110 protein-coding genes and 1 riboswitch (1 of these 111 running past the window's edge) are annotated in these 112628 nt (G+C 71.3%); of the genes, 61 read left to right on the forward strand and 49 right to left on the reverse strand.

The window, feature by feature from the left end:
• Positions 1 to 96: 96 nt before the first annotated feature.
• Genes AB4Y76_RS04160 through AB4Y76_RS04175 form a run of 4 tightly spaced genes read right to left on the reverse strand, consistent with a single transcriptional unit; the run spans position 97 to position 4112 of the window.
• On the reverse strand, positions 97 to 906 hold the full coding sequence (locus tag AB4Y76_RS04160; protein ID WP_441922431.1) for an ABC transporter permease: 810 nt from the start codon (positions 904 to 906) through the stop codon (positions 97 to 99).
• Positions 903 to 1775 (reverse strand): ABC transporter permease, encoded by an 873-nt coding sequence (locus AB4Y76_RS04165; protein ID WP_441922433.1) that lies wholly within the window; start codon positions 1773 to 1775, stop codon positions 903 to 905. The genes AB4Y76_RS04160 and AB4Y76_RS04165 overlap by 4 nt, the downstream gene beginning before the upstream one ends.
• 22 nt (positions 1776 to 1797) lie before the next feature.
• Positions 1798 to 3009 carry an ABC transporter substrate-binding protein gene (locus tag AB4Y76_RS04170; protein ID WP_441922435.1) on the reverse strand — a complete coding sequence of 404 codons (1212 nt, stop codon included), beginning with the start codon at positions 3007 to 3009 and terminating at the stop codon, positions 1798 to 1800.
• Positions 3006 to 4112, reverse strand: coding sequence for an ABC transporter ATP-binding protein (locus tag AB4Y76_RS04175; protein WP_441922437.1), 1107 nt, complete (start codon positions 4110 to 4112; stop codon positions 3006 to 3008). The genes AB4Y76_RS04170 and AB4Y76_RS04175 overlap by 4 nt, the downstream gene beginning before the upstream one ends.
• Before the next feature lie 120 nt (positions 4113 to 4232).
• On the opposite strand from AB4Y76_RS04175, the gene AB4Y76_RS04180 reads away from it, so the two are divergent.
• Positions 4233 to 6170 carry an ATP-dependent DNA helicase gene (locus AB4Y76_RS04180; RefSeq protein ID WP_441922439.1) on the forward strand — a complete coding sequence of 646 codons (1938 nt, stop codon included), beginning with the start codon at positions 4233 to 4235 and terminating at the stop codon, positions 6168 to 6170.
• Positions 6171 to 6231: 61 nt separating this feature from the next.
• On the opposite strand, the gene AB4Y76_RS04185 is transcribed toward AB4Y76_RS04180, so the two are convergent.
• From AB4Y76_RS04185 to lexA, 5 genes are all read right to left on the reverse strand, one after another.
• Positions 6232 to 8070 carry a zinc-dependent metalloprotease family protein gene (locus AB4Y76_RS04185; protein WP_441922441.1) on the reverse strand — a complete coding sequence of 613 codons (1839 nt, stop codon included), beginning with the start codon at positions 8068 to 8070 and terminating at the stop codon, positions 6232 to 6234.
• A 63-nt stretch (positions 8071 to 8133) separates the two neighbouring features.
• Positions 8134 to 9063 (reverse strand): pseudouridine-5'-phosphate glycosidase, encoded by a 930-nt coding sequence (locus AB4Y76_RS04190; protein WP_441922443.1) that lies wholly within the window; start codon positions 9061 to 9063, stop codon positions 8134 to 8136.
• Complete coding sequence (locus AB4Y76_RS04195; RefSeq protein ID WP_441922445.1) at positions 9060 to 9983, reverse strand: PfkB family carbohydrate kinase; 924 nt, start codon at positions 9981 to 9983, stop codon at positions 9060 to 9062. Before AB4Y76_RS04195 ends, AB4Y76_RS04190 begins: the two co-directional genes overlap by 4 nt.
• A 38-nt stretch (positions 9984 to 10021) precedes the next feature.
• Entirely contained in the window at positions 10022 to 11257 is a 1236-nt protein-coding gene (locus tag AB4Y76_RS04200; RefSeq protein WP_441922890.1) for an MFS transporter, read from the reverse strand.
• A gap of 151 nt (positions 11258 to 11408) precedes the next feature.
• On the reverse strand, positions 11409 to 12182 hold the full coding sequence (gene lexA, locus AB4Y76_RS04205) for a transcriptional repressor LexA (RefSeq protein WP_441922447.1): 774 nt from the start codon (positions 12180 to 12182) through the stop codon (positions 11409 to 11411).
• A gap of 281 nt (positions 12183 to 12463) precedes the next feature.
• Between lexA and AB4Y76_RS04210 the strand changes: the two genes are divergently transcribed.
• Entirely contained in the window at positions 12464 to 12826 is a 363-nt protein-coding gene (locus AB4Y76_RS04210) for a LysM peptidoglycan-binding domain-containing protein (RefSeq protein ID WP_441922449.1), read from the forward strand.
• A gap of 197 nt (positions 12827 to 13023) precedes the next feature.
• Here the strand turns inward: AB4Y76_RS04210 and AB4Y76_RS04215 are convergent, their stop codons facing one another.
• Positions 13024 to 13695, reverse strand: a complete 672-nt coding sequence (locus tag AB4Y76_RS04215; RefSeq protein WP_441922451.1) for a lysoplasmalogenase — start codon at positions 13693 to 13695, stop codon at positions 13024 to 13026.
• Positions 13696 to 13993: 298 nt separating this feature from the next.
• On the opposite strand from AB4Y76_RS04215, the gene AB4Y76_RS04220 reads away from it, so the two are divergent.
• Complete coding sequence (locus AB4Y76_RS04220) at positions 13994 to 14389, forward strand: DUF3052 domain-containing protein (protein WP_441922453.1); 396 nt, start codon at positions 13994 to 13996, stop codon at positions 14387 to 14389.
• 8 nt (positions 14390 to 14397) lie between these two features.
• Here AB4Y76_RS04220 and AB4Y76_RS04225 read toward each other — a convergent pair whose 3' ends face one another.
• Positions 14398 to 14712, reverse strand: a complete 315-nt coding sequence (locus AB4Y76_RS04225) for a hypothetical protein (RefSeq protein ID WP_441922454.1) — start codon at positions 14710 to 14712, stop codon at positions 14398 to 14400.
• Between the two features lie 414 nt (positions 14713 to 15126).
• Between AB4Y76_RS04225 and nrdR the strand changes: the two genes are divergently transcribed.
• The 3 genes from nrdR (at position 15127) to AB4Y76_RS04240 (ending at position 19865) form a co-directional block, all read left to right on the forward strand.
• Complete coding sequence (gene nrdR / locus AB4Y76_RS04230; protein WP_441922456.1) at positions 15127 to 15612, forward strand: transcriptional regulator NrdR; 486 nt, start codon at positions 15127 to 15129, stop codon at positions 15610 to 15612.
• A 113-nt stretch (positions 15613 to 15725) separates the two neighbouring features.
• Positions 15726 to 18605, forward strand: coding sequence for a vitamin B12-dependent ribonucleotide reductase (locus tag AB4Y76_RS04235; RefSeq protein ID WP_441922458.1), 2880 nt, complete (start codon positions 15726 to 15728; stop codon positions 18603 to 18605).
• A gap of 249 nt (positions 18606 to 18854) precedes the next feature.
• A complete protein-coding gene (locus AB4Y76_RS04240) occupies positions 18855 to 19865 on the forward strand; it encodes an AraC family transcriptional regulator (protein ID WP_441922460.1) in 1011 nt (336 codons plus the stop codon).
• Here the strand turns inward: AB4Y76_RS04240 and AB4Y76_RS04245 are convergent.
• The 3 genes from AB4Y76_RS04245 to AB4Y76_RS04255 all read right to left on the reverse strand — a co-directional run bounded on the left by AB4Y76_RS04245 (position 19761) and on the right by AB4Y76_RS04255 (position 22050).
• Entirely contained in the window at positions 19761 to 20624 is an 864-nt protein-coding gene (locus tag AB4Y76_RS04245) for a hypothetical protein (protein ID WP_441922462.1), read from the reverse strand. The genes AB4Y76_RS04240 and AB4Y76_RS04245 overlap by 105 nt on opposite strands.
• 203 nt (positions 20625 to 20827) lie before the next feature.
• Entirely contained in the window at positions 20828 to 21232 is a 405-nt protein-coding gene (locus AB4Y76_RS04250) for a hypothetical protein (protein ID WP_441922464.1), read from the reverse strand.
• A gap of 185 nt (positions 21233 to 21417) precedes the next feature.
• A complete protein-coding gene (locus AB4Y76_RS04255; protein ID WP_441922466.1) occupies positions 21418 to 22050 on the reverse strand; it encodes a histidine kinase dimerization/phospho-acceptor domain-containing protein in 633 nt (210 codons plus the stop codon).
• 322 nt (positions 22051 to 22372) lie between these two features.
• Here AB4Y76_RS04255 and AB4Y76_RS04260 point away from each other — a divergent pair, with 322 nt between their 5' ends.
• From AB4Y76_RS04260 to AB4Y76_RS04270, 3 genes are all read left to right on the forward strand, one after another.
• Positions 22373 to 22723: a hypothetical protein gene (locus AB4Y76_RS04260; RefSeq protein ID WP_441922468.1), complete on the forward strand. Its 351-nt coding sequence runs from the start codon at positions 22373 to 22375 to the stop codon at positions 22721 to 22723.
• Between the two features lie 519 nt (positions 22724 to 23242).
• Positions 23243 to 23689, forward strand: coding sequence for a hypothetical protein (locus AB4Y76_RS04265; RefSeq protein ID WP_441922470.1), 447 nt, complete (start codon positions 23243 to 23245; stop codon positions 23687 to 23689).
• Positions 23690 to 23764: 75 nt separating this feature from the next.
• Positions 23765 to 23998 carry a hypothetical protein gene (locus tag AB4Y76_RS04270; protein WP_441922472.1) on the forward strand — a complete coding sequence of 78 codons (234 nt, stop codon included), beginning with the start codon at positions 23765 to 23767 and terminating at the stop codon, positions 23996 to 23998.
• 16 nt (positions 23999 to 24014) lie between these two features.
• Here AB4Y76_RS04270 and AB4Y76_RS04275 read toward each other — a convergent pair whose 3' ends face one another.
• A complete protein-coding gene (locus AB4Y76_RS04275; protein ID WP_441922474.1) occupies positions 24015 to 24929 on the reverse strand; it encodes a hypothetical protein in 915 nt (304 codons plus the stop codon).
• A 332-nt stretch (positions 24930 to 25261) separates the two neighbouring features.
• Here AB4Y76_RS04275 and AB4Y76_RS04280 point away from each other — a divergent pair, with 332 nt between their 5' ends.
• From AB4Y76_RS04280 to AB4Y76_RS04300, 5 genes are all read left to right on the forward strand, one after another.
• Positions 25262 to 25789 (forward strand): hypothetical protein, encoded by a 528-nt coding sequence (locus AB4Y76_RS04280; RefSeq protein ID WP_441922476.1) that lies wholly within the window; start codon positions 25262 to 25264, stop codon positions 25787 to 25789.
• 122 nt (positions 25790 to 25911) lie between these two features.
• Positions 25912 to 26562: an excalibur calcium-binding domain-containing protein gene (locus tag AB4Y76_RS04285; protein WP_441922477.1), complete on the forward strand. Its 651-nt coding sequence runs from the start codon at positions 25912 to 25914 to the stop codon at positions 26560 to 26562.
• A 134-nt stretch (positions 26563 to 26696) separates the two neighbouring features.
• Positions 26697 to 27266, forward strand: a complete 570-nt coding sequence (locus AB4Y76_RS04290) for an HNH endonuclease family protein (protein WP_441922479.1) — start codon at positions 26697 to 26699, stop codon at positions 27264 to 27266.
• A 133-nt stretch (positions 27267 to 27399) separates the two neighbouring features.
• Positions 27400 to 28281 carry a C39 family peptidase gene (locus AB4Y76_RS04295; RefSeq protein ID WP_441922481.1) on the forward strand — a complete coding sequence of 294 codons (882 nt, stop codon included), beginning with the start codon at positions 27400 to 27402 and terminating at the stop codon, positions 28279 to 28281.
• Positions 28278 to 29522, forward strand: coding sequence for a hypothetical protein (locus AB4Y76_RS04300; protein WP_441922483.1), 1245 nt, complete (start codon positions 28278 to 28280; stop codon positions 29520 to 29522). The genes AB4Y76_RS04295 and AB4Y76_RS04300 overlap by 4 nt, the downstream gene beginning before the upstream one ends.
• Positions 29523 to 29533: 11 nt before the next feature.
• Here the strand turns inward: AB4Y76_RS04300 and AB4Y76_RS04305 are convergent, their stop codons facing one another.
• The 4 genes from AB4Y76_RS04305 to AB4Y76_RS04320 form a co-directional block, all read right to left on the reverse strand.
• Positions 29534 to 29710 (reverse strand): DUF1059 domain-containing protein, encoded by a 177-nt coding sequence (locus AB4Y76_RS04305; protein WP_441922485.1) that lies wholly within the window; start codon positions 29708 to 29710, stop codon positions 29534 to 29536.
• Entirely contained in the window at positions 29707 to 30606 is a 900-nt protein-coding gene (locus AB4Y76_RS04310) for a sensor histidine kinase (RefSeq protein ID WP_441922487.1), read from the reverse strand. The genes AB4Y76_RS04305 and AB4Y76_RS04310 overlap by 4 nt, the downstream gene beginning before the upstream one ends.
• An 11-nt stretch (positions 30607 to 30617) precedes the next feature.
• Positions 30618 to 31562: a DUF5995 family protein gene (locus AB4Y76_RS04315; protein WP_441922489.1), complete on the reverse strand. Its 945-nt coding sequence runs from the start codon at positions 31560 to 31562 to the stop codon at positions 30618 to 30620.
• Between the two features lie 258 nt (positions 31563 to 31820).
• The gene (locus AB4Y76_RS04320) at positions 31821 to 32456 is read right to left on the reverse strand and encodes a matrixin family metalloprotease (RefSeq protein ID WP_441922491.1); all 636 of its coding nucleotides are present in this window, start codon (positions 32454 to 32456) and stop codon (positions 31821 to 31823) included.
• A gap of 264 nt (positions 32457 to 32720) precedes the next feature.
• Between AB4Y76_RS04320 and AB4Y76_RS04325 the strand changes: the two genes are divergently transcribed.
• The 3 genes from AB4Y76_RS04325 (at position 32721) to AB4Y76_RS04335 (ending at position 36184) form a co-directional block, all read left to right on the forward strand.
• Positions 32721 to 33893, forward strand: coding sequence for a hydroxymethylglutaryl-CoA reductase (locus tag AB4Y76_RS04325; RefSeq protein WP_441922492.1), 1173 nt, complete (start codon positions 32721 to 32723; stop codon positions 33891 to 33893).
• A gap of 98 nt (positions 33894 to 33991) precedes the next feature.
• Positions 33992 to 35419 carry an Ig-like domain-containing protein gene (locus tag AB4Y76_RS04330; RefSeq protein WP_441922494.1) on the forward strand — a complete coding sequence of 476 codons (1428 nt, stop codon included), beginning with the start codon at positions 33992 to 33994 and terminating at the stop codon, positions 35417 to 35419.
• Positions 35420 to 35422: 3 nt separating this feature from the next.
• A complete protein-coding gene (locus AB4Y76_RS04335; protein ID WP_441922496.1) occupies positions 35423 to 36184 on the forward strand; it encodes a matrixin family metalloprotease in 762 nt (253 codons plus the stop codon).
• A gap of 1 nt (position 36185) precedes the next feature.
• Here the strand turns inward: AB4Y76_RS04335 and AB4Y76_RS04340 are convergent, their stop codons facing one another.
• Entirely contained in the window at positions 36186 to 36650 is a 465-nt protein-coding gene (locus tag AB4Y76_RS04340; protein WP_441922498.1) for a hypothetical protein, read from the reverse strand.
• A gap of 137 nt (positions 36651 to 36787) precedes the next feature.
• On the opposite strand from AB4Y76_RS04340, the gene AB4Y76_RS04345 reads away from it, so the two are divergent.
• Positions 36788 to 37528 carry a matrixin family metalloprotease gene (locus AB4Y76_RS04345; RefSeq protein ID WP_441922500.1) on the forward strand — a complete coding sequence of 247 codons (741 nt, stop codon included), beginning with the start codon at positions 36788 to 36790 and terminating at the stop codon, positions 37526 to 37528.
• Positions 37529 to 37531: 3 nt separating this feature from the next.
• On the opposite strand, the gene AB4Y76_RS04350 is transcribed toward AB4Y76_RS04345, so the two are convergent.
• The 7 genes from AB4Y76_RS04350 to AB4Y76_RS04380 all read right to left on the reverse strand — a co-directional run bounded on the left by AB4Y76_RS04350 (position 37532) and on the right by AB4Y76_RS04380 (position 44088).
• Positions 37532 to 38713, reverse strand: a complete 1182-nt coding sequence (locus tag AB4Y76_RS04350) for a sensor histidine kinase (RefSeq protein ID WP_441922502.1) — start codon at positions 38711 to 38713, stop codon at positions 37532 to 37534.
• A 3-nt stretch (positions 38714 to 38716) separates the two neighbouring features.
• Entirely contained in the window at positions 38717 to 39412 is a 696-nt protein-coding gene (locus AB4Y76_RS04355; protein WP_441922504.1) for a response regulator transcription factor, read from the reverse strand.
• 1 nt (position 39413) lies between these two features.
• A complete protein-coding gene (locus tag AB4Y76_RS04360; RefSeq protein ID WP_441922506.1) occupies positions 39414 to 39854 on the reverse strand; it encodes a hypothetical protein in 441 nt (146 codons plus the stop codon).
• Complete coding sequence (locus AB4Y76_RS04365; RefSeq protein WP_441922508.1) at positions 39854 to 41671, reverse strand: Ig-like domain-containing protein; 1818 nt, start codon at positions 41669 to 41671, stop codon at positions 39854 to 39856. Before AB4Y76_RS04365 ends, AB4Y76_RS04360 begins: the two co-directional genes overlap by 1 nt.
• Positions 41672 to 41874: 203 nt before the next feature.
• Positions 41875 to 42528 carry a signal peptidase I gene (locus AB4Y76_RS04370; RefSeq protein ID WP_441922510.1) on the reverse strand — a complete coding sequence of 218 codons (654 nt, stop codon included), beginning with the start codon at positions 42526 to 42528 and terminating at the stop codon, positions 41875 to 41877.
• 90 nt (positions 42529 to 42618) lie between these two features.
• Complete coding sequence (locus AB4Y76_RS04375) at positions 42619 to 43143, reverse strand: hypothetical protein (protein ID WP_441922512.1); 525 nt, start codon at positions 43141 to 43143, stop codon at positions 42619 to 42621.
• A 180-nt stretch (positions 43144 to 43323) separates the two neighbouring features.
• Positions 43324 to 44088 carry an enoyl-CoA hydratase-related protein gene (locus AB4Y76_RS04380; protein WP_441922514.1) on the reverse strand — a complete coding sequence of 255 codons (765 nt, stop codon included), beginning with the start codon at positions 44086 to 44088 and terminating at the stop codon, positions 43324 to 43326.
• 39 nt (positions 44089 to 44127) lie between these two features.
• Between AB4Y76_RS04380 and AB4Y76_RS04385 the strand changes: the two genes are divergently transcribed.
• On the forward strand, positions 44128 to 44400 hold the full coding sequence (locus AB4Y76_RS04385; protein ID WP_441922516.1) for a DUF4031 domain-containing protein: 273 nt from the start codon (positions 44128 to 44130) through the stop codon (positions 44398 to 44400).
• A gap of 17 nt (positions 44401 to 44417) precedes the next feature.
• On the opposite strand, the gene AB4Y76_RS04390 is transcribed toward AB4Y76_RS04385, so the two are convergent.
• Positions 44418 to 45023, reverse strand: coding sequence for an HD domain-containing protein (locus tag AB4Y76_RS04390; protein WP_441922518.1), 606 nt, complete (start codon positions 45021 to 45023; stop codon positions 44418 to 44420).
• A gap of 123 nt (positions 45024 to 45146) precedes the next feature.
• Here AB4Y76_RS04390 and AB4Y76_RS04395 point away from each other — a divergent pair, with 123 nt between their 5' ends.
• The 9 genes from AB4Y76_RS04395 (at position 45147) to AB4Y76_RS04435 (ending at position 53499) form a co-directional block, all read left to right on the forward strand.
• The gene (locus AB4Y76_RS04395; RefSeq protein WP_441922520.1) at positions 45147 to 47147 is read left to right on the forward strand and encodes an NERD domain-containing protein; all 2001 of its coding nucleotides are present in this window, start codon (positions 45147 to 45149) and stop codon (positions 47145 to 47147) included.
• 65 nt (positions 47148 to 47212) lie between these two features.
• Positions 47213 to 48241 carry an alpha/beta hydrolase gene (locus tag AB4Y76_RS04400; protein ID WP_441922522.1) on the forward strand — a complete coding sequence of 343 codons (1029 nt, stop codon included), beginning with the start codon at positions 47213 to 47215 and terminating at the stop codon, positions 48239 to 48241.
• The gene (locus tag AB4Y76_RS04405) at positions 48238 to 49119 is read left to right on the forward strand and encodes an SDR family NAD(P)-dependent oxidoreductase (protein WP_441922524.1); all 882 of its coding nucleotides are present in this window, start codon (positions 48238 to 48240) and stop codon (positions 49117 to 49119) included. The genes AB4Y76_RS04400 and AB4Y76_RS04405 overlap by 4 nt, the downstream gene beginning before the upstream one ends.
• Positions 49106 to 50050, forward strand: a complete 945-nt coding sequence (locus AB4Y76_RS04410; protein ID WP_441922526.1) for a ferritin-like domain-containing protein — start codon at positions 49106 to 49108, stop codon at positions 50048 to 50050. Before AB4Y76_RS04405 ends, AB4Y76_RS04410 begins: the two co-directional genes overlap by 14 nt.
• Positions 50047 to 51573 (forward strand): flavin-containing monooxygenase, encoded by a 1527-nt coding sequence (locus tag AB4Y76_RS04415; protein ID WP_441922528.1) that lies wholly within the window; start codon positions 50047 to 50049, stop codon positions 51571 to 51573. Before AB4Y76_RS04410 ends, AB4Y76_RS04415 begins: the two co-directional genes overlap by 4 nt.
• 8 nt (positions 51574 to 51581) lie before the next feature.
• Positions 51582 to 52517: a MerR family transcriptional regulator gene (locus AB4Y76_RS04420; protein WP_441922530.1), complete on the forward strand. Its 936-nt coding sequence runs from the start codon at positions 51582 to 51584 to the stop codon at positions 52515 to 52517.
• A 94-nt stretch (positions 52518 to 52611) separates the two neighbouring features.
• Complete coding sequence (locus tag AB4Y76_RS04425; RefSeq protein WP_441922532.1) at positions 52612 to 53022, forward strand: hypothetical protein; 411 nt, start codon at positions 52612 to 52614, stop codon at positions 53020 to 53022.
• 20 nt (positions 53023 to 53042) lie between these two features.
• Entirely contained in the window at positions 53043 to 53333 is a 291-nt protein-coding gene (locus tag AB4Y76_RS04430; protein ID WP_441922534.1) for a hypothetical protein, read from the forward strand.
• The gene (locus tag AB4Y76_RS04435) at positions 53314 to 53499 is read left to right on the forward strand and encodes a DUF1918 domain-containing protein (RefSeq protein WP_441922536.1); all 186 of its coding nucleotides are present in this window, start codon (positions 53314 to 53316) and stop codon (positions 53497 to 53499) included. Before AB4Y76_RS04430 ends, AB4Y76_RS04435 begins: the two co-directional genes overlap by 20 nt.
• A gap of 3 nt (positions 53500 to 53502) precedes the next feature.
• Here AB4Y76_RS04435 and AB4Y76_RS04440 read toward each other — a convergent pair whose 3' ends face one another.
• The 3 genes from AB4Y76_RS04440 to AB4Y76_RS04450 form a co-directional block, all read right to left on the reverse strand.
• The gene (locus tag AB4Y76_RS04440) at positions 53503 to 54771 is read right to left on the reverse strand and encodes an RNA polymerase sigma factor (RefSeq protein ID WP_441922538.1); all 1269 of its coding nucleotides are present in this window, start codon (positions 54769 to 54771) and stop codon (positions 53503 to 53505) included.
• Between the two features lie 123 nt (positions 54772 to 54894).
• The gene (locus AB4Y76_RS04445; protein WP_441922540.1) at positions 54895 to 55245 is read right to left on the reverse strand and encodes a YciI family protein; all 351 of its coding nucleotides are present in this window, start codon (positions 55243 to 55245) and stop codon (positions 54895 to 54897) included.
• Positions 55246 to 55362: 117 nt separating this feature from the next.
• Positions 55363 to 56058 carry a hypothetical protein gene (locus tag AB4Y76_RS04450; protein ID WP_441922542.1) on the reverse strand — a complete coding sequence of 232 codons (696 nt, stop codon included), beginning with the start codon at positions 56056 to 56058 and terminating at the stop codon, positions 55363 to 55365.
• A 64-nt stretch (positions 56059 to 56122) separates the two neighbouring features.
• Between AB4Y76_RS04450 and AB4Y76_RS04455 the strand changes: the two genes are divergently transcribed.
• The gene (locus tag AB4Y76_RS04455) at positions 56123 to 56878 is read left to right on the forward strand and encodes a class I SAM-dependent methyltransferase (protein WP_441922892.1); all 756 of its coding nucleotides are present in this window, start codon (positions 56123 to 56125) and stop codon (positions 56876 to 56878) included.
• On the opposite strand, the gene AB4Y76_RS04460 is transcribed toward AB4Y76_RS04455, so the two are convergent.
• On the reverse strand, positions 56871 to 57260 hold the full coding sequence (locus AB4Y76_RS04460; RefSeq protein WP_441922544.1) for a DUF2237 family protein: 390 nt from the start codon (positions 57258 to 57260) through the stop codon (positions 56871 to 56873). The two genes, AB4Y76_RS04455 and AB4Y76_RS04460, sit on opposite strands and share 8 nt — an antisense overlap.
• Before the next feature lie 56 nt (positions 57261 to 57316).
• Between AB4Y76_RS04460 and AB4Y76_RS04465 the strand changes: the two genes are divergently transcribed.
• From AB4Y76_RS04465 to pcrA, 3 genes are all read left to right on the forward strand, one after another.
• Entirely contained in the window at positions 57317 to 58483 is a 1167-nt protein-coding gene (locus AB4Y76_RS04465) for an MBL fold metallo-hydrolase (RefSeq protein ID WP_441922546.1), read from the forward strand.
• A 10-nt stretch (positions 58484 to 58493) separates the two neighbouring features.
• Positions 58494 to 58994 (forward strand): DUF4234 domain-containing protein, encoded by a 501-nt coding sequence (locus tag AB4Y76_RS04470; RefSeq protein WP_441922548.1) that lies wholly within the window; start codon positions 58494 to 58496, stop codon positions 58992 to 58994.
• A gap of 91 nt (positions 58995 to 59085) precedes the next feature.
• Positions 59086 to 61563, forward strand: a complete 2478-nt coding sequence (pcrA, locus tag AB4Y76_RS04475) for a DNA helicase PcrA (protein WP_441922550.1) — start codon at positions 59086 to 59088, stop codon at positions 61561 to 61563.
• 9 nt (positions 61564 to 61572) lie between these two features.
• On the opposite strand, the gene AB4Y76_RS04480 is transcribed toward pcrA, so the two are convergent.
• Positions 61573 to 62475, reverse strand: a complete 903-nt coding sequence (locus AB4Y76_RS04480; protein WP_441922552.1) for a M23 family metallopeptidase — start codon at positions 62473 to 62475, stop codon at positions 61573 to 61575.
• A gap of 140 nt (positions 62476 to 62615) precedes the next feature.
• On the opposite strand from AB4Y76_RS04480, the gene AB4Y76_RS04485 reads away from it, so the two are divergent.
• The 3 genes from AB4Y76_RS04485 (at position 62616) to sucD (ending at position 65234) form a co-directional block, all read left to right on the forward strand.
• Positions 62616 to 63008, forward strand: a complete 393-nt coding sequence (locus tag AB4Y76_RS04485; protein ID WP_441922554.1) for a cobalamin B12-binding domain-containing protein — start codon at positions 62616 to 62618, stop codon at positions 63006 to 63008.
• Positions 63009 to 63166: 158 nt separating this feature from the next.
• Positions 63167 to 64333 (forward strand): ADP-forming succinate--CoA ligase subunit beta, encoded by a 1167-nt coding sequence (gene sucC, locus AB4Y76_RS04490; RefSeq protein WP_441922556.1) that lies wholly within the window; start codon positions 63167 to 63169, stop codon positions 64331 to 64333.
• 19 nt (positions 64334 to 64352) lie between these two features.
• Complete coding sequence (gene sucD / locus AB4Y76_RS04495) at positions 64353 to 65234, forward strand: succinate--CoA ligase subunit alpha (protein WP_441922558.1); 882 nt, start codon at positions 64353 to 64355, stop codon at positions 65232 to 65234.
• A 177-nt stretch (positions 65235 to 65411) separates the two neighbouring features.
• Here the strand turns inward: sucD and kynU are convergent, their stop codons facing one another.
• Together kynU and AB4Y76_RS04505 are read right to left on the reverse strand one after the other, a co-directional pair.
• Positions 65412 to 66677, reverse strand: coding sequence for a kynureninase (gene kynU, locus AB4Y76_RS04500; protein WP_441922560.1), 1266 nt, complete (start codon positions 66675 to 66677; stop codon positions 65412 to 65414).
• On the reverse strand, positions 66677 to 68461 hold the full coding sequence (locus AB4Y76_RS04505; RefSeq protein ID WP_441922562.1) for a hypothetical protein: 1785 nt from the start codon (positions 68459 to 68461) through the stop codon (positions 66677 to 66679). The genes kynU and AB4Y76_RS04505 overlap by 1 nt, the downstream gene beginning before the upstream one ends.
• A 66-nt stretch (positions 68462 to 68527) precedes the next feature.
• Here AB4Y76_RS04505 and AB4Y76_RS04510 point away from each other — a divergent pair, with 66 nt between their 5' ends.
• From AB4Y76_RS04510 to AB4Y76_RS04535, 6 genes are all read left to right on the forward strand, one after another.
• Positions 68528 to 69745 (forward strand): cell division protein PerM, encoded by a 1218-nt coding sequence (locus AB4Y76_RS04510; RefSeq protein ID WP_441922564.1) that lies wholly within the window; start codon positions 68528 to 68530, stop codon positions 69743 to 69745.
• Positions 69746 to 69755: 10 nt separating this feature from the next.
• On the forward strand, positions 69756 to 70376 hold the full coding sequence (purN, locus tag AB4Y76_RS04515; protein WP_441922566.1) for a phosphoribosylglycinamide formyltransferase: 621 nt from the start codon (positions 69756 to 69758) through the stop codon (positions 70374 to 70376).
• An 11-nt stretch (positions 70377 to 70387) separates the two neighbouring features.
• Positions 70388 to 70465, forward strand: a riboswitch (ZMP/ZTP riboswitch).
• Between the two features lie 35 nt (positions 70466 to 70500).
• Positions 70501 to 72117: a bifunctional phosphoribosylaminoimidazolecarboxamide formyltransferase/IMP cyclohydrolase gene (gene purH / locus AB4Y76_RS04520; RefSeq protein WP_441922568.1), complete on the forward strand. Its 1617-nt coding sequence runs from the start codon at positions 70501 to 70503 to the stop codon at positions 72115 to 72117.
• Positions 72118 to 72148: 31 nt separating this feature from the next.
• On the forward strand, positions 72149 to 73003 hold the full coding sequence (locus tag AB4Y76_RS04525; RefSeq protein ID WP_441922570.1) for a bifunctional methylenetetrahydrofolate dehydrogenase/methenyltetrahydrofolate cyclohydrolase: 855 nt from the start codon (positions 72149 to 72151) through the stop codon (positions 73001 to 73003).
• The gene (locus tag AB4Y76_RS04530) at positions 73000 to 73308 is read left to right on the forward strand and encodes a DUF3017 domain-containing protein (protein ID WP_441922572.1); all 309 of its coding nucleotides are present in this window, start codon (positions 73000 to 73002) and stop codon (positions 73306 to 73308) included. Before AB4Y76_RS04525 ends, AB4Y76_RS04530 begins: the two co-directional genes overlap by 4 nt.
• 1 nt (position 73309) lies before the next feature.
• A complete protein-coding gene (locus AB4Y76_RS04535; protein ID WP_441922574.1) occupies positions 73310 to 74185 on the forward strand; it encodes a Gfo/Idh/MocA family protein in 876 nt (291 codons plus the stop codon).
• Positions 74186 to 74253: 68 nt separating this feature from the next.
• On the opposite strand, the gene AB4Y76_RS04540 is transcribed toward AB4Y76_RS04535, so the two are convergent.
• The 4 genes from AB4Y76_RS04540 to aqpZ form a co-directional block, all read right to left on the reverse strand.
• Complete coding sequence (locus tag AB4Y76_RS04540) at positions 74254 to 75237, reverse strand: malate dehydrogenase (RefSeq protein ID WP_441922576.1); 984 nt, start codon at positions 75235 to 75237, stop codon at positions 74254 to 74256.
• A gap of 95 nt (positions 75238 to 75332) precedes the next feature.
• Entirely contained in the window at positions 75333 to 77468 is a 2136-nt protein-coding gene (gene katG / locus AB4Y76_RS04545) for a catalase/peroxidase HPI (protein ID WP_441922578.1), read from the reverse strand.
• Positions 77469 to 77492: 24 nt separating this feature from the next.
• On the reverse strand, positions 77493 to 77930 hold the full coding sequence (locus AB4Y76_RS04550; RefSeq protein ID WP_441922580.1) for a Fur family transcriptional regulator: 438 nt from the start codon (positions 77928 to 77930) through the stop codon (positions 77493 to 77495).
• A 131-nt stretch (positions 77931 to 78061) separates the two neighbouring features.
• Positions 78062 to 78790: an aquaporin Z gene (aqpZ, locus tag AB4Y76_RS04555; protein ID WP_441922582.1), complete on the reverse strand. Its 729-nt coding sequence runs from the start codon at positions 78788 to 78790 to the stop codon at positions 78062 to 78064.
• Between the two features lie 212 nt (positions 78791 to 79002).
• Here aqpZ and AB4Y76_RS04560 point away from each other — a divergent pair, with 212 nt between their 5' ends.
• The 3 genes from AB4Y76_RS04560 to AB4Y76_RS04570 all read left to right on the forward strand — a co-directional run bounded on the left by AB4Y76_RS04560 (position 79003) and on the right by AB4Y76_RS04570 (position 81898).
• Complete coding sequence (locus tag AB4Y76_RS04560; protein ID WP_441922584.1) at positions 79003 to 81189, forward strand: NADP-dependent isocitrate dehydrogenase; 2187 nt, start codon at positions 79003 to 79005, stop codon at positions 81187 to 81189.
• Between the two features lie 83 nt (positions 81190 to 81272).
• Positions 81273 to 81509, forward strand: a complete 237-nt coding sequence (locus tag AB4Y76_RS04565; RefSeq protein ID WP_441922586.1) for a FitA-like ribbon-helix-helix domain-containing protein — start codon at positions 81273 to 81275, stop codon at positions 81507 to 81509.
• Positions 81506 to 81898: a type II toxin-antitoxin system VapC family toxin gene (locus AB4Y76_RS04570; protein ID WP_441922588.1), complete on the forward strand. Its 393-nt coding sequence runs from the start codon at positions 81506 to 81508 to the stop codon at positions 81896 to 81898. The genes AB4Y76_RS04565 and AB4Y76_RS04570 overlap by 4 nt, the downstream gene beginning before the upstream one ends.
• Here AB4Y76_RS04570 and AB4Y76_RS04575 read toward each other — a convergent pair.
• Positions 81891 to 83036: a GNAT family N-acetyltransferase gene (locus AB4Y76_RS04575; protein ID WP_441922590.1), complete on the reverse strand. Its 1146-nt coding sequence runs from the start codon at positions 83034 to 83036 to the stop codon at positions 81891 to 81893. The two genes, AB4Y76_RS04570 and AB4Y76_RS04575, sit on opposite strands and share 8 nt — an antisense overlap.
• Positions 83037 to 83093: 57 nt before the next feature.
• Here AB4Y76_RS04575 and trpS point away from each other — a divergent pair, with 57 nt between their 5' ends.
• Positions 83094 to 84128: a tryptophan--tRNA ligase gene (gene trpS / locus AB4Y76_RS04580; protein ID WP_441922592.1), complete on the forward strand. Its 1035-nt coding sequence runs from the start codon at positions 83094 to 83096 to the stop codon at positions 84126 to 84128.
• 19 nt (positions 84129 to 84147) lie between these two features.
• Positions 84148 to 84657 (forward strand): 2'-5' RNA ligase family protein, encoded by a 510-nt coding sequence (locus tag AB4Y76_RS04585; protein ID WP_441922594.1) that lies wholly within the window; start codon positions 84148 to 84150, stop codon positions 84655 to 84657.
• Positions 84658 to 84757: 100 nt separating this feature from the next.
• On the opposite strand, the gene AB4Y76_RS04590 is transcribed toward AB4Y76_RS04585, so the two are convergent.
• From AB4Y76_RS04590 to AB4Y76_RS04605, 4 genes are all read right to left on the reverse strand, one after another.
• Positions 84758 to 85774: a CAP domain-containing protein gene (locus tag AB4Y76_RS04590; RefSeq protein WP_441922596.1), complete on the reverse strand. Its 1017-nt coding sequence runs from the start codon at positions 85772 to 85774 to the stop codon at positions 84758 to 84760.
• 77 nt (positions 85775 to 85851) lie between these two features.
• Positions 85852 to 86595 carry a succinate dehydrogenase/fumarate reductase iron-sulfur subunit gene (locus AB4Y76_RS04595; protein ID WP_441922598.1) on the reverse strand — a complete coding sequence of 248 codons (744 nt, stop codon included), beginning with the start codon at positions 86593 to 86595 and terminating at the stop codon, positions 85852 to 85854.
• Entirely contained in the window at positions 86592 to 88625 is a 2034-nt protein-coding gene (locus tag AB4Y76_RS04600) for a fumarate reductase/succinate dehydrogenase flavoprotein subunit (RefSeq protein WP_441922894.1), read from the reverse strand. Before AB4Y76_RS04600 ends, AB4Y76_RS04595 begins: the two co-directional genes overlap by 4 nt.
• Before the next feature lie 21 nt (positions 88626 to 88646).
• Complete coding sequence (locus AB4Y76_RS04605) at positions 88647 to 89360, reverse strand: succinate dehydrogenase cytochrome b subunit (RefSeq protein WP_441922600.1); 714 nt, start codon at positions 89358 to 89360, stop codon at positions 88647 to 88649.
• Positions 89361 to 89547: 187 nt separating this feature from the next.
• On the opposite strand from AB4Y76_RS04605, the gene AB4Y76_RS04610 reads away from it, so the two are divergent.
• The 3 genes from AB4Y76_RS04610 to AB4Y76_RS04620 are packed head-to-tail and all read left to right on the forward strand — an operon-like array spanning position 89548 to position 93011.
• Positions 89548 to 90351 carry a hypothetical protein gene (locus tag AB4Y76_RS04610; protein WP_441922602.1) on the forward strand — a complete coding sequence of 268 codons (804 nt, stop codon included), beginning with the start codon at positions 89548 to 89550 and terminating at the stop codon, positions 90349 to 90351.
• Positions 90351 to 92225 (forward strand): fumarate reductase/succinate dehydrogenase flavoprotein subunit, encoded by a 1875-nt coding sequence (locus tag AB4Y76_RS04615; RefSeq protein ID WP_441922604.1) that lies wholly within the window; start codon positions 90351 to 90353, stop codon positions 92223 to 92225. The genes AB4Y76_RS04610 and AB4Y76_RS04615 overlap by 1 nt, the downstream gene beginning before the upstream one ends.
• A gap of 9 nt (positions 92226 to 92234) precedes the next feature.
• Entirely contained in the window at positions 92235 to 93011 is a 777-nt protein-coding gene (locus tag AB4Y76_RS04620) for a succinate dehydrogenase/fumarate reductase iron-sulfur subunit (RefSeq protein WP_441922606.1), read from the forward strand.
• Between the two features lie 12 nt (positions 93012 to 93023).
• Here AB4Y76_RS04620 and AB4Y76_RS04625 read toward each other — a convergent pair whose 3' ends face one another.
• Entirely contained in the window at positions 93024 to 94040 is a 1017-nt protein-coding gene (locus AB4Y76_RS04625; RefSeq protein WP_441922608.1) for a glycosyltransferase, read from the reverse strand.
• A gap of 158 nt (positions 94041 to 94198) precedes the next feature.
• On the opposite strand from AB4Y76_RS04625, the gene AB4Y76_RS04630 reads away from it, so the two are divergent.
• The 11 genes from AB4Y76_RS04630 (at position 94199) to AB4Y76_RS04680 (ending at position 108418) form a co-directional block, all read left to right on the forward strand.
• Positions 94199 to 95977 carry a methylmalonyl-CoA mutase family protein gene (locus AB4Y76_RS04630; protein WP_441922610.1) on the forward strand — a complete coding sequence of 593 codons (1779 nt, stop codon included), beginning with the start codon at positions 94199 to 94201 and terminating at the stop codon, positions 95975 to 95977.
• Positions 95974 to 98136, forward strand: a complete 2163-nt coding sequence (gene scpA, locus AB4Y76_RS04635) for a methylmalonyl-CoA mutase (RefSeq protein WP_441922611.1) — start codon at positions 95974 to 95976, stop codon at positions 98134 to 98136. The genes AB4Y76_RS04630 and scpA overlap by 4 nt, the downstream gene beginning before the upstream one ends.
• Before the next feature lie 10 nt (positions 98137 to 98146).
• On the forward strand, positions 98147 to 99139 hold the full coding sequence (gene meaB / locus AB4Y76_RS04640) for a methylmalonyl Co-A mutase-associated GTPase MeaB (RefSeq protein WP_441922612.1): 993 nt from the start codon (positions 98147 to 98149) through the stop codon (positions 99137 to 99139).
• A gap of 61 nt (positions 99140 to 99200) precedes the next feature.
• The gene (locus tag AB4Y76_RS04645) at positions 99201 to 100412 is read left to right on the forward strand and encodes an amidohydrolase (RefSeq protein ID WP_441922614.1); all 1212 of its coding nucleotides are present in this window, start codon (positions 99201 to 99203) and stop codon (positions 100410 to 100412) included.
• A 148-nt stretch (positions 100413 to 100560) separates the two neighbouring features.
• Complete coding sequence (locus AB4Y76_RS04650) at positions 100561 to 101628, forward strand: BMP family lipoprotein (RefSeq protein WP_441922616.1); 1068 nt, start codon at positions 100561 to 100563, stop codon at positions 101626 to 101628.
• 118 nt (positions 101629 to 101746) lie between these two features.
• The gene (locus AB4Y76_RS04655; RefSeq protein WP_441922618.1) at positions 101747 to 103249 is read left to right on the forward strand and encodes an ABC transporter ATP-binding protein; all 1503 of its coding nucleotides are present in this window, start codon (positions 101747 to 101749) and stop codon (positions 103247 to 103249) included.
• Entirely contained in the window at positions 103249 to 104337 is a 1089-nt protein-coding gene (locus tag AB4Y76_RS04660; RefSeq protein WP_441922620.1) for an ABC transporter permease, read from the forward strand. The genes AB4Y76_RS04655 and AB4Y76_RS04660 overlap by 1 nt, the downstream gene beginning before the upstream one ends.
• A complete protein-coding gene (locus AB4Y76_RS04665; protein WP_441922622.1) occupies positions 104334 to 105593 on the forward strand; it encodes an ABC transporter permease in 1260 nt (419 codons plus the stop codon). Before AB4Y76_RS04660 ends, AB4Y76_RS04665 begins: the two co-directional genes overlap by 4 nt.
• Positions 105593 to 105994, forward strand: a complete 402-nt coding sequence (locus AB4Y76_RS04670) for a cytidine deaminase (protein WP_441922896.1) — start codon at positions 105593 to 105595, stop codon at positions 105992 to 105994. Before AB4Y76_RS04665 ends, AB4Y76_RS04670 begins: the two co-directional genes overlap by 1 nt.
• The gene (locus AB4Y76_RS04675) at positions 105966 to 107132 is read left to right on the forward strand and encodes a cytochrome P450 (RefSeq protein WP_441922624.1); all 1167 of its coding nucleotides are present in this window, start codon (positions 105966 to 105968) and stop codon (positions 107130 to 107132) included. The genes AB4Y76_RS04670 and AB4Y76_RS04675 overlap by 29 nt, the downstream gene beginning before the upstream one ends.
• Positions 107129 to 108418, forward strand: a complete 1290-nt coding sequence (locus AB4Y76_RS04680; RefSeq protein ID WP_441922626.1) for a thymidine phosphorylase — start codon at positions 107129 to 107131, stop codon at positions 108416 to 108418. The genes AB4Y76_RS04675 and AB4Y76_RS04680 overlap by 4 nt, the downstream gene beginning before the upstream one ends.
• A 4-nt stretch (positions 108419 to 108422) precedes the next feature.
• On the opposite strand, the gene AB4Y76_RS04685 is transcribed toward AB4Y76_RS04680, so the two are convergent.
• Entirely contained in the window at positions 108423 to 108878 is a 456-nt protein-coding gene (locus AB4Y76_RS04685; protein WP_441922628.1) for a MaoC family dehydratase, read from the reverse strand.
• A 55-nt stretch (positions 108879 to 108933) separates the two neighbouring features.
• Here AB4Y76_RS04685 and AB4Y76_RS04690 point away from each other — a divergent pair, with 55 nt between their 5' ends.
• The gene (locus tag AB4Y76_RS04690; RefSeq protein ID WP_441922630.1) at positions 108934 to 110022 is read left to right on the forward strand and encodes an adenosine deaminase; all 1089 of its coding nucleotides are present in this window, start codon (positions 108934 to 108936) and stop codon (positions 110020 to 110022) included.
• Here AB4Y76_RS04690 and AB4Y76_RS04695 read toward each other — a convergent pair.
• The 3 genes in view from AB4Y76_RS04695 to AB4Y76_RS04705 are tightly spaced (at most 20 nt apart) and all read right to left on the reverse strand, a layout consistent with a single transcriptional unit that may run on beyond the window.
• Entirely contained in the window at positions 110009 to 110623 is a 615-nt protein-coding gene (locus tag AB4Y76_RS04695; RefSeq protein WP_441922632.1) for a uridine kinase family protein, read from the reverse strand. The genes AB4Y76_RS04690 and AB4Y76_RS04695 overlap by 14 nt on opposite strands.
• Positions 110624 to 110643: 20 nt before the next feature.
• A complete protein-coding gene (locus AB4Y76_RS04700) occupies positions 110644 to 111501 on the reverse strand; it encodes an aldehyde dehydrogenase family protein (protein ID WP_441922633.1) in 858 nt (285 codons plus the stop codon).
• Positions 111498 to 112628 carry the 3' portion of an aldehyde dehydrogenase family protein gene (locus AB4Y76_RS04705; protein WP_441922635.1) on the reverse strand. The gene runs 327 nt beyond the window's last position, so 1131 of the gene's 1458 nt are visible here — the last part of the coding sequence; the start codon falls outside the window, past its right edge; it ends in the stop codon at positions 111498 to 111500. Before AB4Y76_RS04705 ends, AB4Y76_RS04700 begins: the two co-directional genes overlap by 4 nt.

Raw genomic sequence — 112628 nt, forward strand, 5'->3', positions numbered from 1 at the left:
GCCGCTCCCGCGGCTGCGCCGCCGGCTGCCGAGCCGCCCACCGCACCCCCGCCGGCTCCCGAGCCGCCGAGCGCGCCCCCGACCGCCTGAGGGGGACTAGCCCGCCGCGCTCGGCAGCGCCTCGTCGTCGGCGCTCAGCTTCTGGGCGATCCAGATCGGCAGGATCGAGAGCACGATCAGGGCGGCGGCGACGACGTTGACGATCGGCGCCTGGTTCGGCCGGAACATGTTGTCCAGGATCCAGATCGGCAACGTCTGACCGTTGCCGGCGGTGAACGTCGTCACGATGATCTCGTCGAAGCTGAGGGCGAAGGCGAGCAGGCCGCCGGCGAGCAGGGCCGAGCGCATCATCGGGAAGGTCACCCGCCGGAACGTCGTGAACGTCCCGGCGCCGAGGTCCATCGAAGCCTCCTCGAGGTTCCCGCCGACCCGGCGCAGCCGGGCGATGACGTTGTTGAACACCGTCACGATGCAGAACGTCGCGTGCGCGATCACGATCGTCGCGAAACCCAGGTTGATGCCGAGCATCGTCGTGAACGCGTTCTGCAGCGCGATACCGGTGACCACGCCGGGGAGTGCGATCGGCAGGATGATCAGGAGCGAGACCGAGTCCCGGCCGAAGAACTTGTAGCGCTGCAGCGCCAGCGCCGCCATCGTCCCCAGCGTCAGCGAGATCACCGTGGCGATCGCCGCGATCTTCAGCGAGAGGACGAGCGCGTCCCGGGCGCCGACGCTGTGCCACGCGGCCTGCCACCACTCGGTGGTGAAGCCGGCCGGGGGCCACGCGAAGGTCTTCGAGGTGTTGAAGGAGTTGATCACCACGATCGCCAGCGGGGTGTAGACGACGATCAGCGCCAGGACGGTGCAGACCGCCAGGAAGATCTTGGTGCCGCGCGAGATCGTCACAGGTTCTCCAGGGCTCCGGCCCGGCGCACCAGCGCCAGGTAGACGAGCATGATCGCCACCGGGATCATCGCCACCGCCGCGGCGAACGGCAGGTTGTTCGCGACCAGGGCGCTGTCGTACACGACGTTGCCGATCATCTGGTTGGTGCCGCCGACGATCTTCACGCAGATGTAGTCGCCCAGGGTCAGCGAGAAGGTGAACAGCGAGCCGGCGACCGCGGCCGGCCACAGCAGCGGCAGGATCACCCGGCGCAGTGTCAGACCGAAGGACCCGCCCAGGTCGGCCGACGCCTCCAGGAGCGAGTTCGGCACCCGCTCCAGGCCGGCGTACATCGGCAGGATCATGTACGGCAGCCACAGGTAGGCCAGCGTCACCACGGTCGCGGTCAGGCCGTAGCCGGGGGAGGAGAGCCCGAGCGGGTCGAGCACCCAGGCGATCGGACCGCTCTCGGAGAACATCCCGCGCCAGGCGTACGCCTTGACCAGGTACGACGCCCACAACGGCATCAGCACCGCGATCACCAGCGCGCGCTGCAGCCGCCGGGAGGCGACCTTGGCCATGAACAGAGCGATCGGGAACGCGACGACGGCGTCGATGACGGTGACCGTGACCGCGATGAGCAGGGTCCGGACCGTGATCGTCCGGTAGACCGGGATGCTGAACAGGTCCTGGAAGTTCTGCAGGCTCCAGACCTTCTCGATCTCCCCGGTGAAAGTGTTCGTGGTCCAGAACGCCGTGATGAACAGCGCGGCCAGCGCCGTCAGGTAGGCGACGCCGAGCCAGAGCATCGGCGGCCCGAGCAGCAGCGTCAGCCGCAGCCGGGGATGACGGTGCAGGACGCCCCCGCGCGTGGCGGTGGCGCCCTGCACCAGCGGATCCGTGGTCAGCGGGTCACCCCTTGATCTCGGTCCATGCCTGCGTCCAGCGGCTGTAGTCGGTGCACTTCACGTCGGTGCGGCCGTCCAGGCACTGGGCGATCGGCGTCGTCCAGTAGTGGATCTTGGCGGCGTAGTCGGCGTCCCCGGCGTGGTAGGTCTCGCAGAATCCCTTCGCCGCGACGTCGCACGCCTTCGGGTTGGAGGGGGACTCGCCGAAGTACTGCGCGACGGCCGCGTTCGCGTCCGGGCTGATGATGTAGTTCATCCAGGCGTAGGAGCAGTTCGGGCTCTTCGACTTGGTCGCGACCATCCAGGTGTCCGACCAGCCGGTGGATCCCTCGTCGGGCAGGATCGCCTCGACCGGGACCTTCTCGTCCTGGGCGGTGCTCGCGATGACCTGCCAGGTGGTGCCGATCACCGAGTCGCCGCTGGTGAACGCGGAGATCTCCTTGAGGTAGTCCGACCAGTACTCGCCGACGTGCTTGCGCTGGTCCTTGAGCACCTTGACCGCGGCGGCGAGCTGCTTGGCGTCGAGTGCGTACGGGTCCTTGATGCCCAGGTCCGGCTGCGTGTTCATCAGGTAGAGCGCCGCGTCCGCGATGTAGATCGGGGAGTCGTAGGCGGTCACCTTGCCGGAGTACGTGCTCGCGTCGGAGAACACCGAGCTCCAGCTCGTCGGAGCCGGCTTCACGGTGTCCTTGCGCCACATCAGCAGGTTGGCGCCGTAGCCGTGCGGGATGCCGTACATCTGGCCGCGCACCGAGTTCCACGGCTGGTTCTTGAGGAAGCTGTAGACGTCGGCGTAGTTCGGGATCAGGTCGGTGTTGACCGGGGCCACGGTGCCCGAGGCGATCAGGCGCAGCGAGGCGTCGCCGGAGGCCGAGACCACGTCGTACTGGCCGGTCTTCATCAGCTGCACGGCCTCGTCGGAGGTGCCGAAAGTCTTCACCTTCACGTCGCAGCCGGTCTGCTTCTCGAACGGCGTCACCCAGTCGACCTTCGGGTCGTTGCTGCCGTCCTCGGCGTAGCCGGGCCAGGCCAGCACGCTGACCGAGCTCTCGTTGCTGCCGAGCGCCTTCAGCGCCTTGAGGTCGGGGACCTTGAACTCGCCCGAGGCAGTGGATCCGCCGCCGTCGCTGGAGCCGCAGCCGGCCAGAGCGGCGACCAGCGCGACGGCGGCGGCGGCTCCGAGCAGGCTGCGTGTGCGGGTGGATGGGTGCTTCATGCGGACTCCTCTGTGGGTGGGGCGGGTGCGGTGTCAGCTTGCGGGTCAGCTTGCGGGTCGGTGTCGGGCAGCTCGATGACGTGCTCGGGGAGCCACGCGAGCCGGATCCGCTCGCCGCGGCTGCCGAGCTCGTCGTCGTGGTGGAGGTTCTGCCGCTGGACCGTCAGCGACGGGCGGCTGCCGTCCTCGCCCGGCGGTGCGTCCAGGTCGACCACGTAGTGGTTCGACGAGCCGAGGTACACGACCTCGCGCACGGTGCCCTCGACCGTGGTCGCGCCCTCGGGCACCGAGCTCACGTGGATCTTCTCCGGGCGGATGCTGAAGGTGCCGTCGCGGCCGATGACGGCCAGGGCGGCCGCGCCGGTGAGCAGGTTGGAGGTGCCGACGAAGCCCGCGACGAACGGGCTCTGCGGCGACTCGTACAGCGCCCGCGGGTCGGCGACCTGCTGGATCCGGCCGTCGTTGAAGACGGCGATCCGGTCGCTGAGCGTGAGCGCCTCCTCCTGGTCGTGGGTGACGAAGACGAAGGTGATGCCGACGTCGCGCTGGATCTGCTTGAGCTCGATCTGCATCTCCCGGCGGAGCTTGAGGTCGAGCGCGCCGAGCGGTTCGTCGAGGAGCAGCACCTTGGGCCGGTTCACCAGGGCCCGGGCCAGGGCGACGCGCTGTCGCTGGCCGCCGGACAGCTGGCCGGGGCGCCGGTCGCCGTGGCTGCCGAGCCGGACGCTCTCCAGGGCCTCGCCGGCTCGTCGGCGGCGCTCGGCCTTGGGCACCTTCTTGACCCGCAGGCCGTACTCGACGTTCTCCAGCACGTTCATGTGCGGGAACAGGGCGTAGTCCTGGAAGACGGTGTTCACGTCCCGCGCGAACGGCGGCTGGTCGGTGACGTCGACGCCGGCGAGCTCGATCCGTCCCGAGGTGGGCTGCTCGAATCCGGCGATCATCCGCAGCACGGTCGTCTTGCCGGAGCCCGAGGGGCCGAGCATGGAGAAGAACTCCCCGTCCGACAGGTCGAGGGTCACGCCGTCGACCGCGCGCACGGATCCGAAGGACTTTGCCAGATTCGTCAACCGGATCGACGGCGTAGCCGCACTTTCACGCATGAATCAGAAGGTAGGGCCGTTCTGGGGGCGCCACAAGCACCGAGACCCAACGGTGACCCGGATGTCGGGCCCTGAGGAGGGCGCCCACCGCGCGCCCCGCCACCCCCGTACCCTTCTCGGGTGTCCGACCCCGCCCCCACCGTGCGCGACGTCCTGGCCTCCGCGGTCGCCGCGGTCGGCGGCCAGGAGCGGCCCGGCCAGGTCGCGATGGCCGAGGCCGTGACCGCCGCGATGGAGTCCGGGCAGCACCTGCTGGTCCAGGCCGGGACCGGCACCGGCAAGTCGCTCGGCTACCTGGTGCCGGCGCTGCTGCACCGTGACCGCGTCGTGGTCGCCACCGCGACCCTCGCCCTCCAGCACCAGCTCGTCGAGCGGGACATCCCGGCGCTGGTCGCCGCCGCCGCGGACGTGCTGCACACCGACGCGACGTACGCCGTCCTCAAGGGCCGGTCGAACTACGCCTGCCTGCACCGGGTCCGCGAGGGTGTCCCGGACGACCAGGGGACCTTGGTGGACCTCCCCGAGGGTTCCCTCGGCGCCGAGGTGGTGGCGCTGCGGGAGTGGGTCGAGGAGCAGGCCTCCGACGGCGGCAGCGGCGAGCGCGACCACGCTCCGCGGCACACCGACCGGGTCTGGCGCCAGGTGAGCGTGAGCCACCGCGAGTGTCTCGGCGCCTCGAAGTGCCCGTTCGGCACCGAGTGCTTCGCCGAGCGGGCCCGCGACAAGGCCGCGCGCTCCCAGCTCGTGGTCACGAACCACTCGCTGCTCGCCATCGACGCCATCGAGGGCGTCCCGATGATCCCCGACTACGACGTCGTGGTGATCGACGAGGCGCACGAGCTCACCGCCCGGGTGACCCAGGCCGCGACCGACGAGCTCTCCCCGGGCGAGGTGGAGCGGGTCGCCCGCCGCTCGCAGCGGCACGTGGACTCCGAGGCGGACGACCTGGGCGACGCCGGGGAGGCGCTGCGGGACGCGATCGACGGCGCTCCCGGCGGGCGCCTGGAGGCGGTCCCGGCCGACCTCGCCGACGCCCTGGTGCTGGTTCGCGACGCCGCGCGCGCGCTGGTGAGCGCGTTCCCCAAGGACACGGGTGACGACGCCGGGGTCACCCAGGCCAAGGGCTGGGCCCAGGACCTGTTCAAGACCGCGGAGCGGATGGCCGCCGGCTCCGAGTACGACGTCCTCTGGGTCGCCGAGCGGGAGCTCAAGCGCGGCGGGAACCAGCTCTGCGTCGCCCCGCTGGAGGTGGCCGGCCCGCTGCGCGACAAGCTCCTCGCCGAGAAGACCGTCGTCTTCACCTCGGCCACCCTCAAGCTCGGCGGCGACTTCGCGACCGTGGCCGGCTCGCTCGGGCTGCCCCGGGAGGCCGAAGGGGGTTCGTGGCAGGGCGTCGACGTCGGGTCGCCGTTCGACTACGCCCAGCAGTCGATCCTGTACGTCGCCAAGCACCTGCCGCAGCCGGGGCGCGACGGCCTCCAGGCGGCTCAGCTCGACGAGATCGTCGGCCTGATCGACGCCGCCGAGGGCCGCACGCTGGGCCTCTTCTCCAGCCGCCGCGCGGCCGAGGCCGCGGCGGAGGCGGTCCGGGAGCGGCTGCCGCACCTGACCACGCTCTGCCAGGGCGACGCCCAGCTGCCCGAGCTGTCCCGGCAGTTCGTCGAGGACCCGCACACCAACCTGTTCGGCACCCTGAGCCTGTGGCAGGGTCTCGACGTCCCGGGGGACACCTGCCAGCTCGTCCTCATCGACCGGATCCCGTTCCCGCGGCCGGACGACCCGCTGATGTCGGCCCGCCAGCGCGCCGCGGACAAGGCGGGGGCCAACGGCTTCATGTCGGTGGCCGCCACCCACGCGGCGCTGCTGCTCGCCCAGGGCGCCGGCCGGCTGATCCGGACCACCAGCGACAAGGGTGTCGTCGCGGTGCTGGACCCGCGGCTGGTCACCGCCCGCTACGGCGGGTTCCTGCGCGCGAGCCTGCCGCCGATGTGGATGACGACCGACCCCGAGGTGGTCCGCAAGGCGCTCGCCCGGCTCGCGTCCACCACCGCTGGTTGAGGAAGGCGCTCTGGCGCCTGTCTCGAAACCTTGAGCACCCGAGGCGGTGGCCGTCCGGGCGCTACCGCGCCCGGACGACCCCCGAGAGCCGGGACCCGGCGGAGGAACCCGCGCGGTTGATCGCGATGACCTGGAACCGGTAGCGGCCGGCCGGCAGCTTCATCGTGTAGCTCCGGGTGCCCGTGCCGAGGACCCGCGAGATCGACGTGCGGGTGACCCGGCCGGCGGAGCCGATCCGGAGAGCGCGGACCCGGTAGCCGGTGACGGTMGCGCCGCCGTTGCTGGCCGGGGCGGCCCACCGGGCGACGGCGTTGACCGGGTGGCCGGAGCGGCCGGAGGCGGCGCGGCCGATCCGCGGCGCCGACGGCGCGCGCACCACGGTCACCGGGGTCGACGTCGGCACGATGGTCGGCGGCCTGGGTTGCGCCGGGGCGTCCGGGCAGCCGTTGACGGTGAGCTGGTAGACGCCGACGCTGCCGTAGTCGGAGTAGCCGGTGGAGAGGGAGCTGCCGCGGCCGACGCCGTCGACCGTCACGTAGTAGGTGCCCGCGGTGGCCCCGGTGACCTTCGCGCTGGCGTTGAGCCCGGTCGGGAGGTGCGGCCAGGAGCCGTCCTGGCCGGAGGCGGGGTCGTCGGTGGCCAGCGTGAGGCCGAGCGGACTGAGTACCTTGACCCGCAGGTCGACGGACTGGGCCTCGCCGATGCCGGTGGCGGTCGCGGTGATGTCGCCGGTGCAGGGGCGCGTCACCTCGAAGACGTCCTGGTCGGTGCGGGTGCCGATCACGCCGTTGGCGACGTAGGAGGAGTAGGTGCCCAGGTCGGTCGCCGAGAGCGTGCTGTCGCTGTGGTCGTCGGCGCGGAGCAGGCTCGGCGAGCCGTTGCTCGCGATGACGGCGAGGTCGTCCTGGGGGTTGTTGGCGCCGGCGTAGTCGCCGATGCTCCACTGGCCGACCGCGTTGACGCCGCTGCCCATGATCGGGAACCAGTTGCCCTGGCCCTCGTAGTAGGACGAGCCGCCGATCACGCCGTCGTGGTTCAGGCCGAGGGTGTGCCCGACCTCGTGCGCGGCGGTGTGCGCGGTGAGGGCGGCCTTGTCCCAGGTCTTGGAGGTGAAGACCCAGGCCGGCTCGAGCCCGCTGGCGTTGTCGCTGGTGGAGTCGAAGCCGCCGACGACGGCGATGCCGGAGCAGTTGCCGCCGCAGGCCTGGCCGACCGCGGCCGCGGAGTCGGTGAAGACGACGTGGTCCCCGTAGGTCTGGTCCGTGGCACCGGCCCGGTTGTACGCCGCCACGCCGGGGTCCTGGGTGGTGACGTCGACGTCGAACGGCGCGAACTTCTCCGCGACCATCCGCCAGACGTTCTGGATGTAGGTCTGCTCGGCGCTGCTGAACGACGCGCTGCCGTCCATGCTCCAGCCCTCGAAGGTGCCGGCCGTCATCGAGGACTGCGCGACCCAGAAGCTGGTCGACGGCAGGGTGTAGCCGTCGAAGTCCAGGTAGATCGTGTGCGTGGAGCCGGGCAGGCTGTGCAGCGCGAAGGTCTGGGAGAGCGCGAACGGCGCGGTCAGCATCGCGGAGGTCGTGCTGGGGGCCGCCTCGGTGCGGGTGGCGGCCTCGTCGACGTAGTAGAGGCTGCCGTCGCGGGCGACCCAGGCGGTGGGGTCCTCGGTGAGGACCGAGGCGAGCTTGGTGCTGGACATCTCGTTGCCGGCGGCGGCGGTGGMGAGCCGGTCGCCGAGGGCGGCGACGGCGGCGTGGCCGCGGGCGGGGCGGTCGAGGAGCTGGGGGCGGTGCGCGGACCCGGGGCCGGGTCGCGCCGCTTCGGCGGGCGCGTGGAGGGCCGCGGTCGCCAGCGTCAGCGCTGCGACCGGGACCAGGAGGGTGCGGAGTGGGAGAGGCACCCCGCTAGTCTGCGCAAAACGGACATAAAGGGCAAGAAGTGCGAAAGTGGCATTTTGTGCATTTCAGATTTGTGCAGCGAACGCCCTCGCGATCTCGGACCCCAGGTGCGCGTTGTTCTTCACCAGGGCGATGTTCGCGGTCAGGGAGTCGCCGCCGGTGATCTCGACGATCCGGCCGAGCAGGTACGGCGTGGTGTCCTTGCCGGTCACGCCGAGCCGTTCGCAGTCGGCCAGGGCCTGCTCGATGATCGCGTCGATCCGCTCGTGCGGGATCTCGTCGGACTCCGGGATCGGGTTCGCCACGCTCACCCCGCCCGCGATGCCGAGGTCGTCCTTCGCCTTCATCAGCGCCGCGATCTCCTCCGCGGAGTCCACCCGCAGCGGGACGGCGTACCCGCTGGTGCGGGTGTAGAACGCCGGGAAGTCGTCGGTGCGGTACCCCAGCACCGGCACGCCGAGGGTCTCCATCCGCTCCAGGGTCAGGCCGATGTCGAGGATCGACTTCACCCCGGCCGAGATCACCGTCACCGGGGTCAGCGCCAGCTCGGTGAGGTCGGCGCTCTCGTCGAAGCTGCTGGTGGCGCCGCGGTGCACGCCGCCCAGGCCGCCGGTGGTGAAGACCCGGATCCCGGCCAGCGCGGCCAGCCGCATCGTCGCCGCGACGGTGGTCGCGCCGTGCTCGCGGCGGGCGACGACGTACGGCAGGTCGCGGATCGAGACCTTCCGGATCCTGTGCTCGCTTCCGGGGGCCTCGCCGGACCCGAGCAGCTCCAGCCCGGCGTCGTCCAGCCCGATCCGGGGCACCCCGTCCAGCACCGCGATCGTCGCCGGGGTGACGTCGTGGGAGCGGATGATCTCCTCGACCTCGCGGGCCATCGCCACGTTGTCCGGGTAGGGCATCCCGTGGCTGATGATCGTGCTCTCCAGCGCGACCACCGGCCGGCCCCCGTCCAGCGCGTCGCGCACCTCCTCGGTCATCCGCAGCTCGATCATCCGGCGGTCCTCCGCTCGCTCAGGGTGCTGGYGACCAGCGCCTCGGTCAGGTCCGGGTGCACCGCACTGGCGCACCCGACGGTCAGCCACGCGGCCGCGGTCGCGAACCAGGCCGCGTCCACGACGCTGCTGTCCGGATCCGCCCGCAGCCGGTGCACGTACGCCGCCAGCATCGCGTCCCCGGCGCCGGTGACGTCGACCACCGGGGCCGGCGGCAGCGCCACCGTGACCGGGTCCTGCCCGGCCCGGTGCAGCGTGCTCCCGTCCGGGCCGGCCCGCAGCCACAGCACCCGGACGCCGGCGTCGTGGGCGCGGGCGATCGCCGCGTCCTGGTCGTCGGTGCCCGCCCAGGCGGCGAGCTCGGCGGCGTTCGGGGTGAACGTGTGCAGGTGGGTCACCGCGCCGGCCAGCCGGGCCGCCTTGGCGACGCCGACCGGGTCCAGCGCGACCGGGACCCCGGCCGCCGCGGCCAGGCCCAGGCAGTGCGCCACCGTCCCGGTGCGCAGGTTGCCGTCGAGCACGAGCCAGGACGCCCCGTCGAGCAGGTCGGCGTCGAGATCGTCGGGAGAGACGGAGTCGGTGGCGGCCATGTCGGCGACGCCGACGACCAGGCTGCCGTCCGCGTCCAGGGTGGCCGTGTAGGTACCGGTCGCCAGGTCCGTACGGCGCCGTACCCGGGAGGCGTCCACGCCGAGGTCGGCCAGCCCGCCCAGCAGCAGGTCGCCGGCGTGGTCGCAGCCGACCGCGCCGGCCAGCCGGACCGGGCTGCCCAGTCGGGCCAGGTTCTCGGCGACGTTGCGTCCGACCCCGCCCGGCGCGGTCACGGTGCGCCCGGGGTTGCTCGTCGCCGGGACGACGGGCTCCAGCACGCGCGCGAGGGTGTCCAGGTTGATGCCCCCGACCACCACCACCTCGCTCACCCGAGCAGGCTACCCAGGCGCCTCCCCAGGCGCCGTCCCTAGCCGGTCGCGGTCGCCGCGCCGTACCGCTCCCGGGTCGCCAGCGCCCAGGCGCTGACCGGCTTGAGCGCGGCCGCGGCGCCGAGGATCAGGCCGCCCATCACGAACCAGCCCGGCCGGCCCCACTCGATGCAGAGCACCGTGATCATGGTCGGCGCGACCACATTGGCCAGGCTGAAGCCGAGCCCGGCGAAGCCCTGGTACTGGCCCTGCCGCTCGGTCGGTGCGAGCCCCATCGAGACGCCCCACTGGCCGCCGCTGGTGATCATCTCGCCGACGACGTGCACCGACGATCCGACGATGAGCAGCGCCACCGCGACGACCTGTCCGGGTCCGTCGGAGAGCGCGATCACCGCGAACCCGGCGGCGATCCAGACCCCGCCGCGCACCATCGCCGCGGCGGCGCTGGTCACGTCGTCGGCGCCACGGGCGAGCCGGACCTGGAAGAGGGCGACCGAGACGGTGTTGAGGACCAGCAGAACCGCGACCATCGAGGTCGGGGCCGTGGTGTGCTCACTGATCCAGAGCGGGATGCCGACCTCCATCACGATGAAGTGCATCGCGACGATGCCGGACAGGGCGGTCGCGACGACGTACGGGGTGTCGCGGAGGACGCCGAGCCGCGGCTCGCCCTCGGTGCGCGGGCTCGGCGCCAGGTGGGGCAGCAGCGAGAAGAGCAGGCCGGTGCCGATCGTGCAGACCGCGTCGAGGACGAAGACCGACTTGTAGGCCCAGCCGGTGTCGACCGCCAGTGCGAGACCGCCGAGCAGCGCGCCGAGCGCCATCGACACGTTGGTGACCGCGCGCAGGTACGCCTTGAAGAGGACGCCCTGCCCGCCGGTCGCGATCCGGGCGATGTAGCCGTTGCGGACCGCGTTGCCGCCGGCCTCCATCCCGGTCGTGTACGCCATCACCGCGACCAGGCCCCAGAACTGGTCGACGAACAGCAGGCCCAGCGAGCCGAATCCGGCCAGGACCGTGAACAGCCGCATCACCTCGCGCGGGCCGCGGACGTCGCCGAGGTGGCCGACGGGGACCTGGGAGAACATCCCGACCAGGGCCCCGGCGCTCAGCGCCAGGCCGACCTGGGCCGGTTCCAGGCCGACGATCCGGGTGAAGTAGAGCGCGAACGTGGTGACCAGCGCGCCGCTGCCGCCCCGGCTGACCAGCGTCCCGACGGCGAGGATCCTCAAGTTCGGGTCGGTCGGGATGCCGTGCCTGGTCAGCGGCTGCACGTTCAAGAAAGATGCTCCTGCGGGTCGGGCGAACCCCCGCAATCTACGTCGCCGGCACGACCGCGGGCACGTGGATTTTCGCCCCGGGCCCCTGTGTCGAGAACGCGACGAGGGCCGGTGGGGGAAGCTCCACCGGCCCTCGTACCCGCCCTCAGACCTTCCGCAGCACCGCCGTGACGATGCCGAGGATGGAGGCGTTGTTGCCGTCGATCGGCTCGTACGCCGGGTTGTGCGGCATGAGCCAGACCTGGCCGTCCTTGCGCTTGAACGTCTTCACGGTGGCCTCGCCGTCGAGCAGCGCGGCCACGATGTCGCCGTTCTCCGCGGTCTGCGCCTGCCGGACCACGACGTAGTCGCCGTTGCAGATCGCGGCGTCGATCATCGAGTCACCGGCGACCTCGAGCATGAACAGGGTGCCCTCGCCGACCAGCGTCTTCGGCAGCGGGAAGATCTCCTCGACGCGCTCCTCGGCGAGGATCGGGCCACCGGCGGCGATCCGGCCCACCAGCGGCACGTGCGTGGCGTCCGGGACGGCGTCGCCGATGCCGGTGACGTCGATGTCGGAGTCGTCCGCGCTGGAGATCGCCTTGCGGGCCGCCATCAGCTCGGGGAGGAAGACCTCCAGGGCGCGCGGCCGGTTGGGGTCGCGGCGGATGAAGCCCTTCTGCTCCAGGACCCGCAGCTGGTGGGCGACGCTGGAGGAGCTGGCCAGACCGACCAGCTCGCCGATCTCGCGGATGCTCGGCGGATAGCCGCGCTGCTCGATCGCGTCGCGCAGCACCGCGAGGATCCGCTTCTGTCGCGGGGTGAGGCCGGTCGCGTCCGGCGGAGCGTCGGGGAGCTCGCTCACCGAGCCCAGGCCGCCACCGCGGGTCTCGCTGCCGCTGTCGGTTCCGCTCTCGGGTCCGCTCTCGTCAGTCGCCATAGAGGGACCGTAGACCCAACCGGGGGCCGAGTTCAAACACATGTTCGAACGGGCGTGTCGCCCACGACCCGACACGCTGTTCGAACATATGTTCTTGACACCGTTCGAACACCTGCTCTAACTTCGTACACGTGTTCGATCGAACGTCTGGTCGAGCGGCGCCGACAGAGATTGTCGGTGGCTCTCGATAGACATCGCTCGACAACGAGAAGGGGTCACACAACCTTCCCGGTCCCGCATCAACAGGAGATGGGGCCGGGGCTTCCCCAGGAGGTAGGACCATGAGCACGCTGAGCATTTCCCCCGCATTCGTCTCCGGCCCGGCCATCGCGCCGCGCCTCGCGCGCACGTCGACGGTGAAGCTGACCCGTCGCGGCCGGATCGTGGTCCTCCTGACCTTCCTGGCGTGCGCGTTCGCGGTGATGGTCGCCTTCGGCGGCTGGGCGACCGCGACCCACGACTCCGGGACGCAGGAGTCGGTCCGGGTCGTCGAGGTCGAGCCCGGCGACACCCTCTACGACATCGCCGGCCGGATCGCCGAGCCCGGCAAGGTCCGCGAGATGGTCCACCACATCCAGCAGCTGAACTCGCTGCCCAGCGCCGGCCTCCAGGTCGGCCAGAAGATCGCCGTGCCGATCTCCTGAACCCCTCGCCGGCTCCGAACCGGAGAGGCACAACTGAATAGCTCGACGGCCGCCTCGACCCCGGCCGTCCAGCATGTGTGGGAAGCGCGAGGGCGGCACCGGGAAGGGTGCCGCCCTTTCGCGTTGCCCACCGTCGGTGGTTGAGGAGGTCGCGCAGCGACCGTCTCGAAACCTCAGGCCGCACCAACCCCTATCCCTCAGGCCCGCGCCGCGCCCTCGCTGAGCAGGAACTGCGCCCCCGTGTACGTCGCCATCACGGCCGTCTCGAGCTGCGGGGGAGGGTTCTTCAGCAGGAACTTCCGGGTGCCGAGGATCCCGTCGGAGATCATGAACAGGGTGGCGCCGAGGATGCTGAGCCGGCGTGCCGCCTTCGGCATCGCCGGGTCGAGCTGGGTGGCGGCGGCGACCGTGCTGGCCAGGACGGCGGAGTAGCCGGCGATCGTCGCGCCGAGCGTCTTGTCCTGCTTGGCGGCGCCGACGATCATCCCGGGCGCGGTGACCGCCCAGAGCGCGGCGACGGCCTTCGGGCCGGGCTGCGGGGTCGCGGCCCGGTTCCTCCGGAAGCCGGTGATGTAGGCCGCGTGGCCGAGCGCGAACGACCCGCTCCCCGCGGCGAACGTCTGGGTGCTGTGGCCCATGAGCAGGACGTCGCCGCCCCAGCCGCCCGCCTGGGCGATCAGCGTGCTGGTCCGGAGCGGGGACTTCGCCGCGTTCGGGTTCGTGGCCAGCGAGGCGGCCAGCGTCGGCATCAGCAGCGGCTTGGTGAGCGCCCGGGCGCGGTGCGCGTTCGGGTTGGCCGATCCGGAGAGCAGGGAGTCGGCGATCGCGAGGCCCGCGTAGGCGAGCTTGAGCTTGGTCGAGGTGAGCACGCGCTGAATCTAGCCGCGACCGGGTCCGGACGCCTCCGACTCCGGCAGGAGATGCGCCCCCGCCTCCGGGTCCGGAGGCGGGGGAGCGATGTCCCTGCCTCGGAGGGTCAGCCGACGGACTCTCCGGTGCGCCCTGGTTCCGTGTGGGCGCCGCACCCGCCAGCAGCGCCAGCGCAACCATGGCGGCGTACCGGACATTCGTCCCCTCCGAGCCCGAGGTGCAGCGACCCGGGAAGTCTGCGCGGAAGGAGCCCGGCGCCGCTACGCCCGACCGGCGATCTGTGGATAACGTCCGTGCATGGCCGGGTACTCAGGAACGCCGCTGGAGAAGAAGCTCGGCGTCAAGGACGGGGTGACGGTCTTCCTCGACAAGCCGCCGGCCGGCTTCACCCTCGAGGCGCCGACCACGATCCGGCTCCCGAAGCAGGCGGCGCTGACCCTCACCTTCCACACCGAGCAGCGCACCCTCGCCCGCCGGATGCCCGAGCTGATCGAGCGGACCGAGCAGGCCGGGATGATCTGGGTCTGCTGGCCGAAGAAGGCCGCTCGCAAGCTCGGCTACGAGACCGACCTCGACGAGAACCTGGTCCGCCGGGTCGGCCTCGACGCGGGCATGGTCGACGTGAAGGTGTGCGCGATCGACGAGGTGTGGTCCGGCCTCAAGTTCGTACGCCGGCTCGCGGATCGGACCTGACCCGACGGTCAGCGCTTCGCCCGCCGACCACCCGGCGGCGTGCTCGGCCGGTCCGGCGCGACGTCGCCGCGCAGGATCGCCATCAGCTTGCCGCCGAGGATCAGGCACATGAACAGGCACGCGGTGGCGCCGAGGGTGGCCATCACCAGGAACACCCAGGCCAGCGATTCCCCGTTGCGGGCCTGGCCGCCGAAGTCGATGGCCGCCCAGACCAGGTAGCCCCAGGCCACGATCGTCACGGTCATGCCGGCGGCGAGGCGGAGGAACCGTTGGCGCAGGGCGCCGCGGTCGACCGGTGCCGGTTCGCCCGTGTGCTTGCCCACGGCGGACATTCTGGCCGATGTCGCGAGGTGAGTCGGGACCGCACCGCAGATCACACCCGAGAACGCTGCGGCCGACACCTGTCCGGTTCCCGCTCAAAAGCCCGTTTCGAGGAACTGTCGGTGGCCCCTGGAAGAGTGGGCGACACGCCGATCAGAGGACCAGATCAGGGCCCTGACCTGCACGTTTACGAGGAGGCGAGGATGGCCGAGAAGTTTTCCTACCCCGGTGTTGCGTGGGCCACACGCCAGGCGTACGGTTACCCCTACATCTAGTAGTTACACGGATGTAGTTATCCACATCTAGTTCCACAGGAACCGGGCCTCTGTACACAGAAAGAGGCGGTTTTCCACCGGAATCCACAGCCCTAGCCACAGGTTCTCTCCTAGAGAGCCGCCCTCGAGAGGAGGCCTGCGATGCACTGTCCCTTCTGCCGGAGCACCGACACCCGGGTCCTCGACTCCCGGGTGGCCGAGGACGGCTCCGCGATCCGCCGGCGGCGTACCTGCCCGTCGTGCGAGAAGCGCTTCACCACCGTCGAGCAGATGCAGCTCACGGTCCTGAAGCGGAGCGGGGCCAGCGAACCGTTCAACCGGGACAAGGCAGTCTCCGGGGTCCGCAAGGCCCTCAAGGGACGCCCGGTCTCCGAGGACGACCTGGCTCGCCTGGGGCAGACCGTCGAGGACAGCCTCCGTGCCGGGGGCTGGGCCGAGGTCCCGGCTCACGAGGTCGGACTCGCCATCCTCAGCCCGCTGCGTGAGCTCGACGAGGTCGCGTACCTCCGGTTCGCCAGCGTCTACCGCGCCTTCGAGTCGGCCGACGACTTCGAGACCGAGATCGCGATGCTGCGCGCCGAGCGTGCCGATCAGGCCGCCGCGAAGCAGCCTCAGCCCACGGGCTGACCACAAGCTGCCCGGAGGGGTGTGGTGGGGAAGCCGCTTCCCTCCGGGCGACCAGCAGAGCAACGAGAAGCACACAACCAGCCAGTTCGACGACGAACGAAGGGGAACCAAGCATGACCGAGACGGCGAGCGGGGCCGCGAAGGCCGGATCGCGGCGTACCACCAAGGGCCTGAAGATCGAGCGGGTCTTCAGCACCGAGGGCGTGCACCCGTACGACGAGATCACCTGGGAGCGTCGCGACGTCGTCCAGACCAACTGGAAGACCGGCGAGTCCGTCTTCGAGCAGCGCGGAGTCGAGTTCCCCGACTTCTGGAGCGTCAACGCCTCCACCATCGTCACCACCAAGTACTTCCGCGGGGCCGTCGGCACCGACGCCCGCGAGTGGAGCCTGCGCCAGCTGGTCGACCGGGTCGTGAAGACCTACCGCAAGGGCGGCGAGGACCACGGCTACTTCGCCTCGGTCAAGGACGCCGAGCTCTTCGAGCACGAGCTCACCTGGCTGCTGGTGCACCAGTACTTCTCGTTCAACTCCCCGGTCTGGTTCAACGTCGGCACCGCCTCTCCCCAGCAGGTGTCCGCGTGCTTCATCCTCGCCGTCGACGACTCGATGGACTCGATCCTGAACTGGTACAAGGAAGAGGGCTTCATCTTCAAGGGCGGCTCCGGTGCCGGCCTGAACCTCTCCCGGATCCGCTCGAGCAAGGAGCTGCTCTCCTCGGGCGGCACCGCCTCGGGCCCGGTCTCCTTCATGCGCGGCGCGGACGCCTCCGCGGGCACCATCAAGTCGGGCGGCGCCACGCGTCGTGCGGCCAAGATGGTCGTCCTCGACGTCGACCACCCGGACATCGAAGAGTTCGTGATGACCAAGGCGCGCGAGGAGGACAAGATCCGCGCGCTGCGTGACGCCGGCTTCGACATGGACCTCGGCGGCGCGGACATCACCTCCGTGCAGTACCAGAACGCCAACAACTCCGTCCGCGTCACCGACGAGTTCATGCGTGCGGTCGAGGACGGCACCGAGTTCGGCCTGCGCTCGCGCAGCACCGGCGAGGTCATCGAGACCGTCGACGCCCGCGACCTGTGGCGCAAGATCGCCACCGCCGCGTGGGAGTGCGCCGACCCGGGCATCCAGTACGACTCGACCATCAACGACTGGCACACCAACCCGGAGACGGGCCGGATCACCGCGTCGAACCCGTGCTCGGAGTACATGTCGCTCGACAACTCCTCCTGCAACCTGGCGTCGCTGAACCTGCTCAAGTTCCTCAAGCCCGACGACACCTTCGACGCGCCGCTGTTCGCCAAGGCCGTCGAGCTGATCATCACCGCGATGGACATCTCCATCTGCTTCGCGGACTTCCCGACCGAGTCGATCGGCAAGACCACCGTCGACTACCGCCAGCTCGGCATCGGCTACGCCAACCTCGGCGCCCTGCTGATGGCGATGGGCCTCGGGTACGACTCCGAGGGCGGCCGCGCGATGGCGGCGACGATCACCTCGCTGATGACCGGTACGTCGTACAAGCGGTCGGCGGAGCTCGCCGGCGTCGTCGGCCCGTACGCCGGCTACGCCCGCAACGCCGAGGCCCACAAGCGGGTCATGCGCAAGCACCAGGCCGCCAACGACATCGTCCGCACCCTCGGGGTGGCCGACAGCCAGGTGCACAAGCTGGCCACGAAGGCGTGGGCCGACGTGCTCAAGGTCGGCGAGAAGAACGGCTTCCGCAACGCGCAGGCCAGCGTCCTCGCGCCCACCGGCACCATCGGCTTCATGATGGACTGCGACACCACCGGCATCGAGCCGGACTTCTCGCTGGTCAAGTTCAAGAAGCTCGTCGGCGGCGGCTCCATGCAGATCGTCAACCAGACCATCCCGCGCGCGCTGACCAAGCTCGGCTACGACTCGGAGAAGGTCGAGGCGATCGTCGAGTTCATCGCCGAGAACGGCCACGTCATCGACGCTCCGGGCCTGAAGCCGGAGCACTACGAGGTCTTCGACACCGCCATGGGTGCCCGGGCGCTCAAGCCGATGGGCCACGTCCGGATGATGGCGGCCACCCAGCCGTTCCTGTCCGGCGCGATCAGCAAGACGGTCAACCTGCCGGAGACGGCGACCGTCGAGGAGATCGAGGACATCTACCTGCAGAGCTGGAAGCTCGGCCTCAAGGCGACGGCCGTCTACCGCGACAACTGCAAGGTCGGCCAGCCGCTCTCCGACGGCAAGTCGGACTCGGCGAAGAAGGACCAGGGCGAGACCGTCGCCGAGGCCCCCGCCGTCCAGGTCGTCGAGATCGCCAAGCCGTTCCGCAAGCGCCTCCCGAAGAGCCGCGCTTCGCGCACGACGTCGTTCACGGTCGGCGGCGCCGAGGGCTACATGACCTCCGGTGCGCACGACGACGGCGAGCTCGGCGAGGTCTTCCTCAAGCTCGGCAAGCAGGGCTCCACCCTGGCCGGCGTGATGGACGCCTTCTCGATCGCGGTCAGCATCGGCCTCCAGTACGGCGTGCCGCTGGAGACCTACGTCTCGAAGTTCACCAACCTGCGCTTCGAGCCGTCCGGCATGACCGACGACCCGGACATCCGGATGGCCCAGTCCCTCATGGACTACGTCTTCCGCCGCCTGGCGCTGGACTACATGTCCTTCGAGGAGCGCAGCATGCTCGGCATCTACTCCGCCGAGGAGCGCCAGCGCCACCTCGAGACCGGCTCCTACGAGCCCGTCGAGGAGACCGGGGGAGCCGAGGAGCTCATCACCCACGAGGCCGTCGCCCTCGAGCCCGCCGCCGAAGCAGTGGTCGTCGAGCCCGTCGAGACGCCGGAAGCCAAGGCAGCACCCGAGGTCAAGGTCGCCCACACCAGCGCCGAGCTCCTCGAGAAGATCACCGGCACCGCCGTCGACTCCCCGCTCTGCATGACCTGCGGGACGAAGATGCGGCCGGCTGGCAGCTGCTACGTGTGCGAAGGGTGCGGGAGCACCTCGGGCTGCAGCTGATGTCGTCGGGCACGGAAAGTCCCGCTGACGCGGTCGGCGGGACATTCCGGTAGCAACCGCGAGCTCTTGGCAACGCCGAAGCCCCTGGCTGGAACCTCCGATCTCGGAGGCCCAGCCAGGGGCTTCGTGCGTCACGGCGTCGTCATGCTTGTCCCGGAGCGATAGCGTACAAACGGTTGGTGCACGAAATATGAGGGCACCATGCAATTATTGTCGTGAAGCACGCCCCCGAATGGGAAAGAGTTGTCGATGTCTAGCGCCCAGGCGCGGCCGGTGAAACCGCACTGCCTTGAAACTTCGTCAGAAGGGCGGCCTCACCACAGGCAGACCCGTGACTTCGACGAGGCGCAGCAGATCATCACCGAGGCTTACCTTCCTCACCGCCTGCTGACGACTGCCGGCGCTGAGATCGACATGAATCTCACCAGCGCGCGCCTCGGTGACGTCACTGCCGGCCTTCTGTCCTATGGGCAGACAGTCCATCTCCAGACCGCCGATGCCACGGATTTCCATGTCAACGTCACCGTCGCTGGACGGGCCGCGTCGCGGTCCGGCAACGAAGACCCGCTCCTGACCACGACGGGTCAGGCGACGGTGTTTCCCGCGGGCCAGCCGGCCCAGCTCACCTGGTCGACCGACGCACGACACCTCTGCCTGATGGCTTCTCGAGCCGCTCTTGAGGGCGAGCTCGAACACCTGCTCGGGCGGAGCCTTCCCACGCGGCTCGTGTTCGCCCGCGGCCTGTGCACCGAGGTCAGTCGGCTGTGGCAGCCCGTCCTCGACCTGGTGCAGCAGGAGCTCGATGAGCCGGAGGGCCTGCTGACTCGGTCGCGCGTTGCTCGACACCTCGAAGGCCTCGTCATCGACGGCCTGCTGCTGACCCAGCCACACAACTTCCGCGACCTCCTCCTCAGAGAGGCTCCTCCTGGTGGTGCCGGGGCAGTGGCACGCGCCGCGGAGCTGCTGGAGGAGCTTCCCGGGGATCAATGGACCGTGGTCCGGCTGGCCCAGGAGGTTCACCTCAGCGTGCGAGCACTTCAGTACGGATTCAGGCGAGACTTCGACATGCCGCCGATGGCCTACCTCAAGCGGGTGCGCCTGCGCCATGCGCGTGCGGCGCTGCTGGCGTCCTATCCCGAGACGGCGACGGTCCGCTCAATCGCGCTCGAGTACGGATTCCTCCACCTGAGCCGATTCGCATGCGCGTACCGGAAGGCGTTCGGAGAGCGACCGTCGGAGACGCTCGCCCGCCGTCCTTGAGGAACCGCCGGCTCGGGCGGCCTTCCCGGCGCTGTGCCGGTACGCCGGACCTTCCGACTCCCGCGTGGTGCGCCTGCGCCTCCAGAACAGGACGAACGCGAGCACGCCCGCGGCACCCATGCCGGCGCCCGCCGGGATCCCGTGAAGGGCCAGCCAAGCCACCCTGCGACCAGCGAGCGTCATGGTGTTGGCGGGGACTGCTCCGCTGTTCGGCGGCGAGGTGTCGCGAAACTCCAGGTGGGCATCGTCGCCGGCCAACCGGAGCTGGGTCGGAGTCAGGACGAAGCGCAGCCGAGGCACGAACCGGTGGCCATCGTCGGACACGATCGTGGGAACCACCGCGACATCGACGTGGTCGAGCGGCGTCCCGGTCTCCGCGGCCGCCGCGGCGACTCTCCTGCTCACCGCAGCGCGATCGAGCTGAACCCGTCCGTGGAAGGACGTCCCTTCGAACCGGGAGTTGGACTGCAGCGGAATGCGTGTGTGCCATCCGTTCGAGCCGGACAGCTCGGCATCGACACGCACCGTCCCCGGCCGCCCCGTGTAGTCGTAGCGCACCGCGGCGACCTGGACGACCGACCGGAGGAGCGGGTCGGGGGAGGTCACGGTGGTGCCCTGACGGGCAGCGGCGACCGGGACCCGGGCCGCGTACGAGAACGCCAGCGTGGCCTCCGGCGCCGCGGCCGAGCGTCGCACCGTCGCGGGCCTGGTCCACGCGAAGCACGCCTGGGCTACGAGCGCCACGCTGAGGAGGGCCATTGCGAGGAAGGCGACCCGCCGGGCGCGGGGCGCGGCGGACCGCCCACGCGGGTCGGTCGAGGACCGATGGGGCTGAACCATGTGTCTCTCCTAGGGTTGCGTGGCGGGCACTGCGGTCCCACCCATGGCCCGGACGACGGCGATGGGTGCGAGAGCTTCGGGGTTGCTCGGCACGGGGACGAGGCCGGCGGTGAGGCCGACCATCAGCCGTTGACCACGAGCCGGATGCTGGTCACGTTGAACCTGTCTGCGATGTCGCAGGTGATGTCGCTGTAGTCCATGGCGCCGTCGTCGACGCCCTTCGTGGCCACGTCGGTCCGGGTGACGGTGCAGGGCTCGAGGGCACCACCGTTGACCGAGACCTGGACGACTCCTGCTGCGGTCGACAGGAGCTCCTCGGCCCTGGCCCAGATCCCCGTCGTCGTGTCGGACTGCTGCGTGTACGCGTGCGCCACGACGGTGATCGTGGCTCCACTGACCGCCGGGGAGTCCGTGCCGACCTGCACGGTCCCGGCGTCGATGGTGCTGGTCGCCGTCAACGCCGAGGTGCCGACCAGCATGAGTCCGGCGGTTCCGAGCGCCAGGACCAGCCTGGAGGAGTGACGCATGTCGAACCCGTTCGTCGATGTCCGGAACCACCCCTGCGGGGCCCGCGACACATCCGCGAACTTAGGGAGCACGCGGTCCTTTCCCTGCCCGTTCCGGCGAAGATGAATCGATCGAGCCACTCGGCCGGCGGTCAACCCTGCGCATCCGGGATCGCGCGTGTCCAAAGCGGCTCGACCGTCGGCGTTCACGGGCGCCGCTGTCGATCCGGGTGCTCGGCGACGTCGGCGCCACGCGGCGTGCGCCCGGACGGGAAGGCGAGGTCGATCCATGCAGAGATCGACGTCACGGTGTCCTGGAGGCGCTGGCCTGCGCGCCACAGCGCTTCGAGCGAGCGGGCCGCTCCCGGCGGGAACTCGTCCTGTCGGTCGATGAGCAGCTCGGCGTGACCGAGGATCGTGGTGAGCGGCGTCCGAAGGTCGTGGTTCACCGTCTCGGCCATGGACCGGTTGAGCTCTCCACGGGCCGCGGCCACGAGGCTCGTCACGTCCGTCACCACCGCCCACGCACCCTGCGGTTCGCCGTCGCTCCCCGCGATCGGAGTCGCGTTGACGCGGAGGTGGCGTACGGGCTGCCCCGGGGCTTTCACCGTGACGACGGCGTCGTCGACGACCTCCCCGCGCGAGGCCCGGACGATCGGTACTTCACCGGGTTCGAGGAGCCGGCCGCCGCCCTCGGTGTAGAGGTGGAAGGTCTCGGCCAACGCCTCGGCCCGCACGGCTTCGAAGGTCCGATGCACGAGACGCTCCAGGCCCGGACTCAGCATCGACAGGTGTCCGGCACCATCGAGGACCGCGACGGCCAGGCCGGCGCGAGACATCAGGGTTTCGAGCGCTGCGGGGCCCGCCAAGGGGATGGAGAATGGCGGCTTCTGATCGGTCAGCGTCAGACTCCTAGCTGTTCTCGGCGCTCCCGGGCCCCGAAAGTGTGCGCGGGTCGCCGCCAGAGGAGAAGGCCCTGAGCCACAAGCTGCGCATCCTGGATCGGTGAGTGCGCGGAGTGGCTCATGGTGCGCCGGGTCGCCGGACCGGGCTGCCGTGTTCAGGACGTCGGCGGGATGACGGCGTCACCGTCAGCGCAGAGATCACAGCGGCCACGGCGGCGGCCGCGTAGCCGGCGGGGAGGACCGCATCCAGCGAGCTGTGGCTGTTGAGGTTGAAGCCGAGTCCCGTGACGGTGGCGCCGGTGACACCGGACAACAGAGTGTTCAGGGCCTCGGCACCACGCCTACTTCCGCTCGGGGGAGTTCAGCGTCGCTGACATGGTCAGGCGCCAAGCACGCCGACCGGGCAGTCGTCCAGGCCCGCAAGTTCGGCGCGACCTTCCTGATCCCCGGGGAGGCCCGCTCGCTCGACCGCATCGACGGCCACTTCGTCGTGACGCTGACCGACGGGTCCGAGGTGGAGGCCCACACCGTCGTGCTCGCGACCGGGGTGCGGTACCGGCGGCTCGACGTTCCCGGCATGGACCGGCTCGAAGGTCCGAGCGTCTAGTCCGCGAGCTGCGCGGCGAGCTCGGCCTCGAGGGCCTGCACACCAACGAGCGCCGCGCCCTCAGCGCGACGGCCCTTTTCGTCCTGATCGGGTCCGACCCGCACACCGGGTGGCTCCAGGGCGCGATCGTCGTACGCCTGGTGTACGAGCACCTGCTCAGAGCTGGCCGGCGATGATCGGCGCCGTCGTCAGATCGGACGGTTGAGCGTCTCCCGAAGGGCCCCGGCCAAGCCGTCGAGGCGTCCGGTGAGCCGCACCGCGCGCCCTGCTAGCCGGATTGCGCAGGATGGCGCTCAACGCGTCGCGAAGGCCTGGCAGCGGCACCACCATGGAGTCGTGGGCGCATCCCCGGGCGCTCTCGTGGCGCCTTGCTCCCGGCCCCCATCGCGGAGCAAGGCGCCACCCGGATTCGAGTGGCCGCGGACATCACCGTTCGGCCGCCACTGTGCAGGAGGTGCATGAGGTGCAGGTTTCAGAGCGGCACCCGAGCAGCGTCGGCTCGATCGACATCTCAGACCGATGATGGGTGTTCGTAGGCGCGCTCGCCGCCCCGTCGGAATCGCGGCGGAGCCGGCCGAAGCGCTGCCCGAAGAGCTGCCAGGCCCGACCTACCGGACCAGCGCGTACACCGTCTTTCCCACCGGGTACGACGGGGTCGACGACCCCGCCCGGTCCCGGTGGTGCCTCACCGTCGCCGATGCCGGAGACGGTTGGGTGATCCGCCGTCAGGGCGAGTGCCTGGACATCTTCAACAAGTGGCAACGCGAGCAGGCACTGGACAGTCGGGATGCCGAGTTCCAGCGCACCTGCGTCTACAACGAACATGCCGCGCTCCTGCGCGCCCGACGCATGGTCGACCGTTTGGACGTCGGGGGCGTCACGTTCGAGGAGTTCGTCTGGCGAGTCACCGCCGGTCCGCCCGGAGCCAACGCGTGCCCACGCGAGGATGCCGCAGACTGCGGATGACCTCCCGGACCGGCCGCGGTCCGGCCGTTCTCGTCTCTGGAGGTTTCTCGCGAGACCCACGTAGTGTGCGGACCCATGAAGGAGCGACAGCTCGAGGCCAGAGTCATGCGGTTCGTCCGGGAGATCGGCATCGCCCCCGCGGGCAAGGTGCTCACGGTGGCCTTCGAGCTCACTCGGGGCGTGGTCGTCATCACGACCGACAAGGCCACCTTCACGGCACCTGCCGCGGGCTTGTGGTCCGACTACGTGGCCAACGTGGCGAGGATCAGCCCGCAGCGTGCCCCGCTGATCGAGCGCCCGGAGGAGTGACCACGCAGACCGCGTCTCATGCCGACTGATGCCGGTACGTGTACGCGGCCGCCCGGACCGCCTCGTCGCTCTCCAGGCCCGCACCCAGGGCTCCGCCCAGCGTGGCGAGGGCGCTGGCGAGCAGGACCAGCTTCAGGTAGTCGCCCACGCGAACCGCATGCCCGATGCTCTCCTCGAGCAGATGCGCCGGCACGAGAACCGGCGTGGTCAGCAGTGCGAGCAGAAGCAGCGCGGCGTACAGGAAGAGCACCCCGAGGACGACCGTCCCCGTGGTGGCGAGGTTGAAGAGGGTCACCTGCTTTCCACCGGCAGGGTTCGAACCGCGTTCCCACAGGCCTGCCCCGACGATCAGTGCGGCGGTGATCGCCACGACAGCACCCACTCCGATCGCCGAGAGCCTGGTCCAGCTGAGCGCGTCGCCCAACCGCCAGATGTCGGGCGTGACGAGCGCGAAGACCCCGGTAGCGAGAGCCGTGGTCAGAGCTTTCGACAGCCCCATGGCGAGCCGCCACGGCTGGTTGGCCCGGATCATCCCGACCAGGAGTCGCAGGTTCCCGCTCAGGACCCGCGCTGTGAACATCACGCTGCGGTCGCCGTCGTCCTGCTGGCTCCCGAGCTCGCGGGCGCGGCGCCCGAGGCGCTTCGTGCCGGACGGCGCCTGCTCCTCCGTGTCCCCGAGCAAGGTGCGCACGAGGCCCACGACAGCATCCCGGGTGCGCCGGCGCAGTCCCACCGCGCCGAGCGCCGGCAGGCAGACGACCGCCACCCCGTGCACGGGGCTGGCATGAGCCACGACCGGCCGCCGGTGGGCCCTGAGCGGCAGATCCGTGAGGCAGACCACCAGATCCCAGGACTCCTTCAGGAGCCGCTCGCGCCCCGCCGCGACGAGCGCGGCGTCGTCGGCAGGCGGCTGGACGAGGACGTCGACCACCGTGGGCACCCGCCACCGGACGCCGGGCAGCTGCGCGCTCAGCTCCGCGCGCAGATCGTCGGCGAGATTCGAGGCGACCTCGGTGGCCGTCCCCGGAGTCGAGATGAGTCCGATCACTACCTCACCGGCACTCATGGGGAAGCGGCCGGGCTACACGTCTGGTCCCGACCGTCCTGCCTCATGCTACGAGTGTCGGTTTACGGCGAGGAGTGAAGCAAGGGCTGTGGGGCCGAGGTCCGCTTCGGGATCTCGATCTTCGTGCCCTTGACCCCGATCTGCCCGAGTTCGGCGAAACCGTGCGGAATTCGGCCTTGCGCCACGAAGCTGGTCCCATGGCAGTTGAGCGCACCGAGTTGGTCCGCGAAACAGTCCGGAGCTCTGAGGAGTACCGACGGGTCAAGCAGCTGAGCGATGACCTGTTCGCCCACCTCCTCACGCCGGCCGCTGGCGCGCTGATCGCCCAGGCCAACATGCCAGGGACGTCGAGCGCGCACGTGCAGGCGACGTTCGAGCCGTTCGCGACCAGGCTCGGTTTCTCAAGCGAGAAGAAGGGGCTCTTCGACGGCTACCCGAACAAGGCGCTGCGACCTGACTACTTCCTCCCGATCGAGGGGAACGGGATCCTGTTGGAGGTCGAACGTGGCAAGACCACGACGAACAACATGGATCTGCTCGATCTCTGGAAGTGCCACATCTGTGAGCACGCGGACTACCTGTTCCTTCTGGTGCCGCAAGAGCTCCGACACAACCCCACGATGTCGCCGAAGCGGGAGTACATGGCTGTGGTGAAGCGCCTCGGGTCCTTCTTCATGGACGGCAACTACACGAACGTGAAGGCAGCGCACATCTTCGGCTACTGATCGACCTGGGCCTAGGGGCACTGCGTACGAGTGCGAGTTCGGTCAATCTGCCTCGGGAGATTCTTTCCAGTTCTAACGTCGATTGGAAAGGCGCACAGATTCTCGGAATCTCGGAGGTAGTCATGGCCGATCCCGGTTGGTACCCACAACCCGATGGCTCACAGCGCTACTGGGATGGACAGGTGTGGACCGAACACGTCCAGCAGCCGACGCCAGTGCCTGCGTCAGCTACGAAGACCGGCGCCACCTGGTGGAAGTCGAAGCCCGCCATTGGTGTGGGCGCCGGCCTGTTCGGTCTCATCCTTGGCGTCGGCATGGGCGGATCCGACACCGGTGACGCCGACGCGTTGAACACGCGCATCTCAACGCTTTCCGAGCAGAAGGCTGATCTCAAGCAGGAGGTTGCCAGCCTGGAGGACGACGTCGCAGCGAAGGACAACGCGAGCCAGGCTGCCGTCGACGATCAGGTGGCCGGCGCGGTCGCCGAGGCGAACGCGGCGGCGAAGGCAGCGCAGCAGAGGGCCGTCGCGGCGGCCGTGGCGAAGGAGCGGAAGAAGGCGGACCAGCGTGTCGCCGCCGCCCGCGAGGAAGCGGCCGCGAACCAGCCTCGACCCCTGACTGGCGGGGGAGGCGGAGGCGGCGGAACCGATCCGCATTTCGGGACCTGCGGCGAGGCCAACGACAACGGCTACGGGCCCTACACCGAGGGCGTCGACCCCGAGTACGACTGGTATCAGGACCGGGATGGAGACGGTGTCGTCTGCGAGTCCTGATCTGCGCCGTGGTGCTCCTCGGAGTCGTGTCCGGGTGTGCCTCGCGCGCTCCGGAGCGAGCGCCGGAGAGTTCGTCCGCATCCAGGAGTTCTCCGACCCCGTCGGTGCCTGCGACGAATCCGCCAGGCAGCCAGGTGAACGATGCGGCCTCAGCACTCGATTCGCTGCGCGTGTCCCCCCGTCCACCCGCTCAGTCTGACTACCGGCGTGCGGCGTTCGGAACATCGTGGAGCGACACCGACGGCAACGGCTGCAACCAGCGTGACGACGTACTGCAGCGTGACGCTGTCCCCGGGAGCCTCCGGGTTGGCGAGCAGGGCCGGTGTGACCACGACGTGCTGGCGGGTCGATGGGTCGACCCGTACTCAGGGGCGGATCTGGAGCTCGACGATCTGAAGGATCGGTCGCAGGCCCAGGCGGTGCAAGTCGACCACGTGGTGCCGTTGGCCGAGGCCTGGGTGTCAGGGGCACGAGGTTGGTCCGACGAGCGCCGACGCTTGTTCGCCAACGACCTTGAGGAACTCCTGGCGGTCAGCGGCCGCGTCAATGCCAGCAAGGGTTCAGGCGATCCAGCGGCTTGGCGGCCACGGAAGGCGTACCAGTGCAGCTATGCGAGGAAATGGATCGCGACCAAGCAGCGATGGGACCTCGCGGTCGACCCGAGCGAGGTGCGGGCGCTGCGGGAGATGTTGGCCTTCTGCTGAGGACATGTGGCCGTTCTCGGCTCTGCATTCTTCTGGGGACAGCGCGTAAGAAGTGGGAGGAACTGGCAGTCATTGCTGGTAGACGGCCAGGCACCAGCCCGGCCCGACCAACCAGCGAAAGGCTGCTGACCACATGCGACGCTCGGGCATTCTCGCCACCTTGGTCCTCGCCCTGCTCCTGCCGGCGATTCCGGCAACCGCCGACCACGGCGGCTTCAGTGGGGGCGGCATCAGCGGCCCTGGCGACCAGGTGCCGGCCACGGTCCGCGCCCAGGACGCGGAGAAGCAGAAGGTCGCCGATGCGTACCTTCGCGCTAAGTACGGACCAGGCTCGGCGGCAGCGCTCTCCAAGGCTGCGCGGAACTACGCAGGCCGGTACCCGAAAGCCGCCGAGGGGCGCCTCGGCGGTCGCGCCGGGCGAACACCGGGATCCGCAGAACGTGCTGTCGCGGGGTCGGCGTTGGCGATCACCAAGCTCGATGTCGCCCATTACGCCCAGCTCAAGAGCTACTACTGCGGGCCGGCCACCGGAAAGATGATCCTCGCCTACAAGAACGAGGGGCCCAGCGCTCTGACGGGTGCCGTTCAGAACCAGTACAACATCGGAGACGCGAGCCACATGCGGACGGACATCAACGGGAAGACCGGCTGGGATTCGGGTTTGTTCCGGATCGGCCTGAACAAGTGGCGCGTCGGAACGTCTAACGGCTACTACGTCGACAAGGACTCGCCGACGCCGGCAGAGTTCAAGTCGAATCTGGTCTACGACATCGACAACAGCTTTCCGGTTGCCGCGAATACCGTCGAGACGGCCGGAAAAGCTCATTACAACGGTCATCCGAAGGCCCAGACGATTGGGCACTGGATCGTTGCTCGGGGCTACTACTCCTACGGCGACGGGACGAACTTCCTCGACCCCTCGACGAGCGTCTGGGACTCGGCGCAGCCTGCCTTCACCTCCAGCACTGGCGATTTTGCGGCCACGTACCTGCAGATCAACGGAATCACCTGGTGACGAGACGTACTGCGCTGCTGCCAGCGGCCGCGGTGCTCGCGGTTCTTGGACTGCTTGCAGGGTGTGGCGGCGAGGCACGATCCGAGCCCTCGGCGAAGGCCGCCGCCACCGAGCCTCCGCCGTCGCGTCCCACTGCGCCACCGCCGACCACATCACCCGGGATCGCGGTCACGGGGGTGGAGAGAATCGGCCTTGACCCATTCCGGCGGACGCGCACCTTTTCGGGGTTGGAAGGGGCGAACAGCGTTGAGCTGATCACCGTGGATGGACACGGCTCGCTCCTCCTGGGGCGAAGCAGGGTGTATCGGGACGAGACGGTGCCGGTCAGCGTGCTGAGCATCCAAGAGCAGGACGGAACTGTGTCCCGGATACCGAGTCCGGCCCGAGAGCGTCGGCAGCAAACACTCGGCGGGGCGCTCAACGACGACTGGGCGGTCTGGATGGAGACGACGAGCGCCGGGATCGACACCACGCCGTGGGTGCTCTACGCCTTTGACCGCACAGAGCGCCGGACTCGCGAGATTGCGAAGTCACCCAAGATCGACGGGCGCGACCCGGTTCCGCCGCCCGGCTACACCGGGCCCGCGTTGAGTGGGGGTTGGGTCTCGTGGGCCCAGATCGGCGGACACCGGGGGGCCGAGCGCGTCGACATCTACTCGTGCCGCGTCGCGAGCTGCACGCCGCGCAGGGTTGCTCGACGTTCAGCGTTCCCGTCGGCCCACGGGAACCGGCTCTTCTACATCGACTACCCGTCGCGGCTCGTCAACGGTGAGCCGACACGGCCGTCGAGCATGCGCATCAAGGCATACGACTTCGGCTCCGGTCGCGCATCAACGATTGCGACCGTTCCCCTCCAGGCCGGCCAGTCGCCAGGAGGCTTGGCGGTTGGCGGAAGGCAGGCGCTGTGGATCGTGCGCGGGCCGACGGACTTCGCCCACGTGTACGACCTTGCCACGCACGACGTGACACTGGTGCGGGCGGAGGACGAAGGCGGGTTCGGATATCCCGTCGCTGGCGACGACTTCGTGGCCTGGGGGGAGAGCATGGGCAACTCGCCGGACGAGGTCGGCGGCTACGTGGTGCTCGCGGACGGGCGGCTGCGGTCAGTCGGCAACCACTCAGGGCTTTACGGGTTCGAGGCGAGTGGTCGCTACCTGGCATGGCAGGACGTGCTGCCCCAGGGTGCGCCGTACACGCCGGAACGGGTCCACTGGAGAGTGGGCGAACTCAGAGGGCGGTGAGCCCCCACCCGCTACACGGCGACGATGTTCCCCCGGATCGCCTCCAGCATCTCGGGCCCGACCTCCGGGACCCCGTGGTCCTGCATCGCGTGCACGGTGACGAGCTCGAGGATGCGCTCCTGGGTGTCTTCTTCGAATCGGGCGGAGCAGCCGGGGACGGCGTCTCCGCACGAGAGCTGGAACTTCATGATTCCTCCTGGTCGGTGCTCGGACGGGGGATCCGGGTGTAGAGCACAGTCGTGTCGTCGTCGCCTTCGGCGCCGAGCAGGCCGCCGTGGGCGACGGTGAGGGCGCGGGCGATGTAGAGGCCCATGGTGACGCCGGTGGTGTCGTCGTTGGCGCCGAAGGGATCGAACAGCGCCTTCAGGACGGCGGGGCTGATCGGGGTGCCTTCGCGTACGACGCGGACCTCGGTCCACGCGCTCGTCTCGATGACGTCAACGGCAACGGACGAAGGCGCGGGGTCGCGGTGGGCGGTGAGCCAGAGGTCGCGGAGGATCCGGCTCAGCAGCGCCGGGTCGGCGTACGCGAGCAGCGACGCGCCAGTGCGGACGGCGGGGGAGCCGGGGAGGTCTCGCGCCAGGGCACCCACTGCGACGTGTTCGCGGTTGACGCGGACCCGGCCGAGCGAGACGCAGGCGGCGAGCTCGACGTCGTAGATGCTGGTGGACAACCGGTCGAGGGAGTCGGTGAGGACGTCGATCGCCCGGGCGGCGTCCTCGGGCGGCAAGCCCTCCTCGGCGAGCTCCATCGCCCAGCCCTTGGCCACGGTCACCGGGGTCCGGAGCTCGTGGGCGAAGGTGGCGAGGAACCGGTCGCGCTGGCGCGCCTCGTCAGGATCCGGTCGGTTGGTGACGGCGGCGGTACCGGCGACGAGGAAGTCACGCACCCAGCGGTGCACGACCTGGGCCTCGATGTCCCACTCCGCCGCCACGCTCTCGGCCTCGCGTCCGCTGAGCACCTCGAGCACCATCGCCACCCGCGGGTCGACGTCGGAGGTGACGGCGACCCGGGGATCCCCCGAGCCGCCCGCCGACGTCTGTCGTGCGAACTCTGCCCGCCCCAGGATCCGTGCGTCCGGCATCGCGGCTTCCGTCATCCCTGGTACGCGTATCCCCAAGGCGTCGCCGGACCGAACGCGTACGCGACCGGCGGTGCATCGCCCTTGTGGACGGCGCAGTAGGTGTCCCGCGGCCCGGTGGAGCTCAGCAGCGGGACGTACGACATCCCGGTCAGGATGGTCTGGGCGGCCGTGTTGGCCTCGTTCTCGATGTTCGCGGCGACGGCCGCGCGCGCGGCCGGGGTCGTCGCGGAGACGAGCGCTTCGGCGTTGCGCCAGGCGTTCTCGCGCCAGGCCGAGACCATCTGGAACAGGGTGGCGTTCCCGATGCCGAGCGGATCGGCGGTGTCGTCGATGCTCGGGTCGAAGCGGGCCGCGAACTCGGAGATCAGAGCCGACGTCGCCTGGTAGAGCCATTCCTCGACAGCGTCGTAGTCGCGCTTGCGGCTGCTGCCGTCCGGGGCGACGAGACCGACGGCCGCCATCACGTACGGCAGGTCGCGGTTGATGTGCGCGTTCATGCCGAGCAGCAGGTCGCCGGCACCGCTGACGCGCTTGTTCTTCGCAGCGTCGAACGCGGTCAGCCAGGAACTCGGGACGGCGGCACGGTTGCCGTTCGTCCAGTTGTAGTAGGCGTCGGTGTAGTACCGCGCGAAGACCGCGTCGACGTGGTTGAAGTAGGGGACGTCCTCGTAGTAGCCGGGGATGTCGCGGGTGAAGCCGTACAGCTGGGTCATCCGCACGTACGCGCGGGCGAAGATCGCGTTGTGGCTGCACGCGCTCGCCGTCTGGTCCGCGATCCGGCTCTGCTCCTTGAGCGTCGCCTGCAGGCAGTTCGACCGGCCGGCGGCACAGTCGTTGTCGCTCGCCGGGACGTACTCGTCGGTCCACCCCGGCAGGTACGACGACCACGGGACGTACGGGACCAGATCGGCCCGCGCCGGTGACGCCGCGCCGAAGGCGGACAGCGTGGTGATCAATCCTGTTGCGACGATCCCGACAAGGACTCGGGACCCACGCACCAACTTTGCCGACATCGCACCCTCCCCAGAGCGTTGTTCGCGCAATATGGGAGCATCGTCCGTTTTCGGGAGTTTGTCTAGGGGTGCACGAAAATCCGCCGTGTCGCAGCACGTCCGGTGGCCATCGCTCCGTCCTGCGGTTGCGGGTGGCTCGCTGCGTCTCGACAGGCTCGACGACCAGCCGGCGGGCGGGCTCGGCCGATCGAACCCCCGGGCCTAACGCTGACTGTTCCGCACGCAGCCGGCCGCCCGTCCCACCATCCGCAGCCGGCGCAGGTCACCGGACCCGTAGCGGTGGTTGGTGGGCAGCACGACCGGGTACATGACCTGGCTCGGTTCCAGCACGTGATCGAGGCCGACGAGGTGGCCGAGCTCGTGGAGGTAGACCTGGCCCCAGGTGATCGGGCCGGTGGGGGCGAAGCCGGTCCGGAGGCCGACCGTGCGGTCGAGCCGGATCAGGCCGGCGGTGTTCTCCCAGACGCCGTCGTGCTGGTCGATGTCGGTGGTGGTGCGGGCGGCGACCGGCCCGCGCAGGTCGGGGGTGGTGGCCGGGCTGCTCCAGCGGACGGTGACGTCGGCGGCCCGGCGGCCGACGTACACGAAGGTCATCCCGGTGGCGGCGGCGACGGTGCGGAAGGCGCGGCGGAGGTTGCGGGTGCCGGCGGCGTACGGGCTGCGGCCGACGATCCGGTAGGTGATCGGGTGGCACGGGTCCCAGCGCACGCCGTACAACCCGTACGCCGGCAAGCCGCGGTCGACCGCCGTTGACTTGGTGGCGGGGTCGGCCGGACCGGGCGACACCGTCAGGACGCCGGCCAGGACGATTCCCAGCAGGGCAGGGCGGAACAGCACGGCACTCACCCCTCGAATCAGGCGGCGACGACCCGGACGTCGAGATCAACGGGGGTGGTGAGAGCCCGGCGAACTGGCCAGATCCGGCCTGTCCTGGTGGGCGTTCCCGCGGACTGGCCGCGCAGTGGGCCTGTCCTGGTGGGGGAAGTTCCCCGTCAGAACCCAAGATGCGCCTCGGAGCGTGCAGATACAACGGCCCGAAGTGATCAGGGACATGCCGGGGATCCGTGCTCGCGACTGCTTACCCGTGGGTAGCATCCGCGCATGACCGACCGGAAGATTCCGCGCGACCGCACCGACGACTACGGCGCGGACGCGATCAAGGCACGTCAGGAGTTCGTCCGCGAGCACACCGGCAACGCCGTCGAGCACCAGGCGTCGTACTCGCTGGACCCGGCCACGCTGCCCGGCAACATCGAGAACTTCTTCGGCGTCGCGCAGGTCCCGATCGGTCTGGCCGGCCCGCTGCTGGTCAACGGCGAGCACGCGCAGGGGGAGTTCTTCGTCCCGCTCGCCACCACCGAGGGCACGCTGGTCGCGTCGTACAACCGCGGCATGAAGCTGTGCCGCGACGCCGGCGGCATCACCACGACGGTGCTGGACGACAAGATGCAGCGCGCCCCGGTGTTCTCGTTCGCCAACGCCCGCGAGGCGAAGGCGTTCAGCGCCTGGCTCGACGAGAACTTCGAGCCGATCGCCGCCGCCGCGGAGACGACGACGTCGTCCGGGAAGCTGCTCGACATCCAGAAGTTCTCGGTCTCCAAGCTGCTCTACACCCGCTTCAACTACAGCACCGGCGACGCGGCCGGACAGAACATGACCGGCAAGGCGACGTTCGCCGCGTGCGCCTGGATCAAGCAGAACTACCCCGGTGAGCTGCACTTCCTGCTCGAGGGGCAGTTCGCCACCGACAAGAAGACCTCGGTGGTGAACATGCTGCACACCCGCGGCAAGCGGGTGGTCGCCGAGATCACGCTGCCCGCGGCACTGGTCGAGGAGCAGATGCACGTCTCCACCGACAAGCTGTTCAGCGCCCGCCTCAAGGGCCAGCTCGGCTCGATCATGTCGGTGACGAACAACAACGGGAACCACTCCGCCAACGGCATCACGGCACTCTTCATCGCCACCGGCCAGGACGTCGCGAACGTCGCGGAGTCCTCTGCCCTGTACGGGTTCTCCGAGCTGCTCCCCAACGGCGACTTCTACGCCTCCGTGACGCTGCCGTCGCTCATCGTCGCCACGTACGGCGGCGGCACCGGCCTCGCCACCCAGCGCGAGGGCCTGGAGATGCTCGGCTGCTACGGCGCCGGGGGAGTGCACAAGTTCGCCGAGATCGTCGCGGCGACGGTGCTGGCCGGGGAGCTCTCCCTCGGGTCGGCGGTCGTCGCGGAGGAGTGGGTCCAGGCGCACGACGATCTCGGCCGCAACCGGGCCTGACGGCCGCGGAGCAAACCTCTCAGCTCCGGTCCGCGCCTGCCGATGTCGATGATGTACCCCTGCGGCCCGGAGCCGCTGACCTGCTTCCGAGGAGCAACGTGAACTTCCCCTCCCTGTCGAGGATCCTGCCTGCCCGTCGAGTCCGCCGCAGTGCCGCCGCCGTCGTCGCGGCCCTGGCGGTCACGACCGCCGGCGTCCTGACCGCTGGTGCCGCCGTCGCCGACCCGGCGCCTCAGACCATCGACTTCCCGGCACTCTCCGACGGCAGTGTCGGTGGTCTCCAGAACCTGCACGCGGTCGCCGACTCGGGCCTGCCGGTCTCCTACACGGCGGAGCCGGCCGAGGTCTGTTCCGTCGGCCACAGCGACGCGAACCAGGTCGACTACGTGCACACGCTCAGCCCCGGCACGTGCACCGTCACCGCCACCCAGGCCGGCGACGGGACGACGGCTCCGGCCGAGCCGGTCGCGCAGTCCTTCGAGGCCGCGGCGGTGATCTCGTTCTACCGGATCTTCGACCGCGCGATCGGGTCCGAGCAGACCCTGCAGGCGTACAGCGTCGGGACCGAGGACCCGGTCACCTTCGCCGCTTCGCCCGCCGACGTCTGCGAGGTCGCGCACGTCGGCGCCGCCGACGTGGTGCGGTCGCTCGCGGTCGGCACCTGCACGGTGACCGCGTCGTCGGTCCCCGGCGGCTCGTACGCCGCTGCGCCCGACGTCTCGCAGACCTTCGAGGTCTCCAAGCGCTACCAGCGGGTGGAGATCGCCTACCTGCAGGGCCTCAAGGTCGGTGAGCGCCAGCCGGTCCACGCGACGACGACCTCCGGGCTGCCCCTGACCTACAGCGTCGGCGACAACGCCGTGTGCTCGATCGTCGAGTCCGAGACGGGACCCGAGGTCGTGGCCGTCCACGACGGAAGCTGCACCGTGACCGCGAGCCAGGCCGGCACCGCGGAGTACGCAGCAGCGTCCTCGGGGACCTCGTTCTACATCGAGTCCGTCAACACGCCTCCGGTGGTCCGGGGCGGTGCGACCTCGCAGGTCGCCGGGAGCACCCGGACGCTCGTGGTCGACGCCAGCGACGTCGACGCGCAGACGTTGACGATCACGACGACGAACAACGTGCCGGCCAACAACAAGGCGGGCTTCTCGGTGACGCCGCTCCCCGGCAACAAGCTGGCGATCCGGTCCTCGATCTGGTTCACCGGCGTCGTCCGGATCACCGTGACCGTCACCGACACCTGGGGCGCCACGGCCACCGCGACGATCACCGACACCGTGTACCCGCCGGCCGTGACCGGCCTGGTCGCCAAGCAGAAGCGCACCGGCAAGGCGACCGTGAGGTGGAAGGCGTCCCCGGTCGAGATGGCGGTCTACGAGATCCGCGTCGGTGCGAAGGTGGTGGCGAAGACCACCGCTGCGTCCGCGAAGATCCCGCACGTCGCCGCCGGCAAGAAGGTGACGGTCACGGTCCTCGCCTACGGGACGCGCTCGCCGGCGGTCTCGGTCAAGCCGCGACGCGCCTGAGTCGTGCCCCGAGCCCTGCTCCACCCGCTTCTGCTCTACCCGGTCCTGCTCGTCTCGCTGCTCGCGCTCGCCTCACCCCTGCGAACGCCCGCTGATCGTTCGTCCACCGCTCCAGAACCCCTGACCACCCGGGCGGTGGGCGGCGTACCGGTCGAGACCGCGAACGCCCCCGTCGCGGTCCTTCCCGGATCCCCCATCGCCGCCCACCGCTACGGGCTCTTCGGACTCCGCTGGGACCCGTGCCGGCCGATCACCTACCGGATCAACGCCCGGGGTGGCTACCGCGGTTCGACCGCCGACCTCCGGTTCGCGTTCCGCACGATCGGCCGGGCCACCGGCATCGTCCTCGTCTACCAGGGCCGGACGAACCGGGTGGCGTTCCAGAGCGGTCGCGACCCCCGTGCCGACATCACCGTCTCCTGGGCTTCGCCCTCCCAGGTACGACGCCTCCGCGGCCCGGTCGCCGGCCTCGCCAGCACCGCGATCGTCCGCCACGACGGGGTGGTGGAGAACGTCCGGGGGCAGATCGCGCTCGACCGGACCCAGGAGGTCCGGCCCGGCTACGCGACCAGCGGCCCGCCGACCTGGGGGCAGGCGTTCCTGCACGAGATCGGCCACGTGATGGGCCTGGACCACGTGAACGGGCGCCGGCAGGTGATGAACCCGGCGATCACCCGGTGGAACCACGTGCTCGGGATGGGGGATCTGCTCCGGCTCCGGCTGGTCGGCCGTGCCGCGGGGTGCATCGCGAACAGCGCGCGGTGAATCAGTAGCCGTAGGGCGTGAGCTCTTCGTCGAGGACCACGACGCCGGGGTCGGTCGGGTCGACCTTGACGGCGATGCTCGCGCCGGGCTGGACCTTGCTCAGCATCAGCTGCGAGATCAGCTGGCGCGCGAGCACCACGCGCGGTGCCGCGCCGGGTGCGGTGACCTCGAGCTCGAGGTCGACGTACGGGTGGTTGTTCAGGCTGCCGCTGGTCTGCGCCCGCAGCACGGTCGCGGTCGCCGGGGTGCCGTCGGCCCAGACCCGCCGCCGGAGGGTCTTGCTGCTCCGCCAGGTGCGGAAGGCGTACCCGCCGAACGCGAGGGCGGTGCCGACGGCGAGGACGGCGGTCAGCGTGATCACGACCGGGTTCTGCGTGATCAGGGCGATCACGAGGAAGACCCAGAACAGGCTTCCGGGCAGCAGGACCAGCCGGTTGACCGGCTTGTCGGTGATCGGCCTGCGCACGGCAGTATTCGACCAGATCTCACGCGCGCCGGGAAGAAACAGCGGCCTGCTCCGTGACGGCGGGGGCCGCTTTCGCGTCTATCTCCCGGAACGCCCGAAAAGGTCGGGCGGCCATCCCCGAGTGTGGAAGCCCTCCCATGCCCCTGCGCCCCCAGTCCTCGCTGCCGCATGCCCTGACGACGGCCCTGGTCCTCGGACTCCTCGCCGCCGGCCCGAGCCACGACACCCAGGAAGCCCCCGCACCCCGGATCCCGCAGCGGATCGAGTCGGTCCCCGAGGCCGTCGCGGTGCGCACCGCGACCGCCGAGGCCGGCCCCGGTTACGGCTTCTTCGGCACCCGCTGGGACCCGTGCCGGCCGATCACCTACCGGGTCGCGCTGCGCCAGGGCTACCCGGGCTCGGTCGACGACGTGCGCCGGGCCTTCCGGCGGGCCGGCCGCCTGGCCGGGGTGCGGTTCGTCTACCAGGGCCGGACGAGCCGGATCGCCTTCGACACCGGTCGTGACCCGCGGGCCGACATCACGGTCTCCTGGGCGACGCCGCACCAGGTCCCGGGTCTGCGTGGCGGCGTGGCCGGACTCGCGAACACCTCGGTCGTGGTGCACGACGGCGTCTGGGAGAACGTGAAGGGGCAGATCGCGCTCGACGGCACCCAGGGCGGGTTGCGGCGCGGGTTCGCGCGGTCCGGCTCGCCGACCTGGGGGCAGGCGCTGCTGCACGAGATCGGTCACGTCCTCGGCCTGGACCACGTCGACGAGCGCAACGAGGTGATGTACCGGACGATCGGCCGCCGCAACCACGACTACGGGCCGGGGGACCGGCGCCGGCTCCACCGGGTCGGGCGGGCGGCGGGCTGCATCCCGGACAGCCGGCGCTGACTCTCAGCCCGCGGCGCCGCTCCGGGCGAGGGCGTGCTTGGGCAGCCGCACGATCCAGGCGGCGTCGTCGTGGGAGACCTGCCCGCCGACCGCGGCGGCCAGGTCCTCGGCGCGGGTTCCGGGGACGGCCAGGGGTCCGTCCGCGTGCACCCAGACCTCCAGGTGCGTGCCCCGGTCCTGGGCGCCGAGCGCGACGGCCCGACCTTGCGCGGCCGCGGAGGTGACGAGCTCGTCGACGAGCTGGATCACCGGCTGCGGGTCGAGCCGGGTGGGCAGCAGGCCCGCGGGGGCGTAGCTGACGTTGATCCCGATCCCGCCGAGCCGGCTGACGGTGTCGGCGACGAGCACGTCGAGGTCGAGGTCGATCGCGGTGGAGGAGAGCTGCTTCTGCGCGCCGGTGAGCAGGGTGTCGATCGCGGCCGAGAGCCGGTCGAGCTCGCCGGTCGCGCGGCTGATCTCCGCCCCGATCGTCGGCGGCGTCTCCGGCCACAGCGCCAGGTCCTCCAGATCCAGGCGGAGCGCGGTCACCGGGGTGCGGAGCTCGTGCGAGGCGTGCACGGCCAGGTCGCGCTCGTGCTGCAGGGTCGCGTCCAGGGCGCGGCCGCTGGCCTCCAGGGCGGTCGCGATCGCACGCGCCTCCGGCACCTTGTACCGCGGCAGCGACGGCCGGAGCCGCCCGGCCCCCATCGCGCGCGCCGCCTCGGCCAGCTCGGTGAACGGGCGCGACAGCCGCCGGGCCAGCAGCAGACCGGCGAACCCGGCGAGCACGGCCAGCCCGAGCCCGAGCGCGACCAGGGGGAGCAGCGCCCCGGCGATCTCCTGGCTGACGGCGTCGCCTCCGCGGGTGACCGTGACCCGGCCACCGCCCTCGATCGAGGCGGTGGCGACGACGTCGTCCTTGTCCGTCGGCGGACCGTCGGTCGAGCGGACGACCACACCGCCGGCGGAACGCACGATGATCCGCTCGTCGCTGCCGGTCAGCGTGTTCAGGTACACCGCGTCCACGGGCGCACCGGCCGCCCGGTGGTCGACGACGGCGACGGCGATCAGGTGCGCGCTCCGGTCCACCTTCGCGTGCTCCTGGTCGCGGACGATGTCGGCGAGCACGTAGGCGCGCGGGATCCCGTAGAGGGCGACCACGAGCACCGTCAGCCCGACGAACGCGACGACCAGTCGCTCGCGCACGGCTCAGCCCTCTTCGAGCCGGAAGCCGACCCCGCGCACGGTGACGATCCGCACCGGGGTGCCGCTGTCCTCGAGCTTCTGCCGCAGCCGGCCCATGGTGACGTCGAGGGTCTTGGTGGAGCCGAACCAGTTCTCGTCCCAGACCTCGTCCATCAGCCGCTCGCGGGTGAGCACGGTGCCGCGCTCGGAGTCGAGCAGGGCCAGCAGGTCGAATTCCTTCGAGGTCAGCGAGACCTCGGCGTCGTGCACCCAGACGCGGCGGCTGCCGGTGTCGACGCGCAAACCGTCGGGGGCCGCCGCGTCGACGACGTCGGGCTCGGCGGCGGCCGGCCGGGCCGAGCGGCGCAGCAGCGCACGGGTCCGGGCGAGCAGCTCGGCGAGCGCGAACGGCTTGCCGAGGTAGTCGTCCGCGCCGACGTCGAGCCCGACCACGCGGTCGAGCTCGCCGTGCCGGGCGGTGAGGATGAGGATGCCGCCGTCGTACCCGTCGGAGCGGAGCTGGCGGCAGACGTCGAGCCCGTCCATGTCGGGAAGGCCGAGGTCGAGCAGCACGAGGTCGATGCCGCCCTGGCGGGCGCGCTGGAGGCCGTCGGTGCCGTTGGCGACCCGTTCCACCTCGTAGCCCTCGCGATCGAGGGTGCGGACCAGGGGTGCGGCAATGCCGTCGTCGTCCTCGACGACGAGGAGTCGGTGGGTCACCTCAGAGAGCATACGGACGGTCCTCGTCGGCGTCCCGTGCCGACGACGGCGCGTCGGCGGCGGACCCGACGAGACCGAGCACCACGAGCGCGCTGCCGACGACGGCCAGGGCGAGGCCGGTCCAGCGGGCGCCGGTACTGCCCGGGCCGCCCACGGTCGCGACCAGGGTCTGGCCGGCGCCGGTGAGCAGGGCGAGCACGGCCGCGCCGAGCGCGGTCTCGAACGTCGGCCGCTGCCACAGCCGGCCGGCGACGACGACCGAGCCGAGCACCAGCGTGCCGACCAGCGCCAGCACGTAGGAGTCCAGCCGGGGACCGGTGGCGGCCTCCGCGGAGACCAGGCCGGCCATCGTGACCGTGACGACGGCGGCCGGGCGGCCGCTGCGCCGGACCCGGTCGCGGACCGGGGAGCGGTCCGGACCACCTCCTGCCGACGTGGTCATCAGAAGTCCCGGTCCAGGGTGCCGCGCTCCGAGGTCGGGGCGGTCGAGGCCGCCCGGCCGGTGGCGAGCTCGGTCACGAGCGCCGACGGCGTCCACAGCATCGTGGCGGTGGCCGAGACGGTCCGCAGGCCGCTGCCGCTGGCGACCGAGCCGAGCGTGATCGTCACGACGGTGGCGCTGCTGCCGTTCACGGTCGCGGTCGAGGCGACCATGGTGGCGTTGAACTGCACTGTCTTGCCGTTCTTGACGAAGTTCTGCGCCAGGTTCACCGAGCCGAGGTTCACCGCGCTGCCGTTGCGCAGCACGTCGACGGTGTCGCTGTTCGTCCCGCCGCCGACCAGCTTGCCGTCGCGCAGACGCAGGGAGACCGCGAGCGAGCTGCCGGACCAGCCGGAGGTGATCGAGGAGAGGGTGACGTCCTCGGAGTAGGTCAGCTTGAGCTGGTCGCCGGTCTCGAGCCGGCCGGCCTTGGCGCCGCCGTTGACCGTCTGGACGTCGTACCCGCGCAGCGGGCTGTTGTCGACGCGGCGGGCGCTGACGACGGCCGAGGTGGTGTTCTTGCCGGCACCGTCCAGCAGGACCGCGCGGAAGTCGTAGAGCCCGTCGGTCAGCGTGGTGGTGTCCAGGGCGCAGGTGTACGGCGCCGCGGTGTCGGTGCAGACGGCGGTCCAGGTGCTGCCGCCGTTCGGCGCCCGCTCGATCCGGACCGAGGTGACCCCGGCGCTGGAGTTCGCGCTCGCCGTCAGGGTGACCGTGCCGTTCAGGTAGGCGCCCGGGTCCTCCATCGAGACCGTCGAGACGGTGTTGTCGACGACGCGGTTGGCGACCGTCGCGGAGGTGGTGCTGTTGCCGGCGTCGTCGGTGGCGACCGCCCGGAAGGCGTAGGTGCCGTCGGTGAGCTGGGTGGTGGCGTAGCGGCAGCTGAACGGCTCGACCGTGCTGGTGCACAGCGTCGTCCAGGTGCCGGTGCCCGAGCGCTGGTACTGCAGCAGCACCTGCGCCACGCCGGACTCGGCGTCGGTGGCGGTGGCCGCGAAGGTCACGGTGCCGCGCAGCGGCGTGCCCGGGTCGGTCATCGTCACGCTCGGCGCGATGTTGTCGACGAGGACGTCGGAGACCAGCGCCGAGGTGGTGCTGCTGGTGCCGAGCGTCGCGACGGCGCGCAGGTCGTAGGACTCACCCTGGGTGAAGGCGCTGCCCGCGGTGTTCCAGGTGCAGGTGTACGGCGCGAGCAGGTTGGTGCACACGTTCTTCCACGTGGTGGTCCCGGAGACGGCGTACTGGATCGCCACGGTGTAGGGCAGGATCCCGGCGTTGTAGAGGGTCGCGGTCAGGCCGACGTTGCCGCGGACGACGTCGCCCGGGTCACCGAGGACGACCAGCAGGTTGTTCGCGACCGTGGTGGTGACGCTGTCCGAGGTCGTCGCGTAGCCGGCGTCGTCGGTGGCGACGGCGCGGAGCGCGTACTCGCCGTCGGCGCCTGACCTGGTGCTCCAGCTGCAGCTGTACGGCGCCGCGGTGGTCGTGCACAGCGTGGTCCAGCCGGTCGCGCCCGGGGCGAGGAGCTGGATCGTGACCGAGGCGATCCCGCTGCGGTCGTCGGCCGCGTCGGCGGTGACCGTGACGGTGTCCTTGGCCGGGGTGGCGGGGGTGCGGACCGAGACGGTCGGCGGAGTCCAGTCGTTCGCCGCGGAGACCGTGCTGATCGCGTTGGTCGACGTCGAGGTGAAGGTGGCGCTGGAGAGACCCGGCAGGCCGAAGGCGACGACACCCAGGACGGCCGCGAGGGCCATCAGGGGGAGCCAGCGGCGGGTCATCGGATCTCCTCGGTGCCAGGGGTGCGGCGGGTCTTGGTGAGAACGCTACGGAGCAGCGGACAACGGGACGGCAACAGCGCGAACGGGCTGTTCCACAGGTCGGTAACAGTCCGGGGGACACCTCGCCCGCACCGCCCCCAGGACGATGCGGACGAGGGTGCTTCCCCCCAGGCTCCGGCGTCGGGATCCCTCCCGTGACGAGCTCAGACGAGCTGGTCGGTCCCGACGCTGGATGGGTTTCGCTGCGACGGGATGACGTACGTCGGCAGCGCCTCGGTGGCCACGGACACGGCCTTCTCCCCACGCCTGCGCTCGCGCATCGCTGCGACGAGCTGGCCGAGGGCACCGAGGGCGATCAGGGCGGCCGGGAGCCCGATGACGAGCATCCGGACCTCCCGGTCGGCGAGGGCGATGAAGATCCAGCCCGCACGCGGGACCGCGAACTGGACGACCGGCTGCTCGGTGTCGACGAGCCGGAAGTGCCAGGGGTCCTGCTTCGGGTTGGCGTCGCCCTTCGTGGTGAACAGCGTGCCGCCACCGGCGGCCGGCTCCATCTTCACGACCCGGTGCGTGACCAGGGTCGGGACGCCGGAGTCGGCCGGCGGCAGGTAGGTGATGACGTCGCCGACCTTCAGGTCCTCGACGGCGACCGGCTTCTCGAAGACCACCGAACCCTTGTCGTAGGTGCCGGTCATCGAGCCGCCGGTGATGACGTAGCGGCTGAACCCGAACAGGGCCGGGACGATCCAGGCGACGCAGCCGAGGATGAGCAGGACGATCACGGCGTTGACGGTCCAGCGGATGCCGCGGCGTACGCGTGCGGCGCGGTCCGTGCCGAGGTCGGTCTGGGTGCTCATCGCGCGGCTCCTACGAGGTCGGGTGGATCACTCGGTGGGCGGTGACCTGCGGGAGAGGCGCTTCCCCCGTGGAGCGCCTCTCCCCGGCGGTCACTGGTCGGTGGTTCCGCCGGCCAGCTGGACCGAGCTCCAGCTGTAGACCGCGTTGGCGGTCTTGCCCTGGTCGGCGTTCGGGGTGTCCTGGTTGAGCTTCACGGTGAAGCGGAACGTGTGCGCGGCACCCGCTGCCCAGTCGCCGAGGGCGGTCTTCGCGCCGTCGGTCAGACCGCCGAAGGTGCCCGAGTAGACGGTGGCGCTGCTGGTGGTGTCGACGATGTCCAGCGTCAGGTTCGAGCCGGCGAAGCCGTTGTTCGAGGAGACCTCGGTGAGCGAGAACGTGGCCGGCAGCGAGCCGGTGTTCGTCAGCGTCAGGGTGCCGTTGAGCACGTCGCCGGGCTTCATGCCGGTCAGGTTGAAGATCGCCTGGCCGTCCTTGGAGTTCGTGTGCGTCAGCGTGCCGGAGGTGACGGCGCTGATCGTGTTCCCGGTGGTGGAGTTGAAGGTCGCACCCGAGCCCACGGCGATGGCACCGGCGGCGACGAGGGTGGCGAGGGGGAGGAGGATCGTGCGGTTCATCGGGTGCTCCTGGCGTTCGTGCAGCGATCCGCTGCGATCTGGTCAGACGGTGTTTCGGCGATGAACAGAACGCTAGGGAGCCGAGGGCAACGGCCCGGCAACACGAGATCCCCGGCCGGGACACATCCCGGTACCGCTTCGACAAGCCCGGGTAACAGGGGCGGCCCGTCGGACCTGCCGTCAGCGCCCGAAGGCGGGCTTCTGCTTGGCGAGGAACGCGCGGACGCCCTCGGCGAAGTCGGGGCCGTGGTAGACGGCGGCGAGCAGGGCCGCGTCGGACTCCGGCTCGGCCTCCAGCAGGGCGGCCCGGGCGGTGAGCTGCGCCTTGGTCGCCCGCATCGTGACACCGGAGGCGGCCAGCAGACCGTCGACGACGGTGGTGAGCTCGGCGTCGAGGTCCTCGACCACCGACATCACCGCGCCGACGGCGTACGCCCGGTCGGCGGTGGTCAGCCGGGAGGTGAGCAGCATCTCCCGGGTCAGCGACTCGCCGAAGACGCTCGCGCAGCGGTAGACGATCGAGGCCGAGAGCGCGTTGCCGAGGGTGCGGGCGATCGGGTAGCCGAACCGCGAGTGCGGGGTCGCGATCCGCAGGTCGCAGTGGGTGGCGACCGCCAGGCCGCCGCCGACGCAGGCGCCGTCGACCGCGGCGATCGTCACCTGGGGCAGCTCGAACAGGGCGACGAGGAGCTCGCGGATGCTCTCCTCGTAGGTCACCGCGTCCCGGTCGAGGAAGTCGGAGATCTCGTTCCCGGCGGCGAACGCCTTGCCGCCGGCGCCGCGCAGCACGAGCACCCGTACGCCGGTGTCGTCGCGGAGCTCGTCGCACAGCTCGCGCATCCCGGCGTACATGGCGGCGGTGAAGGCGTTGCGCCGCTCGGGGCGGTTGAACACGACCTCGACCACGCCGTCGCGGCGGTGGACCTGGAGCTCCTCGGTGATCACGGGGGAGAGCCTAGATCGCGGGCTGGTTAGCCTGAGCCGGTGACCATCCTGATCGACCCGCCGCTGGTGCCCTGGCGCGGGCGGATGTGGTCGCATCTCGCCTCGGACGTCTCCTTCGAGGAGCTGCACGCGTTCGCGGCGGCCCTGGAGATCCCGGCGCGCGGCTTCGACGGGGACCACTACGACATCCCGGCGGAGTACTTCGACGTGGCGGTCGCGGCCGGGGCGGTGCCGGTGCGCAGCCGCGAGCTGGTCGAACGGCTCCGCGCGGCCGGGCTGCGCCGGCGGAAGCGGCCCCGGATCTCGGGCTAGCGGCGTCTTCCGGCCGGTCAGCCGAGCGCGGCGATCTCGGCGGCCAGGTTCTCCCGGGCGCGCGGCTCCCAGGTACGACGCGCGTGCTCGGTCCGGAACAGGGCCGGGCGGGAACGCAGCTCCTCCAGGACGGCGAGGCGGCCGGCCCGGAAGTCCGCGTCGGGGACGGCGGCGTAGTCCCGCCGGACCCCGGCGGCGTACTCGCGGTAGCGCGCGGGGTCGGCGGCGAGGATCGCCAGGTCGGCGTCGCAGAGCGCCGCGCCGACGGTGTCGTCCGGGGCGGGGTCGTGGGTCGTGGTCAGGCGGACCAGCCGCGCGACCTCGGTGACGTCGACCCCGGTCCCGGCGAGGTCGGCCTCGGCCAGCCGGGCCGAACGCTCCTCGTCGTCGGGGGCGCCGTCGTACACGGCGTCGTGGAACCAGGCGGCGAGCAGCAGCTCGGTGGACACGGTCGCGCCTGCGCGGGCGAGCTCGTCGAGGCGGGCCAGCACCTCCGCGAGGTGCCGGTCGTCGTGGTAGCCGCGGCCGGTCCGGTACGCCGCCAGCAGCCGGTCGCGCACCTCGGTGCGGTCGGGGAGCGGCCACGCGGCGACGAGCCGGTGCGCCTCCGAGGGGTCGGTCACACGCTCAACCTACGGTGACCTGACCGTTCGGTTGACCCGGATGGTTCGAAGTATCCATCCCCTTTCGTACCTTTTGCCCGTAAAGTCGCTGCCACGATCGACTGGAAGGTCATGGCCGGGGGAATGGCGAACAGCGCACACGACAGCGCACTGCCCGCGCGCGCGGGCGGGCGTCCTGGCGCCCGCAGGTCGAGCAGGTCCGCGGACCAGCAGCAGGCCGCCGCGGCCGGTCTCGACCTGCTGCGCGTGCTCGGCTGGCTCGTGCTGCACGACGTCGAGGTCCCCGAGCGTCCCGGCTGCCCGATCGACCACGTCGTGGTCGGCCCCTCCGGCGTCTACGTGATCAACGACGAGACCTGGTCCGGGACCGTCGCGTTCCGCGAGGACCTGGTCCTGCTCGACGGCGTCCCGCAGCTCGACGCGGCCGCCGAGGTCGGCGAGTCCGCGACCGCGGTGCGCGGCCTCCTCGGCGGCCTTCCGGTGGTCGGCGTGCTGTGCCTGGTGCGCTCCGACTCCGTCGCGGGCGTGGCCGGCGACGTGGCCGTCTGCTCGACCGAGAACATCCTCGACCTGCTCACCACCCAGCCCGGCCTCCTCGACACCGCGACCCAGCAGCAGCTCGCACGGTCGCTGCGCAGCGGGCTGCGCGCCGTCGACCCGCGGGTGCCGCAGGCCCCGAGCAAGTCCCGGTCCGCCGCACGCGCCGCCACCAAGGCGGACGTGACCGAGGTCGAGCCGCAGACGGGTTCCTCCTCGGCGAGGCACAAGGACCCCGCTCCGCGTCGCCGGCTGCGTCGCGGCGAGGCGCCTTCGGTCACCCCGCGGCACGTCGCGGGCAGCGAGCGACCGGTCCAGCCCGTGGAGGGCGCGCTGTCGCCGGCCCCGGTCGAGGCCCCGGTCGAGGCCCACGTGGAGCTGCCGGTCGAGGCCCACGTGGAGCCGACCGTCGAGCCTGTCGTCGAGCTTGCCCCCACGCTGGAAGAGCTGATGCCGCCGCCGCGCGTCGTCCGCGCACCGGTCGCGCCGTCCGCCGAGGAGCGCCGGGCGCTGGTCGCCGCGCCGCCGCTCGAGCCGCTGGTGGCCGAGGACTTCGTCGTCGACGAGGAGTACGCCGGGGTCGATGTCGCGGACGTCGAGGACTCCGGGCTCACCGACGCCGAGCGTGCGGCCGAGGAGGCTGCCGAGCTCGCCGAGATCGAGGAGGCGCGGCTCGCCCTCCAGGCGGCGATCGAGGAGGACCGGATCGCCCGCGAGCTCGCGGAGCAGGCCGAGCGTGCCGAGCGCATCGAGCGCGAGGCGGAGGAGCGCGCCGCTCTGGAGCTCCGCCGCGAGCAGCTCGAGCAGCGGCGCTTCGCGGAGGCCGAGGCGCGCGTCCAGGCGGCGCGTGACCGGGCCGCCCGGGAGAGTGCCGCCGCCGAGCAGGTCATCGCCGACCGGGTCGCCGCCGACCGGGCCGCCGACCGGGCTGCCGAGCCCGCCGAGAAGGACCTGCCCGCCCGCTTCGCCGGCCGGGAGATCGCCAAGGCCCCAGGGGCCCCTGGGGCCCCGGAGGTCGCGGATGCCGCGGCGCCCGCCAGGCACAAGGACCGGTCGCTCCGGAAGACGTTGATGCCGGCGCTCGTCGCCGCGCTGATGGTCGTCGTGATCGCCGGCGTCGTGCCGCGGGTCCCGGCCGCGATCACCTGGGTCCAGATCCAGCTCGGCAAGGTGCCGACGTACTCGCTCGGCACGAGTGCGTCGATCGGCGCCAACGCCTATCACCCGGCCCTCGACCTGCGCACGGGTGCGCCGGTCGCGACCACGCCCGTCGCGGGTGCGGTCGCGGACGGCGAGCAGCTGTTCGCGGTCCCCCTGCGGGTGCAGAACAACGGCTCGCTCGCCTGGTCGTTGCCGCTCGGCACCAAGGTCGAGGTGATCGACTCCCTCGGCATCGCGCACCGGGTCGCCGCCGGGATCACCGGCGTCGAGGCCGGCCGGCTGCTCCCGAACCCGCTGGACGTGTCCCCGGGGCACTTCGCGAACGGGTACCTCCCGGTTTCGCTGCCCGCGGGCCGCACGGTCTCGGAGGTCAAGGTGGACCTCGGCGGGGCCAAGGGCGACAAGGTCGTCTGGAAGGCCGACTAGGCCGGCGTACGGGTCCGAACAATCGTGCCATTGACCAATGGCACAGTTGGTGCTGTCATCGTTTTGTGCAGACCCCACCCCTCCCCGGAGACGGCCCCGCCTTCCGGCCGCGCCCGCCCTCCCACCGCGCCCGGTTCGCCCGCGCCGCCACCCGGCTCACCATCCGCCCGCTCGAGCACCTGATCCCCGACAACGAGCTCGGCATCGCGATCACCCGGCGCGTCCTCGCCACGCTGATGGCCGGCGCCGCGGTCACCGCACGCGACGTCCGGGTCACCCCGGTCGACCACGGCACCCGCGACCACGGCCGGATCAAGGGCGAGTGGACCGAGCCCGCCGGCGCCCGTTCAGGGGCCCGGACCGACGGGGTCGTGCTCTACATCCACGGCAGCGGCTACAACCTCTGCTCGACCCGCACCCACCGGCCGCTGGTCACCCGCATCGCCGAGCAGACTCGGATGACCGTCTTCAGCACCGAGTACCGGCTCGCGCCGCGGCACGTGTTCCCGGCCGCCGCCGAGGACGTCGAACGGGCCTACGACTGGCTGCTGGCACAGGGCTGGCGGCCCGACCAGGTCGTCGTCGCCGGCGACTCGGCCGGCGGTCACCTCACCCTCGACCTCGCCCTGGTGCTGCTCCGCGCCGGGCGCGCGCTGCCGGCCGGGCTGGTGATGTTCTCCCCGCTGGTCGACCCCTCCTGCGACCTGATCGAGCAGCGCGAGCAGGTCGTCCCCGACCCGATGATCTCCGCGGCCGGCGTACGTCGCCTGCTGGCGCACTACCTGGCCGGGACCGACCCCCGGCACCCGCGGCTGACCCACGTGGTCACCGAGGACGAGCAGCTGCCGCCCACCCTGATCCAGGCCGGCGGGGCGGAGTTCCTCGCCGCTGACGCGCACCACCTCCACGACATGCTCCGGGCCGGCGGGACCGACGTGACGCTGGAGGTCTGGCCCGGCCAGATGCACGTCTTCCAGGCGGCCGCCCGGATGGTGCCCGAGGCCGACCGGGCACTGCGCCGGGCCACCCGCTTCATGGTCGACGCGCTGGAGAGCCGGGCCGCGGCCGCCGGCGGATCCGCGGTGACGGCATGAGCAGCCGGGTCTCGCGGAAGTCGCGGGCCGTCGTCACCGGCGCCGCCAGCGGCATCGGCCGGGCCTTCGCGCTCGAGCTCGCCCGCCGCGGCGGCCAGGTGGTGGTCAGCGACCTCGACCTCGCCGGCGCCCGCCGCACGTCCCACGTGATCCAGGACGAGGGCGGCGAGGCGGTCGCCGTGCGCTGCGACGTGTCCCGCCTCGAGGACGTGCAGGCGCTCGCCAGCGACGCGATCCGCTGGTTCGAGGGCGTCCCGACCCTGGTGGTCAACAACGCCGGTGTCGGAGCCGGCGGCAACGTCGTCGGGGACGTGCCGATCGAGGACTGGCAGTGGACGCTGGGGATCAACCTGTGGGGCCCGATCCACGGCTGCCACGTCTTCGCGCCGATGCTCCGCGAGGCCCGTGCCGCCGGGACCATCGAGCGCGGCGGCATCATCAACGTCGCGTCCGCGGCGAGCTTCGGCGCGGCTCCGCGGATGGCGGCGTACAACGTCAGCAAGGCCGGCGTGCTGTCGCTCTCGGAGACGCTCGCCGCCGAGCTGGCCGGCACCGGCATCGGGGTCAGCGTGCTCTGCCCGACCTTCGTGAGGACCAACATCGTCGGCGCCGGCCGGATCAACGCCTCGGCCGCCTCCGCCGCGACCCGGCTGATGCGGTTCGGGATGTCGCCCGACCGGGTCGCCCGGATCTGCCTGGACGCCCACGACCACGGTGCCCTGCACGTGCTGCCGCAGCTCGACGCGAAGCTCGGCTGGCAGGTCAAGCGCACCTTCCCGCACACCTGGACCCGGGTGCTCGGACTGCTCGAGCGCTACGGCCCGATCGACGACGAGGTGCCGACCGAAGGAGAGGTGAAGATCCGTGGACTTCGATGAGATGCTCGCGAAGATCAAGGACCGGCAGTGGGCGCTGGCCGACATCGACTGGGACGGCCCCGGCGCCGAGACGATCAGCGACGAGTTCCGGCCGCGGCTCAAGGCGTTCATGGCCGACCTCTGCTGGATCGAGAACGTCGGCGCCCGCGGTTTCGCCGCGCTGGCGACCAAGGCGCCCACGCCCGTGATCGCGGAGATCTACCGCTACTTCCACGCCGAGGAGCAGCGGCACGCCAACGCCGAGCTCGCGCTGATGCGCCGCTGGGGGATGCTCGCCGAGGACGAGATCCCCGAGCCCAGCGTGAACATCCGGATGGCGATCGAGTGGCTCGACACCTACGGCGACGACATGCCGCTCTCCGTGCTCGGCACGGTCATCCCGATGCTGGAGGTCGCGCTCGACGGTGCGCTGCTGAAGTTCCTCCTCGAGGAGGTCCAGGACCCGGTCTGCCACCAGGTCTTCGAGAAGATCAACAACGACGAGTCCCGGCACATCGCGGTCGACTTCGCGGTGCTCGACCTGATCGGCCACGCCCACGCCCGCAAGCTCGCCGTCGACTTCGTCGGCAACGTCGCCAGCCCCGGCCTGATCATCGGCGCGCTGATGTACGTGCCGCTGCTCAACCGGATGCGCAACAACCTGGTCGGGATGGGGCTGCAGCCCGAGAAGCTGTACGCCGCGATGGCCCGGTTCGAGAAGCTCGGCTCCCGCGGCGAGCACACCCACCGGGTCCCGCTCTACCAGGTGCTCCGGGTGCACGCGTCGATGGTGATCGACCCCGCGCACCCGTACCACCTGCTGGCGAACACGATGGTCAAGGTCAGCGAGCACTACCCGCGGGCGCTGTTCCGGCCGATCCCGACCTGGTTCCGCGAGCTCACCTACGAACCGGTCAGCCGGACGGTCCGCAAGGGGATGAACGCCGCATGAGCCCACGCGAGGCACGCGAGCCCCGGGAGCCGCGGGTGCACACCGCCGTCGTGATCGGCGCCGGCTTCCTCGGCCTCGGGACCGCGATCAAGCTGCGCGAGGCCGGCATCGAGGACTTCGTCGTGCTGGAGCGGGCCGACCGGGTCGGCGGCACCTGGCGCGACGCGACGTACCCGGGCGCGGCCTGCGACATCCCCTCGCTGCTCTACTCGTTCTCGTTCGCGAGCAACCCGGGCTGGTCGCGGGCGTACTCGCCGAGCGCCGAGATCCGCGCGCACATCGAGGACCTGGTCGACCGGTTCGACCTGGCCGGCCACCTGCGCCTCGGCACCGAGGTCACCGCGCTCGCCTTCGACCGCTCCGCCGGCGTCTGGACGGTCTCGACCAGCCAGGGGGAGTACCGGGCCCGCGCGGTCGTGGCCGCGTCCGGTCCGCTGTCGGACGCCAGCCTGCCGGACCTGCGCGGCATCGAGGACTACCGCGGCGCCAAGATCCTCAGCGCCCGCTGGGACCACGACGTCGACCTCGCCGGCAAGGACGTCGCGGTGATCGGGACCGGCGCCAGCGCGGTGCAGATCATCCCCGAGCTGGTGCGGACCGCCGGTTCGGTGAAGGTCTTCCAGCGCACCGCCGGCTGGGTGATGCCGCGGCTGGACGGGGAGATCCCGCAGACCGCCCGGGAGGTCTTCGCGCGGCTGCCGCTGGCCCAGCGGGCCGCCCGGACCGCCCTGTACGGCGTCCACGAGGTGATGGCGACCGGCCTGGTCTGGGACACCCCGGTGACCAGCCTGATCCAGCAGGTCGGCCGGCTGCACCTGAGGCTGACCGTGAAGGACCGCTGGCTGCGCCGTCAGCTGACCCCGGACTTCCGGGCCGGCTGCAAGCGGATGCTGATGTCCAGCGACTACTACCCGGCGCTCCAGCAGGACAACTGCAAGCTGATCACCTGGCCGATCGCCACCCTCTCCCCGGACGGGATCCGGACCAGCGACGGGGTCGAGCACCAGGTCGACGCGATCGTCTTCGCCACCGGGTACGACGTCCACCTGGAGGGCCCGCCGTACCCGGTGACCGGCCTGGACGGACGGCTGCTCCAGGACGAGTGGTCCGGCCACCCCCAGGCCTACAAGAGCGTCAGCACGCACGGCTACCCGAACCTCTTCCTCACCTGCGGGCCGAACTCGGGCCCCGGGCACAACTCGCTGCTCGTCTACGCCCAGGGCCAGATCGGCTACGCGGTGGCCGGCATCCGTGCCATCGTCGAGCGGGACCTGCGCTACCTGGACGTGCGCAAGGACGTCCAGGACGCCTACAACGAGCGGATCCAGCGCCGGCTGCGGAGCACGACCTGGATGTCGGGCTGCACCAGCTGGTACCTGACCGCGGACGGGTTCAACGCCTCGATGTACCCGGGCTTCGCGACCCAGTACCTTCGGCAGATGCGTGACTTCCGGATCTCCGACTACGACGTCGCCTCGCACGGTGCCCGCCGGCTCTGGGCCGCCGGCGTCGCGGCGGTCTGAGGGCTGCGATGGACACCCCCCGGGTCAACCGCCGCGCCGTCGAGACGGTGCTGGAGTCGCTGCGCCGCGAGCTGGTCCGCGGTCAGCGGCAGCTCGCGCGCGACCCGCGGGGAGCAGTGCAGGGCGCGGTGCGCCAGCTGCTCTCGCTCGGCCCGGCCCGGGTGCAGGCCGACCGGGTGCCGGACCCGGAGCGGCGCACCTACCGGATCGACGAGCTCGCCCAGGTCACCGGAGTCACGGTGCGCAACATCCGCGCCTACCAGGAGCGGGGCCTGCTGCCCGCCCCCGAGCGCCGCGGCCGGGTCGCGCTCTTCGACGACACCCACGTGTCCCGGCTGAAGATCATCACCTCGATGCTGGACCGCGGGTACTCGGCGGCGCACATCACCGAGATGCTCTCGGCCTGGGAGAGCGGCAAGGACCTGGCCGACGTGCTCGGCCTGGAGGGTGCGCTGGTGGCCGCCCACGTCGGCGAGGAGCCGGTCGTGGTCGACCGGGACGAAGCCCGCGAGCTGGCCGGCGGCGAGGTGGAGCTGGCCGTGCTGCTCGACGCCGGGCTGCTGGAGCCGGCCGGAGAACGGGCCGGAGAACGGGTCCGGGTGCTGCGCCCGGAGCTGGTGCGCGGGTTCGCGGAGATGCGTGGGTACGGGATCGGTACCAAGGACATGGTCCGGCTGTCCTCCGACGTCCAGGTCTCGGTCGACCGGATCACCCGCCGGCTCGTCGAGGAGGGCATGCGCCAGGTCGGCCACCGCTTCACCGGCGACGACCTCACCGGCGAGGGCGTCGGCGACCTGGTGGAGATGCTCACCCGCTTCCGGCACCTCGCGCTGACGAACGTGAACGCGGCGCTGGCCGGCTCGCTGGAGCAGCGGATCGAGGAGGTCCTCGCCGAGTTCCTGGCCGAGCGGCTGCGCGCCGCGGACGACGCCGGGTCGGCCTGATTCGCGAGCCCGGGAGCCGTTCGCCGAGCCGCCCGGGAGCCGGGCCTGTGGACGACGGCCGCGGCGCGGAAGCCGGAACGGCCAGCATCCGGGGATGGACCTTCCACTTCCCGACGACCTGCTGATCCGCGACGACGACGACCTGACCGACGCCTGGGAACGCCTGATGGGCGACCTGGTCTTCGGCGAGCGCATCCTCTGGATGCTCGTCCTCTCCTGCGACGGAGCGGTCGCCGGGCCGCTGCTCCAGGTCGCCGACCTCCCCGACGGCCCGTACGACGTCCCGGTGGAGGAGCTGGTCGGCTTCGTCCGCGATCTCCTCGAGGGACCGGGCGAGGCGGCCTCGGTGGCGTTCCTGCTGACCCGCCCCGGGACCGGGCCCTGGCACCTCGGCGACCGGGCCTGGACGCGGTACCTGCAGATCGCGGCCGCGGTGGTCGGCGACCGGATCTGGGCGGTCCACCGGGCCCACGACGGACTGCTCGAGGTCTGTCCCGTGGCGTGAGGACCGGTCAGGATGGGTCCATGGGTGACAGCATCTGGTCGTGGGACTCGGAGGACTCGATCCTCTCCATCCGCTCGAAGGGGTCGATCCTGTCGATCGGCAGCGTCGGGTCGATCGCCTCGATCGGCTCGATCGGCTCGATCGCCTCGGCGTTCTCGATCGGCTCGTTGGGCAGCACCTTCTCCGCGCTCTCCGCGCTCTCGCACCGTTCCGCGCTCTCCTGGCGCAGTCGCGGCGGAACCCTTGTCTCCGGAGAGCCCGACGGCGCAAGGTGGGAGCAGGAGGTGCGTGATGGAGGCCAAGGTCGGTGACCGCCTGGTGGTCGAGAGCAGGCACGTCGGGGAGCCCCGCAAGCTCGCCGAGGTGCTCGAGGTGCGGGGCGCGGACGGTTCGCCGCCGTACCTGGTGCGGTGGACCGACGGGCACGAGGGCCTGGTCTTCCCGGGGCCGGACGCCCACGTCGAGCACGCCGGCTGAGATTCAGCGGGCGGCGCGCTCGGACTCCTCGGCCCGCTGCAGCAGCAGGTCGCGCTCGCTGACGTTCTGGGTCAGGCCGGCAGCCTCCCGGAACGACACCGCGGCCCGCGCGTGCAGCCCGGCCCGGGACAGCAGGTCGCCGCGCACGCTCGGCAGCAGGTGCGAGCCGGCCAGCGCGTCCGGGGGCAGGTCCTCGAGGACGGCCAGCCCGGCGCCCGGGTCGAAGGCGCGGCCGTGCGCGACCGCGCGGTTCACCTCGACGACCGGGCCGGGGGCCGCCTGTGCCAGGACGTCGTACAGGGTCGCGATGGCGCGCCAGTCGGTCTCCGCGGCGGTGCGGGCGCGGGCGTGCCGGGACGCGATCGCCGCCTGCAGGTAGTAGCGCCCGACCGGCTTGCCGCGCACGGCGAGCAGCTCGGCCCGCTCCAGCGCGGCCAGGCCGCGACGGATCAGCAGCTGGTCCCACAGGGCGCGGTCCTGGTCCTCCAGCAGCACCGGCCGGCCCGCTGCGTCGGTCCGCGCGTCGGTCCGCGACGCCTGCAGCTCCAGCAGTGCCTGGAGGCCGTGCGCCTCCGGCTCCTCGGGCATCAGCCCGGCGAGCATCCGGGCCAGCCGGATCGCCTCGGTGGTGAGCTCGGGGCGCATCCAGTCGTCGCCGGCGGTCGCGCTGTAGCCCTCGTTGAAGATCAGGTAGATCACGGCCATCACGTCGTCGAGGCGCCGGACCCGGTCCTCGCCGGTCGGCAGCTCGAACTCGGCCCGCGCCTCGGCCAGGGTGCGCTTGGCCCGGGAGATCCGCTGGCCCATCGTGGACTCGGTGGCCAGGAAGCCGCGGGCGATCTCGGCGGTGCTCAGGCCCCCGACCAGGCGCAGCGTCAGGGCCGCGCGCGACTCCGGGGTGAGCGAGGGGTGGCAGGACAGGAAGATCAGCCGGAGGACGTCGTCCTCGATGTGGTCGACCTGGGCGTCGAGGTCCATCACGGCCTCCTCGCTCAGGGCGTGACCGAGCAGCGCGGTCTTCGCGCGCAGGTTGTCGGCGCGCCGGAAGTGGTCGATCCCGCGGCGCTTGGCGGTGGTCATCAACCACGCCGCGGGGTTCTCGGGGACGCCCGTGGCCGGCCACTGCTCCAGTGCGGCGACGAGGGCGTCCTGGGCCAGGTCCTCGGCGAGCTCGACGTCCCGGGTCATCCGGGTGAGCGCACCGACCAGGCGGGCCGACTCCGAGCGCCAGGTGGCGGTGATCGCGTCGGCGGTGGTGGGGACGTCGCTCACGTCGCCAGGGTAGGGCAGGGGTTTCGAGACAGGCGCTGCGCGCCTTGCTCAACCACCGGTGCTGCGCGCCTTCCTCGACCACCGGTGGTTGAGGAGGTCGCGCAGCGACCGTCTCGAAACCGATCAGGCGTCGGCGGCGGCCGGCGGCTCCTCCGGGATCTGGCGCAGCTGCGAGACCATCGAGCAGTCGGGCCAGTGCTTGGCGTGCAGCTCGGCGAACTCCCGGCTGCCCTCGATCGCGTCCTCGAGGGTGTCGTACTGCATGATCGCCCAGCCGCCGACGACCTCCTTGGCCTCGGCGTACGGGCCGTCCACGCGGGTGACCTCGCCGTTGCGGACGACGAAGTTCACGGCGTCCTCGGTGCCGAACAGGCCACCGCCGTCGAGGAAGACGCCCTTCGCGGCCTGCTCACCGACGTAGACGTCCATCGCGTCGAACATCGCCTGCGGCGGCGGCGCCTGGCCCTCTTCCATCCGAACGAATCCCATGAAACGCGGCATCTGGATCACACTCTCTCTGTCGTGGGGGGTGGTTCTTGCCCGTACGTCGAACGGCTCCCCGGCGCTTCGACATCGCCCGAGAAAAAAGTTCTACAGGTTCCAGAGGTACCGGCTCGTCGGCACCAGGTCCAGTCCGTCGCCCGCACCGAAACGCGCGCAGCTCTCCATCAGCCGGGTGATCCGGCGGTTGAGCTCCTCCTCGTCGCCGCCGCTGCCGTAGAACGCGTGCACGTCGGTCATCCCGGCCATCAGGAAGAGCTCCTCGACGATCGCCGAGATCACCGGCGCGTCCGGGGTGAGCGCCTCCTCGACGACGTTCTGGACGTAGCCGAACGTGTACTGGGTCTCGGAGGCGATCGGGGTGTGGCCGCCGAGCCAGATCTCCAGGTACTCCTCCTGGCTCATCCCCGCGGGCCGGCGCAGCACCGCGACGTTGGCCAGCGCGTCGGCGCGCTCGCCGTCGGGCACGACCGGCGGCTCGACCGGACGGTGCTCGGTGACCCGGTAGACCGACGGGCCGCCGTCCAGCGCCGCGAGCACGGACAGGGTGGCCGCCGCGTCCTCGGTCCACACGGTCACGAAACCGGTGATCGGGCGCCCCTGGCCGTCACCGGGGCCGAACCGCATCGCCGGCGCCACGTCGGCGTCGTCGAGGTTGACCTGCACCCGGGTGCACCCGGCGTCGGCGAGCCGGGCCCTGAGGTCGGAGCCGAGGTCGGAGCCGGGGCCGGGGGCGAGCAGGGCGGGGGCGTCGGCGCCGTGGAGGGCCGCGATCAGCTTGGTCACGCGTGCAATCTAGGGGGCCGGGCACGCGACCGGGCGGTGAATCCCGGCCTACGGTGGTCCGGTGATGTTCGACGTCGCGGCGGAGAGCTACGGCCGGTTCATGGGCCGGTACTCCGAGCCGCTCGCGGCACGCTTCGCGGAGACCGTCGACCTGGCGCCGGGACAGCGGGTCCTCGACGTCGGCTGCGGACCGGGGGCGCTCACCGCCGGGCTCGCCGCGCGGGTCGGCGAGGCCGCGGTCTCGGCGATCRACCCGTCGCCCCCGTTCGTCGCCGCGGCCCGGGCCCGGTTCCCCGGGGCCGACGTCCGGGAAGGCACCGCCGAGGACCTCCCGTACGACGCCGACGCCTTCGTGGCCGCCTTCGCCCAGCTGGTCGTGCACTTCATGGCCGACCCGGTCGCCGGCCTCGCCGAGATGGCCCGGGTGACCCGCCCCGGCGGCACGGTGGCGGCCTGCGTCTGGGACTTCGCCGGGGGAGCCAGCCCGCTGTCGGTCTTCTGGGACACGGTCACGGCGCGCGACCCCGGGGCGCTCACCGAGTCCGGGATGGCCGGTGCCCGCGAGGGGCACCTCGCGGAGCTCTTCGCCGCCGCGGGGCTGCACGGCGTCCAGGGCTACCTGACCGTGACCGTCCCGTACGCCGGCTTCGAGGACTGGTGGGCGCCGTACACGATGGGCGTCGGGCCGGCCGGGGCCTACGTCCAGCGGCTCGACCCGGACGCCCGCGACGGGCTCCGGGCCGCCTGCCGGGCCCGGCTGGGCGACGGCCCGTTCGAGGTCCGGGCGTCGGCCTGGTCGGTGACCGCGACCGTCAGGTGAGGTCGCTGGCGTCGTCGGGCACGTCCACGGCGTGCTCGCGGAGCTGCTCCAGCGGCACCAGCTCGAGGGCGCGCTCGCTGGTCGCGGCGAGCACCACCGGCGCCGCGACGCCGTCGTCGTAGGCCTGCTGCCAGCGGGCGGTCACGACGCACCAGCGGTCTCCCGGGTGCAGGCCGGGGAAGTTCCACTGCGGCAGCGGCGTCGTGAGGTCGTTGCCGACCGAGCGCTGGTGGGCCAGGAACTCCGCGGTCATCACCGCGCAGACGGCGTGCAGGCCGACGTCCTGCGGCCCGCAGGTGCAGGTGCCGTCGCGGTGGAACCCGGTCACCGGGTCGGTGCCGCAGGGCTCCAGCTCGCCGCCCAGCACGTTGCGCTCGTTCATGTGCCGAGCCTGCCACGTTCGTCCCGCGGCTACCGGCCGAGGAGCACAATGGGCGGGTGAGTCGTTCCCGTGTCCCCGTCCTCGCCGCCGCCGTCGGTGCCACCGCCGCGCTGGTCACCCCCGTCACCAGGGCCACCCGGGGCCTGCGCCGCTCGATGGGCGTGACGCCGACCGGGATCCGGTCGCCGCAGTACCGCGACGGGGCGTTCCACAACCGACTCCCGTCCGACGTGGTCGCGAGCGGGAACCAGGGCTCGATGGCCGTCGACTTCGCCCGCAAGGGCGACCGGGGCCGCCCCGAGGGCGCCGTGCCGCTGGTGACCCCGGACCTGCCCGCCACCGCCGCCGGCCTGGCGGCCACCTGGCTCGGCCACGCCACCGTCCTCGTCGAGATCGCCGGCCACTGGGTCCTGGTCGACCCGGTCTGGAGCGACCGCGTCTCCCCGTCCGCCAGCGTGGGGCCGAAGCGCAACCACCCGGTGCCGATGGAGCTCGCCGACCTGCCGCGGCTCTCCGCCGTGCTGATCTCCCACGACCACTACGACCACCTCGACACCGCGACCATCGACGCGCTCACCGCCCAGCAGGAGATGGTGTTCGTGGTGCCGCTGGGCATCGGCGCGCACCTGCGCCGCTGGGGCGTCCCCGAGGACCGGGTCGTCGAGCTCGACTGGGACCAGGCGCACACCGTCCGGCTCCCCGGCCTCGACGACCTGACCCTGACCTGCACCGAGGCGCGGCACTTCTCCGGGCGCGGGTTCACCCGGAACAAGACGCTGTGGTCCTCCTGGGCGATGACCGTGGGCGCCGGGAAGAAGCGCCGCGCGGTCTTCTTCGGCGGCGACACCGGCTACACGCCGGCGTTCGCCGACATCGGGGCGGCGTACGGGCCGTTCGACCTGACGGTGCTCCCGATCGGCGCGTACGACGACCGCTGGTCCGACATCCACCTCAACCCGGCCGAGGCGGTCCGCACCCACCGCGACGTCCGCGGCGGCGTGCTGCTGCCGGTGCACTGGGCGACCTTCGACCTCGCCTTCCACACCTGGTCGGCCCCGGTGGAGTGGCTGGTCGAGGAGGCCGCCGAGCACGGCGTCCGGGTCGCCGTGCCGCGTCCGGGGGAGCGCTTCGACGCCGGAGGCGACCTCCCGGTCGACGACTGGTGGACCGCGCCGGCCGGGCGCTGGGCGGGCCTGCCGGACGCGAACCGAAAAGAAGGCTAGATTGCCGGGCATGAGCGATCAGACGCCCGTGCCCCCGCCGCCGGACCTGTCGAAGAAGCCGTCCGCCGAGACTCCCTCCGCCGACGCAGTGCCGCCGCCGCCTCCGCCGGTCCCGGCGCCGGCGTACGGGGCCCCGGTGCCGCAGATGTACGGCCCCGGCCCGGTCGGCAAGGTGCGCTCGACGGGTCTCGCCTTCCTGTGGATGATCCTCACGCTCGGCATCTACAGCTTCTTCTGGATGGGCTTCGTGCACAGCGAGCTGAAGCAGCACACCGGCCGCGGCGTCGGCGGCGCGATCGCGGTCATCATCTGGCTCTTCGTCGCGCCGGTGATGATGTTCCTGACGCCGCTGGAGATCGGCAACACCCAGGAGCTGGCCGGCCGGAAGCCGACCGTCTCGGCGCTGTGGGGCCTGTGGTTCCTGCTCCCGCTGATCGGCCCGATCGTCTGGTTCGTCAAGGTCAACGGCGACCTCAACGAGTACTGGGAGTCGATGGGCGCGACCGCCTGACCCGTTCCCGCGCACGTCTTCGTACGACGGCCGCCGACCCGGACACGTCCGGTCGGCGGCCGTCGGTGTTCCCGCATAGTCTTAGCCGGACATGAGCATGCAGTTCCCGATCCCCGGCCTCCCGACCACGCAGCCCGAGGAGACCGCGCGCCGTCGCCGCCCGACCCGCGACGAGCTGCTCGCCGGGCTCAACGAACCGCAGGCCCGCGCGGTCGTGCACGAGGGCGCCCCGCTGCTGGTCGTCGCCGGCGCCGGCTCCGGCAAGACCCGGGTGCTGACCCGGCGGATCGCCTGGCTGATCACGGAGCGCGGCGCGCACCCGGGCTCGATCCTGGCGATCACGTTCACCAACAAGGCCGCCGCCGAGATGCGCGAGCGCGTCGAGGAGCTCGTCGGCGGCCGGGCCCGGATCATGTGGGTGAGCACGTTCCACTCGTCCTGCGTGCGGATCCTGCGCAAGGAGAGCGACAAGCTCGGCTTCAAGTCGAACTTCACCATCTACGACGCGGCCGACTCCAAGCGGCTGATGACGCTGGTCTGCCGCGACCTCGACCTGGACGTGAAGCGCTACCAGCCGCGAGCGATCCTGAACTGGATCTCGAACGCGAAGAACGAGCTCCAGGACCACGAGGAGGCCGCGAAGGACGCCGGCAACGACCAGGAGCGCACCTACGCGGAGGCGTTCCGCGTCTACCAGGAGCGGTTGCGGCAGGCGAACGCGTTCGACTTCGACGACCTGCTGATGCAGACCGTGCTGCTGTTCCGGGCGTTCCCCGACGTGCGGGAGAACTGGCGCCGCCGGTTCCGGCACGTGCTCGTCGACGAGTACCAGGACACCAACCACGCCCAGTACGCGCTGATCCACGAGCTCTGCGCGGACTCCCTGGAGGAGACCGGCGCACCCGAGGGCGTCCCCGGCGCCGAGCTGATGGTCGTCGGTGACGCCGACCAGTCGATCTACGCGTTCCGCGGCGCGAACATCCGCAACATCATGGACTTCGAGCAGGACTTCCCGAACGCGGAGACGGTGCTGCTGGAGCAGAACTACCGTTCGACGCAGACGATCCTGACCGCGGCCAACGCGGTGATCGGGCACAACGAGGGCCGGACGCCGAAGCGGCTGTGGTCCGACGCCGGCGACGGCGCCAAGATCACCGGGTACGTCGGCGACGACGAGCGCGACGAGGCCCGGTACGTCGCCGAGGAGATCGACCGGCTCACCGACGAGGGCTCGGCCCGCGCCGGGGACGTCGCCGTCTTCTACCGGACCAACGCGCAGTCCCGGGTGTTCGAGGAGGTCTTCATCCGGGTCGGGATGCCCTACCGGGTGGTCGGCGGCGTCCGGTTCTACGAGCGCAAGGAGGTCAAGGACGCGCTGGCCTACCTGCGGACCTTGGCGAACCCGAGCGACCTGGTCTCGCTGCGCCGGATCCTGAACACCCCCAAGCGCGGGATCGGGGACCGGGCCGAGGCCTGCCTGGACGCGTTCGCGACCCGCGAGCGGATCACGTTCTGGGAGGCGCTGCAGCGGGCCGGCGAGGCTCCCGGCCTCGCCAGCCGCTCGCTGAACGCGATCAGCGCGTTCGTCGAGCTGATCGAGCAGCTCCAGTCGATGGTCGCCGCGGGGGAGCGGGTCGACGTCGTGCTGGAGCAGACCCTGACCCGCAGCGGCTACCTCCAGGAGCTGGAGGAGTCCGACGACCCGCAGGACGAGACCCGGGTGGAGAACCTGGCCGAGCTCGTCGCGGTGGCCCGCGAGTTCGCCGACGACCCGCAGCTCGGTCCGAGCGCGGACCCGGCGGACGCCGTCCTGGCCGAGGGGGACCCGGCGGCCGATCCCGTCGTACCGGGCCTGACCGACTTCCTGGAGCGGGTCGCCCTGGTGGCCGACTCCGACCAGATCCCGGATGCGCCCGAGGGCGACGGTGCTGACGGGGAGGGGGCGCCCGGCGTCGTCACCCTGATGACCCTGCACACCGCCAAGGGCCTGGAGTTCCCGGTCGTCTTCCTGACGGGGCTGGAGGACGGGGTCTTCCCGCACCTGCGCTCGCTCGGCGACAAGCCCGAGCTGGAGGAGGAGCGCCGGCTCGCGTACGTCGGCCTCACCCGCGCCCGGGAGCGGCTCTACGTCTCCCGCGCGGTGGTCCGCTCCGCGTGGGGCGCCCCGGCGCACAACCCGGCCTCCCGGTTCCTCGACGAGCTGCCGGTCGACCTCGTCGACTGGAAGCGGACGCAGGCCGAGATGACCAGCTGGGGGCGGCCGGCTGCCTCTGATTTCGGGGCGGGGGGCGGCGGCTACGGCTCGGGCAGCCTCACCGGCCGCGGCCGGCAGGCGATGCAGACCCGCTTCAGCAGTGCCACCGCGTCAGCGGACGCGTCGAAGAAGGCGACGGCCGGGCGCGCGATCCCGACTCTCGACCCGGGGGACCGGGTCCAGCACGACTCGTTCGGCCTGGGCACCGTGGTCACGGTCGAGGGCGCCGGCGACAAGGCGGTCGCGAGCATCGACTTCGGCAGCGAGGGCGTGAAGCGGCTGCTGCTGCGGTACGCGCCGGTGGAGAAGCTCTGAGCGCTTGAACTACGGAGTCACTCCGTGAAACAGGAACGCCGGGTACGGGTCGACCGGGTCGCCGCCGCCGGGGCGGACCTCGATGTGCACGTGCGGGCCGGTGACGTTGCCGGTGCTGCCGATGCGGCCGATCTGCGCGGACTGGATGATCTTCTGACCGACGGTGACACCGATCTCGGACTGGTGGCAGTACCAGATCTCGGTGCCGTCGGGGAGGGTCTCGACGGTCTTGTTGCCGTAGGCGCCGTCGAATCCGGTCGAGGTGATCACGCCGTTGGCGACCGCGAAGATCGGGGTGCCCGTGGGGGCGGCGAAGTCGAGGCCGGTGTGGTTGTGGGACCACAGCCCGCTGGACTGACCGAAGCGGGCGGTCAGGTGGTAGCCGATCGTCGGCAGCACCCAGAGGTTCTTGGCGATCTGGTCGGCGCGGCGCTGGGCGGAGGCGGCCAGTGAGGCGAGCTGTGCGTTGCGCTGCTGGTTCTGCTCCTCGACCGCGGCCTTGAGCTTCTGGTCGGCCACGTCCTCGGCGGCCTGGCGCTCGGAGTCGCGGCTGATCGCCTGCGCGCGCGGGTCGTCGCCGGTGAAGTTGAAGGCGTCGGTGCCGCTGAACGAGTCGGACGCGCCGGCAGAGAGCTGGATGTTCTGGCTGCCCGGGAGCGCCCCCTGGCCCATGCCCACGGCACCGACGGCGGCCGCAGCAATGGCAACGGTCCCGACGATGGTCGGGACCGCGGGGATCTTCCGGAGCCGGTTCGCCTGCGCCTGGCGACGGGTGGCCTTGCGCTTGCCGGTCGCGGCGCGGGTGCCGGTCGCAGCAGGGGTCGGGGTCGCGGCGGCCTCGTGGCCGCTGCGGTCTGCCCGGTGGTTACCCATGCTGTCCTTGCTCGTGTTCTTGCCTCGTCGGCGTTTCACTTGCCCGCCGAACTGTAACGGAACGGTCACGGGGGAGTGAAATCCTGACCGCGACCACTGTGCACAACGGAGGAAGCCGTTCCGGGATACGGGGTAACCCGGAACACGTTCTACTAGGACGTCCTAGTACTCTGCCGGTCATGTTGCGCATCGTTGTTGCCAAGCCAGGCCTCGATGGCCACGACCGTGGTGCCAAGGTCGTGGCCCGCGCGCTGCGTGATGCCGGACATGAGGTCATTTATACCGGTTTGCACCAAACGCCGGAACAGATCGTGGAGACCGCGATCCAGGAGGACGCCGATCTGGTCGGCCTCTCGGTGCTCTCCGGAGCCCACATGACCCAGTTCCGCCGGATCATCGAGCTGCTCGCCGAGCGCGACGCCGCGGACATCGTCGTCTTCGGCGGTGGCATCGTCCCCGACGAGGACCTGCCCGCGCTGACCGAGCTGGGTGTCGCCAAGATCTTCACCCCCGGCGCGACCACCACCGAGATCACCGACTGGGTCAACACCCGCTTCCCCGACCAGGCCTGAGGTCCGCGGCGCCGCCGTCGGCGTTCCACGACCTGACCCGGTTCACGGGACGAGCGTCAACAGGTTTACGCTCGCCTGTGGCTCCGCCCTTGTGGCAGAGCCCCCGCATGCATTGACGCAGCAAGAGCAGTGCAGTCCTCAAAGAATTGGGTGAACCCGTGGATCTGATGGAGTACCAGGCGAAGGAGCTCTTCGCCAAGCACGGCGTCGCGACCACCCTCGGTGTGGTCGTCGAGACCGCCGAGGAGGCCAAGGCAGCCGCTGAGAAGCTGGGCGGCGTCACCGTCGTCAAGGCGCAGGTCAAGGCCGGTGGCCGCGGCAAGGCCGGCGGCGTCAAGCTCGCCAAGACCGCCGACGAGGCCTTCGAGCACGCTTCCAACATCCTGGGCATGGAGATCAAGGGCCTGACGGTCAACCGCGTCCTGGTCACGCCGGCGACCCCGCCGGTCGAGGAGTACTACTTCTCGTTCCTGCTGGACCGCGCCAACCGCTCGCACCTGTGCATCGCCTCGGTCGAGGGCGGCGTCGAGATCGAGGAGGTCGCCAAGACCAACCCCGAGGCCGTGCGCCAGATCCCGATCAACGCGATCGAGGGCGTCACCCCGGAGAAGGCCGCCGAGATCGTCGACGACGCCAAGTTCCCGGCCGAGCTCCGTGACCAGGCCATCGAGATGGTCCAGCAGCTCTGGAAGGTGTACGTCGAAGAGGACGCCACCCTCGTCGAGGTGAACCCGCTCGCCCGCCTCGAGGGCGACAAGCTGGAGGCCCTGGACGGGAAGGTGTCGCTCGACGACAACGCCTCCGAGGTCCGCCACCCCGACCACGAGCACTTCGAGATCCGCGAGGAGGCCGACCCGCTCGAGGCGAAGGCCAAGGACCTCGGTCTCAACTACGTCAAGCTCGACGGCCAGGTGGGCATCATCGGCAACGGCGCGGGTCTGGTCATGTCGACCCTCGACGTCGTCGCGTACGCCGGCGAGAAGCACGGTGGCGTGAAGCCGGCGAACTTCCTCGACATCGGCGGCGGCGCGAACGCCCAGGTGATGGCCAACGGCCTCGACGTCATCCTCAACGACCCCCAGGTCAAGAGCGTCTTCGTGAACGTCTTCGGCGGCATCACCGCGTGCGACGAGGTCGCGAACGGCATCAAGGGCGCGCTGGAGATCCTGGGTGACTCCGAGACCAAGCAGCTCGTCGTCCGGCTCGACGGCAACAACGTCGAGCAGGGGCGCGCGATCCTCGCCGAGCTCAACCACCCGCTCGTGACCGTGGTCGACACCATGGACGGCGCGGCCGACAAGGCCGCCGAGCTGGCGAACAACTGAAACAGGAGAACTTGAAGCAATGACGATCTACCTCAACAAGGACTCCAAGATCATCGTCCAGGGCATCACCGGGGGGATGGGCTCCAAGCACACCAACCTGATGCTCCAGGCCGACGCCAACATCGTGGGCGGCGTGAACGCGCGCAAGGCCGGCACCACCGTCGAGCTCAACGGCAAGGAGCTCCCGGTCTTCGGCACCGTCGAGGAGGCCATGAAGGAGACCGGCGCGAACGTGTCCGTGGCCTTCGTCCCGCCGGCGTTCACCAAGGACGCCTGCATCGAGGCCATCGACGCCGAGATCCCGCTCCTGGTGGTCATCACCGAGGGCGTCCCGGTCCAGGACACCGCCGAGGTGTTCGCGTACCTCGACGGCAAGACCACCCGGATGATCGGCCCGAACTGCCCGGGCATCATCTCCCCGGAGGAGTCGCTGGCCGGCATCACGCCGCACACCATCGCGGGCAAGGGCCCGATCGGTCTCGTCTCGAAGTCGGGCACGCTGACCTACCAGATGATGTACGAGCTGCGTGACTACGGCTTCACCACCGCCATCGGCATCGGCGGCGACCCGATCATCGGCACCACGCACATCGACGCCCTCGAGGCCTTCGAGAACGACCCGGAGACCAAGGCGATCGTGATGATCGGCGAGATCGGCGGCGACGCCGAGGAGCGGGCCGCGGCGTACATCAAGGAGCACGTGACCAAGCCGGTCGTCGGTTACGTCGCGGGCTTCACCGCCCCGGAGGGCAAGACCATGGGCCACGCCGGCGCCATCGTCTCGGGCTCCTCGGGCACCGCGCAGGCGAAGAAGGAGGCCCTCGAGGCCGCCGGGGTCAAGGTCGGCAAGACGCCGTCCGAGACCGCCGCCCTGATGCGGGAGATCATGCAGTCGCTCTGATCTCGGCAGAACGCGACGAAGGCCCCCGGAGCGATCCGGGGGCCTTCGTCGTACGGGCGTCGTACCCAGCGGGCGGAGCCGCCTCCAGCCCGAAACTGGCGCTTCCGACCCGAAGCATCGGGCTGTCCGGCCGGTTTCCCCCCTTCCCTTGGGAAACCGCCGCCGCTCGCCCAGGCCTCAGGTGACGGCGTTGCGTTCCGCGTACGCCGGGTCGAGGTGCTCCCCGGCGGCCAGGACGGAGACCAGGTGCTCGACGGCGTCGTACACGTCGGCGTGGCCCAGGTAGAGCGGGGTGAAGCCGAACCGGGCGATCCCCGGGGCGTCGCCGTCGTCGCGGAAGTCGCCGATGACGCCGCGGGCGATCAGCGCCTGGACGATGCCGTAGGCGTGCTCGTGGCGGAACGAGACCTGGCTGCCGCGCCGGGCGTGGTCCAGCGGGGTGACGATCTCCAGGTCCGGCAGCCGCTCGCCGAGCAGCCGCACGAACAGGTCGGTCAGGGAGAGCGAGGCCGCCCGGAGGTCGGCCGTGCTGACGCCGTCGAAGGCCTCCAGGGCGGTGTCCAGGGCCGACAGCGCGAGGACCTGGTGGGTGCCGGACGCCCAGCCGGTCATCCCGGCGGCGCGGTCGTAGTCGCGGGCCATCGCGAACGGGGACGCGTGGCCCATCCAGCCGGTGATCGGCTGCCGGGCCGCCTCCTGGTGCCGCGGCGCCACCCAGGTGAAGGCGGGCGCGCCGGGGCCGCCGTTGAGGTACTTGTAGGTGCAGCCGACCGCGAAGTCGGCACCGGCGGCGGTCAGGTCGACCGGGACCGCGCCGGCGGAGTGGCAGAGGTCCCACTGGACCAGGGCGCCCTTCGCCTGGGCGGCGGCGGTGACCGCGGCCATGTCGTACATCGCGCCGGTGCGGAAGTCGACGTGGGTCAGCGACAGCAGCGCGACTCCCGCGTCGACCGCGGCCACCGGGTCCGCCGGGTCGCACCAGCGCAGCTCCAGGCCGAGCAGGTCGGCGACGCCCGCGGCGATGTAGCCGTCGGTCGGGAAGGTGGACGGCTCGACGACGAGGACCCGGCGCTCCGGGCGCAGCCGGGCGGCCGCGACGAACGTCTTGAACAGGGAAACGCTGGTCGAGTCTCCGACGTGCAGGTCGGCGGGCGCGGCGCCCACCAGCGGGGCGATCCGGGCGGCGACCCGGCCGACCAGCTCGATCCAGCGGCCGCCACCATCGGGCAGAGCGTTCCAGGAGCGGATCAGGCCCTCGCCCCACTCGCGCTCCACCACGTCGGCCATCCGGGCGGGCACGCCGGCCGGCAGCACCCCGAGCGAGTTGCCGTCGAGGTAGATCACGCCCTCGGGGATGCGGAACCGGTCGCGGGTGTGCCGCAGCGGGGACGCCTCGTCCAGCCGGACGGCGTCGTCGCGGGTCGTCGGAAGCGTTGCGGTCATCAGCCCACCTCGAAGAGTCGGTCCCTCGCTCGGTTCACCAGGGCCTGGAACGTTGCCTTGTCCACGTCGTACTTGTCCACCGGGGTCATCGTCACCTGGGCGACGTTCTTCCCGGCCCGGATCACCGCGGTCCAGTAGGCGACGCTCTCCTGGCGCTGGTTGACCTGGTTCTCCAGCCGCCACAGCGCGTACGACGACCCGCGGACGCCGTTGCGCGAGATCGTGCTGCGGCTGAGCGTGCTGCCGAGCTCCTTGTCCGGGCAGGCCTTCATCCGGGTCACCAGCCGGTCGTGGAACCGGGCCGCGGCCTGGGGGGTCGCGAAGGTGCCGATGGTCTCGGTCAGGCCGAACCGCTTCGGCAGCCCCGCGTTCGGGATCAGGAACGACCGGGTCAGCGGCTTGGTCGCGCCGGCCTTGGTGAAGCTCGCGTTGTCGCAGGTGGTCGCGGCCGGGTTCAGCGTGGCCGGCTGCGGGTCGGTGCCCACCCAGGGACGCATCACCCGGCCGATCGCCGGCAGGTCGGCGATCGCGAGCATGCCGGGGGTCTCCCCGGACGGCGGCGGCAGGGTGGCCACGGTCTGCGGCGCGGTGACGCAGGCGCCGGCGACCGGGGACTCGCAGAGGTTCTGCACCGAGGCTGCCAGCACCTGGGCGAGCCGGTCCGCGGGCAGGGGCTTGTCGGCCAGGGACTCCAGGACGGTGGAGGTGGTCAGCGCCCCGGTCCGGGCGACGCCGACGACGTAGGAGCGGTCCTGCCTGCTCGGGATCCGCATCCGCAGGATCTGCGCCTGGTCGCCGACGCCGGTGACGTCGTAGGCGTCGACGAGCTGGATCCGGGCGACCCGGCAGCCGGTGTACCAGCCGAGGGTGGTGTCGTAGGCGGCCCGGGCGGCGCCGGGGGAGTTGGAGATCTCCACGGTCTGCACCAGGCCCTGGGGGGCCGGGACGCCCGCGGCGGCGAACTTCCGGACCCAGGTGCCGAGCCCGTTGTCGTCGGCGAAGCTCGACGTCTGGCACATCGTGTTGAGGCCGGTGCCCTGGGTGTTGTCGGTGGTCCCGGTCGGGGTCAACGGCTGGCGCGGGGTCAGCGGGGCGACCTGCTCGGGGGTGAGCAGCATCCGCTTCGCGACCAGCTCGGCCGGACGCGGCGCGGGCTTCGCGGGAGCGCCCTCCGCCACGAAGGCGCCGGCTCCGACGGTGAGGAAGGCGATCAGGGCGGACCCGACGATCGCGTGGTTGCGGCGCCGGCGCAGTCCGTTGCGGCGCACGATCGGGGCGCGCGGGAGCTTCACCGTGCCGGCCGCCTCGTCGAGGGTCTCGAGCCGGGCCCGGATCTCGGTGCTGTCGCACTCGAGGGCGAGCGCGGTGGCCGCGGTGGCGGCCTGCAGCGCCTCCTCGGTCTTCTCCCGGGTCAGGCCGACCTCGCGGCCGATGTCGTCCAGCGGCATCGTGGCGAGTTGGTTGAGGATCAGCACCCGGCGCTGCGCGTCGGGGAGCTTGTGCAGCGCCTCCAGCACGGCCGCCTGCTCGGCGGTGACGTGGCGCTCCTTGTGCCAGAGGCGGGCGGTGTGCCGGCGGGCCGCGGCGCTCCAGGCGCGCGGGCGCACCCAGTTCTCGGGGTCGTCGAGGCGGCCGGCCTTGTCCCAGTGGTGACGCGCGGCGACGTAGGCGTCCCGGACGGCGCTGCGCGCGGCACCCAGGTCGCCGGTGAGGGCGAACGTCTGCAGGACGAGGCGGCGACGGGTGGTGAGGTAGAACTCGTCGAATTCCTCGGCAGTTGGCATGACAGACCGAGGTTACCGGTGTGGCAAACCCGGGGCGTCACGGCGATGGGTGAGGATGTGAGGGAAATGACCGACCTGATCCGGCGTCCGACCGTCTCCTCCGGGCGACCCGAGGAGCCCGCGGGGCGTCCGCTGGGGGTCGTCGCCGCCGCTGCCGGCGCTCTCGCCGCGGTCGTCTCGCTCGTCCTCTGCCTCGCGCTCGCGCTGACGGCGTGGTTCCTCGCCGACGGAGGCGCCCACGGCGACACCACCGACGCGCTCCGGGCCGGGGCGGTCGCCTGGCTCGTCGGGCACGGCTCGCACGTGACCGTGTCCGGGACCCCGGTCGGGATGGTGCCGCTGGGGCTGACGGTGCTGCTGGTGCTGGTGGCGTACCGCAGCGGCCGCGCGGCCGTCCGGAACGCCGCCCCGGCGACCGACGACCGGGCCCTCGGATCCGCTGTCGCGATGCTGACCTGCGGCTACGTCGTCGTCGCCGTGCTCGTCGGGGTGCTCGCCTCGGCCGACGCCGGCGTGAGCCTGCCCCGCACGGTCCTCGGCGCCGCGGCCGTCGCCGCCGTCGGCGGCGGCCTCGGACTCGCGTCCGGGACCGGCCGGCTGGAGACCTGGGTCGCCCGGGTCCCGGAGTGGGCCCGCCAGGTCGCCGTCGGCGCGCTCGCCGGTGCGCTCGCCCTGGTGGTCTCCGGAGCCGTGCTCGTCGCCGTCGGCCTGCTGATCTCCTTCAACGAGGCCGCGACGGTCTTCTCCGGCCTCGACCTGAACGTCGGGGACGCCCTCAGCCTCACCGTCGCGACCGCCCTCTTCGCCCCGAACGCGGTCCTCCTCGGCTGCGCCTACCTGCTCGGCCCCGGGTTCGCGTTCGGCGTCGGCACCAGTGTGTCGCCCACCGCGGTGTCCCTCGGCGTGGTCCCGGCGGTCCCGGTCCTGGCCGCGCTGCCCGGTGACGGCCCCACCCCCGGCTGGCTCGCCGTCCTCATGGTCGTCCCGGCCGTCTGCGCCGGTCTCGGCACGGCCCTCGGTCGGCGTGGCGCAGTGACGGGCGGCGAGTCGCCGGCGTACGACGTGGCCGCGCTGCGCGGCGCCGGCGCCGGCTTCGGAGCGGGCGTGCTCGTCACCCTCGCGATCGCGCTCGCCGGCGGCCCGCTCGGCAGCGGCCGGCTGGCCGAGGTCGGCGCCCCGGTCGCCGAGGTGCTGGTCTTCGCCACCGGAACCATGGCGGTGGGGGGAGCCCTGGCCGGTCTCATCGCCACCTGGGCCGACCGCCGGGCCGAGCGGCGCCGGTAGCCTCGTCGCCGTGAGCGACGCCAACCCTGCCCGCCTCGTCGTCCTGGTCTCCGGCGCCGGGACCAACCTCCAGGCCCTGATCGACGCCTGCGCCGACCCGGCGTACGGCGCCAAGGTGGTCGCCGTCGGCGCCGACCGCGACGACATCGAGGGCCTGGCCCGGGCCGAGCGCGCCGGCATCCCGACGTTCGTCCGCAAGGTCGGCCAGTTCACCTCCCGCGAGCACTGGGACCTGGCCCTGACCGACACCGTGGCCGCCTTCGAGCCCGACGTCGTCGTGCTGGCCGGCTTCATGAAGCTGGTCGGGCCGGCGTTCCTGGGTGCGTTCGCCGACCGGGTGGTCAACACCCACCCCGCGCTGTGCCCGTCGTTCCCCGGCACCACCGGTCCCGCCGACGCCCTCGCCTACGGCGTGAAGGTGACCGGCGCGACCCTGTTCGTCGTCGACGCCGGGGTGGACACCGGCGCGATCATCGCCCAGGCGGTCGTCCCGGTGCAGGACGACGACGACGTCGAGAGCCTGCACGACCGAATCAAGGTCGCCGAGCGGGAGATGCTGGTCGAGAACGTCGGCCGGATGGCTCGCGAGGGGTTGACGATCAGCGACCGCCGAGTTCGTTTCGGCCGCTGACGTCGCTTAGAATCGCCGCACACGACTGGCGCAGCTGGGCCACCAGCAGGGAGTGAGTCGAGGCCGCATCGAACGCCTGGGTGCCCTCAGTCCGACCCGTGTACCCAGCCCCAGGAGTGTTCTCATGAGCGACCAGATCCCGATCAAGCGTGCGTTGGTCTCCGTCTTCGACAAGACCGGCCTCGACGACCTGGTCCGCGGCCTCGCCGAGGCCGGTGTGGAGCTGGTCTCCACCGGCGGCTCCGCCGCGCTGATCGAGGGCCTCGGCCTGCCGGTCACCAAGGTCGAGGACCTGACCGGCTTCCCGGAGTGCCTCGACGGCCGGGTCAAGACGCTGCACCCGCGGGTGCACGCAGGCATCCTGGCCGACCGCCGTCTGGACAGCCACGTCGAGCAGCTGGCCGACCTCGGTGTCGAGCCCTTCGACCTGGTGGTCGTCAACCTCTACCCGTTCGCCGCGACCGTGGCGGCCGGCGGCACGGTCGAGGAGATCATCGAGAAGATCGACATCGGCGGCCCCTCGATGGTCCGCGCGGCCGCCAAGAACCACCCGAGCGTCGCGATCATCACCGACGGCGCCGACTACCCCCGCGCGCTGGAGGCGGCACGCAGCGGCGGTTTCACCTACGACGAGCGCAAGGCTCTGGCCGCCAAGGCGTTCGTGCACACCGCGACGTACGACGTCGGCGTCGCCTCCTGGATGGGCAGCGTGCTGACCGACTCCAGCGAGGGCACCGGCTTCCCGGCCTGGATCGGCGGCACCTACGACAAGGCCACCGTGCTCCGCTACGGCGAGAACCCGCACCAGAAGGCGGCGCTCTACCTGAATGCTGCTTTTGACGGGCACAGCGGGCCGGCCGGCCTGGCGCAGGCCGAGCAGCTGCACGGCAAGGAGATGTCGTACAACAACTACGTCGACACCGACGCCGCCCGCCGCGCCGCGAACGACTTCGCCGAGCCGGCCGTCGCGATCATCAAGCACGCCAACCCGTGCGGTATCGCCGTCGGCGCCGACATCGCCGAGGCTCACCGCCGCGCCCACGAGTGCGACCCGGTCTCCGCGTTCGGCGGCGTGATCGCGGCCAACCGGCCGGTCACCGTCGAGATGGCCAAGCAGGTCGCCGACGTGTTCACCGAGGTCATCGTGGCCCCGGGCTACGAGGACGGCGCCGTGGAGATCCTCCAGGGCAAGAAGAACATCCGGATCCTGGTCGCCGCGGCCGGCGCGGGCTCCCCGGTCGAGACCCGGCCGATCAGCGGCGGGCTGCTCATGCAGACCGTCGACCACGTCGACGCCGTCGTCGAGGGCGGGGGCGACGACCCGTCGACCTGGACGCTCGCGACCGGCGAGGCCGCCTCGCCCGAGGTGCTCGCCGACCTGGCCTTCGCCTGGAAGGCCTGCCGCGCGGCCAAGTCGAACGCGATCCTGCTCGCCAAGGACGGCGGCTCGGTCGGCATCGGCATGGGCCAGGTCAACCGCGTCGACTCCTGCAAGCTCGCCGTCGAGCGGGCCAACGGCCTGGTCGAGGGTCCGGGAGGGAAGCTGGAGCGTGCCCGCGGCTCGGTGGCCGCCTCGGACGCGTTCTTCCCGTTCGAGGACGGCCCGCAGATCCTCATCGAGGCCGGGGTCACGGCGATCGTGCAGCCGGGCGGCTCGGTCCGCGACGAGCTGACCGTGGAGGCCTGCAAGGCCGCCGGCGTGACGATGTACTTCACCGGCACGCGGCACTTCTTCCACTGATCTCACAGACTCCCCAGGCAGGATGAACCACGTGACCGCACAGAAGCTCGACGGCAACGCCACCGCTGCCGCCATCAAGGACGAGCTCAAGTCCCGCATCGCCGCGCTCGCCGACCGGGGCATCGTCCCCGGCCTCGGCACCGTCCTGGTCGGCGACGACCCGGGCTCGCGCTGGTACGTCAACGGCAAGCACAAGGACTGCGCCGAGGTCGGCATCGAGTCGCTCCGGGTGGAGCTGCCCGGGACGGCCACCCAGGAGGAGATCGAGGCAGCCGTCGCCGGCCTCAACGCCGACCCGGCCTGCACCGGCTACATCGTCCAGCTCCCGCTGCCGAAGGGCATCGACGAGAACCGGGTCCTCGGTCTCATCGACCCGGCCAAGGACGCCGACGGCCTGCACCCGACGAACCTCGGCTGGCTCGTCCTCGGGACCGAGGCGCCGCTGCCGTGCACGCCGTACGGGATCGTCGAGCTGCTCCGCCGTCACGACGTCGCGATCGCCGGCGCCGAGGTGGTCGTGGTCGGCCGCGGTGTCACCGTCGGGCGCCCGATGGGGCTGCTGCTGACCCGGCGCTCGGAGAACGCCACCGTGACGCTGTGCCACACCGGCACCCGGGACCTGGCCGCCCACGTCCGCAACGCCGACATCGTGGTCGCGGCCGCCGGTGTCCCCGGGATCATCACCGCGGACATGGTCAAGCCGGGCGCGGCCGTGCTCGACGTCGGGGTCTCGCGCGTCGACGGAAAGATCGCCGGCGACGTGGCCGAGGACGTCTGGGAGGTCGCGGGCTGGGTCTCGCCGAACCCCGGCGGCGTCGGCCCGATGACGCGGGCGATGCTGCTGGCCAACGTCGTCTCCATCGCGGAAGGCACGCCGGCGACGTGACTCTCCCCGACCTCCCCGAGCAGAAGCGGCGCCGGCCGTCGACCTTCGGCGGCCTGATCTACCTGATCGTCGTGGCGGTGACCGTGGTCGGCTTCGCCCTGGTCGCGGCTGGTCCGTGGCGGCGGGGGATCGCGCTGGTCGGGGTCGGGCTGCTGTTCGCGTCGGGGATGCGCCTGGTGATCCACGAGGACGAGGCCGGGATGCTCCGGGTCCGCGGCCGCACGTTCGACGTGGTCGCGCTGGCCGGGGTCGGTGTCGCACTCATCGCGCTGGCCACCAACATCCCGGACCAGCCGGGGCTCTGAGATGGCCGTCAGGTTCGGGCTCGTCGGCACCGGCCACTGGGCACGCACCGTCCATGCCGTCGGGCTGGCCGCCCACCCCGAGGTCGACCTGGTCGGCGTCTGGGGCCGCGACCCGGGCCGGACGGGCGAGGTCGCGGACGCGCACGGTGCGGCGGCGTACGCGGACTTCGACGCCCTCGTCGCCGATGTCGACGCGCTGGCGTTCGCGGTGCCGCCGGACCTCCAGGCCGAGCTGGCGCTCCGGGCCGCCGAGGCCGGCCGGCACCTGTTCTTGGAGAAGCCGGTGAGCCTCGACCCGGCCGCGGCCGACGCGATCGTCGCCGCGACCGAGGAGCGCGGACTGGCGACGATGGTCTTCCTGATCCAGCGGTTCGTGCCGGCCTGGGAGGAGTGGCTGACCGAGGTGGCCGCCACCGGCCCGCTCGGCGGCCGCGCGGACTGGCTCACCAGCCAGGGCCCCGCCAGCCCGTACGCCGGCTCGACCTGGCGCCGCGAGCACGGGGCGCTCTGGGACGTCGGCCCGCACATGCTCTCCCAGCTGATCGCCGCGCTCGGCCCGGTGACCGACGTCGTCGGCGCCCGCGGCCGCGAGGACCTGGTGCACCTGGTGCTCACCCATGAGGGCGGCCGCACCAGCCGGATGTCGTTGAGCCTGCGGATGCCCGACGCGGCCCGCAGCATCGCCGTCGAGCTCTGGGGCGAGGACGGCTGGCACCGGCAGCCGGACGCCGAGCGGGACACCGGCGACGCCTACGCCCGTGCGCTCGGCGACCTGGTCGCCAACATCGGCTCGGGGGAGACAGCGCACCGTTGCGACGTCCGGTTCGGCCGGGACCTGGTGCACGTGCTCGCCCGCTGCGAGGCCGTGCTGGGCTGAGGCCCGCTGGAATTGCGCCGACCCGGCGCTGGAATGGCGCCGGGTCGGCTCAGGTTCCGATCAAGCGCTCAGATGAGGCCCAGCTCCGTGACCGCGGCGCGCTCGTCGGCGAGCTCGGCGGTGGAGGCGTCGATCCGGGCGCGGGAGAAGTCGTCGATCTCCAGGCCCTGGACGATCTCCCAGTCGCCCCCGGAGGTGGTGACCGGGAACGAGGAGACCAGGCCCTCGGGGACGCCGTACGAGCCGTCGGAGACGACCGCCATCGAGACCCAGTCGCCGGCCGGCGTGCCGTTCAGCCAGTCGCGGGCGGCGTCGCAGGTCGCCGAGGCAGCCGAGGCGGCCGAGGAGGCGCCGCGGGCGTCGATGATCGCCGCGCCGCGCTTGGCGACGGTCGGGATGAAGGTGTCCTGCAGCCAGGCCTGGTCGCCCACGACCTCGGCGGCGTTCTTGCCGCCGATCTCGGCGTGGAAGATGTCCGGGTACTGGGTGGCCGAGTGGTTGCCCCAGATCGTCATCTTCTTGATGTCGGTGACCGCGGCGCCGGTCTTGGCGGCGAGCTGCGAGATAGCCCGGTTGTGGTCCAGGCGGGTCAGCGCGGAGAAACGCTCGGCCGGGATGTCCGGAGCGTTCTTGAGGGCGATCAGCGCGTTGGTGTTGGCCGGGTTGCCGGTCACGCCGATGCGGACGTCGTCGGCGGCGACGCTGTTGAGCGCCTTGCCCTGCGCGGTGAAGATCGCGCCGTTGGCCGACAGCAGGTCGCCCCGCTCCATGCCCGGGCCGCGCGGGCGCGCGCCGACGAGCAGGGCCAGGTTGACGCCGTCGAAGATCTTCTCGGCGTCGGAGCCGATCTCGATCCCGGCGAGGTTCGGGAACGCGCAGTCGTCGAGCTCCATGACGACGCCCTCGAGCGCCTTCAGGGCCGGCTCGATCTCGAGCAGGCGGAGCTCGACCGGGCGGTCGCCGGCGATCGCGCCGCTGGCGATCCGGAAGAGCAGGCTGTAGCCGATCTGGCCGGCAGCGCCGGTCACGGCCACCTTGAGCGGTGCAGTCACGTCAAACTCCAGGAGAGAGGTCGGATACGACGAACCGACGCTAGCAGCGGGCTGCCAGCGCCGGTTCGCGCGGGTACTCGGATGAGATGGGAGGACTAGCTCAGGTCGAACCGGTCCGCGTCCATCACCTTGGTCCAGGCGGCGACGAAGTCGTGCACGAACTTTTCCGCGGCGTCGTCGCTGGCGTAGACCTCGGCGACCGCGCGCAGCACCGAGTTCGACCCGAGGACCAGGTCGACCGCGGTCGCGGTGCGGCCGTCGGCGTTCTCGTAGACGTGCTCGGTCGTCGAGACCTTCCAGCCGCCGACGGTGTCGAGCAGGCTGGTGAAGAAGTCCGTCGACAGGGTGCCCGGGCGGTCGGTGAAGACGCCGAGGCCGTCCTTGCTGACGCCGAGGGCGCGCAGGCCGCCGACGAGCACGGTCAGCTCGGGCGCGTTCAGGCCGAGCAGGTACGCACGCTCGACGAGCAGCTTCTCCGGCTGGCCCTTCTCCCCGGCCCGCAGGTAGTTGCGGAAGCCGTCCGCCCGCGGCTCGAGCACCGCGAAGGAGTCGACGTCGGTCTGCTCCTGGGTGGCGTCGGTCCGGCCCGGGTGGAACGGCGCGGTCACCGGGAAGCCCGCGTCCGCGGCGGCCTTCTCGACCGCGGCCGTGCCGGCGAGCACGATCAGGTCGGCCAGCGAGACGGTCGCTCCGCCGGCGGCGTTGAACTCGGCCTGGATCTTCTCCAGCTCCGCGATCACCGGCGCGGTGCCCGCGTTGACCTCCCAGTCCTTCTGCGGCGCCAGCCGGAGGCGGGCGCCGTTGGCGCCACCGCGCTTGTCGGTGCGGCGGAAGGTCGAGGCCGAGGCCCAGGCGGTGGAGACCAGGTCGGCGACCGAGAGGCCGGACTCCAGTACCTTCGCCTTGAGCGCGGCGACGTCGGCGTCACCGATCGGGGTGCCGGTCGCGGCCGGGACCGGGTCCTGCCAGAGCTGGGGCTCGGCGACCCAGGGGCCGAGGTAGCGCGAGACCGGGCCCATGTCGCGGTGCAGCAGCTTGTACCAGGCCTTGGCGAAGGCGACGGCGAACTCGTCGGGGTTCTCCAGGAACCGCCGCGAGATCTTCTCGTACGCCGGGTCCATCCGCAGCGCGAGATCGCTGGTCAGCATCGTCGGCAGCTTGTTCGGGCCGCCGTGCGCGTCCGGGATGATCGGCTCGGCGTCCTTCGCCACCCACTGCTTGGCGCCGGCCGGGCTCTCCGAGAGCTCCCACTCGTAGCCGAAGAGGATCTCGAAGAAGCGGTTGCTCCACTGGGTCGGCTTGTCGGTCCAGGTGACCTCGAGGCCGCTGGTGATCGCGTCGCCGCCCTTGCCGGACTTGTAGGTGCTCTTCCAGCCGAAGCCCTGCTCCTCGATCGCGGCCGCCTCGGGCTCCGCGCCGACGTTCTCGGCCGGGCCGGCGCCGTGCGCCTTGCCGAAGGTGTGGCCGCCGGCGATCAGCGCGACGGTCTCCTCGTCGTTCATGGCCATCCGGGCGAAGGTCTCCCGGATGTCGCGCGCGGACGCGAGCGGGTCGGGCTTGCCGTTCGGGCCCTCGGGGTTGACGTAGATGAGGCCCATCTGGACCGCGCCGAGCGGCTTGCTCAGCTCGCGGTCACCGCTGTAGCGCTCGTCACCGAGCCACTCGGCCTCCATGCCGAAGTCGACCTCCTCCGGCTCCCAGACGTCCTGGCGTCCGAAGCCGAAGCCGAAGGTCTCGAAGCCCATCGACTCCAGGGCCACGTTGCCGGCGAGCACCAGCAGGTCGGCCCACGAGACGGACTGGCCGTACTTCTTCTTGACCGGCCAGAGCAGCCGGCGGGCCTTGTCCAGGTTGCCGTTGTCCGGCCAGCTGTTCAGCGGCGCGAACCGCTGGTTGCCGTCGCCGGCGCCACCGCGGCCGTCCTCGATCCGGTAGGTGCCGGCCGCGTGCCAGGAGAGCCGGATCATCAGGCCGCCGTAGTGGCCGAAGTCGGCGGGCCACCAGTCCTGGGAGGTGGTGAGGACCTCGGTGATGTCGCGCTTGAGCGCGTCGACGTCGACGCCGGCGAAGGCGGCGGCGTAGTCGAAGTCCGCGGCCAGCGGGTTGCCGGCGGGGGAGTGCGGGTGCAGCACGGTCAGGTCCAGGGCGTTCGGCCACCAGTCCTTGTTCGTGCGCGGCGCGGTTCCCGAAGCGGTCGGGGCACCGAGCACCGGGTTCTCGCTTTCAGACATGGAGCAACCTTTCAGAGGGGTTTTTCAGCGGGCGTTGCTGCTGGAGGTGGTGCAGGCGGGGCAGGTGCCCCAGTAGACGACCTCGGCCTCGTCGATCGAGAAGCCGTGGTCGTCGGCGGCGGTCAGGCACGGGGCCTCGCCGACGGCGCAGTCGACGTCGGCGATGGTGCCGCAGGAGCGGCAGATCAGGTGGTGGTGGTTGTCGCCGGTGCGGGACTCGTAGCGGGCGACGGAGCCGGCCGGCTGGATCCGGCGGAGGAGCCCGGCGCCGGTCAGCGTGTGCAGCGAGTCGTAGACGGTCTGGTGGGAGACGTCCGGGAGGGCCCGGCGGACGGCGTCGATGAGCGCGTCGGTGCTCGCGTGCGGATGGGCGTGCACGGCGTCGAGAACGGCCAGCCGGGGCCGGGTGACGCGCAGGTCCGCGCTGCGGAGCAGCAGCGGGAAGTCCACCGACGAGGTCACGCTCCCGACCCTAGGTGCGCTTTCTGGAATCAGTCAAGAAAAGACGGAGGCCGGGCGTGTCGGCCCCGCCGGGGACGCCGAAGGCCCCCGACGTGGATCGCCGGGGGCCTTCGGGTCGGGGTCGGTGCGGGTCAGCCGGCGTCCGCCACGGCGAAGTCGCCGGACGCGGCCGGGTCGTCGAACAGCGCCTTGTAGGTGATGCCGGCGAGCAGGCCGCCGGCCAGCGGGGCCAGGATGAACAGCCAGAGCTGGGCGATCGCGTCGGAGCCGGCGAAGATGCCGACCCCGATCGACCGCGCCGGGTTCACCGACGTGTTGGTCACCGGGATCGAGATCAGGTGGATCAGGGTCAGCGTCAGGCCGATCGTCAGCGGCGCGAAGCCCTTCGGGGCCCGGACGTCGGTCACGCCGAGGATCACCCACAGGAAGACGGCGGTGAGGAGCACCTCGATGATCAGGCAGGCCAGCAGCGAGTAGCCCTCGGGCGAGCGGTCGCCGTACCCGTTGGAGGCGAAGCCGGACTCCTTGGCGCTGAAGCCGTCGAGGCCGTTGGCGACCACCAGCAGCACGGCGCCGGCGACGATGCCGCCGATCAGCTGGGCGGCGAAGTAGACCGGGGTGTCCTTCCAGGCGATCCGGCCCGAGACGGCGGCCCCGGCGGTGACCGCCGGGTTGAAGTGTCCGCCGGAGATGTGGCCGACGGCGTACGCCATCGCCACGACGGTCAGGCCGAAGGCCAGCGCGACGCCCTGCCAGCCCACCCCCTTTCCGGCGAGGACGGCGGTGCCGCAACCTCCGAAGACGAGGACGAAGGTGCCGAGGAATTCTGCGGCGGCCTTCTTGGACATGGTCGGTTCCATGGGTGCACCTTTCGTCGGTGACGGGTCGCCGGGACCACCTGCCGGCGGCCGACTCCCGCCGGAGCCCCGGCTTTTCGGACGCTACGCCCAGAACCGCCTCTGTTGTGTGACCTCGGCCCGACTGCGAGGGTGGTGTCGCGGCTCACCGCCACGTGAGATATCTTGACGTCAAGAGATTCCGACCCGATCGCCTCCTAGGAGGAGCTTTCCCGATGGCCAGCATCATCTACACCCACACCGACGAAGCGCCCCTGCTGGCGACGTACTCGTTCCTCCCGATCATCTCCGCGTACGCCGCGAAGGCAGGCGTCGACGTCGAGACCCGCGACATCTCGGTCGCCGCCCGGATCCTCGCGCAGTTCGGCCTGGCCGACGACGCGCTGGCCGAGCTCGGGGCGCTCGCGAAGACGCCCGAGGCGAACATCATCAAGCTGCCGAACATCTCGGCCTCGATCCCGCAGCTGAAGGCCGCGGTCGCCGAGCTGCAGGCGCAGGGCTTCGCCGTCCCGGACTACCCGGACAACCCGCAGACCGACGCCGAGCGCGAGGCGCGCGCCAAGTACGACAAGGTCAAGGGCAGCGCGGTCAACCCGGTGCTGCGCGAGGGCAACTCCGACCGCCGCGCCCCCGCCTCGGTCAAGAACTACGCCAAGACCCACCCGCACTCGATGGGCGCCTGGAGCAGTGACTCCAAGACCAACGTCGCGACCATGGGCCAGCACGACTTCAAGTCCAACGAGAAGTCCGTCGTCCTCGCCGGCGACGACACCCTGTCGATCGTGCTCGAGGCCACCGACGGCACCCGGACCGTCCTCAAGGAGGGCGTGAAGGTCCTCGAGGGTGAGGTCGTCGACGCCTCGGTGATGCAGGTCGCGCACCTGCGCGCGTTCCTGGTCAACGCGATCGCGAAGGCCAAGGCCGAGGGCGTGCTGTTCTCCGCGCACCTCAAGGCCACGATGATGAAGGTCTCGGACCCGATCATCTTCGGCCACGTCGTGAAGGCCTTCTTCGCCGACGTCTTCGAGAAGTACGGCGCCGACCTGGCCGCCGCCGGCCTGTCCGCGAACGACGGCCTCGGCGCGATCTTCGCCGGGCTCGACGCCCTGCCGAACGGCGCGGAGATCAAGGCGGCCTTCGACGAAGCGATCGAGGCCGGCCCGCGCCTGGCGATGGTCGACTCGGACAAGGGCATCACCAACCTGCACGTCCCCAGCGACGTCATCATCGACGCCTCGATGCCGGCGATGATCCGCACCTCCGGTCACATGTGGGGCCCCGACGGCGCCGAGGCCGACACCCTCGCGGTGATCCCGGACAGCAGCTACGCCGGCGTCTACCAGGCCGTGATCGACGACTGCCGCAAGCACGGCGCCTTCGACCCGACCACGATGGGCTCGGTCCCGAACGTCGGCCTGATGGCCCAGGCGGCCGAGGAGTACGGCTCGCACGACAAGACCTTCGAGATCCCGGCCGACGGCACCGTCCGCGTGCTCGACTCCGCCGGCGACACGCTCCTGGAGCACGACGTCGAGGCCGGCGACATCTGGCGTGCGTGCCAGACCAAGGACGCCCCGATCCGCGACTGGGTGAAGCTCGCCGTCACCCGCGCCCGCGCGTCCGGCTCGCCGGCGATCTTCTGGCTCGACGAGAGCCGGGCCCACGACGCCAACCTGATCGCCAAGGTCAACGCGTACCTGCCCGACCACGACACCACCGGCCTCGAGATCCAGATCCTGTCCCCGGAGCTGGCCACCGCGTTCTCCCTGGAGCGGATCCGCCGCGGCGAGGACACCATCTCGGTGACCGGCAACGTGCTGCGCGACTACAACACCGACCTGTTCCCGATCCTCGAGCTCGGCACCTCGGCGAAGATGCTCTCCGTCGTCCCGCTGATGAACGGCGGCGGACTCTTCGAGACCGGCGCCGGCGGCTCCGCCCCGAAGCACGTGCAGCAGCTGGTCAAGGAGAACTACCTGCGCTGGGACAGCCTCGGCGAGTTCTTCGCCCTGGCCGCGAGCTTCGAGCACCTGGCCACCACCACCGGCAACAAGGCGGCCCAGGAGCTGGCCGACACCCTCGACCGCGCCACGGGCACTTTCCTGAACGAGAACCGCTCGCCGGGTCGCCGTCTCGGCACGATCGACAACCGCGGCAGCCACTTCTACCTGGCGCTCTACTGGGCCCAGGAGCTGGCCAAGTCCGACGACGCCGACCTCGCCGCCGCCTTCGGCGCGCTGGCCGGGTCGCTGGCCGCGAACGAGCAGAAGATCGTCGACGAGCTGCTCGCCGTCCAGGGATCGCCGGCCGACATCGGCGGCTACTACCGCCCGGACGACACCAAGGCGTCGGCCGTGATGCGCCCGTCGGCCACGCTCAACGAGGCCCTCGCCGCACTCTGATCGCCCGAGGAGGCGCCCTGGGGTTTTCCCCAGGGCGCCTTTTCGTCCTGGAGGCAGCGCTGGATCAGCGCTACCGTACATGCATGGCGACGGTGCAGATCAGGAACCTCGACGACGACGCGTACGCCGTGCTGAAGAGGCGCGCGGCGGCGTCCGGTCGCTCGCTCCAGGAGTACTTGCGGCTCAGACTGGAGGCGGATGCCGCGGCACCCAGCAACGAGGAGGTCGTCGCCAAGCTGCGCGCGGACATCGGCTGGACCACCGGGATCTCCGCGGACACGGTCGTCGAGCTCCAGCGCGCGGATCGGGACAGCCGTTGATCGTCCTGGACAACTCGGCCGCGGTCTCCTGGCTGGTGGGCGGTGATGCGCGGAGCGAGGCGGTGGCCGGCCGCGTGCGCGACCAGCGGCTCGTGGCGCCCGAGCTCATCGACCTCGAGGCAGCCTCCGCGCTCCGCCGGTTGGTCGCGGCCGGCACGCTCAGCGTCGGCGAGGGGGCGCGAGCACTGCAGTCGTTCGGATCGCTCGGCATCACCCGGATGCCGCACGTCCCGCTGCTGCCCCGGATCTGGGAGCTCCGCGACAACCTCACGCCGTACGACGCCGCGTACGTAGCCTTGGCCGAGGGCCTCGGAGTCAGCCTGCTCACGCTCGACGCCCGTCTCGCGCGCGCCCCCGGGATCCGCTGCGCGGTCGAGCTGATCAGCTGAGGCGCAGGTCCTCGGCCAGCAGGTCGAAGATCACCACGTCGTGGCGGCCGTCGCGGCAGATCGTGCCGGCGCGCTCGACGCCGACCTCGCGGAAGCCGTTGACCTCGGCGACCCGGATCGAGGCGGTGTTGTCCACCGCGGAGACGAGCCGGACCTTGTCCAGGCCGAGCCCGCCGTCCTCGACGTCGACGAAGGCGTGCCGCACGGCCAGCCGCACCGCTTCGCTCATCACCCCGCGGCCGCGCGCGTCCGGGTGCGCCCAGTAGCCGACCTCGGCGCCGGCGTGGCTGCCGATGTTCATCAGGGAGACCGTGCCGAGCAGCTCGTCGGTGCCCGGGTCGGCGATGATCCAGTACACGCCCAGCGCGCGGGCCATCTGGTCGGTGCGGTTCAGCAGGTGCTGGCGGGCGTGATCCTCGGTGTACGGGGCCGGCAGCGCGCCCAGCCAGTACGCCGACCGTTCGTCCCGGCACGCCTCGACGACCCGGGGGACGTCCTCGTCCCGGTGCAGCCGCAGCGCGACGCCGTCGCCGTGGATCCGCGGGGCCTCCAGCCACGGGTGCCGCGGCTGCCGCAGGTCGTCGCGGCCGAGCGTGCCCACCCAGCCGTCGACCAGCCCGTCGCGCTCGTCGAGCCACCGGCGCACGGTGCCGTCGCAGGAGAAGCCGACCTTCCAGGCGATCTTCCGGGAAGCCCAGTTGCCCTCCTCGGCCCACCAGACCACCGTCTCCAGGCCCCGGCCGCCCTCGGCGGGGGACCGGAAGCCCCAGGCGAGCAGGAGCCGGAGCGCCCGCTCGACGTGGCCGGTGCCGCGAGCCCACGGGTGGGCGCCGTACGCGATCTCGGCGCGGCCGGCTCCCGCGTCGCGGAGGCTGACCGTGCCGGCGAAGCGGGCGGACCCGGCGGGATCGACCGCCTCCACCGCGAACCCCCACTCCTGGTCGGCGGCCCAGCCGCCGGGCATCACCTCGCGGACGAACCGCTTCGCGTCGTCGCGGGAGTAGGGGACCGGGACCCGGGTCCAGCGGACGCTGGCCGGGTCCAGGCTCTGCTCCAGGACGGCGTCGACGTCCTCCTCGCGGTGCGCGCGCAGCGTCACCACACCGTCGCTGAGGGTCGGGACGCTGGCCGGGGTCACGATCCGCACCCTGACACGCTCGCCCCCGCGGCTGCCAGCAGTTTGCGGGCTGGAAGAATGGCCCGCATGTCCTCCGCCCCCGCGTCCGCCCCCGCACGCCCGCGCGTCCTGTCGGGCATCCAGCCGACCGCGGACTCGTTCCACTTCGGCAACTACCTGGGGGCGTTGCGGCAGTGGGTGGCGCTGCAGGACGACTTCGAGCCGTTCTTCTTCATCGCCGACCTGCACGCGATCACCGTCGAGCACGACCCGAAGAAGCTCGCCGACCGGACCCGGGTCGCCGCGGCCCAGCTGGTCGCGATGGGCATCGACCCGGAGCGCGCGGCGATCTTCGCGCAGTCGCACGTGCCCGAGCACGCGCAGCTGGCCTGGGTGCTCAACAGCCTGGCCAGCGTCGGCGAGGCCCGCCGGATGACGCAGTTCAAGGACAAGTCGGCCAAGGGTGGCGAGGGCGCCGCGTCGGTCGGGCTGTTCACCTACCCGATCCTGCAGGCCGCGGACATCCTGCTCTACCGGCCGCAGTACGTGCCGGTCGGGGAGGACCAGCGTCAGCACCTCGAGCTGACCCGCGACCTCGCGCAGCGGTTCAACCACCGCTACAAGAAGACGTTCCGGCTGCCGGAGCCGTACATCCTCAAGGAGACGGCGAAGATCCTCGACCTCCAGCAGCCGACCAAGAAGATGTCGAAGTCGGCCTCGGCGCCCACCGGCATCATCGACCTGCTCGACGACCCCAAGGCCTCGGCGAAGAAGATCCGCTCGGCGGTCACCGACTCCGACACCGTGGTCGCCTTCGACGAGGAGAAGAAGCCGGGCGTCTCGAACCTGCTGACCATCTACTCGGCGCTCACCGGCCGGACGATCGACGACCTGGTGGCGGCGTACGACGGCAAGCAGTACGGCGACCTCAAGGGCGACCTCGCCGAGGTGGTCGTCGAGTTCGTGACCCCGTTCCGGGACCGGGCCAACGAGCTGCTCTCCGACCACGCCGAGCTGGACGCGATCCTGCGCCGGGGCGCCGAGCGGGCCCGCGAGGTCGCCTCGCGCACGCTGGCCGACGTCTACGACCGCGTCGGCTTCCTGCCGGCGTAGGCGCGGAAGGACAGGCCTCGTGCTCACCATCGGCGTCTCGATCGCCGTCCCGGACCCGGAAGGCACCAGCCTCCAGGAGTACCGGGTCGCGCTCGGCGACGAGAGCGCGCGGCACATCCCGACGCACATCACCCTGGTGCCCCCGACCGAGGTGGCCGACGACGACCTGGACGCGGTCGTCGCGCACCTCGAGGCGGCCGCCCGCGGGCACGTGCCCTTCCGGGTGAGCCTGCGCGGGACGGGCACGTTCCGCCCGGTCTCGCCGGTGGTGTTCATCGGCGTCGTGGAGGGCATCTCCGGGTGCGAGCTGCTGGCCGGCTCGGTCTGCAGCGGGCCGCTGGCCGCCGAGGTGGAGTTCCCGTACCACCCGCACGTGACGGTGGCCCACCACCTGTCGGAGGAGAAGCTGGACGAGGCCTTCGAGGAGCTCTCCGGCTACCGGACCCACTTCCAGGTCAGCGAGTTCTGGCTCTACGTGCACGACGAGGACCACGGCTGGCAGCCGCGACGGTCCTTCCCGCTCGGCTGAGAGCCTCTTCCGGGGGTTTTCAGCTGAGGGGCGGGTACGAGGGAGGAACCCGCCCCCCAGCTGGCTCAGGGGCCGCTGCGCGGCTCGGTGGCGGCGCCGTCTAGTGATAGGGCGTGAACAGGTTCACGCCGTACACGTACCGGCTCGGCCGGGCGCCGGGACGCTTGATGTTGGAGACCACGACCCGGAAGTTGCCGGACTTCGGGACGCCGGCGCCGAGCTGGAAGACCAGGGTCGGCTGGGCGTACCCGTTGTGGACGCCGTACTTCGTGGCCGGGACCCGGGCGCCGTTGCGGTAGACCGCGACCCGGGCGCGCCGGAAGTCGACGTTGCCCAGCCCGGCGCTGAGCGACCAGCGGCCGGCGGGTTCGAGGGTGGTGGGGAAGTAGCCCGCGGTCGGCCACGAGACGTAGCGCGGGTTCGGCCGGTTGCGGCTGGTCGGCCCGATCACGGTGAGGGCGTTCGCGGTGCTGGTGCTGCCGCTGCCCATGACGGTGGAGAACGGGTTGAGGATCCAGCGGCGGTGGCCGACGGCGGTGTTGGACCCGCCGCGGTCGTCCATGTACATCCCGATGATCTGGCCGGAACGCAGCTCGGGCCAGGCCAGGGCCAGGTTCGACCGGCTGGCGGCGGTGGCGCCGACCGAGGACCAGCAGCGCCAGCCGCGGCCCGGGTTGTGGTCGAGGCGGTCGTTGGCGTCCATCATCAGCGCGGCCCGCTGGGCGCCGGCGTTGAGGCCGGGGGAGAAGACGACCGGTGCCAGGCCGGCCAGCGAGCGCACGTAGTTGAGCGCGCTCAGCGTGGCGGCGTTGCTGCCGGCGCTGGACAGGCCGGGGAGGCAGCCGAGGATGCTGCCGCCCAGCCAGTCGATCGGGAGGGAGTACTTCGGCGCGTACCCGGCCCAGTACGCCGCGTTCACCGCCGCCATGCTGCGGGTGTTCACGGCCCCCTGCCAGCGCTGCGTCACCCGGGTGCCGGCAGCAGGGCCGGCCTCGCGCGCACTCGCCGGCGCCGACGGGACGACCGCGCACAGCAGAGCCGTCGCGACGACAGCCGCGACGGCGGTCAGGCCGGTGAACTTCCTGTTCGCGGCCGGGAACGTCCTGTTCTCCCACATGGGGAGAACCGTACGCCCTAAATGTCCGTTTTGACCACTATGTGTTTATTGAGAGGTCTGACCCGGTATCGACGGGCTCAGTGACCGTGCTTCATCGCCGTGCGCAGGTCGCGGTTGAGCTGCGAGATGACGTCGAGCGGGATCTCCTTGGGGCACGCGGCGGTGCACTCGCCGATGTTCGTGCAGCCGCCGAAGCCCTCGTGGTCGTGCTGGGCGACCATGTTCACCACGCGCGAGTCGCGCTCCGGCTGGCCCTGCGGGAGCTCGCCGAGGTGGGTGATCTTGGCGCCCATGAACAGCGACGCGGAGCCGTTCGGGCAGGCCGCGACGCAGGCGCCGCAGCCGATGCAGGTGGCCACGTTGAACGCGCGCATCGCGTCGTCGCGGGGGACCGGCACCGAGTGCGCCTCCGGCGCGGAGCCGGTGTTCACCGAGATGTACCCGCCGGCCTGGATGATCCGGTCGAACGCGGAGCGGTCGACGCAGAGGTCCTTGAGCACCGGGAAGGCGTCCGCACGCCACGGCTCGATGGTGATCGTGTCGCCGTCCTTGAAGGACCGCATGTGCAGCTGGCAGGTGGTGGTGACCTCGGGGCCGTGCGGCTCGCCGTTGATCATCAGGCTGCACATGCCGCAGATGCCCTCGCGACAGTCGGAGTCGAACGCGATCGGCTCCTCGTCCTTGGCGTTGAGGTCCTCGTTGAGGACGTCGAGCATCTCCAGGAAGGACATGTCCGGGGAGACGTCGTCGAGCTGGTAGGTGTGCATCCCGCCCTTGTCGGACGCATCGGTCTGACGCCAGATGTTCAGGGTGATTTTCACTTGTAGCTCCGCTGCTTCATCTCGATGGCCGTGTAGACCAGGTCTTCCTTGTGCAGGACCGGCGTGGTCATGTTGCCCGCCTCGTCGCCGGTGAACTCCCAGGCGGCGACGTACGCGAACTGGTCGTCGTGACGCAGCGCCTCGCCCTCCTCGGTCTGGGACTCCGCGCGGAAGTGGCCGCCGCAGGACTCGCGGCGGTTCAGCGCGTCGATGCACATCAGCTCGCCGAGCTCGAAGAAGTCGGCCACCCGGCCGGCCCGCTCCAGGCTCTGGTTGAGGCTGTCGGCGGTGCCGAGCACCTTCACGTTCCGGTAGAAGTCGTCCTTCAGGGTGCGGATCAGGTCGATCGCCTTCTTCAGGCCGTCCTCGGTCCGCTCCATGCCGCAGTACTCCCACATGATGTTGCCGAGCTCGCGGTGGTACGAGTCGACGCTGCGGGTGCCGTTGACGGTGAGGAAGTGCTCGATCCGGTCGGTGACCGCCTTGCGGGCCTCGACCACGGCCGGGTGGTCCTCGGAGACCGGCTCGAACGGGCCGTCGGCGAGGTAGTCCCGGATGGTGTGCGGCAGCACGAAGTAGCCGTCCGCCAGACCCTGCATCAGCGCCGAGGCGCCGAGCCGGTTGGCGCCGTGGTCGGAGAAGTTCGCCTCACCGGTGACGAACAGGCCGGTGATGGTCGACTGCAGGTCGTAGTCGACCCAGAGGCCGCCCATGACGTAGTGCACGGCGGGGTAGATGCGCATCGGCACCTCGTACGGGTTCTCGCCCGTGATCCGCTCGTACATGTCGAGGAGGTTGTCGTACTTCTCCTCGACGCCCTCCTTGCCCAGACGCTTGATGGCGTCGGCGAAGTCCAGGTAGACACCGCGGCGGACACCGTCGACCTCGGGACCGACGCCGCGGCCCTCGTCGCACATGTACTTCGCGGCGCGCGAGGCGATGTCGCGGGGGACCAGGTTGCCGAAGGACGGGTAGATCCGCTCCAGGAAGTAGTCGCGGTCCTCCTCGGCGATCGTGCGCGGGTCCTTGTCGCAGTCGGCCTTGTTCTTCGGCACCCAGATCCGGCCGTCGTTGCGCAGCGACTCCGACATCAGGGTCAGCTTGGACTGGTGCGAACCGGTGACCGGGATGCAGGTCGGGTGGATCTGCGTGTAGCAGGGGTTGGCCATGTAGGCGCCCTTGCGGTGCGCACGCCACGCGGCGGTGACGTTGCAGCCCATCGCGTTGGTCGACAGGAAGAAGACGTTGCCGTAGCCGCCCGAGGCGAGCACCACGACGTCGGCCAGGTGGGTCTGGATCTCGCCGGTGACCATGTCCCGGACGATGATGCCGCGGGCCTTCTCGTCGACCACGATCAGCTCGAGCATCTCGTGCCGGGTGTAGGTGGTCACGGTGCCGGCGGCGACCTGGCGCTCCAGCGCCTGGTAGGCGCCGATCAGCAGCTGCTGGCCGGTCTGGCCGCGCGCGTAGAAGGTCCGGGAGACCTGGACGCCACCGAAGGAGCGGTTGTCGAGCAGGCCGCCGTACTCGCGGGCGAACGGGACGCCCTGCGCGACGCACTGGTCGATGATGTTCACCGACACCTCGGCGAGGCGGTAGACGTTCGACTCGCGCGAGCGGTAGTCGCCGCCCTTGACGGTGTCGTAGAAGAGACGGTGCGCGGAGTCGCCGTCCTCCTTGTAGTTCTTGGCGGCGTTGATGCCGCCCTGCGCGGCGATCGAGTGCGCCCGCCGCGGGGAGTCCTGGTAGCAGAAGGACTTCACGTTGTAGCCGGCCTCGCCCATCGTGGCGGCGGCCGAGGCGCCGGCGAGGCCGGTGCCGACGATGATCACGTTCAGCTTGCGCCGGTTGGCCGGGTTGACCAGGCGGGCCTCGAACTTGCGGGTCTGCCAGCGGTCCGCGATCGGGCCGCCCGGTGCCTTGGTGTCGACCAGCGGGGAGCCGGGCGTGTAGTAGCCGGCGGCGTCGTCGCTCTCCGGGTGTCCGGGGGCGTCGTGCGAGGGGTCGGACGTCAGCGTGGTGTCCGGCATGTCGGTCATGTGCGGGTGCCTTTACTTCTCGATGATGCCGAGCAGGACGGAGATCGGGACGAGCGAGAATCCGCCCGCGACGACCACCGCGATCACGAACGCGGTCCGCTTGGCCAGCTTCCGGGTGCGCTCGCTGCCGGTCAGGCCGAGCGTCTGGGTGGCGCTCCACACGCCGTGGTGCAGGTGCGCGCCGAGCATCGCCATCGCGACGAGGTAGATCAGCGTGATCCACCAGACGTCGAAGGAGTCGACGAGGAGGTTGTACGGGTCGTTGGTCGCGCCGCCGCTGGGGTTCACCTTGCCGACGGTGAAGTTGAGCAGGTGCCAGATCAGGAACAGCAGGATCGTCACGCCGCCCCAGCGCATCAGCCGGCTCGCGAAGATCGCGCCGGTGTGCTTCTTGACGACGTACTTGACCGTGCGGGCGTTCCGCGCCCGGCGCCACAGGGTGGCGGCGCAGTAGACGTGCACGACCAGCGACAGCAGCAGGACCACGCGGATGATCCACAGCGCGCCGTTCTCCGGGAGGATCGGCACGCCGATGGTCCGCAGGTGGTGCGCGTACTCGTTGAACGCGTCGTGGCCGGCGAAGGCCTTGAGGTTCCCGTACATGTGCATCAGCACGAACCCGACGAAGACGATGCCGCTGGCGGCCATCAGGATCTTGAGGAAAACCGTGCTCTGCGTCGCTCGGGCGCCCTTGACCAGGGTCGGCCCAGAATTCTGGATTGCCACGGTGGCACCGTACCGCTCGCCGTTGTGCGCTACTCACGGGTATCAGGTGATCAATCCCACGCCTCGGATTCCGGGGAACCTTTGCGGACGTCCGCTCGTCGCGCCCTCTTCCCTGTCGGCACCTTTCCGGCCATAGTCGTCTCCGACGTGACCGCGGCCACACGGGCCGATCACCTCGGAGGTGGGAATGGCGTCGACTAAGGCACCCGCGAGCAGTGGGGGAGTCAACGGCCCCGGACGGGCCGCGATCGGCGTCAGGACACTCCGGGAGGACCGGTGGTGGCTCACGCCGCTGACGACGTTCGTGGTCTTCTCGGCGTTCATCGTCTACGCCACCTGGCGGGCGTTCGCGAACGCCGACTACTACGCCGAGCCGTACCTCTCGCCGTTCTACTCGCCCTGCCTCGGTGACTGCGTCAAGGGCTCCTCGGACTTCGGGCAGCCCCTCGACTGGTTCCCGCTCTCCGCGGCGCTGATCATCCTGATCTTCCCGCTGGGCTTCCGGCTCACCTGCTACTACTACCGGAAGGCCTACTACCGGTCGTTCTGGCTCTCGCCGCCCGCCTGCGCCGTCGCCGAGCCGCACACGAAGTACACCGGCGAGACCCGGCTGCCGCTGATCCTCAACAACATCCACCGCTACTTCTGGTACGCCGCGATCGCTGTCGGCCTGATCCTCACCTGGGACACGCTGCTGACCTTCCAGGACGTCAACGGCGGCCGCGTCGGCCTCGGGTCGCTGATCTTCGTGGTCAACGTGACCTTCATCTGGCTCTACACCCTCTCCTGCCACTCCTGCCGGCACGCCGTCGGCGGGCGGCTGCGGCACTTCTCGGAGCACCCGGTCCGCTACCGGCTCTGGACCTGGGTGTCGCGCATCAACGTCCACCACGCCAAGTTCGCCTGGTACTCGCTGTTCTCGGTCGCGTTCGCCGACCTCTACGTGATGCTCCTGGCCAACGGCACGATCACCGAGACGAGGTTCTTCTGATGACGGCCGCGACGAACCCGGGAGCCGAGGAGCGCCACCCGATGACCGGCAACGCCCTGTCCGGGGACGCGGTCGGCGGGATGGAGCGGCACTCCTACGACGTGGTCGTCATCGGTGCCGGCGGGGCGGGGCTGCGGGCCGCGATCGCCGCCCACGAGGCCGGGGCCCGGACCGCGATCGTCTGCAAGTCGCTGCTCGGCAAGGCGCACACCGTGATGGCGGAGGGCGGCATCGCCGCCGCGATGGGCAACCGCTGGCCGGAGGACAACTGGGAGGTGCACTTCCGGGACACCATGCGCGGCGGCAAGATGCTGAACAACTGGCGGATGGCGCAGCTGCACGCCCAGGAGGCGCCGGAGCGGGTGATGGAGCTCGAGGACTGGGGTGCGCTCTTCGACCGCACCGACGACGGCCTGATCAGCCAGCGCGACTTCGGGGGCCACAAGTACGCCCGGCTCGCCCACGTCGGCGACCGGACCGGCCTGGAGATGATCCGCACGCTCCAGCAGCGCGCGGTCGCCCTCGGTATCGACGTGTTCATGGAGCTGACCGTCACCGACCTGTTCAAGGACCCGTCCTCGGGGGCGATCTCCGGCGCGTTCGGCTACTGGCGCGAGTCCGGCCGCTTCGTCGTCTTCGAGGCGCCCGCGGTGATCCTGGCGACCGGCGGCATCGGGAAGTCGTTCAAGGTCACCTCGAACTCGTGGGAGTACACCGGCGACGGGCACGCGCTCGCGATGCGCGCCGGCGCCTCGCTGATCAACATGGAGTTCATCCAGTTCCACCCGACCGGGATGGTCTGGCCGCCCTCGGTCAAGGGCCTGCTGGTCACCGAGTCGGTCCGCGGCGACGGCGGCATCCTGAAGAACTCCGAGGGCAAGCGGTTCATGTTCGACTACATCCCGGAGTTCTTCCGGGCCGAGACCGCGGACACGGTCGAGGAGGCGGACGCCTGGTACGAGGACAAGAAGAACAACCGCCGCCCGCCCGAGCTGCTGCCGCGCGACGAGGTCGCCCGCGCGATCAACTCCGAGATCAAGGCCGGCCGGGGGTCACCGCACGGCGGCATCTTCCTGGACATCGCCTCGCGGCGCACGCCGGAGTTCATCCGGAAGCGGCTCCCGTCGATGTACCACCAGTTCAAGGAGCTGGCCGACGTCGACATCACCGCCGAGCCCATGGAGATCGGCCCGACCTGCCACTACGTGATGGGCGGCGTCGAGGTCGACGCCGACTCCCAGGAGAGCGCGGTCACCGGCCTGTACGCCGTGGGGGAGTGCTCCGGCGGGATGCACGGCTCGAACCGGCTCGGCGGCAACTCGCTGGGCGACCTGCTGGTCTTCGGCAAGCGGGCCGGCGAGTACGCCACCACGTACGCCGCCTCGCTGGGCGGCGACCGGCCGCGGGTCGCGGAGGAGGACGTGAAGGCCGCCGAGCGCAGCGCCCTGGCGCCGTTCGAGGTGGAGGGCGGCGAGAACCCGTACACGATCCAGAGCGACCTGCAGCAGTCGATGAACGATCTGGTCGGGATCATCCGCACGGCCCCCGAGCTCGAGGCGTCGCTCACCGAGATCGAGGGTTTCAAGGAGCGCGCCAAGAAGATGGCCGTCGAGGGGCACCGGCAGTACAACCCCGGCTGGCACCTCGCCATCGACCTGCGCAACATGCTGATCGTCAGCGAGTGCATCGCCAAGGCGGCGCTCGCCCGCCAGGAGTCCCGCGGCGGCCACACCCGCGACGACTTCCCGGGCCCCGACCCGGAGTGGGGCACGAAGAACCTGGTCGTCAACCTCGACGCCGCGGGCACCGGCGTCGACCTGCACGAGAAACCGCTCCCGGTGATGCCGGACGAGCTCAAGAAGTACTTCGGGTGAGGAGCTGAGATGGGCTACCGGCTGAAGCTGCGGATCTGGCGCGGGGACTCCGACGGCGGCGAGATCAAGGACTACCCGGTCGAGGTGTCCGAGGGCGAGGTCGTGCTCGACGCGATCCACCGGGTCCAGGGCACCCAGGCCGGCGACCTGGCCGTGCGGTGGAACTGCAAGGCCGGCAAGTGCGGCTCGTGCAGCGCCGAGGTCAACGGACGGCCGCGGCTGATGTGCATGTGCCGGCTCTCGGACTTCGACCCGGAGGAGACCGTGACGGTCACGCCGATGCGGTCCTTCCCGGTGATCCGCGACCTCGTCACCGACGTCTCGTACAACTACGAGAAGGCCAAGGAGCTGCCGAGCTTCGCGCCGCCACCGCGCGACGCCGACAACAAGCGCCGGATGGCGCAGGTCGACGTCGAGCGCGGCCAGGAGTTCCGCAAGTGCATCGAGTGCTTCCTGTGCCAGAACACCTGCCACGTCGTCCGCGACCACGAGGAGAACAAGCCGGCCTTCGCGGGCCCGCGCTTCTTCCTCCGGTACGCCGAGCTCGACATGCACCCGCTCGACACCCACGACCGCCGCAAGCTCGCCCAGGACGCCGCCGGACTGGGGATGTGCAACATCACCAAGTGCTGCACGGAGGTCTGCCCCGAGGGCATCAAGATCACCGACAACGCCATCATCCCGATGAAGGAGCGCGTCGCCGACCGGAAGTTCGACCCGCTGGTCTGGCTCGGCAGCAAGATCGGGCTGCGGAACAAGGACAACGAGGGCCGCGAGGAGCTCTGAGCGGATTCGACCTCAGCCGGCGGCGGAGCGGGCCGGCTCGTAGAAGGCGACCAGCTCGTCGACCGCGTCGGCCCAGGTGCGCGCGCTGACCGACTCGCGGGCGCGGGCCGCGAGCCGGTCCCGGCGGGCCGGATCGGCGGCCAGGGAGCGGACCGCCTCGGTCAAACCGCCGGGACCGGCGGCCGTGCCGACCAGGACGCCGTTGACGCCGTCGCGGACCACCTCGGTGGCGGCACCGGTGTGGAACGCGACGACCGGGACGCCGCTGGCGAGCGCCTTGCGCACCGCGGTCAGGCTGATCTCGTGCTTGCGCGGCTGGACCAGCACGTCCACCGACGCCAGCGCCCGGGCCAGCTCCAGCCCGTGGCAGTCGCCGACGACCTTCGCGCCGGCCTCCTTGAGGTGGGCGGACCCCGGACCGCTGCCGAGGACGACCAGCCGGACGCCGTCCAGCGCGGCGATCTGCGCGAGCCGGCGGGTCACCCGGGTGGTCGCGGGGCCGACCGGTCCGGCGTACCCGACGACGAAGAGTGGGCTCTCGGCCCTGCCGACCTTCGCCCACCTGTCGTGCAGCTCCGCCGAGCGCAGGCCCGGGTGGTGCTCGTCGGTGCGGACCCCCGGCGGCCAGACGTGCGCGCGCACCCCGGCGGTGCCGAGGACCCGGGCGCTGGCGTGGCTGCTCGCCAGCACGGTGCCGACCCGCGGGTGCAGGGGAGTGGGGTCGAGCACGACGAGCGGGACGCCGAGGTGCTCGAGGGCCCGCATGGCGGCGCCGCCGAGCGCGCGCGGGGCGAGGAACTGGACGACGTCGGGGCCGAACTCGGTGGTGGTGCGGCGCAGCGAGGCGACGGAGAAGAGCGCGCGGGCCCGCTGCACCCGGGCGCCGCGGTAGCTGTCGCTGCCCGGGCTGGTGGTGAAGACGAGCACCTCGTGCCCGGCGCAGATCAGCGCGTCGGCGATGTGGCGGGCCGACTCGGCGACCGCGTCCGACGCGGGGGCGAACGTGTCGGTGACCAGCATGATTCTCATCGGGCGCTGCTTCATGGGACGAGAGTGACGCGTGAACATCTCGGGCCCGTTAACGAGGTGTAAGTGGCGGGTGAACCCGCGGCCCCCGCGGGATGGGACATCTCACACCTGGACGGTCCGTCGTCGCACCCTCGCGGACCGCCCTTATCCTGCGAGTTATGACCTCACCGGCTACGACGGACTCCGTCGACCTGGCCTCCGGGGCCGCCTTCGGGCGCGCCGACTGGGAGGCGGGCGCGGCGGCCGTCCTGCGCAAGGCGGGCCGCCTCGCGACCGACGCTCCCGACGCGGACGTCTGGGCGAAGCTGACCCGGACCACCCTCGACGGGATCGGGATCACCCCGCTCGGCACGCCCGACCTGCTCGACGGCCTGGCCACCTCCGGCCGGCCGGACCGGGCCGGCGACTGGGACGTGCGGGCGCACTTCGCCGACCCGGACGCCGCCGCCTCCGCCGCGGACGTGAAGACCGACCTGGACAACGGGGTCAACTCGCTCTGGCTGCAGCTCGGTGCGGGCGGCCTCGACCCCGCGGACCTGGCGACCGTGCTGGCCGGCGTCCTCCTCGACGTCGCCCCGGTCGTGCTGGAGGCCTCCGACCCGCTCGCCGCCGCCGAGGCCTTCGCCGGCCTGGCCCGCGGCACGGTCCTCGCCGACGGCGCCAGCCTCGGCGGTGACCCGCTCGGGGCGCTGGTCGCCGGACGTGACAGCGACGTGGACGCCGTCGTCGCCGCCCTGGCCGCGACCGCGACCGAGCTCGGCTGCGGTGCGCTGGTGGTCGACGGCACCGCGGTGCACGACCTCGGCGCCTCCGACGTCCAGGAGCTCGGCTGGAGCCTCGCCGTCGGCGCCGCCTACCTGCGCGCGCTCGTCGCGGCCGGGTACGACGTCGCCACCGCGGCCGGCCTGATCGAGTTCCGGTACGCCGCCACCGACGAGCAGTTCCCCACGATCGCCAAGCTCCGCGCGGCCCGCCGGCTCTGGGACCGCCTCCTGGAGCTCAGCGGTGTCGACGCCGGCGGCCGGCGCCAGCGCCAGCACGTCGTCACCTCGCGTCCGATGATGAGCAAGTACGACCCGTGGGTGAACATGCTGCGGACCTGCGTGGCGTCCTTCTCCGCCGGTGTCGGTGGCGCGGACAGCGTCACGGTGCTGCCGTTCGACGCCCACCTGGGCCTGCCGGACGCCTTCAGCCGCCGGATCGCCCGCAACACCTCGGCGCTGCTGATCCACGAGTCCCACCTGGCCAAGGTCGCCGACCCGGCGGGTGGCGCCTACGCCGTCGAGAAGCTGACCGACGACGTCGCGAAGGCCGCCTGGGCCGAGCTCGGCGCCATCGAGGCCGCCGGCGGTGCCGCGGCCGCGGTCGCCGACGGCTCGCTGCTCGGCCGCATCGACGCCGTGGTCGTCGAGCGGGAGGCGCAGATCGCCCGCCGCAAGCGCCCGCTGACCGGCCTGTCGGAGTTCCCGAACCTGCACGAGCAGCTGCCGGAGCGGAAGGCCTACGCGCCCGGTGCGCGCACGGTCCGCCCCTACGGTCACGCCTTCGAGGCGCTGCGCGACGAGCCCGCGGCCGGGAAGATCTTCCTGGCGACGATGGGCACCGTCGCGGCGCACACCGCCCGGGCCACCTTCGCGAGCAACCTGTTCGCGGCCGGCGGCATCGACGTGGTCAACCCGGGCCGGCTCGACGACGTCGCCGCGGTGGTGGCGGCGTACACCGGTCCCGACGGCGGCCAGCCGGTCGTCTGCCTGACCGGTTCCGACAAGGCCTACGCCGAGTGGGGGGCCGACCTGGCCACCGCGCTCCGCGAGGCCGGCGCGCAGTGGGTCGTCCTGGCCGGCAAGCCGGTCGACGGCGTGGTCACCGACGACACCTGCGCGATGGGTCTGGACGCCCTCGACTTCCTGAACCGCACGAGGGAGAAGCTCGCATGACGATCCCCGCTTCGTTCGCCGGCCTTCCCCTGGAGGGCGGCACGGGCGCGCCCGCCCCGGCACCGGCCGCCGAGGCCTGGGAGAGCCCCGAGGGCATTCCGGTCCTCCCGGTCTACGGCCCCGAGCACCTCGACGGACTGGACGCGCTGGACACCTACCCGGGTCTGGCCCCGTTCCTGCGCGGCCCGTACCCGACGATGTACACCTCGCAGCCGTGGACGATCCGGCAGTACGCCGGCTTCTCCACCGCCGAGGAGTCCAACGCGTTCTACCGCCGCAACCTGGCCGCCGGCCAGAAGGGCCTCTCGGTCGCCTTCGACCTGGCGACGCACCGCGGCTACGACTCCGACCACCCGCGGGTCCGCGGCGACGTCGGCATGGCCGGTGTCGCGATCGACTCGATCTACGACACCCGGGTGCTCTTCGAGGGCATCCCGCTGGACCAGATGTCGGTCTCGATGACGATGAACGGCGCGGTGCTCCCGGTGCTCGCCCTCTACATCGTCGCGGCGGAGGAGCAGGGGGTGAAGCCGGAGCAGCTCGCGGGGACGATCCAGAACGACATCCTCAAGGAGTTCATGGTCCGCAACACCTACATCTACCCGCCGTCCCCGAGCATGCGGATCATCTCCGACATCTTCGCCTACACCTCGCAGAAGATGCCGCGGTTCAACTCGATCTCGATCTCCGGGTACCACATCCAGGAGGCCGGGGCGACGAACGACCTCGAGCTCGCCTACACGCTGGCCGACGGTGTCGAGTACATCCGGGCCGGCCTGGACGCCGGCATCGACATCGACGCCTTCGCGCCACGGCTGTCGTTCTTCTGGGCGATCGGCATGAACTTCTACATGGAGATCGCCAAGATGCGCGCCGCCCGCGCGCTCTGGGCCCGGCTGGTCGCGCAGTTCGACCCGAAGAACGCCAAGTCGCTCTCGCTGCGCACGCACAGCCAGACCTCCGGCTGGTCGCTGACCGCGCAGGACGTCTTCAACAACGTCCAGCGGACCGCGATCGAGGCGATGGCCGCGACCCAGGGGCACACCCAGTCGCTGCACACCAACGCCCTGGACGAGGCGATCGCGCTGCCGACCGACTTCTCGGCCCGGATCGCGCGCAACACCCAGCTGCTGCTGCAGCAGGAGTCCGGCACCACCGGCACGATCGACCCGTGGGCGGGCTCGTACTACGTCGAGAAGCTGACCCACGACCTCGCCAACCGGGCCTGGGCGCACATCCAGGAGGCCGAGGCCGCCGGCGGCATGGCGAAGGCGATCGAGCAGGGCATCCCGAAGCTCCGCATCGAGGAGGCGGCCGCCCGCACCCAGGCGCGGCTGGACTCCGGCGCGCAGAAGCTGATCGGAGTGAACACCTACCGGCTCGCCGACGAGGACCCGCTGGAGGTCCTCAAGGTCGACAACAACGAGGTCTACAAGCAGCAGGTCGCGAAGCTCGAGCGGCTCCGCGCCGAGCGCAACGCCGACGACGTCGCGGCCGCCCTGGCCGCGCTGACGGCCTCGGCCGAGCGCGGCGCCTCGAAGGGCTCGCTGGACGGCAACCTGCTCGCGCTCGCCGTGGACGCGGCCCGTGCCAAGGCGACCGTCGGCGAGATCTCCGACGCGCTGGAGAAGGTCTACGGCCGGCACCAGGCCGTGATCCGTACGATCTCGGGCGTGTACAAGCGTGAGTCCGGCGGTGACAACGAGAAAGTCCGCAGCGTTCTGGCGGCGACCGACGCCTTCGCCGAGGACGAGGGCCGCCGGCCGCGCATCCTGGTCGCCAAGATGGGCCAGGACGGCCACGACCGCGGCCAGAAGGTGATCGTCACGGCCTTCGCCGACCTCGGCTTCGACGTCGACGTGGGGCCGCTGTTCAGCACGCCCGAGGAGGTCGCCCAGCAGGCGGTCGACGCGGACGTGCACGTCGTCGGCGTGAACTCGCTGGCGGCCGGCCACCTCACCCTGGTCCCTGCGCTGAAGCAGGCGCTGGCCGACCTCGGGCGCGAGGACATCATGGTCGTCGTCGGTGGCGTGATCCCGCCCGACGACGTCCCGACGCTGCTGGAGATGGGCGCGGCCGCGGTGTACCTGCCCGGCTCGGTCATCGCCGACTCGGCGCTCGAGCTGCTCGAGAAGCTGCGCGAGCGGCTCGGTCACTGAGCGCCGGGGGTTGAGCGTGTCGAAGCCCCCGGTCGACGTCGACGCCCTGGCCGCCGGCATCCGTGCCGGTCGCCGGGTCGACGTCAGCCGGGCGATCACCCTGGTGGAGAGCTCGCGGGCCGACCACCGGGAGGCGGCGCGCGCGCTGCTGACCGCGCTCGCCCCGTCGACCGACAGCCCGACCGTCCGGGTCGGCATCTCCGGTGTCCCCGGCGTCGGCAAGTCGACCTTCATCGAAGCCCTCGGCACCCACCTGACCGGTCTCGGCCTCAAGGTCGGCGTGCTCGCCGTCGACCCGTCCAGCGTCCGCACCGGCGGCTCGGTCCTCGGCGACAAGACCCGGATGGCCCGGCTCTCGGTCGACCCGAACGCCTACATCCGGCCGTCGCCCTCGGCCGGCACGCTCGGGGGAGTGGCCCGGGCCACCACCCAGGCAATGCTGGTCCTCGAGGCCGCCGGCTACGACGTCGTGCTGGTCGAGACCGTCGGCGTCGGCCAGTCCGAGGTGACCGTGGCCGGCATGGTCGACACCTTCCTGTTCCTCACCCTCGCCCGCACCGGCGACCAGCTCCAGGGCATCAAGAAGGGCATCCTCGAGATCGCGGACGTGATCGCGGTGAACAAGGCCGACGGCGACCGGGAGACGGAGGCGAAGTCGGCCGCCCGCGAGCTCGCCGGGGCGCTCCGGATGGTCTACTCCGGCGCCGATGCCTGGGTCCCTCCGGTGCTCACCTGCTCGGGCCTCGAGGGCCGCGACGTCGACCACGTCTGGCGCCGGATCAACGAGCACCGTGAACACCTCGGCCGCGAGGGCCTGGCCACGAAGCGGGCCGAGCAGCAGCTCGAGTTCACCTGGGCGCTGGTCCGCGACGAGCTCGCCGACCGGCTCCGCCGCTCGCCGGGGGTCGCCGCGATCCGCGACCAGGTCCGGGAGGCCGTCCTGGCCGGCGACCTCGCCGCCCCGGTCGCCGCCGACCGGTTGCTGGCTGCGTACGACGACTGAGCGAGGAGCACGACGCGGACCGGGCACCCCGGACCCGGCCGGGCCGGTAACGTGGGCGACTGTGCCGACGACCTCGTCCTCCCCGGTGGAGCCCGGCGGGCTGACCGCCCGCGCGCTCGCCCACGTCGACGACCTGGAGGCCGAGCTGGTCGAGCTGCGTCGTGACCTGCACGCCCACCCGGAGCTGTCCTGGAACGAGGAGCGGACCACCGGCGTGGTGGCCAAGTGCCTCGCCGAGGCCGGTCTCGACACCCGGTCGCTGGGCACCAGCGGCCTGCTCGTCGACATCGGTCACCGGGAGGGCCCGGTGGTGGCGCTCCGTGCCGACCTGGACGCGCTCCCGGTCCCCGACCTCACCGACGACCCGTGGCGCTCCACGGTCGAGGGCGTCGCGCACGCCTGCGGCCACGACGTGCACACGGCCGCGCTGGTCGGCGCCGGCGTGGTGCTGCGCCGCCTCGCCGACGAGCTGCCCGGCCGGGTCCGGCTGGTCTTCCAGCCGGCCGAGGAGATCATGCCCGGCGGCGCGCTGATGGCGGTCGGGGCCGGTGCGCTGCACGGCGTCGACCGGATCTTCGGGCTGCACTGCGACCCGGGCGTGGACGTCGGCAGCCTCGGCCTGCGGGCCGGCCCGCTCACCGGCGCCGCGGACGCCCTCGACGTCCGCCTCACCGGCAAGGGCGGGCACACTTCGCGCCCGCACCTCACCGAGGACCTGACCTTCGCGCTCGGCAAGCTGGTCACCGAGCTGCCCGCGGTGCTGTCCCGCCGCCTCGACCCGCGCGCCGGCGTCAGCGTCGTCTGGGGCCTGGTCCGGGCCGGGTCGGCGATGAACGTGATCCCCGCCGTCGGCCGCGCCGCCGGGACGGTCCGGATGCTCGACGCGGTCGCCTGGGCCGAGGCCGAGGAGCTCGTCCGGAGGACGATCGAGCAGATCGTCGAGCCGTACGGCGTGGCCGCGGAGGTGATCTACGTGCGCGGCGTACCGCCGGTCGTCAACGAGCTGTCGTCCACGGCCCTCCTCGGGCGCGCGATCGAGACCGTCGTCGGTGCGGGCGGCCGGCTGCCGACCACCCAGAGCCTCGGCGGCGAGGACTTCGCCTGGTACCTGGAGCAGGTCCCGGGAGCGATGGCCCGGCTCGGCACCCGAACCCCCGGCGGACCCACCTACGACCTGCACCAGGGTGACCTGAGGGTGGACGAACGGGCGGTCGCGGTAGGGGCGAAGGTCCTGGTCTGCGCCGCCCTGGAGTCCCTCGCAGCGGGCCGCTAGCGGCGGTTGGTCACTACCCGATAACAAACTCGGGCAGGGGCTTGTTTGCGCTGTTCGTCCGGCTCGGTCCACGACTAGGGTGACGGCGAATCGCGCCGTGATGCCTCACGGTGCTCCCCCTACATCCGAGGAGGGCATCTTGCGTCGCTTGAGCAAGATCGCTGTCGTCGCGGTGGTGGCGTCCCTGGCGCTCACCGGCTGCGGCAAGAACGATGACAAGAAGGGCTCGGACTCGTCCAACGCCAGCGAGGACGTCTGCAAGACGGCCGACGGCAGCGGACCGAAGGTCGGCCTGGCCTACGACGTGGGTGGTCGCGGTGACCAGTCCTTCAACGACTCGGCGTACGCCGGTCTGAAGAAGGCGGTCGAGGACCTCGACGCCACCTGTGTCGAGGGCGAGGCGACCGACGGCGAGGCCGAGTCCGCGCGCGAGACCCGCCTCAAGGACATGGCCGACCAGGGCCTGAACCCGATCATCGGTGTCGGCTTCGCCTACAGCGACGCCGTGAACGCGGTGGCGCCGAACTACCCGAAGATCAACTTCGGCGTGATCGACGGCTTCGACCCGGACGACAAGCCGAACGCCAACGTCGCCTACCTCGGCTTCGCCGAGAACGAGGGCTCCTACCTCGTCGGTGTCGCGGCGGCGCTGAAGTCGAAGGCCAAGAACATCGGCTTCGTCGGTGGTGTCCACAACGACCTCATCAAGAAGTTCGAGGCCGGTTACGTGGCCGGTGCCAAGTCGGTGGACCCGTCGATCAAGGTCGACGTCAAGTACATCGAGGAGAGCGACCTCTCCGGCTTCGGTGACCCTGCCGGTGGCAAGGAGGCCGCGACGGCCCTCTACGACGGCGGCGCCGACGTCGTCTACCACGCCGCGGGCGCCTCGGGCTCCGGTGTCTTCGAGGCCGCGGCGGACGCGGGCGACGGCAAGTGGGCGATCGGTGTCGACTCCGACCAGTTCAAGACCGCGCCGGCCAGCCAGCAGCCGCACATCCTCACCTCGATGCTGAAGCGGGTCGACGTGGCCACCTTCAACATGATCAAGTCGATCGCGGACGGCTCGCCGCTGACGAGCTACCAGACCTACGACCTCGCGCACGACGGCGTGGGCTACTCGACGTCCGGCGGTTTCGTCGACGACATCAAGAGCCAGATCGACGCCGCCGCGGACAAGATCAAGTCCGGCGAGACGAAGGTTCCGACCAAGCCCTGACAACGGGGTAGGTCCCTGGAAAAACGACGCCTCGACATGAGGCACCGGGCCCGGACCAGACGGTAGCGTCTGAGTCCGGGCCCGGATTCGTTCCGGCCCGAGCGAGAAGGAGGGGGTAGTGACCGCGGTCGTCGTACGTGACATCCTCAAGCAGTTCCCCGGCGTCGTCGCCAACCACGACGTCAACATCACGATCCGTCCCAGCACCGTGCACGCCCTCATCGGAGAGAACGGCGCCGGGAAGTCGACGCTGATGAAGATCCTGTACGGCGTGCAGAAGCCGGACGCCGGCACGATCAGCGTGGACGGCAAGGAAGTCCAGTTCTCCTCCCCGACGGACGCGATCAAGGCCGGCATCGGGATGGTGTTCCAGCACTTCATGCTGGCCGACAACCTGACCGTCCTGGAGAACGTCGTCCTCGGCGCCGAGAAGCTGCACGGCATCGGCGACGCCGCCCGCGCGGAGGTCCTCCGCATCTCCGACGCCTACGGCTTCGGCCTCGACCCCGACGCGCTGGTCGAGGGCCTCGGCGTCGGCCAGCGCCAGCGGGTGGAGATCCTCAAGGTGCTCTACCGCGGCGCCAAGATCATCATCCTGGACGAGCCGACGGCCGTCCTGGTGCCGCAGGAGGTGGACGCGCTCTTCGAGAACCTGCGCGAGCTGCGCTCCTCCGGGCACACCATCCTGTTCATCTCGCACAAGCTCGACGAGGTGCTCGCCATCGCCGACGACATCACGGTCATGCGGCGCGGCGAGACGGTCGGCGAGGCCGACCCGAAGACGGCCACCAAGAAGCAGCTCGCCGAGCTGATGGTCGGCTCCGAGCTGCCGTCGCCGGAGACCGAGGAGTCCACGGTCACCGACCACGTGCTGCTCTCCCTGGAGAGCGTGGGGCTGGTCGACGAGAACGGCCGTGCCCTGCTCCACGACATCAGCCTGAAGATCCACCGGGGCGAGGTGCTCGGCATCGCCGGGGTCGAGGGGAACGGCCAGGAGGAGCTGGTCGAGACGATCATGGGGATGCGCAAGGGCGACGGCCGGATCACCCTGGACGACAAGGACGTCGCGCACTGGGACACCCGGGAGCGTCGCGAGGCCGGCATCGCGTTCATCCCCGCCGACCGGCACCGGCACGGCCTGCTGCTGGACGCCCCGCTCTGGGAGAACCGCATCCTGGGCCACCAGACCCGACCCCCGGCCAGCAACGGCGTCTTCATCACCGCCGGACCGGCCAAGGCAGACACCGAGCGGATCGTCGCGGAGTACGACGTCCGCACCCCGTCGATCAACACGAACGCGCGCGCCCTCTCCGGCGGCAACCAGCAGAAGCTGATCGTCGGCCGCGAGATGAGCGGCGACCCGGTGCTGCTGATCGCCTCGCACCCGACCCGCGGTGTCGACGTCGGCGCCCAGGCGGCGATCTGGGAGCACATCAAGCGGGCCCGGCGGGAGGGCCTCGCGGTGCTCCTGATCTCCGCGGACCTCGACGAGCTGATCGGCCTCTCCGACACCATCGAGGTCATCCTGCGCGGTGAGATCGTCGGCCGGTTCGACCCGCAGACGGTGACGCCGCAGGAGCTCGGCGCGGCGATGACCGGCGGCAAGGGAGGGGAGGCGTGATGGCGACGCCGAAGGTGGTGCGCACCGTGACCCAGGCCCTGCTCGCCCCGCTGATCGCCGTCGTCGCCTCGGTGATCGTGACGAGCATCGTCGTCAGCATCGCGGGGTCGTCGGTGAGCGACTTCTGGAACGTCATCTTCACCTGGCCGAGTCACCGCAACATGGTGAACATCATCAACCAGACCTCGATGATCTTCCTGGCCGCGCTGGCAGCCGCGATCGGCTTCCGGATGAACCTGTTCAACATCGGCATCGAGGGCCAGTACACCCTCGCGGGCTACACGGCCGCGCTCGTCGCCGGCTACGCCTGGTTCCCGGGCAAGCTCAACGTCCTCGTCGCGCTGGTCGTGGCGATGGTGGTCGGTGCGCTCTGGGCGGGCATCGCGGGTCTGCTCAAGGTGACCCGCGGCGTCAGCGAGGTCATCTCCACGATCATGCTCAACGCGATCGCGGGCACGCTCGTCGGCTACCTGCTCAACAACTACGGCGACCAGTACGGCCAGGGCCGGCGGACCACGCCGATCCCCGAGTCGAGCCAGCTCTCCGGGTGGACCCCGTGGACCGCGGCCGACGGGTCGATCTGGACGCTCACCATCCTGGCCGTGATCGCCGGCGTGGTCGTCTCGGTGATGATCAACCGGACCCGCTTCGGCTTCGACCTGCGCGCGACCGGCACCAGCGAGGACGCCGCGGTCGCCTCGGGCGTCAAGGTCAAGCGGATGGTCGTCATCTCGATGCTGATCTCCGGCGCGATCGCCGGCCTGGTCTGGATGCCGGCGCTCTTCGGCGGCGCCGACTACTACGGGCCGCCGTTCCAGCACCAGCTCGGCTTCACCGGCATCGCGGTGGCGCTGCTCGGCCGGAACCGGCCGCTGGGGATCTTCTTCGGAGCCGTGCTCTTCGCCTGGCTCTCGGAGCAGGCGAACCCGCTCGGACTGGTCGCGGACATCTCGCCCTCGATCGTCCAGATCACCCAGGGCGTCGTGGTCCTCGCGGTCGTGATCGCCTACGAGGTGGTCCGGCGCTGGACGGCGGCCCGCGAGCAGCGTGAGCTCAAGGCGGCACTCGGCGCGGAGGTGGCGGCATGAGCGTGACGATGACCGAGCGGGCACGCGCGGCGGCCGGGTACTCCCGGGCCCGGGTCTACCTGATCGTCGCGGTGATCGTGCTCTGCACGGTCGCGGCGGTCCGGGTGATCACCGGAGCCCACGAGATCACCTCGCCGGGCAGCCTGCGCGCGGCGATGATCGCCACCTGCCCGATCCTGCTCGCCGCCCTCGGCGGTCTGTGGAGCGAACGGGCCGGCGTGGTCAACATCGGCCTCGAGGGCCAGATGCTGCTCGGCACCTGGGGCGGCGCGTACTTCACCTACTACTACAACCCGTGGATCGGCCTGCTCGGCGCGATCGGCTTCGGCGTCCTCGGCGGCCTGATCCACGCGTTCGCGACCGTGACCTTCGGCGTCGACCACATCGTCTCGGGTGTGGCGCTGAACTTCATCGCGCTCGGCCTGACCACCTTCCTGGCGGAGGCGTTCTTCTCCGACCTCGACTCCCAGTACGGGCACGGCGGCGCGCAACAGCTGACCGGCATCGCGAAACCACCGACGATCAGCCACATCCCGTGGCTGTCCGACGCGTCCGCGGAGCTGGCCGCCAAGCACTGGTTCGTGGTCTCCGACGTCGCCGCGCTGGTCGCCGCGTTCACCACCCGGATCAACGTGGTCACGATCATCGTGTTCCTGCTGGTGGTGGCGACGGGGCTGATCCTGTGGCGGACCCGGTTCGGCCTGCAGCTGCGCTCCTGCGGTGAGAACCCGCAGGCCGCGGAGAGCCTCGGCGTCAACGTGCTGCGGCAGAAGTACATCGCGGTCCTGGTCTCCGGCGGACTGGCCGGCCTCGGCGGCGGGTACCTGGCGCTGGTCTCCTCGCCGGGCTTCCACACCAACCAGGCCAACGGACGCGGGTACATCGGTCTGGCCGCGATGATCTTCGGCAACTGGAACCCGGGCGGCGTGCTGCTCGGCGCCCTCACCTTCGGCTACACCGACAGCCTTCGGCTGCGCGACCCGTCGACGATCCACGCCCTGCTGCTCCTGGTCGCGATCGCGTTGATCGCCTTCGCGGGCTGGCAGTTCTACAAGGGCAAGGTGCGCGCCGCGATCGTGACCGCCGTGCTCGGCGTCGGGTTCGGTCTCTGGTTCGCGCTCACCGACGAGGTTCCGCGAGACTTCACCAGCATGACGCCGTACGTCGTCACGCTGCTGGTGCTCGCGTTCTTCTCGCAGCGGTTGCGTCCGCCGAAGGCCGACGGGCAGGTCTACCGCAAGGGCTCTGCCGGGTGATGGTGGAACCGCACGAGACGTTCGACTGGGAGGGCCTCTTGGCCGACGCCCGGGCCGCGATGGAGCGCGCCTACGCGCCGTACTCGAAGTTCCCGGTCGGCGCGGCGGCCCGGGTCGACGACGGCCGGGTCGTGGTCGGCTGCAACGTCGAGAACGCGGCGTACGGCGTCGGGCTGTGCGCCGAGTGCGGGCTGGTCTCCCAGCTGCACCTGACCGGGGGTGGCCGGCTGACGCACTTCGCCTGCGTGAACGCTGCGGGGGAGGTCCTGATGCCGTGCGGCCGCTGCCGCCAGCTGCTGCACGAGAACGGCGGCCCGGACCTGCTCGTGCTCACTACCCGTGGTGTCCGACGGATGGATGAGGTGCTGCCGGATGCGTTCGGTCCCGACGACCTCGCTTGACCTGGACGCGGCCGAGGTGGTCGCCGACCCGTACCCGTTCTTCGACGCCGAGCGCGCGGAGCACCCGGTCGCGTGGCACGAGGGCCTCGGCGTCACGCTGGTCTTCGACCACGCCAGCGTCAGCGCGGCGCAGCGCGACCGGCGGCTGGGGCGGCTGTGGACCGACCGTGAACCGGCGCCGTACCTCGAGCCGTTCAACCTGCTGCACCGCAACCAGATGATGGAGAACGAGCCGCCGGAGCACACCCGGCTGCGCCGCCCGGTCGCGCAGGCGTTCGGGCGCGGGCACATCGAACGGCTGCGCCCGCGGGTCCGTGAGCTCGCCGCCGACCTGCTCGCCGGGACCGACCCGGCGGGCTTCGACGTGATCAGCGCCTACGCCGAGCCGCTGCCCGTGCTGGTGATCGCCGAGCTGCTCGGCGTACCGGCCGCGCACGCCGACGAGCTGCGGGCCTGGTCGCAGGCGATCGTGCGGATGTACGAGCCGTCGCCGTCACCGGCGGTGGTCGACGCCGCCGTACAGGCGTCCACCGACTTCGCCGCGCTGGTCCGGGACCTGGCCGACCTGCGCCGGCGTACGCCGGCCGACGACCTGATCACCGACCTGGTCGGCACCGAGCTCTCCGGGGACGAGGTCGTCGCCGCGGTGGTGCTGCTGCTCAACGCCGGCCACGAGGCCTCGGTCAACGTGTTCGGCAACGGCCTCGTCGCGATGCTGCGCCGGGGCTCGAGGCCCGGCGAGGACGTCGCGCTGACGGTGGAGGAGATGCTCCGGTTCGACTCCGCGCTCCAGCTCTTCGAGCGGACGGCGACCGAGGACGTCGAGATCGGGCCCGCGGGCCGGTCGGTCCTCGTCGAGCAGGGTCAGAAGGTCGCGGTCCTGCTCGGCTCGGCGAACCGCGACCCGGCGGCCTTCGACGCCCCGGGGGAGTTCCGGGTCGACCGGACCCCGAACAACCACGTCGCCTTCGGGGTCGGGGTGCACTTCTGCCTCGGCGCCCCGCTGGCCCGGATGGAGCTCACCGAGTCGGTCCAGCACCTGTTCGCGACGTACCCGGACCTGGCCCTGGCCGGTGAGCCCCAGTCCCGCGGCACCTTCGTGCTCCGCGGCTACGAGAGTGTCGAGGTGACCGCATGACCGAACCCCACGACGCCGTCGAGGTCGTCGTCGCCAAGCGCGACGGCGGCACCCTCAGCGACAGCCAGATCGACTGGGTGATCGACGCCTACACCCGCGGGGTGGTCCGCGACGAGCAGATGTCGGCGCTCGCCATGGCCGTGCTGCTCAACGGGATGAGCCGGCACGAGATCTCCCGGTGGACCGCCGCGATGATCGCCTCGGGCGAGACGATGGACCTGTCCGGCCTGTCCAGGCCGACCTCGGACAAGCACTCGACCGGCGGGGTGGGGGACAAGGTCACCCTTCCGCTGGCGCCGCTGGTCGCGGCCTGCGGCGTCGCGGTCCCGCAGCTCTCCGGCCGCGGCCTCGGGCACACCGGCGGCACCCTGGACAAGCTGGAGTCGATCCCCGGCTGGCGGGCGGACGTCTCCAACGAGGAGTTCTTCGCCCAGCTGGAGTCGGTCGGCGCGGTGGTCTGCGCGGCCGGCGCCGGGCTGGCCCCGGCGGACAAGAAGCTGTACGCGCTGCGCGACGTCACCGGCACCGTGGAGGCGATCCCGCTGATCGCCAGCTCGATCATGAGCAAGAAGATCGCCGAGGGCTCGGGATCGCTGGTGCTCGACGTGAAGGTCGGCACCGGGGCGTTCATGAAGGAGCTCGACAAGGCCCGTGAGCTGGCCGAGACGATGGTGGCGCTCGGCACCGACGCGGGCACCCGGACGGTCGCGCTGCTCACCGACATGTCCACCCCGCTGGGGCTGACCGCGGGCAACGCGCTGGAGGTCCGGGAGTCGGTCGAGGTGCTCGCCGGAGGCGGCCCCGCCGACGTGGTGGAGCTGACCGTGGCGCTGGCCCGGGAGATGCTCGCCGGGGCCGGGCGCGAGGACGTCGACCCGGCCGAGGTGCTCGCCTCCGGCGGGGCGATGGACACCTGGAAGGCGATGATCGCGGCCCAGGGCGGCGACCCGGACGCGCCGCTCCCGACGGCCCGCGAGACGCACGTGGTCACGACGCCGGCGGACGGCGTCCTGACCCGCCTGGACGCGATGGCGGTCGGGTTGGCCGCCTGGCGGCTCGGGGCCGGCCGCGCCGCCCTCGGCGACGCCGTGCAGGCCGGCGCCGGCGTCGAGTGGCACGCCCGTCCCGGCGACGCGGTGAGGGCAGGAGCGCCGCTGCTGACGCTGCACACCGACGAGCCGGAGCGCTTCGAGCGCGCGCTCGCCGCCCTCGACGGCGGCTACGACGTCGCACCTGCGGGGACGCCGTTCACCCCGACCCCGCTGATCCTCGGCCGGATCGACTGACGGGTCAGTCGGCGAGGAGCAGGACGACCGTCTCGGCGACACAGGCCGGCTTGTCCTGGCCGTCGATCTCGATGACGTGGCCGACGGTGAGCTGCTTGCCGGCAGGGATGTCGACGACCTCCTTGAAGGTCACCGTGGAGCGGATCCGGGAGCCGACCAGGACCGGGTTCGGGAACCTGACCTTGTTGATCCCGTAGTTGAGCTTGGCGCCCGGGGTCTCCAGGTGGAAGAGCAAGGAGCCGAGCCAGGGGACCAGCGAGAGCGTCAGGTAGCCGTGCGCGATGGTGCCGCCGAACGGGCCGGTCTTCGCGCGCTCGACGTCGACGTGGATCCACTGGTGGTCGCCGGTCGCGTGGGCGAACTCGTTGACCCGCTTCTGGTCGATCGTGATCCACTCGGTGGTCCCGATCTCGGTGCCGGACGCGGCCTGCAGGTCGTCGAAGGTGGTGAAGGTGCGCATGTCGTTACCCCCGGGGTCTGATGCTTTCGGAGAACCCTCTGCTTGTATGAGGGCCATGGAGGAACTTACAAGGGAGCTGATCGGTCGGGTTCCGAAGGTCTTGCTCCATGATCACCTCGACGGCGGGCTGCGGCCAGCCACGATCGTGGAGCTCGCGTCCGCGTCCGGTCACCAGCTGCCCGCGGAGGGCGCCGAGGCGCTCGGCCGCTGGTTCGCCGAGGCGGCCGACTCCGGGTCGCTGGAGCGGTACCTGGAGACCTTCGACCACACCGTCGCGGTGATGCAGACGGCCGGCAACCTGACCCGGGTGGCCCGGGAGTGCGTCGAGGACCTGGCCGCCGACGGCGTCGTGTACGCCGAGGTGCGGTACGCCCCCGAGCAGCACCTGGAGGAGGGCCTGTCCCTGGAGGAGGTCGTCGCGGCCGTCCAGCGCGGCTTCGACGAGGGCCAGGAGGCGGCCGGCGGCCGGATCGTGGTCCGGCAGCTGCTCACCGCGATGCGCCACCAGGCCCGGTCCCGCGAGATCGCCGAGCTCGCGGTCGGGCACCGCGACGACGGCGTGGTCGGCTTCGACATCGCCGGTGCCGAGGCCGGCTACCCGCCGACCCGGCACCTGGACGCGTTCGAGTACCTGCAACGGCAGAACGCGCACTTCACCATCCACGCCGGCGAGGCCTTCGGGCTGCCGTCGATCTGGGAGGCGATCCAGTGGTGCGGCGCCGACCGGCTCGGCCACGGCGTCCGGATCGTCGACGACATCACCGTGGACCTCGACGGCAGCGCGCGGCTCGGCCGGCTGGCGGCGTACGTGCGGGACAAGCGGATCCCGCTCGAGCTCTGTCCGCACTCGAACGTGCAGACCGGCGCCGTCGCGTCGATCGCCGAGCACCCGATCGGCCTGCTCGCCGACCTGCGCTTCCGGGTCACGGTGAACACCGACAACCGGCTGATGAGCAGCACCTCGATGACCCAGGAGATGGCCGCGCTGGTGGAGGCGTTCGGCTGGGGGCTCGACGACCTCCAGTGGGTGACCGTGAACGCGATGAAGTCGGCCTTCCTCGGGTTCGAGGAGCGGCTGCGGATCATCAACGAGGTGATCAAGCCCGGGTACGCCGAGATCCGCGCGGACCTCACCGGGCGCTGACGAGCCTGCGCACCTCGGCGTACCCGGTCTCCGGGGCGACGGTGCGGCAGCCGAGGGCGACCGCGTGCTCCACGACCTCGCGCTGCTGCCGGGCCAGGTGCAGCCCGCGCCGGACCAGCACCCACGGCGGCTTGCGGCGCTCGCGCAGGTCCCGGGTCAGCCGGCGGAAGAAGGTGACGGCCGGGTGCTGGGTGACGCAGAGGGCGTCGGCCAGGAGCCCCCGCGTCCGGCACTCGGCGACCACCTCCTGGGCGAAGATGCCCTCGGCCACGAAGTACGCCGCCCCGCCGAGCTCGAGCACCCGGTGACCGGTACGACGGCTCCGGGAGATGTCGTACACCGGCGCGTCCGTCACCCCGGTGGTGCAGAGCTCCTCGATGCCGACGAGCGCCGCCACGGCGTTCCAGGAGGCCGGGTCGTCCCAGTCCACGATCGGCGCCCCGCCGGCGAGGTCCAGGCACGGCAGCGTCGGGTCGTCGCCGTCCTTGTAGTAGTCGTCCAGGTTCAGGACCGGGAGGCCGAGCCGCGCGGAGAGCCGTGACTTGCCGGAGCCCGACGGCCCGGCCACGACGATCACACGGGCGTGGGGGGAATCGGGCACCTGCCCATTCTGTCAGCCGGTCAGATCCCCATCGGGTGCCAGACGGTCTTGGTCTCCAGGAACTTCGTCATCCGGTCCAGCGGCGGCGGCGCGACCAGGTCCTCCAGGCCCGGTCGGCGCACCCGCTTGAGGTTCTCCGCGGCCGACTCCTCCAGGGTCCGGGCCAGCTCCGGGTCGGTGACCCCGGTGAGGTCGATGCCGTTCACGTCGAGGTGCGAGGCCAGCCAGGGCGCGATCTCCGCGACCGAGCCGGTGAGCACGTTGACGACGCCTCCGGGCAGGTCGCTGGTGGCCATCACCTCGGACAGGGTGATCGAGGTCAGCGGGTACTTCTCCGAGGCGATCACGACGCAGGTGTTGCCGGTGGTGATCACCGGCGCCACCACGCTGACCAGGCCCATCAGCGGACGCTCCGGCGCGACGATCGCGATCACACCGGACGGCTCCGGCGCGGAGTGGTTGAAGTACGGCCCGGCCACCGGGTTCGCGCCGCCGACGACCTGGGCGATCTTGTCGGCCCAGCCGGCGTAGAAGACCAGCCGGTCGATCGCCGCGTCGACGTACGTGCGGGCCGTCGCCGGGGTCACGCCCTCGGCCGACCGGAGCTCGGCCTCGAACTGGTCGCGCCGGCCCTCCAGCACCTCGGCGATCCGGTAGATCACCTGGCCGCGGTTGTACGCCGTCCTCCCGGACCAGCCGGCGAAGGCGGTGCGGGCGGCCCGGACCGCGTCCCGGGCGTCCTTGCGCGAGGCCTGGGAGGCGTTCGCCAGGAACTTGCCCTTCGCGTCGTTGACGACGTACGAGCGGCCCGACTCCGAGCGCGGGAACTCCCCGCCGATGTAGAGCTTGTAGGTCTTCTTCACGTCGAGTCGGGTCATCGCAGATAGGCCTCCAGACCGTGGCGGCCGCCCTCGCGGCCGTAGCCCGACTCCTTGTAGCCGCCGAACGGCGACGCCGGGTCGAAGCGGTTGAACGTGTTGGACCAGACGACGCCGGCCCGCAGCTGCGAGGCCGTCCAGAGGATCCGGGAGCCCTTGTCGGTCCAGATGCCGGCCGAGAGGCCGAACGGGGTGTTGTTGGCCTTCTCGACCGCCTCCTTGGGCGTGCGGAAGGTGATCACCGAGAGGACCGGCCCGAAGATCTCCTCGCGGGCGATCCGGTGCGCCTGGCTGACGCCGGTGAAGATCGTCGGCGGGAACCAGAAGCCGGTGCTCGGCAGGTCGCAGGGCGGCGACCAGCGCTCGGCGCCCTCGGCCTCGCCGACCTCGGAGAGCTCGCGGATCTTCGCGAGCTGCTCGGCGGAGTTGATCGCGCCGATGTCGGTGTTCTTGTCGAGCGGGTCGCCGACGCGCAGCGTCTTCATCCGGCGCTTGAGCTTGCCGAGCACCTCCTCGGCCACCGACTCCTGGACCAGCAGCCGCGACCCGGCGCAGCAGACGTGGCCCTGGTTGAAGAAGATGCCGTTGACGATGCCCTCGACCGCCTGGTCGACCGGAGCGTCGTCGAAGACGATGTTGGCGGCCTTGCCGCCGAGCTCCAGGGTGACGCGCTTGTCGCTGCCGGCGACCGCCTTGGCGATCGAGCGGCCGACCTCGGTCGAGCCGGTGAACGCGACCTTGTCGACGTCGGGGTGGCCGATCAGGGCCCGGCCGGTCTCGCCCGCACCGGTGACGATGTTGACCACGCCCGGCGGGAGGTCGGCCTGCTGGCAGACCTCGGCGAAGAGCAGCGCGGTCAGTGGGGTGGTCTCGGCCGGCTTCAGCACCACGGTGTTGCCGCAGGCCAGCGCGGGCGCGATCTTCCAGGCCAGCATCAGCAGCGGGAAGTTCCACGGGATCACCTGGCCGGCGACGCCCAGCGGCTGCGGGCCATCAGGTCCGGTGCCGTAGCCCGAGTATTCGAGCTTGTCGGCCCAGCCGGCGTAGTAGAAGAAGTGCGCGGCGACCGTCGGGACGTCGACGTCACGGGTCTCCTTGATCGGCTTGCCGTTGTCGATCGACTCCAG

Origin of the sequence: Marmoricola sp. RAF53 (assembly GCF_052114005.1) — a bacterium.
In the GTDB taxonomy this organism is placed as follows: Bacteria; Actinomycetota; Actinomycetes; order Propionibacteriales; family Nocardioidaceae; genus Marmoricola.

Bases quoted from the DNA above. Each gene is read 5' to 3' on its own strand.
- AB4Y76_RS04485 (WP_441922554.1), top strand. From the start codon at position 62,616: ATGTTGCGCATCGTTGTTGCCAAGCCAGGCCTCGATGGCCACGACCGT.
- lexA (WP_441922447.1), bottom strand. From the start codon at position 12,182: ATGGCGACTGACGAGAGCGGACCCGAGAGCGGAACCGACAGCGGCAGC.
- AB4Y76_RS04505 (WP_441922562.1), bottom strand. From the start codon at position 68,461: ATGCCAACTGCCGAGGAATTCGACGAGTTCTACCTCACCACCCGTCGC.
- AB4Y76_RS04360 (WP_441922506.1), bottom strand. From the start codon at position 39,854: ATGACCACGTCGGCAGGAGGTGGTCCGGACCGCTCCCCGGTCCGCGAC.
- AB4Y76_RS04590 (WP_441922596.1), bottom strand. From the start codon at position 85,774: ATGTGGGAGAACAGGACGTTCCCGGCCGCGAACAGGAAGTTCACCGGC.
- AB4Y76_RS04560 (WP_441922584.1), top strand. From the start codon at position 79,003: ATGGCCAGCATCATCTACACCCACACCGACGAAGCGCCCCTGCTGGCG.
- AB4Y76_RS04420 (WP_441922530.1), top strand. From the start codon at position 51,582: ATGGACACCCCCCGGGTCAACCGCCGCGCCGTCGAGACGGTGCTGGAG.
- aqpZ (WP_441922582.1), bottom strand. From the start codon at position 78,790: ATGGAACCGACCATGTCCAAGAAGGCCGCCGCAGAATTCCTCGGCACC.
- sucD (WP_441922558.1), top strand. From the start codon at position 64,353: ATGACGATCTACCTCAACAAGGACTCCAAGATCATCGTCCAGGGCATC.
- AB4Y76_RS04270 (WP_441922472.1), top strand. From the start codon at position 23,765: ATGAAGGAGCGACAGCTCGAGGCCAGAGTCATGCGGTTCGTCCGGGAG.
- AB4Y76_RS04295 (WP_441922481.1), top strand. From the start codon at position 27,400: ATGCGACGCTCGGGCATTCTCGCCACCTTGGTCCTCGCCCTGCTCCTG.
- AB4Y76_RS04210 (WP_441922449.1), top strand. From the start codon at position 12,464: ATGAGCACGCTGAGCATTTCCCCCGCATTCGTCTCCGGCCCGGCCATC.
- AB4Y76_RS04425 (WP_441922532.1), top strand. From the start codon at position 52,612: ATGGACCTTCCACTTCCCGACGACCTGCTGATCCGCGACGACGACGAC.
- AB4Y76_RS04310 (WP_441922487.1), bottom strand. From the start codon at position 30,606: ATGCCGGACGCACGGATCCTGGGGCGGGCAGAGTTCGCACGACAGACG.
- AB4Y76_RS04660 (WP_441922620.1), top strand. From the start codon at position 103,249: ATGGCGACGCCGAAGGTGGTGCGCACCGTGACCCAGGCCCTGCTCGCC.
- AB4Y76_RS04690 (WP_441922630.1), top strand. From the start codon at position 108,934: ATGGAGGAACTTACAAGGGAGCTGATCGGTCGGGTTCCGAAGGTCTTG.
- pcrA (WP_441922550.1), top strand. From the start codon at position 59,086: ATGAGCATGCAGTTCCCGATCCCCGGCCTCCCGACCACGCAGCCCGAG.
- AB4Y76_RS04600 (WP_441922894.1), bottom strand. From the start codon at position 88,625: ATGCCGGACACCACGCTGACGTCCGACCCCTCGCACGACGCCCCCGGA.
- AB4Y76_RS04630 (WP_441922610.1), top strand. From the start codon at position 94,199: ATGACCTCACCGGCTACGACGGACTCCGTCGACCTGGCCTCCGGGGCC.
- AB4Y76_RS04510 (WP_441922564.1), top strand. From the start codon at position 68,528: ATGACCGACCTGATCCGGCGTCCGACCGTCTCCTCCGGGCGACCCGAG.
- AB4Y76_RS04680 (WP_441922626.1), top strand. From the start codon at position 107,129: ATGACCGAACCCCACGACGCCGTCGAGGTCGTCGTCGCCAAGCGCGAC.
- AB4Y76_RS04305 (WP_441922485.1), bottom strand. From the start codon at position 29,710: ATGAAGTTCCAGCTCTCGTGCGGAGACGCCGTCCCCGGCTGCTCCGCC.
- kynU (WP_441922560.1), bottom strand. From the start codon at position 66,677: ATGACCGCAACGCTTCCGACGACCCGCGACGACGCCGTCCGGCTGGAC.
- AB4Y76_RS04665 (WP_441922622.1), top strand. From the start codon at position 104,334: ATGAGCGTGACGATGACCGAGCGGGCACGCGCGGCGGCCGGGTACTCC.
- AB4Y76_RS04190 (WP_441922443.1), bottom strand. From the start codon at position 9,063: ATGATCGAGCTGCGGATGACCGAGGAGGTGCGCGACGCGCTGGACGGG.
- AB4Y76_RS04175 (WP_441922437.1), bottom strand. From the start codon at position 4,112: ATGCGTGAAAGTGCGGCTACGCCGTCGATCCGGTTGACGAATCTGGCA.
- AB4Y76_RS04700 (WP_441922633.1), bottom strand. From the start codon at position 111,501: ATGACCCGACTCGACGTGAAGAAGACCTACAAGCTCTACATCGGCGGG.
- AB4Y76_RS04370 (WP_441922510.1), bottom strand. From the start codon at position 42,528: ATGAGCACCCAGACCGACCTCGGCACGGACCGCGCCGCACGCGTACGC.
- AB4Y76_RS04325 (WP_441922492.1), top strand. From the start codon at position 32,721: ATGACCGACCGGAAGATTCCGCGCGACCGCACCGACGACTACGGCGCG.
- AB4Y76_RS04435 (WP_441922536.1), top strand. From the start codon at position 53,314: ATGGAGGCCAAGGTCGGTGACCGCCTGGTGGTCGAGAGCAGGCACGTC.
- AB4Y76_RS04610 (WP_441922602.1), top strand. From the start codon at position 89,548: ATGGCGTCGACTAAGGCACCCGCGAGCAGTGGGGGAGTCAACGGCCCC.
- AB4Y76_RS04405 (WP_441922524.1), top strand. From the start codon at position 48,238: ATGAGCAGCCGGGTCTCGCGGAAGTCGCGGGCCGTCGTCACCGGCGCC.
- AB4Y76_RS04415 (WP_441922528.1), top strand. From the start codon at position 50,047: ATGAGCCCACGCGAGGCACGCGAGCCCCGGGAGCCGCGGGTGCACACC.
- AB4Y76_RS04245 (WP_441922462.1), bottom strand. From the start codon at position 20,624: ATGGCCCTCCTCAGCGTGGCGCTCGTAGCCCAGGCGTGCTTCGCGTGG.
- trpS (WP_441922592.1), top strand. From the start codon at position 83,094: ATGGCCCGCATGTCCTCCGCCCCCGCGTCCGCCCCCGCACGCCCGCGC.
- AB4Y76_RS04280 (WP_441922476.1), top strand. From the start codon at position 25,262: ATGGCAGTTGAGCGCACCGAGTTGGTCCGCGAAACAGTCCGGAGCTCT.
- AB4Y76_RS04255 (WP_441922466.1), bottom strand. From the start codon at position 22,050: ATGTCTCGCGCCGGCCTGGCCGTCGCGGTCCTCGATGGTGCCGGACAC.
- purH (WP_441922568.1), top strand. From the start codon at position 70,501: ATGAGCGACCAGATCCCGATCAAGCGTGCGTTGGTCTCCGTCTTCGAC.
- AB4Y76_RS04675 (WP_441922624.1), top strand. From the start codon at position 105,966: ATGCGTTCGGTCCCGACGACCTCGCTTGACCTGGACGCGGCCGAGGTG.
- AB4Y76_RS04240 (WP_441922460.1), top strand. From the start codon at position 18,855: ATGTCTAGCGCCCAGGCGCGGCCGGTGAAACCGCACTGCCTTGAAACT.
- scpA (WP_441922611.1), top strand. From the start codon at position 95,974: ATGACGATCCCCGCTTCGTTCGCCGGCCTTCCCCTGGAGGGCGGCACG.
- AB4Y76_RS04395 (WP_441922520.1), top strand. From the start codon at position 45,147: ATGGCGAACAGCGCACACGACAGCGCACTGCCCGCGCGCGCGGGCGGG.
- AB4Y76_RS04625 (WP_441922608.1), bottom strand. From the start codon at position 94,040: ATGAGAATCATGCTGGTCACCGACACGTTCGCCCCCGCGTCGGACGCG.
- AB4Y76_RS04565 (WP_441922586.1), top strand. From the start codon at position 81,273: ATGGCGACGGTGCAGATCAGGAACCTCGACGACGACGCGTACGCCGTG.
- katG (WP_441922578.1), bottom strand. From the start codon at position 77,468: ATGTCTGAAAGCGAGAACCCGGTGCTCGGTGCCCCGACCGCTTCGGGA.
- AB4Y76_RS04620 (WP_441922606.1), top strand. From the start codon at position 92,235: ATGGGCTACCGGCTGAAGCTGCGGATCTGGCGCGGGGACTCCGACGGC.
- AB4Y76_RS04375 (WP_441922512.1), bottom strand. From the start codon at position 43,143: ATGAACCGCACGATCCTCCTCCCCCTCGCCACCCTCGTCGCCGCCGGT.
- AB4Y76_RS04285 (WP_441922477.1), top strand. From the start codon at position 25,912: ATGGCCGATCCCGGTTGGTACCCACAACCCGATGGCTCACAGCGCTAC.
- AB4Y76_RS04250 (WP_441922464.1), bottom strand. From the start codon at position 21,232: ATGCGTCACTCCTCCAGGCTGGTCCTGGCGCTCGGAACCGCCGGACTC.
- AB4Y76_RS04365 (WP_441922508.1), bottom strand. From the start codon at position 41,671: ATGACCCGCCGCTGGCTCCCCCTGATGGCCCTCGCGGCCGTCCTGGGT.
- nrdR (WP_441922456.1), top strand. From the start codon at position 15,127: ATGCACTGTCCCTTCTGCCGGAGCACCGACACCCGGGTCCTCGACTCC.
- AB4Y76_RS04170 (WP_441922435.1), bottom strand. From the start codon at position 3,009: ATGAAGCACCCATCCACCCGCACACGCAGCCTGCTCGGAGCCGCCGCC.
- AB4Y76_RS04685 (WP_441922628.1), bottom strand. From the start codon at position 108,878: ATGCGCACCTTCACCACCTTCGACGACCTGCAGGCCGCGTCCGGCACC.
- AB4Y76_RS04430 (WP_441922534.1), top strand. From the start codon at position 53,043: ATGGGTGACAGCATCTGGTCGTGGGACTCGGAGGACTCGATCCTCTCC.
- AB4Y76_RS04235 (WP_441922458.1), top strand. From the start codon at position 15,726: ATGACCGAGACGGCGAGCGGGGCCGCGAAGGCCGGATCGCGGCGTACC.
- AB4Y76_RS04615 (WP_441922604.1), top strand. From the start codon at position 90,351: ATGACGGCCGCGACGAACCCGGGAGCCGAGGAGCGCCACCCGATGACC.
- AB4Y76_RS04220 (WP_441922453.1), top strand. From the start codon at position 13,994: ATGGCCGGGTACTCAGGAACGCCGCTGGAGAAGAAGCTCGGCGTCAAG.
- AB4Y76_RS04670 (WP_441922896.1), top strand. From the start codon at position 105,593: ATGGTGGAACCGCACGAGACGTTCGACTGGGAGGGCCTCTTGGCCGAC.
- AB4Y76_RS04460 (WP_441922544.1), bottom strand. From the start codon at position 57,260: ATGAACGAGCGCAACGTGCTGGGCGGCGAGCTGGAGCCCTGCGGCACC.
- AB4Y76_RS04470 (WP_441922548.1), top strand. From the start codon at position 58,494: ATGAGCGATCAGACGCCCGTGCCCCCGCCGCCGGACCTGTCGAAGAAG.
- AB4Y76_RS04345 (WP_441922500.1), top strand. From the start codon at position 36,788: ATGCCCCTGCGCCCCCAGTCCTCGCTGCCGCATGCCCTGACGACGGCC.
- AB4Y76_RS04535 (WP_441922574.1), top strand. From the start codon at position 73,310: ATGGCCGTCAGGTTCGGGCTCGTCGGCACCGGCCACTGGGCACGCACC.
- AB4Y76_RS04445 (WP_441922540.1), bottom strand. From the start codon at position 55,245: ATGGAAGAGGGCCAGGCGCCGCCGCCGCAGGCGATGTTCGACGCGATG.
- AB4Y76_RS04265 (WP_441922470.1), top strand. From the start codon at position 23,243: ATGATGGGTGTTCGTAGGCGCGCTCGCCGCCCCGTCGGAATCGCGGCG.